General features: G+C 58.8%; 80 protein-coding genes and 1 pseudogene (1 of these 81 cut by a window edge). 58 read left to right on the top strand and 23 right to left on the bottom strand.

Features of this window, described 5'->3' with window-relative positions; translation table 11 throughout:
• The coding region (locus AC1DXO_RS22765) for a hypothetical protein (protein WP_476980491.1) at positions 1 to 243 on the bottom strand (243 nt) is incomplete at its 3' end.
• Between the two features lie 310 nt (positions 244 to 553).
• Here AC1DXO_RS22765 and AC1DXO_RS22760 point away from each other — a divergent pair.
• The 10 genes from AC1DXO_RS22760 to AC1DXO_RS22715 all read left to right on the top strand — a co-directional run bounded on the left by AC1DXO_RS22760 (position 554) and on the right by AC1DXO_RS22715 (position 14,326).
• A complete protein-coding gene (locus AC1DXO_RS22760; RefSeq protein ID WP_476980490.1) occupies positions 554 to 1,036 on the top strand; it encodes a hypothetical protein in 483 nt (160 codons plus the stop codon).
• 107 nt (positions 1,037 to 1,143) lie between these two features.
• Positions 1,144 to 1,575 carry a hypothetical protein gene (locus tag AC1DXO_RS22755; RefSeq protein ID WP_476980489.1) on the top strand — a complete coding sequence of 144 codons (432 nt, stop codon included), beginning with the start codon at positions 1,144 to 1,146 and terminating at the stop codon, positions 1,573 to 1,575.
• Positions 1,572 to 2,411, top strand: a complete 840-nt coding sequence (locus tag AC1DXO_RS22750) for a hypothetical protein (protein WP_476980488.1) — start codon at positions 1,572 to 1,574, stop codon at positions 2,409 to 2,411. The genes AC1DXO_RS22755 and AC1DXO_RS22750 overlap by 4 nt, the downstream gene beginning before the upstream one ends.
• Positions 2,412 to 2,644: 233 nt before the next feature.
• Positions 2,645 to 3,055 (top strand): hypothetical protein, encoded by a 411-nt coding sequence (locus AC1DXO_RS22745; protein WP_476980487.1) that lies wholly within the window; start codon positions 2,645 to 2,647, stop codon positions 3,053 to 3,055.
• A gap of 727 nt (positions 3,056 to 3,782) precedes the next feature.
• The gene (locus tag AC1DXO_RS22740; protein ID WP_476980486.1) at positions 3,783 to 4,472 is read left to right on the top strand and encodes an AAA family ATPase; all 690 of its coding nucleotides are present in this window, start codon (positions 3,783 to 3,785) and stop codon (positions 4,470 to 4,472) included.
• A 20-nt stretch (positions 4,473 to 4,492) separates the two neighbouring features.
• A complete protein-coding gene (locus AC1DXO_RS22735) occupies positions 4,493 to 4,753 on the top strand; it encodes a hypothetical protein (protein WP_476980485.1) in 261 nt (86 codons plus the stop codon).
• Between the two features lie 165 nt (positions 4,754 to 4,918).
• Positions 4,919 to 5,896, top strand: coding sequence for a replication initiator protein A (locus AC1DXO_RS22730; protein WP_476980484.1), 978 nt, complete (start codon positions 4,919 to 4,921; stop codon positions 5,894 to 5,896).
• Between the two features lie 1,057 nt (positions 5,897 to 6,953).
• A complete protein-coding gene (locus tag AC1DXO_RS22725) occupies positions 6,954 to 7,874 on the top strand; it encodes a DUF7146 domain-containing protein (RefSeq protein WP_476980483.1) in 921 nt (306 codons plus the stop codon).
• A gap of 44 nt (positions 7,875 to 7,918) precedes the next feature.
• The gene (locus tag AC1DXO_RS22720; protein WP_476980482.1) at positions 7,919 to 9,958 is read left to right on the top strand and encodes a ParB/RepB/Spo0J family partition protein; all 2,040 of its coding nucleotides are present in this window, start codon (positions 7,919 to 7,921) and stop codon (positions 9,956 to 9,958) included.
• 126 nt (positions 9,959 to 10,084) lie between these two features.
• Positions 10,085 to 14,326 carry a strawberry notch-like NTP hydrolase domain-containing protein gene (locus AC1DXO_RS22715; RefSeq protein WP_476980481.1) on the top strand — a complete coding sequence of 1,414 codons (4,242 nt, stop codon included), beginning with the start codon at positions 10,085 to 10,087 and terminating at the stop codon, positions 14,324 to 14,326.
• A 4-nt stretch (positions 14,327 to 14,330) separates the two neighbouring features.
• On the opposite strand, the gene AC1DXO_RS22710 is transcribed toward AC1DXO_RS22715, so the two are convergent.
• Together AC1DXO_RS22710 and AC1DXO_RS22705 are read right to left on the bottom strand one after the other, a co-directional pair.
• Positions 14,331 to 15,710, bottom strand: coding sequence for a HipA domain-containing protein (locus AC1DXO_RS22710; RefSeq protein ID WP_476980480.1), 1,380 nt, complete (start codon positions 15,708 to 15,710; stop codon positions 14,331 to 14,333).
• A 2-nt stretch (positions 15,711 to 15,712) separates the two neighbouring features.
• Complete coding sequence (locus tag AC1DXO_RS22705) at positions 15,713 to 16,000, bottom strand: helix-turn-helix domain-containing protein (RefSeq protein ID WP_476980479.1); 288 nt, start codon at positions 15,998 to 16,000, stop codon at positions 15,713 to 15,715.
• A 271-nt stretch (positions 16,001 to 16,271) separates the two neighbouring features.
• On the opposite strand from AC1DXO_RS22705, the gene AC1DXO_RS22700 reads away from it, so the two are divergent.
• Positions 16,272 to 17,165: an ArdC family protein gene (locus AC1DXO_RS22700; RefSeq protein ID WP_476980478.1), complete on the top strand. Its 894-nt coding sequence runs from the start codon at positions 16,272 to 16,274 to the stop codon at positions 17,163 to 17,165.
• Positions 17,166 to 17,337: 172 nt separating this feature from the next.
• A complete protein-coding gene (locus tag AC1DXO_RS22695) occupies positions 17,338 to 17,532 on the top strand; it encodes a hypothetical protein (protein WP_476980477.1) in 195 nt (64 codons plus the stop codon).
• 57 nt (positions 17,533 to 17,589) lie between these two features.
• On the opposite strand, the gene AC1DXO_RS22690 is transcribed toward AC1DXO_RS22695, so the two are convergent.
• A complete protein-coding gene (locus AC1DXO_RS22690) occupies positions 17,590 to 18,330 on the bottom strand; it encodes a GNAT family N-acetyltransferase (protein ID WP_476980476.1) in 741 nt (246 codons plus the stop codon).
• Positions 18,331 to 18,616: 286 nt separating this feature from the next.
• Between AC1DXO_RS22690 and AC1DXO_RS22685 the strand changes: the two genes are divergently transcribed.
• Positions 18,617 to 18,742 carry a hypothetical protein gene (locus AC1DXO_RS22685; protein ID WP_476980475.1) on the top strand — a complete coding sequence of 42 codons (126 nt, stop codon included), beginning with the start codon at positions 18,617 to 18,619 and terminating at the stop codon, positions 18,740 to 18,742.
• 171 nt (positions 18,743 to 18,913) lie between these two features.
• Here AC1DXO_RS22685 and AC1DXO_RS22680 read toward each other — a convergent pair whose 3' ends face one another.
• Positions 18,914 to 20,068, bottom strand: a complete 1,155-nt coding sequence (locus AC1DXO_RS22680; RefSeq protein WP_476980474.1) for a serine hydrolase domain-containing protein — start codon at positions 20,066 to 20,068, stop codon at positions 18,914 to 18,916.
• Between the two features lie 162 nt (positions 20,069 to 20,230).
• Here AC1DXO_RS22680 and AC1DXO_RS22675 point away from each other — a divergent pair, with 162 nt between their 5' ends.
• Entirely contained in the window at positions 20,231 to 20,614 is a 384-nt protein-coding gene (locus AC1DXO_RS22675) for an ATP-binding protein (RefSeq protein ID WP_476980473.1), read from the top strand.
• Between the two features lie 19 nt (positions 20,615 to 20,633).
• Here AC1DXO_RS22675 and AC1DXO_RS22670 read toward each other — a convergent pair whose 3' ends face one another.
• The 4 genes from AC1DXO_RS22670 to AC1DXO_RS22655 form a co-directional block, all read right to left on the bottom strand.
• On the bottom strand, positions 20,634 to 22,337 hold the full coding sequence (locus AC1DXO_RS22670; protein WP_476980472.1) for a serine hydrolase: 1,704 nt from the start codon (positions 22,335 to 22,337) through the stop codon (positions 20,634 to 20,636).
• Positions 22,338 to 22,362: 25 nt separating this feature from the next.
• The gene (locus tag AC1DXO_RS22665) at positions 22,363 to 22,767 is read right to left on the bottom strand and encodes a hypothetical protein (RefSeq protein WP_476980471.1); all 405 of its coding nucleotides are present in this window, start codon (positions 22,765 to 22,767) and stop codon (positions 22,363 to 22,365) included.
• 323 nt (positions 22,768 to 23,090) lie between these two features.
• Complete coding sequence (locus tag AC1DXO_RS22660) at positions 23,091 to 23,693, bottom strand: hypothetical protein (protein ID WP_476980470.1); 603 nt, start codon at positions 23,691 to 23,693, stop codon at positions 23,091 to 23,093.
• 42 nt (positions 23,694 to 23,735) lie between these two features.
• The gene (locus AC1DXO_RS22655; RefSeq protein ID WP_476980469.1) at positions 23,736 to 24,743 is read right to left on the bottom strand and encodes a helix-turn-helix domain-containing protein; all 1,008 of its coding nucleotides are present in this window, start codon (positions 24,741 to 24,743) and stop codon (positions 23,736 to 23,738) included.
• Between the two features lie 335 nt (positions 24,744 to 25,078).
• Here AC1DXO_RS22655 and AC1DXO_RS22650 point away from each other — a divergent pair, with 335 nt between their 5' ends.
• The 3 genes from AC1DXO_RS22650 (at position 25,079) to AC1DXO_RS22640 (ending at position 26,625) form a co-directional block, all read left to right on the top strand.
• Positions 25,079 to 25,531: a zincin-like metallopeptidase domain-containing protein gene (locus tag AC1DXO_RS22650; protein WP_476980468.1), complete on the top strand. Its 453-nt coding sequence runs from the start codon at positions 25,079 to 25,081 to the stop codon at positions 25,529 to 25,531.
• Positions 25,532 to 25,664: 133 nt separating this feature from the next.
• Entirely contained in the window at positions 25,665 to 26,027 is a 363-nt protein-coding gene (locus AC1DXO_RS22645) for a hypothetical protein (RefSeq protein WP_476980467.1), read from the top strand.
• 277 nt (positions 26,028 to 26,304) lie between these two features.
• Positions 26,305 to 26,625 carry a hypothetical protein gene (locus AC1DXO_RS22640; protein WP_476980466.1) on the top strand — a complete coding sequence of 107 codons (321 nt, stop codon included), beginning with the start codon at positions 26,305 to 26,307 and terminating at the stop codon, positions 26,623 to 26,625.
• Here the strand turns inward: AC1DXO_RS22640 and AC1DXO_RS22635 are convergent.
• Positions 26,622 to 27,575: a TolB family protein gene (locus AC1DXO_RS22635; RefSeq protein WP_476980465.1), complete on the bottom strand. Its 954-nt coding sequence runs from the start codon at positions 27,573 to 27,575 to the stop codon at positions 26,622 to 26,624. The genes AC1DXO_RS22640 and AC1DXO_RS22635 overlap by 4 nt on opposite strands.
• A complete protein-coding gene (locus AC1DXO_RS22630) occupies positions 27,568 to 28,002 on the bottom strand; it encodes a hypothetical protein (RefSeq protein WP_476980464.1) in 435 nt (144 codons plus the stop codon). The genes AC1DXO_RS22635 and AC1DXO_RS22630 overlap by 8 nt, the downstream gene beginning before the upstream one ends.
• Positions 28,003 to 28,173: 171 nt before the next feature.
• Here AC1DXO_RS22630 and AC1DXO_RS22625 point away from each other — a divergent pair, with 171 nt between their 5' ends.
• The 3 genes from AC1DXO_RS22625 (at position 28,174) to AC1DXO_RS22615 (ending at position 30,572) form a co-directional block, all read left to right on the top strand.
• Entirely contained in the window at positions 28,174 to 29,094 is a 921-nt protein-coding gene (locus tag AC1DXO_RS22625; RefSeq protein WP_476980463.1) for an SLOG family protein, read from the top strand.
• Positions 29,095 to 29,188: 94 nt separating this feature from the next.
• The gene (locus tag AC1DXO_RS22620) at positions 29,189 to 29,563 is read left to right on the top strand and encodes an acyl-CoA thioesterase (RefSeq protein WP_476980462.1); all 375 of its coding nucleotides are present in this window, start codon (positions 29,189 to 29,191) and stop codon (positions 29,561 to 29,563) included.
• 163 nt (positions 29,564 to 29,726) lie between these two features.
• Positions 29,727 to 30,572: a restriction endonuclease gene (locus tag AC1DXO_RS22615; protein ID WP_476980461.1), complete on the top strand. Its 846-nt coding sequence runs from the start codon at positions 29,727 to 29,729 to the stop codon at positions 30,570 to 30,572.
• Between the two features lie 222 nt (positions 30,573 to 30,794).
• On the opposite strand, the gene AC1DXO_RS22610 is transcribed toward AC1DXO_RS22615, so the two are convergent.
• Positions 30,795 to 31,388 (bottom strand): hypothetical protein, encoded by a 594-nt coding sequence (locus tag AC1DXO_RS22610; RefSeq protein ID WP_476980460.1) that lies wholly within the window; start codon positions 31,386 to 31,388, stop codon positions 30,795 to 30,797.
• 568 nt (positions 31,389 to 31,956) lie between these two features.
• On the opposite strand from AC1DXO_RS22610, the gene AC1DXO_RS22605 reads away from it, so the two are divergent.
• From AC1DXO_RS22605 to AC1DXO_RS22545, 13 genes and pseudogenes are all read left to right on the top strand, one after another.
• Positions 31,957 to 32,454, top strand: coding sequence for a hypothetical protein (locus tag AC1DXO_RS22605; RefSeq protein WP_476980459.1), 498 nt, complete (start codon positions 31,957 to 31,959; stop codon positions 32,452 to 32,454).
• Positions 32,455 to 33,261: 807 nt separating this feature from the next.
• Entirely contained in the window at positions 33,262 to 33,774 is a 513-nt protein-coding gene (locus tag AC1DXO_RS22600; RefSeq protein ID WP_476980458.1) for a hypothetical protein, read from the top strand.
• A gap of 53 nt (positions 33,775 to 33,827) precedes the next feature.
• Positions 33,828 to 34,409, top strand: coding sequence for a DUF6927 domain-containing protein (locus AC1DXO_RS22595; RefSeq protein WP_476980457.1), 582 nt, complete (start codon positions 33,828 to 33,830; stop codon positions 34,407 to 34,409).
• A 1-nt stretch (position 34,410) separates the two neighbouring features.
• On the top strand, positions 34,411 to 34,638 hold the full coding sequence (locus AC1DXO_RS22590) for a hypothetical protein (protein WP_476980456.1): 228 nt from the start codon (positions 34,411 to 34,413) through the stop codon (positions 34,636 to 34,638).
• A gap of 63 nt (positions 34,639 to 34,701) precedes the next feature.
• Positions 34,702 to 35,127, top strand: a complete 426-nt coding sequence (locus AC1DXO_RS22585) for an antirestriction protein (RefSeq protein ID WP_476980455.1) — start codon at positions 34,702 to 34,704, stop codon at positions 35,125 to 35,127.
• A 210-nt stretch (positions 35,128 to 35,337) separates the two neighbouring features.
• Complete coding sequence (locus AC1DXO_RS22580) at positions 35,338 to 36,246, top strand: DUF4238 domain-containing protein (protein WP_476980454.1); 909 nt, start codon at positions 35,338 to 35,340, stop codon at positions 36,244 to 36,246.
• A 350-nt stretch (positions 36,247 to 36,596) separates the two neighbouring features.
• Positions 36,597 to 36,977, top strand: a complete 381-nt coding sequence (locus AC1DXO_RS22575; protein ID WP_476980453.1) for a single-stranded DNA-binding protein — start codon at positions 36,597 to 36,599, stop codon at positions 36,975 to 36,977.
• A gap of 160 nt (positions 36,978 to 37,137) precedes the next feature.
• Positions 37,138 to 37,374 (top strand): annotated as a pseudogene (locus AC1DXO_RS22570) (DUF4326 domain-containing protein); the annotation flags it as partial.
• Positions 37,375 to 37,608: 234 nt separating this feature from the next.
• On the top strand, positions 37,609 to 38,253 hold the full coding sequence (locus AC1DXO_RS22565) for a hypothetical protein (RefSeq protein ID WP_476980452.1): 645 nt from the start codon (positions 37,609 to 37,611) through the stop codon (positions 38,251 to 38,253).
• A gap of 816 nt (positions 38,254 to 39,069) precedes the next feature.
• The gene (locus tag AC1DXO_RS22560; protein ID WP_476980451.1) at positions 39,070 to 39,489 is read left to right on the top strand and encodes a hypothetical protein; all 420 of its coding nucleotides are present in this window, start codon (positions 39,070 to 39,072) and stop codon (positions 39,487 to 39,489) included.
• A gap of 71 nt (positions 39,490 to 39,560) precedes the next feature.
• Positions 39,561 to 42,065 (top strand): type IV secretion system DNA-binding domain-containing protein, encoded by a 2,505-nt coding sequence (locus AC1DXO_RS22555; RefSeq protein ID WP_476980450.1) that lies wholly within the window; start codon positions 39,561 to 39,563, stop codon positions 42,063 to 42,065.
• Positions 42,066 to 42,067: 2 nt separating this feature from the next.
• Positions 42,068 to 45,331, top strand: coding sequence for a MobF family relaxase (gene mobF / locus AC1DXO_RS22550; RefSeq protein ID WP_476980449.1), 3,264 nt, complete (start codon positions 42,068 to 42,070; stop codon positions 45,329 to 45,331).
• A 12-nt stretch (positions 45,332 to 45,343) separates the two neighbouring features.
• A complete protein-coding gene (locus tag AC1DXO_RS22545) occupies positions 45,344 to 46,594 on the top strand; it encodes a DUF1173 family protein (protein ID WP_476980448.1) in 1,251 nt (416 codons plus the stop codon).
• Positions 46,595 to 46,617: 23 nt separating this feature from the next.
• Here AC1DXO_RS22545 and AC1DXO_RS22540 read toward each other — a convergent pair whose 3' ends face one another.
• From AC1DXO_RS22540 to AC1DXO_RS22530, 3 genes are all read right to left on the bottom strand, one after another.
• The gene (locus AC1DXO_RS22540) at positions 46,618 to 47,721 is read right to left on the bottom strand and encodes a nucleotidyl transferase AbiEii/AbiGii toxin family protein (protein WP_476980447.1); all 1,104 of its coding nucleotides are present in this window, start codon (positions 47,719 to 47,721) and stop codon (positions 46,618 to 46,620) included.
• A complete protein-coding gene (locus tag AC1DXO_RS22535) occupies positions 47,711 to 48,406 on the bottom strand; it encodes a DUF6088 family protein (RefSeq protein WP_476980446.1) in 696 nt (231 codons plus the stop codon). The genes AC1DXO_RS22540 and AC1DXO_RS22535 overlap by 11 nt, the downstream gene beginning before the upstream one ends.
• A gap of 160 nt (positions 48,407 to 48,566) precedes the next feature.
• Entirely contained in the window at positions 48,567 to 49,160 is a 594-nt protein-coding gene (locus AC1DXO_RS22530) for an SOS response-associated peptidase family protein (RefSeq protein WP_476980445.1), read from the bottom strand.
• A gap of 165 nt (positions 49,161 to 49,325) precedes the next feature.
• Between AC1DXO_RS22530 and AC1DXO_RS22525 the strand changes: the two genes are divergently transcribed.
• A complete protein-coding gene (locus tag AC1DXO_RS22525; protein ID WP_476980444.1) occupies positions 49,326 to 49,637 on the top strand; it encodes a hypothetical protein in 312 nt (103 codons plus the stop codon).
• A 2-nt stretch (positions 49,638 to 49,639) separates the two neighbouring features.
• Here the strand turns inward: AC1DXO_RS22525 and AC1DXO_RS22520 are convergent, their stop codons facing one another.
• The gene (locus tag AC1DXO_RS22520) at positions 49,640 to 50,359 is read right to left on the bottom strand and encodes an SOS response-associated peptidase (RefSeq protein WP_476980443.1); all 720 of its coding nucleotides are present in this window, start codon (positions 50,357 to 50,359) and stop codon (positions 49,640 to 49,642) included.
• A 152-nt stretch (positions 50,360 to 50,511) separates the two neighbouring features.
• On the opposite strand from AC1DXO_RS22520, the gene AC1DXO_RS22515 reads away from it, so the two are divergent.
• The 4 genes from AC1DXO_RS22515 (at position 50,512) to AC1DXO_RS22500 (ending at position 52,340) form a co-directional block, all read left to right on the top strand.
• Positions 50,512 to 51,069: an SOS response-associated peptidase gene (locus AC1DXO_RS22515; RefSeq protein WP_476980442.1), complete on the top strand. Its 558-nt coding sequence runs from the start codon at positions 50,512 to 50,514 to the stop codon at positions 51,067 to 51,069.
• Positions 51,070 to 51,146: 77 nt separating this feature from the next.
• Positions 51,147 to 51,452: a hypothetical protein gene (locus AC1DXO_RS22510; protein WP_476980441.1), complete on the top strand. Its 306-nt coding sequence runs from the start codon at positions 51,147 to 51,149 to the stop codon at positions 51,450 to 51,452.
• 109 nt (positions 51,453 to 51,561) lie between these two features.
• A complete protein-coding gene (locus AC1DXO_RS22505; protein WP_476980440.1) occupies positions 51,562 to 51,903 on the top strand; it encodes a hypothetical protein in 342 nt (113 codons plus the stop codon).
• Positions 51,903 to 52,340: a DUF1810 domain-containing protein gene (locus tag AC1DXO_RS22500; protein WP_476980439.1), complete on the top strand. Its 438-nt coding sequence runs from the start codon at positions 51,903 to 51,905 to the stop codon at positions 52,338 to 52,340. Before AC1DXO_RS22505 ends, AC1DXO_RS22500 begins: the two co-directional genes overlap by 1 nt.
• Positions 52,341 to 52,564: 224 nt before the next feature.
• Here the strand turns inward: AC1DXO_RS22500 and AC1DXO_RS22495 are convergent, their stop codons facing one another.
• On the bottom strand, positions 52,565 to 52,771 hold the full coding sequence (locus AC1DXO_RS22495; protein WP_476980438.1) for an RHS repeat domain-containing protein: 207 nt from the start codon (positions 52,769 to 52,771) through the stop codon (positions 52,565 to 52,567).
• Positions 52,772 to 52,991: 220 nt separating this feature from the next.
• Between AC1DXO_RS22495 and AC1DXO_RS22490 the strand changes: the two genes are divergently transcribed.
• The 3 genes from AC1DXO_RS22490 (at position 52,992) to AC1DXO_RS22480 (ending at position 58,521) form a co-directional block, all read left to right on the top strand.
• Positions 52,992 to 57,254 (top strand): RHS repeat domain-containing protein, encoded by a 4,263-nt coding sequence (locus AC1DXO_RS22490; protein WP_476980437.1) that lies wholly within the window; start codon positions 52,992 to 52,994, stop codon positions 57,252 to 57,254.
• Positions 57,255 to 57,306: 52 nt separating this feature from the next.
• Positions 57,307 to 57,666, top strand: coding sequence for a hypothetical protein (locus AC1DXO_RS22485; protein ID WP_476980436.1), 360 nt, complete (start codon positions 57,307 to 57,309; stop codon positions 57,664 to 57,666).
• A gap of 111 nt (positions 57,667 to 57,777) precedes the next feature.
• Positions 57,778 to 58,521: a hypothetical protein gene (locus AC1DXO_RS22480; RefSeq protein WP_476980435.1), complete on the top strand. Its 744-nt coding sequence runs from the start codon at positions 57,778 to 57,780 to the stop codon at positions 58,519 to 58,521.
• Between the two features lie 130 nt (positions 58,522 to 58,651).
• Here AC1DXO_RS22480 and ligD read toward each other — a convergent pair whose 3' ends face one another.
• Together ligD and ku are read right to left on the bottom strand one after the other, a co-directional pair.
• Positions 58,652 to 60,628 carry a DNA ligase D gene (gene ligD / locus AC1DXO_RS22475; RefSeq protein ID WP_476980434.1) on the bottom strand — a complete coding sequence of 659 codons (1,977 nt, stop codon included), beginning with the start codon at positions 60,626 to 60,628 and terminating at the stop codon, positions 58,652 to 58,654.
• Entirely contained in the window at positions 60,625 to 61,497 is an 873-nt protein-coding gene (gene ku / locus AC1DXO_RS22470; protein WP_476980433.1) for a non-homologous end joining protein Ku, read from the bottom strand. Before ku ends, ligD begins: the two co-directional genes overlap by 4 nt.
• A gap of 139 nt (positions 61,498 to 61,636) precedes the next feature.
• Here ku and AC1DXO_RS22465 point away from each other — a divergent pair, with 139 nt between their 5' ends.
• The 5 genes from AC1DXO_RS22465 to AC1DXO_RS22445 all read left to right on the top strand — a co-directional run bounded on the left by AC1DXO_RS22465 (position 61,637) and on the right by AC1DXO_RS22445 (position 68,334).
• A complete protein-coding gene (locus tag AC1DXO_RS22465; RefSeq protein ID WP_476980432.1) occupies positions 61,637 to 61,882 on the top strand; it encodes a hypothetical protein in 246 nt (81 codons plus the stop codon).
• On the top strand, positions 61,882 to 62,652 hold the full coding sequence (gene xth / locus AC1DXO_RS22460; RefSeq protein WP_476980431.1) for an exodeoxyribonuclease III: 771 nt from the start codon (positions 61,882 to 61,884) through the stop codon (positions 62,650 to 62,652). The genes AC1DXO_RS22465 and xth overlap by 1 nt, the downstream gene beginning before the upstream one ends.
• A 255-nt stretch (positions 62,653 to 62,907) precedes the next feature.
• Positions 62,908 to 63,666 carry an ImuA family protein gene (locus tag AC1DXO_RS22455; RefSeq protein ID WP_476980430.1) on the top strand — a complete coding sequence of 253 codons (759 nt, stop codon included), beginning with the start codon at positions 62,908 to 62,910 and terminating at the stop codon, positions 63,664 to 63,666.
• A complete protein-coding gene (locus tag AC1DXO_RS22450) occupies positions 63,581 to 65,104 on the top strand; it encodes a DUF6504 family protein (RefSeq protein ID WP_476980429.1) in 1,524 nt (507 codons plus the stop codon). The genes AC1DXO_RS22455 and AC1DXO_RS22450 overlap by 86 nt, the downstream gene beginning before the upstream one ends.
• A gap of 2 nt (positions 65,105 to 65,106) precedes the next feature.
• The gene (locus AC1DXO_RS22445; protein WP_476980428.1) at positions 65,107 to 68,334 is read left to right on the top strand and encodes an error-prone DNA polymerase; all 3,228 of its coding nucleotides are present in this window, start codon (positions 65,107 to 65,109) and stop codon (positions 68,332 to 68,334) included.
• Positions 68,335 to 68,368: 34 nt separating this feature from the next.
• Here the strand turns inward: AC1DXO_RS22445 and AC1DXO_RS22440 are convergent, their stop codons facing one another.
• The 4 genes from AC1DXO_RS22440 to AC1DXO_RS22425 all read right to left on the bottom strand — a co-directional run bounded on the left by AC1DXO_RS22440 (position 68,369) and on the right by AC1DXO_RS22425 (position 75,009).
• Positions 68,369 to 69,130, bottom strand: a complete 762-nt coding sequence (locus tag AC1DXO_RS22440) for a hypothetical protein (protein ID WP_476980427.1) — start codon at positions 69,128 to 69,130, stop codon at positions 68,369 to 68,371.
• Positions 69,131 to 69,195: 65 nt separating this feature from the next.
• A complete protein-coding gene (locus tag AC1DXO_RS22435; RefSeq protein ID WP_476980426.1) occupies positions 69,196 to 70,881 on the bottom strand; it encodes a hypothetical protein in 1,686 nt (561 codons plus the stop codon).
• Positions 70,882 to 71,227: 346 nt separating this feature from the next.
• Positions 71,228 to 72,961 carry a UvrD-helicase domain-containing protein gene (locus tag AC1DXO_RS22430; RefSeq protein WP_476980493.1) on the bottom strand — a complete coding sequence of 578 codons (1,734 nt, stop codon included), beginning with the start codon at positions 72,959 to 72,961 and terminating at the stop codon, positions 71,228 to 71,230.
• The gene (locus AC1DXO_RS22425) at positions 72,961 to 75,009 is read right to left on the bottom strand and encodes an ATP-dependent nuclease (RefSeq protein ID WP_476980425.1); all 2,049 of its coding nucleotides are present in this window, start codon (positions 75,007 to 75,009) and stop codon (positions 72,961 to 72,963) included. Before AC1DXO_RS22425 ends, AC1DXO_RS22430 begins: the two co-directional genes overlap by 1 nt.
• A gap of 456 nt (positions 75,010 to 75,465) precedes the next feature.
• On the opposite strand from AC1DXO_RS22425, the gene AC1DXO_RS22420 reads away from it, so the two are divergent.
• The 12 genes from AC1DXO_RS22420 to AC1DXO_RS22365 form a co-directional block, all read left to right on the top strand.
• The gene (locus tag AC1DXO_RS22420) at positions 75,466 to 78,399 is read left to right on the top strand and encodes a hypothetical protein (protein ID WP_476980424.1); all 2,934 of its coding nucleotides are present in this window, start codon (positions 75,466 to 75,468) and stop codon (positions 78,397 to 78,399) included.
• Between the two features lie 49 nt (positions 78,400 to 78,448).
• Positions 78,449 to 79,069, top strand: coding sequence for an SEC-C domain-containing protein (locus AC1DXO_RS22415; RefSeq protein ID WP_476980423.1), 621 nt, complete (start codon positions 78,449 to 78,451; stop codon positions 79,067 to 79,069).
• Between the two features lie 320 nt (positions 79,070 to 79,389).
• Complete coding sequence (locus tag AC1DXO_RS22410; RefSeq protein ID WP_476980422.1) at positions 79,390 to 79,632, top strand: WGR domain-containing protein; 243 nt, start codon at positions 79,390 to 79,392, stop codon at positions 79,630 to 79,632.
• A 366-nt stretch (positions 79,633 to 79,998) separates the two neighbouring features.
• The gene (locus tag AC1DXO_RS22405) at positions 79,999 to 80,307 is read left to right on the top strand and encodes a PadR family transcriptional regulator (RefSeq protein WP_476980421.1); all 309 of its coding nucleotides are present in this window, start codon (positions 79,999 to 80,001) and stop codon (positions 80,305 to 80,307) included.
• Positions 80,307 to 80,933 (top strand): hypothetical protein, encoded by a 627-nt coding sequence (locus AC1DXO_RS22400; RefSeq protein WP_476980420.1) that lies wholly within the window; start codon positions 80,307 to 80,309, stop codon positions 80,931 to 80,933. The genes AC1DXO_RS22405 and AC1DXO_RS22400 overlap by 1 nt, the downstream gene beginning before the upstream one ends.
• A gap of 19 nt (positions 80,934 to 80,952) precedes the next feature.
• Positions 80,953 to 81,285, top strand: a complete 333-nt coding sequence (locus tag AC1DXO_RS22395) for a DUF6624 domain-containing protein (protein ID WP_476980419.1) — start codon at positions 80,953 to 80,955, stop codon at positions 81,283 to 81,285.
• Positions 81,286 to 81,537: 252 nt separating this feature from the next.
• Positions 81,538 to 81,903 carry a BlaI/MecI/CopY family transcriptional regulator gene (locus AC1DXO_RS22390; RefSeq protein WP_476980418.1) on the top strand — a complete coding sequence of 122 codons (366 nt, stop codon included), beginning with the start codon at positions 81,538 to 81,540 and terminating at the stop codon, positions 81,901 to 81,903.
• Entirely contained in the window at positions 81,900 to 83,096 is a 1,197-nt protein-coding gene (locus tag AC1DXO_RS22385) for a M56 family metallopeptidase (RefSeq protein ID WP_476980417.1), read from the top strand. The genes AC1DXO_RS22390 and AC1DXO_RS22385 overlap by 4 nt, the downstream gene beginning before the upstream one ends.
• A gap of 60 nt (positions 83,097 to 83,156) precedes the next feature.
• Positions 83,157 to 84,635 (top strand): serine hydrolase, encoded by a 1,479-nt coding sequence (locus tag AC1DXO_RS22380; RefSeq protein ID WP_476980416.1) that lies wholly within the window; start codon positions 83,157 to 83,159, stop codon positions 84,633 to 84,635.
• A 319-nt stretch (positions 84,636 to 84,954) separates the two neighbouring features.
• Entirely contained in the window at positions 84,955 to 85,335 is a 381-nt protein-coding gene (locus tag AC1DXO_RS22375) for a hypothetical protein (protein WP_476980415.1), read from the top strand.
• Positions 85,336 to 85,481: 146 nt separating this feature from the next.
• Complete coding sequence (locus tag AC1DXO_RS22370; protein WP_476980414.1) at positions 85,482 to 85,703, top strand: hypothetical protein; 222 nt, start codon at positions 85,482 to 85,484, stop codon at positions 85,701 to 85,703.
• 147 nt (positions 85,704 to 85,850) lie between these two features.
• Positions 85,851 to 86,548: the 5' portion of a TolC family protein gene (locus tag AC1DXO_RS22365; protein WP_476980413.1), read on the top strand. Its footprint extends 469 nt past the window's final position; only the first 698 of its 1,167 coding nucleotides appear in the window; it begins with the start codon at positions 85,851 to 85,853; its stop codon lies beyond the right edge, outside the window.

Below are 86,548 nucleotides of genomic sequence, written 5' to 3'. Positions count from 1 at the left end.
GACCATGCCGACCAGGGCGGAGCCGATGCCGGCGACAGCAGCGAGTTTGCCGAGCGACCCAGTCGACCAATTGGTCAGCGTCGTGGTGGCCGCATTGAACGTCGTGTCCGTACCGGCCATTGCGCCGGTGACGAATGCGATGAGCAGCAGAACCGCAGCCGCAATCATCAGGATTTCGAGCAACACGGTATCCTTGAGCAGACGATGCCGCGCATCGTCCACCCTATACATGAGGGAATTCATGTCTTTTAGCCTTTCATTGAGAGTGTTTGGCGTAGCCGTTGGCCACGTCCAAGCATTCACATTTCGCTAACCTGTATTCAAGCCGGGCCGTTGAAGGCAATTTGCAGCATCTGCGGTAAAACAACGGCACGTGAGGCGGAATCACGTCACTTGCTGCGAAATTTGGGCCTGCTGCGGTGGATTTGCTTCATTTGCGGCAAAACGTCGCCAAAAAAGACGGGTGCCGGGGCGGTGTGACGCCGCTTTGACTCTTTTCTTGAACGGCAGACGCGCGTATTCGTGGTGGCATCCCTTGCATATAGAAGGTCCCATGCCTCCCCTCGCCGCGCGGCCCCTCAAATCGTCACGACGCGCCGCTCCACGCAGACCGGCGTCGAGCAATGTGGTGATTGATCTGACAAACGATCCGAACTGGTGCCACACAGTCGAGTCAGGCGTGATCGAGCACGCGAACCGCTTCATGGCTCTTGAGCGGTCGGCCATGGGCATGAAGGTGACAACCAAGCTGCTCGTCGAGCCGGCTATGGAGTTCTGTTCCCGGTTTACCGGCGACGAAATTGTCCTGGCGACGGATGGCGCCTTCGATATCGACCAATATAAGGAAGGGTCCGTCACCGTTTCCAGGGACTTCCTGAATCAGAAGATCCTGCCCCTGTCCCGACATTTTCAAGAGACCTGTTCAACGGGAGAAAAGCAGCGCTGGGGGATACGCCAGGTAGTGCTGGCATGCCTTTTCCTTTATGCCAACCACCTGGTCAAGAACCAACAAAGGGCAGATCGTTTCATAAAATAGGTATTTTAAAGCAAGGCTTTACATTTGTTTTCATAAAACCTCAAGTATGGCTTGAGGTATTCAAAAACTGTTGATAAGTTTTGACAACTGCAACCGGGGGGAACCTAATGACCGACCTTTGGAATGTCCCAAAAAACGCGCATTTGCCCGACGTCCTGACCGCGAGGGTCTCCGAAGGCATGCGCTACGGATTCACGATCCGCTACCGCATAAGCAGCCAGCGCGAACTAGCCCGCAAGCAATTGGCCCACGCACTCGGTATCGACCGCGGGACCTTGCGGCGATATCTCGAGCCCGTGCTCGACGAACGATGCCGCATACTGAGCGGTCCCACCAAGGTCAGCCTGCTGCATGACATGATCCTCAAGATGGGTGTTTGGCCGTCGCAGCTCTATAGCGCCGCGGAATCGAGCGGCAGCTTGAATGAGTACCTTGGCGAGGTCACCCGTATCTTTTTGGCGCCGCCGGCGGATTCGTTGTCGATAGCCTTTCTTCCCGTCGCCCAGGCGGTCGCCCAGACCCTGGGCCAGCTGTCGTGATCAGGCTTGGACATGCCGCCGCTCTGACGGCCTGTCTATGTACGGTCTCTGCCGCCGAGGTGCCGCCACATGGTGAAGAGATCGCCAGATTTCGCCTTCGTGACGAGCAGGTTTTGCAACCAGGCTTCTTTGCGGCCTGGCTGGAGGAGCGGTCATTCGATCCTGAAAGCCGGCGCATGGTTGCCGAAGCCCAGTTGGCCGCGCTGGCCGCCGAGCGTCGTGTCACCCTCGCCGCTCCGGCGCCCGTTCGCAGATTGTCGATTTCCAATCAGGCCATTCGAGACTTAGTGACGCGGATCGGCGCAGACACGGGCATGGACCCATCCTATCTGGTCAGGCTGGCGATCCGTGAAAGCGCGCTTGATCCCCTCGCCCGGTCGAACAGTTCATCCGCCGGGGGCCTTTTCCAGTTCACCGAAGGCACGTGGCTATGTGCCATGAGGGATTTCGGCGGCATAGCAGGCGTGCCCGCAATCCGAATTCGGACGGACGCATCGGGTCGTTGCCTCATTGATAATGCCGTTGAAAAGAACCTGATTCTCGACCTTCGCTTCGATCCTGTCGTGAGTACGCGGATTTCCGCCGCTGTGTCGCTGAGGAATTATCGGCAATTTTCATCGGTTTTCGGGCAGACCCCGACCTGGGTAGACCTTTATGCCCTGCATTTTTTTGGTGTCGATACCGGGTTGGCATTCTTGAGGCTGAACCAGACGACGCCATACGTTGCTGCAAGCGCCATTTCGCCGGCGGCCGCCCGGGCGAATCCATCGATCTTCTATGACAGTCGCAATCGCCCGCGTACGGTCGCCGAACTGTATCGAAACTTTGCGTCGTAACCTTCCCGTGTGATGCATCGCCGCTTGATACGTTGGTGCCAGTCATGATGTCGTTAGTAATCAAATTCGCTATGAAACTATTCCATGGGCCAGATTTCTCCATATGGACGAACGACTGTGCGGCATATTAGGCTGACGGTTGTTTCTTCTCTGCGTTGCAACAAATCGGATTGACGAACGGTGTTTTTGTTCGTAGCAAACATTCGAACGAACACCAATTGTTGGATAATCGAATGTATCGGTCACAACCTGTTGTGGCTCCTGAGGACGTGCGCCTGGAGTTTCTTATCGAGCCGGGACACCTGATCCGGATCAACTATCCGGCGATCAATTTTGGCTTCAAGTTTTTCGAACATATCCGTCTTGAGTTCGCCAAGGTCCATGAGCCGTGGAAGTACGACTGCATGTTCAACATGCTGCCGTTCCAAGGCCATATTCTCTTTGATGAGCTCGATGAGTTTCGGGCAAGCTGGTACGAGATGGTCGGGGACAAGGACCTGGGGCGGAAGGTAGCCTCCGTCAGCATCGATCCGCTTACCGCCGAGCGCTTTGATACCTACAAGGTGCTGTTTCCGACCAGGACCTTCCAACTCTTCGACACGGTCGACTCCGCCTATGCCTGGTTGCGGCAACCGCGAACATAGGACGCTTGAGAGCCATGTTTACCGCGCCGGCTTCTGGCGTGGATGCAGGTCCGGCCTGCCGTTTCATTAACCATTCGAACGCCAATCGTTGAGATCGCAATCCGGCGTGCCTTGTTTGCGGGCATCGTTTGACCGCCGCGATGGCGATGGTCCGCTCAGATAAGCGAGCGGCGCGGCAGGTCCGCGAACTCGCCCTACTCCCCTCCCCTTCTCCGTTGTGAATGGACAGTGAGAGGTTTGGAAATAGCGCGACGAGCACTTCCCCCGGCAACTTGTTTGGCGTTTCCCGCCCTTGGCGCATGGTCACAGGCCGAGAATCATGCATTGTTGCTGTGTGGCTATTATTGGAATCGCTGGTCGACTGCGTTTGCCGCTGCTCGCTGCAACGCCTGATCCTATAAGGGCGTTTTATTTTCGCCCTCCTAACGGAAGTACCTCAGGGTACCAGAAGGTACCAAACGCGTACCGGGCACCAGTACCTTAAGGTACTTTAGAGTACCAAAGGGTAGGGTAGATGAAGTTACCCCAAAGTACCAACAGGTACGGTACCCTAACGTACCTTCAGGTATCCTGGTATAGCAGGCCAGGTCCGGCAAAAAAGTATCTACAGGTACCACGGGCTACCCCAGGGTAAGTTACCCTACGTTACTCTAAGGTATAATACTCTACGGTATAGTAAGTTTCCGTTAACCAAATCGCTTTATGAATGACGTCCAGGAGGACCGCTATGCCCGTCATTTCTTTCGCCAATTCCAAAGGCGGGTCTGGAAAGACCACCAGCGCCTTGCTGCTCGCCTGCGAGCTTGCCAACTCAAAGCCCGTAACCCTGATCGACGCGGACCCACGCCAGCCGATTTCCCGATGGGCAACCATGGGCAATGTCCCAGCGGAACTTACGGTCGTCTCGAACGTCACCGAAAAGAACATACTCGAGGAGATAGAGCAGGCCAGCGCCAGGACGCCCTTTGTCATCATCGATCTCGAAGGAACCGCTTCGCGCCTGATGAGTTATGCCACGTCCTGGTCCGATCTCGTCATTATCCCAACCAAGGAGCAGCAGCAGGACGCAATAGCGGCCATCGATGTGATCAAGGAAGTCCATCGTGACATGAAGGCGGCCCGTCGCACGATCCCTTATGCCGTCCTGTTTACCCAGTCCCGGGTCATCGCCAAGTCCAGGACCGCCCGCCTTATCGGCGAGCAATTTCGCAAGAACCCCCAAATCGACACGTTCCAGACCGAAATCTACGAGCGCGACGCTTTTTCCGCACTTTTTGCCATCGGCGGGACCATTCGATCGATGACGGCGAAAGACGTGAACAACCTGGATGCGGCCATTCAGAACGTTGAAGGCTTCACGGCCGAGGTCGTTGCCAAACTCCGTGCAAATCGTGAAAAGGTTAAGGAGGTCGCCTGATGGAAAGTTCCCGACAACCCTTGGATTTCGGCGACCTCAACGACTTCGACGTTTCGCCGGCTGTGCCGAGGGCGCCGACCACATCCGCTCCAAAACCTGTCAAAAAAGCCATCGACAAGGTCGCCACGTTTCCCAGCCGCGAAGCGTCCGATGACAGCCAGATGAATATCAAGGCCCCAGCCGATATACTTGAGCGCTTCCGCGCAATGGCAAAAAAGGAACGCTATAAACACGGTGAGTTCCTGCAGGTCTTGATGGACGCGTACGGCAAGCGCAGGTGAGGGGACCACGGCAAATGGCTTATATTTCCTGGCCTTCCTGTCGTTAGCCCTTCTCCGCACAAGACTTCTAGCGGACCCGATGCGAATCGAGTCAACATCAATACTGCGCCGTCGAGCAGGGTAGACTTACCGAAGACTGGCGCTTCAACCTAGGTTCCGGCGTTCATGAACAAGAGGATCGACCCACATCCCAATCAGGACCTCTTCATTCGGGACCTGATCGATTATAGTCCCAAGGACGAGCGGTCCTTGATGGAGCGCCCATTCTTTTCCTTGTCCAAGCGTAAGCGCAACAAACCCATTGAATACCAAAGTGAAGATGGCTCGGTCTGGGTGAAGGTCTTGCCACACCCCGAATTTGGCATGGCGACCATTTGGGACGCGGATATCATGATCTGGTGTATCTCCAAGATCGTCGCCGAAAAGGAGCGTGGTCGGAACCTCGAGTCTCCGAAAATCCATACCACACCTTACGAAATGCTTCGCGGAATCGCGCGCAAGACAGGCGGAACGGACTATCGGCTCCTTCTCGAGGCAATGAACCGGCTGAAACACACATCGATTACGACGAACCTGCGCGCGGGCAAGAGCAAATTCGCCACCTTCAGCTGGCTGGCCGAATTTGAAGGGGAGGGGACTATCGAGACACCGGAACAGATGGAAAAGGTGCGCTCCATCTCCCTGACCCTTCCCAGCTGGATCTACAGCGCCATCACGACTTCCAGCAATGTCCTGACCCTCGACAGAGAGTACTTTCTTCTGTCGGGCGGCCTCGACCGCGCACTTTACCGCATCGCCCGCAAGCATGCCGGAAACCAGACCCAAGGCTGGCTATGCACCTTCAGAACGCTTCGCGCCAAGACAGGCAGCGACAGCAGCGAGAAGAAGTTTGCAGAGATGCTCAAGCGATCCGTCAGGGAGAACAAGCTCCCGCGCTATGAAATGACCCTTGTAAAAGCTGCGGACGGGCAGCCGGCTGTGCACTTCGTCGATCGCCATCTTGCCGGCAAGATCAAGGAAGAGGAGGCCATTCGTGAGGAATTACAGCGTCTTAGCCGCATGGGGGAAGAAGACGCTCGTGCAAGTTTGATCGACAGCGGAGCCAACCCACGCACGGTGGCCAAGAGAACGCGCGCGGCATAACGATCGCAAGAACAAGGGCTGATTCGACTATCGGGATATCAGGGGCCAAGCCCAACAAAACCTCCTCGCGATAAGCCCGCCCTTGTCGGGATATCAGGGGCTGAATCCGCCCGACCCTATCGGGATATCAAGGGCCAAGGTCCACAAGTACGGCCCCAAGGCAGCCCGCACGCGCGCCCAACGTCATGATTGTTCGCGTCCTACCTCAGGATAGGGGCGTTTTCTCGGCCTTTTCGCAGACTTAGAGTAGTATCTTGACACGCCAGCGACTCGTGGAGCCATCGGGATATTAGGGGCCACTGACATGCCGGTATTATCGGGATATCAGGGACCAAGCCGCATTTAGGCGGCCTTCTGTCGCCCAACTCGCCGTAACTTGTAGTTAACGATTTTCAAATGGCCGGTTGAAGCGCAAAAAAAGGTAGCAATAATTACATTTCAGCGGACCTGCAGCTATTGGCGAGGACGGTGCCAGTGTCGGGATATTAGGGGCCGATATCATTGGCTCCCGAGGTAAGAGACGGAATTAACACAACATTCCCGAAAAACTCAGTTGACTCTTTTGCGACTCGCCTCGGGCACAGCTTCCATTCTGAGCAGGAAAGTTTCCACGCCTGTGGACAACCCACCATAACTATCGGGATTTCAAGGACTTTTTGAATCGGTATAACAGGGACCGAGGAATCGGTAGAACAGGGGCCAGTTCATCGGGATATCAGGGGCGGGGCGCCCCATCAACTCGTTGAGATATATGGACAAAAAGCCCTTTTTTCCACCTTTAACCCTATAACTTTCCTTATTTAACAAGACTCTTTTTAACGATCTCAGCGGATGAGGAAATATCGACGCTCACTCAAAAGCTTGGGCGACTCATAGAGGGTCGCCCGCTTTTGAGCCCCCTGAGGGTGAAAAAGGGAACCGACCGGCTCAAATCCTTAACGGTCAAGCGTTCGCGACGATGACTATCGGGAGAATAGGGGCCGATCGTGTCCAGGCCCCGGAGTGGACCAGTGAAAAGGGAAGGGACTTTCGGGCTGCATCCTCAAGGGAGAAGCCCATGTCACTGCACCAAATCGTCCGCGCCCGAGGCGGAGACCTGTATGCCGGAGGGCGGAGAGCCTCCATCCCGGCGCCTGGCCACAGCCGGATAGACCGATCGGCATCCTTGCTGATCGGGAGAACCGGACGGGTCGTCGTTCACAGCTTCGGTTCCTCAACCGCTGCGGAAATCCTGGCAGACCTCCGTGATTGCGGCCTCATCGACCAGGCCGGATTTCCGTCAGGCCAGGCGAGTCCCGCACCGCCGGCCCCTCTAGTTTCAGATACGGCAAAGGTGCGGCGCGCGATCGACCTGTGGGGCGAAGGCGTTCCCATTGGGGGTACGCTCAGCGAGCGCCATCTCTGCCACTGGCGGGGGATCGGCCGATCCCTTCGAGAGATTACCGCTCTACGCCACCATCCTCATTGTCCCGTGGCGGTCTACGCCGATCACAACCGCCTTCACTGCCCGGCACTGATGGCAATGATCGAAACAGCGTCCGGGCGGCTCTCGGCGATCGAAGTCACCTATCTCGACAGCCAGGGCCGCCGCAACGCTGCACTTCGGCTTTCGCGCAAGACCGTCGGCCGTGTCCCTGAGGGTGCCGCGGTCAAGCTCGATCCATGGTCCAGCCACGTCGTCGTCGGTGAAGGGGTGATCACCACCCTGTCTGCAACCGAAATCCTCGACCTTCCGGGTGCCGCCCTTCTGGGCGCCAGCAACCTGCGCCGCTGGCGTCCACCCCCTGATGTCTCGCGTGTCACGATCGCAGCAGACCGGGGGCGGCCCGGCGAAGAGGCTGCAAGCGTCCTGGCCGAAGTGCTGATCGGTGCCGGGCTTGAGGCGAAGGTCGTCCTGCCCGATTGGCCCTGGGAGGACTTCAACAGGATGGCGCTGGGCCGCGGCGCCCAAGGAAGAGGGGAGGGCAGGGAGGGGTGACTGGTAATCGAGGATGGGCCTCGGCCAGTCGGGAAAATCCTACCATGACCACGTCTTCGATCGTAGCCGCCTCGGCTGTCGTCCCGGCACACTCGGCAACCGCCCTGAAGTCCATCAGTGTGCGCCTGAAGGACCTCGACATCGCTCCTGAGAACCCGCGCTTCCTTGACGGGCCTGACGATCTGATCCCTGACCTCGCAACGAGCCTTGCGCCTGACGCGGCCGGCCTCCTGGTTCCGCTCCTCGTCCGCGCCGGGGGCAAGACGGAAAAACCGTTCATGGCGCTCGACGGGCGCCGACGCATCTTCGGCTTCCGCCATTTACTGGCGGCGGGCCTGGTCACCGAAGACCTCGAAATCCCGGCCTATCTCTGCGAAACGAAGGAAGCGATCGCCGCCGCAGCGATCACAGCCAACCAGGCCCGCCTGCCGCTGAAGCCGGCGGAGATCATTTTGGCCATCCGCGCACTCTCCGCCAAGAAGATTACGGTCGAAGCTATGGCCCGGGCGCTCTGCGTCGATCTCGCCGAGGCGCGCAAGTATCACGCCGTATCCCAGGTCCACATGGACGTCCTCCTGGCCTTCAAGGACAAGCTGTTCGAGTTCTCCGTCCTCAAGCTGATCGCGCGCGTGCCGTCGCAGGCGGAGCAGAAGAAGCTGGCAACGGCGGCGCGGGCCAATGGCCGGCTATGGCCTGGGCATGTCGAACACTATCTTGAGCAGGGTGTCCTGTCGGCCGACTCTCCCGTAATGACCTTCGTGGGTATGGACGCCTATCGCGCCGCGGGCGGCAAACTGTCCGCCGATTTGCTGGGGGAGTTGCCCGACTCCTGTACGGATACTGTTCTCGCCTACCGTTTGTGGTCCGAAAAGGTCGAGCCGTTGAAGGCGATCGGTGAGGCGGCCGAGGTCACCATGTTCGTTTCGGCAGATGCCGAGGCGGAGCTGCCCGATGGGTTCTGCGCCCTGCCTTACCGCTACAATCGGGCCAAGGATGAGCAGGCGCGGATCAATGCCGCGAAGGAAGCCTGCGAGGCGCTCGAAACCGAACAGGAAGAAGCGCTGGCAGTCGGCGACGTCCAGGCCTGGGAAGCCCTGTTCGCCGCCAGGCTGGCGCTCGCCAAGGCAACGGCGGCGCCCATGCCTGTCAGAGCCGTATTACTGCGCCCCGGCGATCGCGAGCCCTTGCGAATCAGCGTCTACACGACGGATGCGGACGTCGCGGCCTGGCGGGCCGAAACCGCGCCCGAGCCGTCGGCCTACACACCGGAGCCATCGCGCAATCCCGACCCGATGCCCGAGCGCAAGGTGGTGGTCGATACATCCGACCGTGGCCACGCCTTCCACAGATCGGCGACAGAAGTCCTCGTCCGGGGCTTCCGCCGGGCGCTCTCCGACAGTTTCGTCGCGGCGCTGAAGCTCCAGGTGGCCTCGCAGTTCCAGCAGATCGTGTTGGTCCAGCCCTTCGGTATCGGCGATGACAAGGCCCTTCAGATTTCGTGCGTCAAAAACGTCCAGTCGCGTGGCTACGCCCCAATGGACAGCCTCGACAAGGAACTGGTCGACCGCCTCGTCGCCTATCGCGACCAATATGTGGCCTCCGGCCTGCGCCCCTATGCCTGGGTCACCTCGCTTGGTTTCCCCCAGATCCAGGATTTGCTGGCGCTGATGACCGCGGCCAATGTGTGGATCGACGAGGAGAGGACGGACCGGATCAAGGGCCGCGCCCGGGCACAGATCCAGGAGGTCGCCGACGAACTCGATTTCGACCTGCGCGCCTACTGGTATCCCGACGGCACTTTCTATGCCCGCGGCTCCAAGAAGCAGCTGCTGCGCTACGCCTCCCAGATGGGCTGCGACCTGGAGGAACTCGTCAACCTGAAGAAAGGCGCGTTGGCCGATTTCGTTGCGGAACAGGGCGTCCTTCGGCAGTGGCAGCCGCCAGCCCTCAGCTTTGCCAATGATATCGCGGAGGCCGAACTCACCGACGAGGACGACGATGCCGAGGCTGAAATCACGGCATCGGACGAAGGCGCGGCCGATCCCGATTGCGACGCCCAGCCGGAACCGATCGCTGCGGAATAGGTACGATGGCCTCTGTCCGACCGGCAGGGGCCATCTCCTTGCTGCTGACCGGGCAGGAAGAGGGGAGGGCAGGGGAGGGCGACTGGACGATGGGGATGGGCCTCACGCCAGATCGGGAGCCCGGACATGTCCGCCAATCTATCACTCTTCGCTGCGTCCTCCATCAGCCGGTCAGCCGGTATCCTCGGCGCCGCGCGCGCACTTCTGCCCCTGCTTGCCAAGGGGCGGTGCCTCGACCGCTCAAATGTCCGCGAAGCCATGAGCTTCGCCTTCATGGGCAGCGATACCGAGGGCCTTTGGACCTGGAAGGACGCCTACGATGCCCAGGAGGCCGCGCAGGTCCTGCAGCTTCGCAAGATGGCCTACCAGGTCGTGCGGCTCGAGGATGCGCCGCGGGAAACCATCGCTGCGCTCGCCGCACTAAGCCGCCTCGGCATGACCCACACCCGGCGCAGTGAAGAGCAGATCGCGTTCGACCAGTTCTCCACGCCGCCGGAACTGGCAGCGCTGGCAGTCCTCGCGGCCCAGGTGCGCAATGGCGACACCGTGCTGGAGCCTTCGGCCGGTACGGGCATGCTGGCGGTCCTCACCGAACTTACGGGCGCGAAACTGCATCTCAACGAACTGGCGCCGACACGCGCCGACCTTCTCGACGGGCTTTTTCCGCAGAGCGCACGCTCACGCTTCGATGCTGCTACCCTGCACGACCGGGTGACGACGGCGGGAAGTTTCGACGCCGTCGTATTGAATCCGCCCTTCCAGCAGCTGGAGGCGCATCTCCTGAGTGCCGGCAAATGCCTCGCCGACGGCGGGCGCGTCAGCGCCATCGTACCCGCCTCCTTCTTCGAGGGTTCCGAAGCGCAGCGACTGGCGCGGCTGTTCGCCGTGCGGGCAGCTATCCTCCTACCTGATGACAGCTTTGGCAAACACGGGACCTCGGTCGAGTGCGGCCTGTTGATCTTCGACCGCGTCCCGCCGAGCTCAGGGTTCCCGTCGATCACGCCCGTCGAGACGCTGGAACAGGTCCTGGAGGCCGTCCTGGCCATTTCGCCGAGGACGACGGCTAGGGCGCGTGTTTTTCGCTCAGCGGGGCTTAATTCGGCATTTCCTGCGGCAAATGCGCCCCGACCGGCCGCCTCGACCCGTCTTGCCTTCCTCAAGACGACGGCCCTCGTTCGATTTTCGCCGAAGGATTGGGCGGGCGCAGGCACCGATATAGGTCTCTACAGCGCCTACCGCGTCTCGCGGATGGACATTCAGCCCAGCCATGCGCACCCGTCTTGCCTCGTCGAATCCACGGCCATGGGAACCGTCGCGCCGCCACTCCCGACCTACCAGCCGCTTCTACCCGCAGCCATCGTCGACGGCGGGTTGTCGGACGCGCAGCTTGAAACCGTCATCTATGCCGGCCAGGCCCATGCAGACATACTGCCCGGCTGGTGGGCCCTCGGCGAGGGCCAGACAACCTATGGCGCCGTCAAGGAAGGGAATCCTGGCGCCTTCCAGGTCCGCAAGGGGTTCTTCCTGGGCGATGGGACAGGCGTGGGCAAGGGTCGGCAGATCTCGGCCATCATTGCCGATAACATCGCAAATGGCCGTACGCGCGCGCTCTGGATATCCAAGAACGACGAGTTGCTCGAGGATGCGCGGCGCGACTGGACGGCGATCGGCGGCAGCGCGTCCGACCTCATCAGCCAGAATACCTACAAGCTGGGGCAGTCGATCCGGGCCGACAAGGGTATTCTCTTCACGACCTACGCCACCCTGCGCGTTGCCGGGCGCCAGGACAAGAAGTCGCGTCTCGACCAGCTCGTCGACTGGCTGGGCCAGGACTTCGACGGCGCGTTGATCTTCGACGAAGCCCATGAAATGGCCAATGCCGCCGGCGGCAAATCAAATCGCGGCGCCAGGAAGCCATCGCAGCAGGGCCTCGCGGGTCTCATGCTGCAATACCGCCTGCCCAAGGCCCGGGTCGTCTATGTGTCGGCGACCGGCGCCACGACGCCTGAGAACCTGGGCTACGCTTGCCGCCTGGGCCTTTGGGGTTCGGCCGAGGCGCCGTTCATGACCCGGGAGGAGTTCCTGAAGGCGGCCGACGACGGCGGCGTTGCGGTGATGGAACTGATCGCGCGGGAGCTCAAGGCCCAGGGTCTTTACACGGCGCGCATGCTGTCGTTCGACGGCCTGACGATCGATCCGCTCATGCACGAATTGACGCCCGCCAATGTCGAGATCTGGGACACGTGGGCGGACGCCTTCGAAATTATCCACCGCAATCTCGACAAGGCCCTTGAGGCAATCGGCGTGGTCACCGACGGCAAGTGCAATTCCGGCCAGGCCAAGTCGGCGGCGAAATCGGCCTTTGCCTCGACCGCGCAAAGGTTTTTCAATGCGCTGCTGTGCGGATTCAAGGCGCCGACGCTGATCCGGGCCATCGAAGACGACGTGGCGGCGGGCCATGCCTGCGTTGTCCAGCTGGTCAGCACCAACCAGGCGGTGATGGACAGGCGGTTAGACGCGGTGTCGCCGGCCGAGTGGAACGACCTGCACATCGACCTGACGCCCCGCGATACCGTGACCGAGTACCTGGAGCACTCGTTCCCGACGACCTGCATGGTCATGGAGACTGACGACAATGGCAACGAGATCGCCGTTCCCTTGAAGGACAAGGACGGCAATGCCGTACACAGCCAGGAAGCCCTGGCCCTGCGGGACGAACTGATCCTCACCCTGGCCACCTTGCCGGGCGTTCCCGGTGTTCTCGACAGCCTCGTCCACCACTTCGGCGCGGACCGGATATCCGAAATCACGGGCCGCAATCGCCGCGTCGTACTCAAGGAAGGCCGGATGGTCCTCGAGCGCCGGTCGTCATCGGCGGCACGCACCGAGACCGACGACTTCATGGGCGGGCGCAAGGACATCCTGGTGTTTAGCCAGGCCGGTGGCACGGGCCGGAGCTATCACGCCGACCGGGCCTGCGGGAACCACAAGCCGCGGCGCCATTACCTCGTGGAGGCCGGCTGGAGGGCAGACAACGCCATCCAAGGCATTGGTCGAACCCATCGCTCGAACCAGGTGTCGGCGCCGTGCTTCCGACCGGTGACCACCAATATCAAGGGTGAGAAGCGTTTCCTGTCGACCATCGCCCGCCGCCTCGACAGCCTGGGAGCCCTGACCAAGGGAGAGCGGCGCAGCGCCGGCAATGGACTGTTCAAGGCCGAGGACAATCTGGAGAACGAGTTCGCGCGCCGCGCCCTGCAGGCCTTCTACGGCGCGATGTACCAGGGCAAGATCGAGTGCATGGGCCTCGAGGAATTCGAGCGCAAGACAGCGTTGAAGCTGCGCGATGGGGAAGGCGGGCTGGCCTCGGCGGAGATGTTGCCACCGCTGCATACCTTCCTGAACCGGATGCTGGCACTGCGCATCGCCGACCAGAATGCCCTGTTCGACGCGTTCGAGACCCGGCTGAAGGCGATCCTGGAGCGGGCGGAAGCCTCTGGCCTGCTCGACAAGGGCGTCGAGGATGTGGTGCCGGATGAGGTCGAGCTTGTCAGTGACGCGGTCATCCGCGTGGACAAGACCGGGGCAGAGACGCGGCTTTTCAAGTTTTCGGTGCGCCAGCGTCGCGAGATCAAGCAGCTGGAGGACTTCCAGCACATTTTCGACAATTGGCCGAATACGGCCTACGCCTTCATCTACAATGCCAAATCGCAGCGCACGGCCCTTCTGGAACGCGGCGTGACGACGACGGGCGACGACGACGGCCTGGTCAAGGCCGTGCGGTTGCACCGACCGACCAAGACCGAGGTCGTTTTTGAGACCCAGTACGAGGAGAGCAATTGGCATGAGGTTCCAGAGGCGGATTGGCGCCGCCTCTGGCAGGCCGAGATCGAGCGGCTGGATCCGTTCGTGCACTCGGAACTCAACCTGGTGTCAGGCCTGTTGCTGCCGATCTGGAAAAGCCTGCCGTCCCAGCAATGCCGCGTGAAGCGCCTGCGCGCGCCGGACGGACGGACCTGGCTCGGAAGGGTGTTGTCGGAGGCCGAAGCCCTGCGTCTCCTCCAGCAGCTCGGCGTGGCCGACGTTCAGCGCGACATCGCCAACCCCGTCAGCGCCCAGGACCTGGTCATGAAAAACGTGGGCACCCTGCGTCTGGCACAAGGCTTGCGCATGACGCGATCGAAAGTCATGGACCGGTATCGGCTGGAGATTGCCGGCGCGAGCGCCGAGGCGCGGCGTTTGCGTGACCTCGGTTGCTTCGTCGAGATCATCAATCACGCAGCCCGGGTATTCCTGCCGGTCGGCGACGTCACGGTGATGGGCGCTGTCCTGAAGGCTTATCCGGCCCAGGAACTGGTCTTGCATTGACCAGTTATCTGATTATTTCCCGAAAGGCGGCTTTACCCGGCGTCGCGCGATGCGCGGCGCCGGGTTTGTCCTTGAGTTGCCGCACGATTCTCAAGGCGTTTTCCTCAACGCAGTCGCGTGCCTGGATGACCAGTTCGGGCACGGCGCCATCCTGGTCGGCTATCCGGGCTGCCACGTTGTGGCCTCCGGCGACGATGCTATCGACGATTTCCTCGACGCGTTTGCGGGTCTCGCGCGGATTATAGCTCGCGGATTCGGCGATTAAGTCCCAATGCCGTCCCTCGACGTCGCCAGGGCGACGTTTCTTCCCGGCAAGTTTCTGTGCGAAGTTCTGGTTGATCTTCGCGTCCCGCCACGGGAGCACCGATGAAACGTCGTAAAGGGGCGCGAGCGACTTTGGTTCGTTCAGCAGCAGCGAGTAGTTCTTGGCGTGCGCGTCGGTATTGGCGACGACGATATTGAAAATCACTTGGTCGAGCAGGTGAAGGGCATCCCGTGGGGGAAGGTGGACGCCGGTGGCCAGCAGCGTCTGCAGGCTCGGCCCTGGAAACGTCCCCATCTCGTATTTGTAGGTGGGGAAGACGCGGTTCGCTTGGGCGAAGTCTTCCTGGTGCAGCCGTCGGATGCCGCCGTGGTCGCGTACATTGCGATCATAGCGGGCGACGGCCAGAGCGTTGCGCGTGCCGGCCTTCACAATGGTCACTTCAGCTGCCCGGATACCGATAGCGGCGGCGAGGCTCAGGCAATAGGCTTCGTTCTCCACAATTCCGGGCAATCTCGGATTGTCCGGTTTGATGATAAGGGTCGATGGCGCACCGTTTCGCGGAATGGCGAGCTTGTCTTCCTTTTGTGGCAGGCCGAGGCGTGGCCGGCCATGGGGATCGAGGACGGTCAGCGCCGTCTTCTCCTGGCCACCGGCCAGCGACAGGCGGATACCGTCTTCACCGACGAGAAAGGGGCGTTCCTTCAGGTCCTCGAAGTGACGAAGAAGCGCGGCGTCGGGTGTGTCGATCTTGTAGAAGTCCTGAAGTGGCGTGTAGGTCCATTTTTCACGCAGTGAAGGTTCGCCGAAAGACAGGGCACCGGCCGTGTCGCCACCGATTTCCCGCAGGATCGCGATGGTATCATTGCGATCGACACCCATGATTTTGGCGAGCGTCACCAGCTGCCGCTCTTCTGGCAGGAGGTTCGCCACCCATGGATGGACGGTTTCCGGTGCGTAGAGCGCGTCTGTCAGCGGCATGGTAACGGAGACCGGGAACACGCCCGGTGTGGCCAGCCAGCGCGGATCATAGGCGAAGGCGATTGTGCCATCGGCGCCCAGGTGGAGGCGGCCAATCTCGTAGGCTTCGTAATAGACCGCGAGGGTGTCGATTTCGGCCATGCTCAGATGTCCAGGTCGTGATAGCCGGTGCCCGTCCGAGGCGCGGTGGCAGTATCGATGGGCGCCGGGAACAGCAGATCACGCAGGTCGCTGCGAAGGGCCTTCAGAATGCGGGTGATCGTTGACAGCTTGGGATCGCGATTGCCGTTCTCGAGGTGGGACAAGGTAGAGATGCCGACACCGGACAGTCGCGACAGGTCTTCCAGGTTCAGTCCTTTGGATTGGCGTAATTGACGCAGGGCCTGTCCCAGCTGAAGGGTCAGCGGATCGGTCATTGCTGGGGCAGTCATGCGCGGCTCCTTTTATCGTTGGCGATAAATACATCCACTTTTACGTCAAAACAAGGCCGTTTTATCGTTCGCGATAAAGGAGACGAGTTTGTGGTCAAATCAGCAAAATTTATCGTGAATGATAAAAATGAAGAATTTAGCCATCAAAGGCCCGTGATTTATCGTCGGCGATAAGTCCCGCAGTCTAGGCCGGTTGATGCGTCGGCCCGAGGAAAAGGGAAGGGCGGAGCAGGGGAGCCTCGAATGGTCGAGGTGAATTCTGGAGATTTCCATGCCCCCTCTGCTCGAAAATACCTTATCCGCCCTCATTGCCCAGCTCGAAACCGGGGTCGCACCCTGGCGGAGGCCGTGGGCCCTGTCGCGTTCGCCCTCGCTGCCCTTGCGGTCGACCGGGGAGCCCTATTCCGGAATGAACGCGGTCCTGCTTTCCACGCTCGGCGCCATCCATGGCTATGACAGTCCCTACTGGCTGACCTTCAACCAGGCCGTCGAACTGGGCGGCCACGTTCGCAAGGGTGAGAAGGCGTCGCCGGCGATATTGTACAAGACACGCATCGTCGACGGTACCGAGGACGAGGGCGGCGAGGACAAGGTCCTGCGTTTCCTCAAATCCTACAACGTGTTCAATGCCGCGCAGGTCGAAGGTTTGCCCGAGCGTTTCCTGCCGGCACCGTGCGACGCTCGGGAGCCCCTGCATGACGACATTGCCAGCATCATCGCGACCTTCCCGGTCCCAGTGTCCCATGGCGGCAATGTGGCGTGTTACCATGTGCTGTCCGATCGCATCAGCATGCCGCCCCGGGCCGCCTTTGAAACCGACGAGGATTACATCGCGACCCTGCTTCATGAATTCGGGCATGCCACGGGAGCGAAGCACCGTCTGGACAGGTTCGTCCCCAATGAGACGCGCGAAGACTATGGGCGCGAGGAACTGGTGGCCGAATTGACATCGCACCTGACCTCCCTGCACCTCAGCGTCAATCCCAGCCACAGCGTCTTTGCCAACCATGTCGCCTATCTTGGCTCCTGGGCGAAGATACTGAAGGACCGGCCGGCGGAACTCCTTAAGGCGGCGGGCAAGGCCCAGGCGGCTGCGGACTTCATCCTGAAGTATCGGGCTGCCGCGGCCGCGCGCATCGCCGAATCTCGGGCGATCGCTGCCTGAGCCAGATTGTACGGCGACGGGTCTTTACTTGTCTCTCCCTGCTATACTTGACCCCCGCTTATTAGAAAGCTGGCCGTTTTTCTGATGACGCCCTCCAAGTTCGAGCGCTTCGGACGTTTCTTTACATCCCCAATTCATATGAGATAGTGCCCACTGTTTGGGAGGGAAATTTATGAAACTAACAGCCGGACTGGCTATCCTTGCGGCATTTTTGGTTGCTGAGCCCACATTTGCAGAACCGGCCGCAGGCAATTGGACGGGTGCGATTGACGGCCATCTGGCAAGTCTTCTTCATTTGGAACAGCCCGCCGATGGTACGTTTACGCCACAGGGGCCAGAGCATCTCCAAATGCGCAGAAAATCGTAGCGACGGCGCTGGTTATTGCCTTTCCATTCAGGTCGTAGCCGAAGCGTAAGCGTCCGGTCATGCGGGTTGTTCCGGACGGGAGAAATATTCATAGCTGTAGGCGTCTGAAAACCGCAAGCTCTTGTACAGTGCCCTTGCTGGCGCGTTTTCTGCTTGAACCTGGAGATAGACTACTTTTGAACGTGCCTGCGATGCCCATGAACAGAGCGCTTTAGTGACAGCTCTTCCGTGTCCACGACATCGATGCGCTGAAGACACCACAACGTCGAATATTCCTGTCAATTCGCCGTCCAGGACAGCCATACCGAACCCGACTGCAGCCTCTTCATCATAGATCGTCGCGCTGGCTATTCGGCCGCGAATGTTCGAAACTATTTTCTTATGAGCCTCGGATCGTTTCAGGGACATCTGGCTGGCCGCAGCGAAACCGACTAGCCAACCATCATCCAAGCCCTCCGATATCACGATACTGGAGACGTTATCGCCTTGGGTTGGCACAGTAGTCATCACATTACACGGATCAACACTCGAATAACCGTTGGCCATAAGGATGCGACGCGACTCGTAACCGGCGAGCGGAGATAATCTAAAGAGGACTTCCTGTCCTATTTGGCCGTAATAGCGTTCGGCTGCTGCGAGAACTTGCTGAAAGGGCCTTATCGGAGCTACCGCGTACGCGGAGTTTGCACGTTTGGTATAGCCGTTTGCGCTTCGAAATTGCCATCCTCCATAATTTTCCACACTGAGAGCTGGCCACGCCTTGCAGCTAGCAATCTCCACCGCGCCAATCAAATCCATGGCTCTTTCCGACAAGTTTTCGTCCCTTTATTCTCGATACAACAGTGGGCCTCGAATGACGGTCCAAGGCAGTAGACTGGCCAGCTGCGATACCATTGTTGCTAATACAAAGGATAACATGAGCCAAATACCGTTCCGGCTCCAGGCCGTTGAGTTTGGCCGTTTATGCCGAACGGCGAACTATGCCGAATGGTCGTGTTTTTCCCGGTGTTTTTCATGACCAAGCGTCGATTTGCTCGGCATAGATATGGTCTTTCCGTCGCAGTTGGTGCGAAGGAGAGATGTTATGAAGACGATCGATTATCTGCAGCGCAGTACGCTTTACCGTAAACTGCTCTACGGTCCCTATGGCGATTTCGCACGTGTTTACGCTCCCCGTTTATCCGACAACGATTTGGCCCACCAGTGTTGATTTTCGCCTGAACTTGACCCTGCATGTTTGCCGCGGGTTGACCCAAGACTCCCTGGATCCCGTCAGGGGCTGATCGCCAAAACGAGTGTCAAAACGAAACGGAAATTCCGACCTTCACAGGGTCATTTTCTGAGGAAACTCAACACTCCGGTCTATGTACGGAGTTAGCCCTCAATGATGTTCTAGGGGCTCGAGTCCGGTGCCGCCGTGACTGTTTGGATGCATACGTTTCAATGAATGCCGAACAACCGGCTTGAATTCGTCAGTCTCGTGCGTCGTGAGCACGAGGATTCCTGCTTTTGATGGACGGTCGAACTGATATGAGCCACTGAAATGCCAAGTATGTCCACCGTGACCTATCGAAACGAGGTCGCTATCGCGGTTTCTCACAACGGCAAAGCCGATTGCGTCTCCGTATGCAAAATCTCCATCGGACGGCACTACAAGCCTGAATGAATCTTCAAGGGCGTTGTCAGATAGAACCGTTTCGGGCCCATATCCCATTTGGAAGCGCATCAGCTTTACCAGGTCTTCCAGGGTCGAGAAGGCTCCGCCCGCCGGTAGCCAAGGTGGCCGATGTGCCAATGGTTCATTCCCAAAGCCAAATTGCTTAGCGATCTGCTCGCTAACGGTGAAAGTCGTGTCGTTCATGCCTAGCGGTCTGAGGATTTTGGACTCTACGTACTCGACGTAAGGCCGTCCTGCCGCCCTGCTGAGCGCAAGCCCAAGGATCGAGTAGCCGCAATTTGAGTAAGAGCGGCGCGTCCCGGGTTCGAACTTGAACCTGTAGTGTTTAATATTGGCCGCCGCGCCGTCCTCCCACGTTGCGGGCAAGTCGTCATCCGGACTCGTGTTCCCCGTTGAAGCGGGCGGATTTATATCCTCGACATCTATACCGGATGTCATGGTCGCAAGCTGCATCAGGCTAACGGGAGGCGCCCAAGGGTACGGGTTCGGAATCTGCGAAAATTCCGGCACATACTTATCGACCCTGTCGGTCAGGTGAACTACGCCCCGGTCGACCAATTGCAGGAACATGATTCCCGTCAGGACCTTTGTGATCGACGCGATCGGATAAATCGTCTTCGAATTCGGCAATACGGCCTGCCGGTCGATAGTCGAGCCATAGTGCTTCTGGGCAACCAGTTGACCATTTTCGACGATACCAATGGACAAGGCATGGCCAGGCGCCTTTTCAGCGGCGGCCTTTATGGCGTCCTCGATTTTCGCGTAAAGCCCGGCATGTTGGGCCGGCTTGGCGCGCGCTGCCGTCGCGACGCTGGAGGAGGCCAGAGCCGCCGCAAGCCATTCCCGCCTTGTATGCATATTGCCTCGCAGATCGGTCTCTTTTGCTGAATCGCTTCTCTCACGGTATCATGTTTCCGTTATTGGCGCTGCCGTACGCGTCACATCGGACGCTTACAATGAGCGCGGCCTGTCACGCAGTGCCAGGGACCATGACCAGTTGTTCCCGACCCGGTTCCTCAAATGGACAGGGACGCACGTACGCTCGTCCTAGCTATCGAGGATGACGGCCCGGGGCTTTCGGAGGGAAGGTTCGACGAAGTTCTGAGGCGCGGCACTAGGCTAGACGAAAGAGATCCTGGCGGCGGGCTTGGTTTAAGCCTTGTAGATGAGCTCGTGAGGGCCTACGGCGGCACCCTCACGTCGGTACGAGGCGAATGGGACGGGGTACGCGTACAGGTGCGCTTGCCGGGGACCTTCGCGAGCAACCTGACGTCAGCAATGCATAACGACCAACAAGTGCTGTCTCTTCTCCTTGGAGCGTCCCCCCGTTATCGGCCGTTAAGCGCCCATTGCGGACACCAACAGCAATCACAGATTCGCCTTGGTCTGCTTAGACGCCAATAGTGTCTTGATTGTGAGAAGCCTACTTGCGGACGCCCTTGATGTCGCTGCCGCCCTGGTGCAGTACCATGTAGGCAACATTGCCTTTTTCGTCCTTGAAGAATTCGACCTGGGCATCGACGGCTTTAGCGAAAAACAGCGTATCGGATTGCGGAAAGACCGGGAGCTTACCCTGGCCTGTAGCCTGCGAAATCAGTTGGTCGCCTTCCAGGGTGAAAACGATGCTGAAAGTGGGCGTAAGCTCGTAGTTTCCGACATAGTTTTGCAGAATGCTTCTCTCGACATGGACTTCCTTGCGCACCGCGGGCATCGTCACGGTTTCGCCGTGCACCAGACGCAGAAGCGCGTTGTGAATAGCCGAAGCCGTCCCACCTTCGATGTTGTCAAGTACGATAATGTTTACATCGTCGTCCGGATAATGCGCCATTTCCGAATTGAAGCCGTTGATGGCGCCACCGTGCTCGATTGTGCTCCGTCCATCCTCGGAATGGATAGATAGGCCGTAGCCGTAGTCCGTCTTATATGGCGTGGTCATTTTCTTCAGCGAGGCGGCGGACAAGACCATTCCACCGAATAAGGCGTTCTCCCAGATTAGGAGGTCATGCGTGGTTGAATACATGGCGCCTGCAGAATAAGGCGTACCCATGTCGACATAGGCGGCGTTCTCCAAGCCATGCGCCCCAGGCGCGTATCCGAGCGCGCGATGCGGAAGCACCTCCGCATTGATGTCGTAGCCGGTCGAGTCCATGTGCAGCGGCGTCAGAAGGTTGGCTCTTAGAAAATCGGCATAGGTCTGTCCGCTGACCTTTTCGATGATTAGGCCCAGCAGGAAGTAATTTGAGTTGCTATAAGCCCAGCTACTGTCCGGTGCGAATTCAAGCGGCTTGTCGCGAAATAGTGCGAGAACATCTTTCGGCGTGGCTGCCTGCCTCGACAAGACCTGAAAACCGGGTTGGGCGGTGTAGTTGGGCAGGCCTGACGTATGGGTAAGGAGATTATGGATGGTGATCTTTTCCCAGCTGACCGGTGCGTCCGGCAGATAGGTCTTGATGAGGTCTTCCGTCTTCAACTTGCCGCGTTCCTCGAGGAGCAGAATTGCGGCGGCGGTGAACTGTTTGGTCATGGAGCCGATGCGCAGCTCGGCATCTGTCGTCATCGGCGTTCGCCATTCGAGGTCGGCATAGCCGTAAGCCTTATCGAACACGACCTTGCCGTGCTTGGTGACCAGAACGGTGCCCATGAACTGGTCGTTGGCCACATAGGTCCGGATGATTTCGTCCATCTTGGCAGTGTCCGCCGGACCGTCGGGCCGGGGTGGTGGTGGTGGCAGGTCCGCGAAAGTCGCGGCCGTGCTTCGCTTCATCGTTATCTGCGAGACATAGCCGCCCGGTCCCCACTGGAATTTGCCCGCCCATACCTCTTTCGCCGGGTCCCAATGCGCGTCAAATTGACCGCCGACGACCGGAACGGAGAAAACAAGATGATCGGGCGTGGCGGAAACGGCTTCGACCACACCGCTGAACGCCTTAGGATCCGGCTTGGACACCGGCTCCTCATGCGCCTCGAACAGCCCCGAATAGCCGCTGGCTGTTTTCTGGATATGAACAAGGACCGCCAAATGATCATCGATCACGCCTGCCCAACCGCCAGCGGCGTCTTCAGCATGCGCTCCGCTCGCGCCCAAGACGGCGGTCATTGTTGATAGCGCAAAGATCGAAGCCTTCATTTTTTCCCCTCCCAGTCGGACCGTTTCAATTGTCCTGGGTTCCCATGCCTTCGACCTTGCCGCCTGGTCCGACAAAGATGCCCCAAACCTGGGTGCCGTGCTCAAAGGTAACGCGCCACATTTCCCCTTGGCCTTGCACACCCAGAAATTCGAGCTTGGTGATCTTGCCCTTGGCGGTCAGCATCGGCTGAATCGCCGTGATTTGCTGGTGGCAAGCATCGAGCAGGCCTTGCCCCATAAGGTCAGCAGGACATTCACCTTTGGCGCTCGCCTCAAGCACCTTCTGCAAGATGGGACCGTTCGCGCCGGCAGGAGCTGATGAGGATGCCGACGCACTTGTCGAACTCGACACGGTCTGGGCCATCACGCCGGCCGGACAGAACGCAACGACGCAGAAGCTCATTTTCAGAATGGTATAAATGTTTTTCATTGCGAACCCCTCGGTTTTGCAAGTCGCAGTGCGCGATACATCGGCCGGAATAGCTCCCCGTCCAACTTGAACGCCGACCTAATTCAACTAAGGTTTAGGTAGGAAAGGCCGTGCCGCCATCTGCATTATTGCGAGCGATTGCTATAACTATCATCAGCACCGCTACTCAGCAACTGACGAAAAATTGGGACGGATATAAATTAAATTTGTGGCTAAAGATCGGAAGTACTACTTTGTCAGCAGATAGACGGCAGGACCGTCTTCGGCCGCGTAGCGCCCGTTCCGGACTATCTCGCCCCGCTTCATACCCAGGCGACTCCTGACTATCTTGAGTGACTTGTTCTCAAGCTAAGACGGCAACATGCTTCAATCGCCGCCGCAACATCTCGCTCATGCCGCCGCAAGGCCATGACCTCTTCCGCATCTGCAAGATCCAATAGTGGTCGCCGGGCTTCGATGCCGGCTCGCTCCCTCGTCCTAATGGCGTCTTCAATCAGCCGCCGCGTGCGTGCCTGCTCAAGGCCCGCCTTGATGAGTGCCATCACCTCCGGAGCATGTCGCAGAAGGAAGTATTGACCGGGACCAAGGGACCCGCTGTGACCTTCAGGGTAGGGTGAAAACACGGAATGCCGCGCGACATCGGTGGGATATTTTTCTGTCAGGTCGACTAGCACACCATCGGGACGCTTCCAGACGTAGTGAGGCAGAGCCTCGATAAACATGTTCGGCCAGTGGTGGATGTGAAATCCGAGAATCGGTTCGCCGCCAAGTTCAGCGATCGCCCGCGCGACGGTCGCGGCGCAGGCGCCGATCTCACCTGCCGGCTGCCAGGAAATCTTTCTGAATGGGCCAGAACCGAACGCGCGCTCGGCAGCGCGGCGACGGGAATGAGCGAGGGGAAGGGTCTGTAGTGGCGGAAACAACATGGACCCGACCAAGGACGAGACAATGTCCGCCGTCGCGGCGATTTATCGAAAGCTGGTCATTTTTGACGAATTGCCCAGCATTCTATCCGGCACGCCGGCTTGCTTTGAGCGCCACTGCGTCGGGGTGTCACCAATTACCTCACGGAATGCCCGATTGAACGCGCTCAATGAACTGAAACCGACATCAAAGGCGACAGCCGCTACAGTCGCTTTTCGGTCCAGATCGCCAAGTGCGCGGCAGGCGGCCTCGATACGGTAAGCATTGACGAATGCCGGAAAGTTGCGATGTCCCAGCCGATGGAGGATTAGCCGACGAACCGCATGTTCCGGGACCTTGCTTTCTTGTGATAACGTTCCGAGCGTAAGGCCTTCGCGTCGCCAGAGGCACCCTTCCGACATGGCGCTGACGATCGCCTGCAAGCGGGCATCCTCAAGGCCGGTATGTTCGCGATCTCGCGGGCGCGTTGGATTACGGCCATCGAACACCAGAACGGCGACCAGTATTGTCAGCGCCGCCAGGATAACCTGACGCTCCGGGTTGTGCCAGCCCTGGATAAGGCCGATGCGGCTCGCCGTGGCGGCGATGAGGTCGAGCACAATGGCGACGGCAACGATCAGGGTGGCCAGCACGATCGGGTAGCGTAACCGACGACGCCTCTCATCGAGATCGCCAGATCTCCCGGCGAAAAGCACAAAGCCGGCGTGGACGGGAACGCCGATCGCCAGGCCAAGATATCCTGCCAGGGCCACGCCGCGCACCGGGCCGACCCCATGCAGCGCAAGGACACCCAAGCCGATCATCGAGAGGGTTGGCAGCCAGATGCGCCAAGTCGGTTTCCGGTCCCGGAAGACGGTGTCAATTAGCACGCCGTAATAGCCCACGCTGCCGCAGACAAACGTGCCGAGCGAGACGCGCAGCCAACCAATGCTGCCAATGAACCGTCCGGCCGGACCTATCGCCAGGGCATAGGTCACCACGCTCATGCCGAAGAGAACGGCAGCGCCGCGAAACGTTCTGGTGCTCTTGCCGCGCAAAGCCCCAATCAGCATGGCAAAAACGATCCCAACAGTCAGCCCGCTCAGGAGTGATGCTGTAATGTCCGATGTGAAAATACTGAAGCCCCCGCGATTGTTCCGATGGATTGATACTATGAAACGCAAACGGAGGCTAATTTTGGTCGGTTGGTCGCGTTGGCATCCGAACTTCGCCGGTTTAAGTACCTACTGCGAGCTATCGAACGTCTCGTCGAAAGTCCCCTTGTGGGCGATAACGGCCAAACCCGAGGCGTCCGCCGGTCGAGTATGGGCGCCGGGCGCGTTCAGTTGCGGCGCTGGGTCCGTCCATTTTTGATGCTACCGTTAAAAGACCCTTAACCTCAGCAACAATGATTGCTGAAATTGCTCCTAATTATGCCGCCAAATCGATCCAAGAACCGTTGACCCATAATGGCCGACCCTCACCACTAGGCATAATCCGGCATTCGGCATTATGGGCATTATGGGCATTATGCCGATATCGGCATAACGGGCATGCCACAGGCGCGAAGCACCGTTTGGACCGTTTCGTCCCCAACGAGACCCGAGAAGACTATGCGCGCGAGGAACTGGTTGCCGAATTGACGTCGCACCTGACATCCCTGCACCTCGGCATCAATCCCAGCCACAGCGTCTTTGCCAACCACGTCGCCTATCTCGGGTTCTGGGCGAAGATCCTGAAGGACCGGCCGACCGAACTCCTGAAGGCGGCGGGCAAGGCCCAGGCGGCTGCGGATTTCATCCTGAAGTTTCGGGATGCCGCGTCTGCGGGCATCGGGGAATCTTCCCCGATCGCTGCCTGAGCCAGTTTGTATGGCGGCGGGCTTTACTTGTATGGGTCCGCCGTGCCTCTTTCCATCAGTTGATTCTGCATCGACACTGTGAAATCAATCCTTTTGACCAAAGAAAGCGTTTGCGGCCCGCGCAAATATTGCCATGACCCTCGATGAGCTCCGAAAATTCATTTCAGATACGAGGCGCCATGAAGGCGTCAGCTGGTATCTGCGCGATGACTCACCGCTCAACCAGCTGGGCCTAATGTATACGCTTACCGTATTCGATGATGCTGGCCAACTCCTGGAGCAGATACCCTTTATCGAAGAGCGTCTCGGCCACCAGGTTCCCGAGGAACAGATCGCGCGTATCTGGTCGGCGCGCGAAAAGGCCGGCATCAATCCCGGCTTCGTGCGGAACTTCCGGCCTGCGGCCGGTGAGACCCCGAAATCGCATTTCGAGGCCTGCCGGCGGCGCTGGCTGGCGACCGGACCGCAACGGACTTTGCGCCGTCTCATAAGTTGAAGGTCAAAGGTTCAGGTCGGCCCCGCGACCAGAAATTTCAACAACACAAGGGCTTAAGACAGAATATTCACTAAGGAGCGGATGATTTGTTCTTTAGCCCAGTTAGACACGCTGTAAAAAAATGCGGATTTCCCTGCGAAAGTCGTCCAGGCCGTCAAATTCTATTGGTAGAGTGCATCGAATTTTGATGTGAACGCGCCGCTGGCATATTTCGCTCGACGTTCAATCGGCGTATCTCGGAGTGAGGGAAGATGGAGGCGGACCTTGGAGACATGTCATGGTCATGAGCCAAGCGCTCGATTACTTCTCCCGCGTGGAACAGGGGCGAAGCACCGCCGCCGATGCGAAAAAAGCGGTCATGGATTTAATGCCGGCCCTTTGTGAAGAGTTTGTCCCTTCCGATCTTCGGCAAAAATTTTCGGACTGCGTCGTGAATGTTTTGGACCACCTTGTAGCGTTCAACATCACGGCCGACGTTGCCAAGATTGAGCTGTCCGCTCTCGTTGGTGCCGCCATGAGGGGCGACGGGGCGATGTTGAAATCGATCTGTCCGCCTACACCCTGGCGCGTCGACCGACGCCAAGGCCTACCGAATTAGCACGACGGAAGTTTCGCTGTATGCTTCGTGGAGGCGACCGGTAAGATGGCGCGCGTAGCGATCCAATACATATCCCACATTTGGGTCCCGAGCTTGCTTCGCGCAAATGTCAGATAATGCCCATCCGGGGTGACTTCTGCGGCATCTTCATCGTCGGCCGTGTTGATGGCTGGTCCGAGATTCCGAGGCGCCGACCAGGAATTGGCGGCGCGTAAACTGATATATAGATCCAGGCCGCCATACCCGCCGGGGCGATTGGATTTAAATATCAGATAATCGCCAGACGGCCCCACATAGCCGTCCCATTCGTTGGCCGCTGTATTGATGTCTGGACCGAGGTTTTTCGCGGGCAAATACCCGCCGGCATCAAATCTCGCCATGTACAGGTCTGCGCCTCCCAGGCTGTCAGGACGGTCTTCGGCAGCGAAATACAGGTCTCCGTTTGAGATAACCTGCGGATGCCATTCGTAGCCGTCGCCGTTCACGGCATTGCTCAGGCGGACGGGTTCAGACCATCCACCATCTGTCCGTTCCACCTTCCAAATGTCGGTACCCTTGCTTGGTGGCCTCGTCGAAACGAAATACAGCGTACGGCCATCCGGGGAAAACGACGGTTCGGTGTTAACGCCGATGTTTGAAAAGCCGGCCAGAGTAGGCGATTGCCATCTGCCGTCCTTGTAGACGGATCGCATGATCTGCGGGCCGGAGGCACCCAATAGCGTGAAAAACAGTTCCCCTCCCTTTGGATCAATCGCGGCAACGCGCTCGTTAGTCTCCGGAAACGAAATCAGACCCGCACCGAAGGGCAACGCCTGATCAACACCGGGTGGCGTACCAAGACCTTCATATGAGGCGGTGCTCTCGCAGACAGGATCTTTAACGTCCGTCGCGGCATGAGTTGTCGATGCTACGCTCACTGCCAACAGCGTGACTACAATGGTTTTAATCATAGCTGAGCCCGGACAATAAAGATGAGCCACTAAAAAGCGCCAACTTCATCCAATGTGCAAATTGCAAATTGTTAACCAAGGGCTGCCCTTCCTTCGCATTCGCTCTATGCGAGTCCAGATTTCGGACCAAGCCCAGGAAAAAGCCGACGACTGACCTATTATTTACGACGGACACGGCCGGGCTTTGGTTTGGCGACACGCGGAACACTACGCTGGAACCGAGCCGTTTCTTTTCCATGGTGATCCGGTAATCGGGGGATGGATGGCCACATGCAGCGTCGTTGAACGTCGGATTTCCCGGCGTTTCGATAGACGGCAGGCGAACTCCTGTACGGCTCAGGGCCTGGTGGGCAGCGACGGACGGGCGTCGCGTCACGTTTTCATCCTTGCAAGTAGAACCGGTGGCCTCGCCGCCGACGATCGCCATGCCTCCTTGACCGCATCCCCTGCCATGGTCGGATTGCCTTTGGGCAAGGGTCGGGACGAGCGCGCAAGCGCGCCCTTGCCCTGTCAATCCGCCGTGGCGGACGGGGTGCGGAGGCAAGGCGAACCGCAGCCTCCCCGGGATGCCGGTTCTCTTCTTTGCAAGGTCCTCACCATGAACGCTCTTCTTTCCACTCTCGATCTCAGCGCCTACGACACAGCCTGCGCCCACGCCCAGCACGAACTCCCCCATCCGGTCCAGGCGGAGGTCGAAAGCCTGGGTCACAACATCGCCAACGAAGTGCTCGATGCCTTCCTCAACACCGCGCTCGAGGAGCAGGTCCCTGCCCTGATGGAGGGCCTGATCGGCGGGCTGCATAGCGCCATCCTGCGGCTGCAGCGGGAGGCCGACCGGTCCGGTGACGACGTGCGACGCCTCAACCGCGACTTCGACGGTTCGGAGATCAAGGATGTCGAGCTGCAGGAGGCGCACCTCAAGTTCAACCGCGCCGAGGCCGTGGTCATGATCGGTGAGGTTCTGCGCGACGCGATGGCCGACACCTATACCCAGCAGACCGGCGAAGTCTGGACGCCCTGGCGGGGCTCGGCACGCAACCATGCCACCAGCCAGGCGCAGATCGAGGTTCGCGAGGCTTTGCGGGCTCGCCAGCGTCGTGAACAGGCCCTGGCCGATCCCGGCGCGCACGTGGTCGTCTTCCGCGGTGCCCGCAATGCCAAGTCGCAGGTCGACGCCATGCGCATATACGATGCGCTCAACTGGGCCCTGGCGCAGTATCCGGACATGCGGCTGGCCACGACCGGCAACTACGGGGCCGAGCAGATCGCCTTGAAGTGGGCGCGGGACAAGCGCATCAATCCGATCATCGCCAAGGCCAATTTCGACCGGTTCAAGTCGGCCGCCCCGTTCCGGGCCAATGACGAACTGATAACCATGGACCCAGTCCTGGTGCTCACTCTGGAAGCCACGCTCGATCCGACGGTCGCTGCCGAAGGCGCCTTTGGTCCTGCGGTTCGTATCGCTGAAGCTGCGCGAGGCCGGGGCATTCGCGTGGTGGCGGTTACGGCCAGGAAGTAGGCGTCCGGGTCCCGGGCTCCGCCTCGGGACCATTTCCCCGTCTGGACGTTTGCCGCCGGCGCGGTTATAGCGGCGGCATTCAGGGGAGGTGCCGGTGAGCGAGGTTCTGTATTCACGCGAGGACAAGGTGCGCGACAGCGAGGTCGACATGCACCAGGGCGTCAACAACTCGATCTATTTGCAGTACCTTCAGCATGCCAGGCACGAGTTTCTGCGCGCGCGCGGCGTCGATATCGACGTCCATGTGCCGGTCGTTATGGAGGCGCACGTCAAATACCTGGCGTTTCTTACGGCAAACGACCGCTACCGCGTCGACATCCGGGTCACCCGCGACAAGCTGACCTGGCATTTCCTGTCCGACATCATCAATCTCGGAACCGGCAAGACCGCCGTCAGTTCCGACCTGCACGTCGTCTTCTTCAAGGACCGCCGCCCGTCGCGCGACAGTGTCCTCGACCTGCCGGTATAGATCGCCGCTGGTGGTTCGTGGTCGTGCGGCCGTTTCGCATCCGTTGGGGTCGGTCTGCCGCACGTGATGCCGTCTTGCACCGCTTGCGTTGAATTGGCCCCATTTTACCCCCTGTAATGCACCCTAGGCCTTTGACACACTCCGGCTTCTCTGGAGGTGTTGCATGGTCCGCTCCCGTAAGCCCGACCTGGTCGATTGGATCAGGATTTTCAGTCGCATTCCGCCCGTAGTCACCCTGCCGTTGGCTATTGGCAGCTTTCTGGTATGCCACCATTTTGCGGCTGTGGCCGTGGTGCCGGCTAGCGGGCCAGCAGCGGCAGCGGACGCTGCGGCATTGAGCATCGTGAGGGTTGCCGCCCTGGTCTTCCAGTACCTGGTGCCATTCTGTCTCGTCATGTCGGCCGTCCTTTGGGGCGTGGGGTATGTCGAGCGGCAGCGTCATCGCAGGCTCGCGCAGGCGTCATCGTCTCCGGAGGTCCTGGCGGGCCTGTCCTGGTCCGATTTCGAAAAGGTGGTCGCCCAAGGCTTCTCGACACACGGCTTTTCCGCGCAGCTTACCGCCGAAGGTGGCGATGGCGGGATCGACATCGTTCTTGAGCGGCAGGGGCAGCGGTATCTCGTCCAGGCCAAGCATTGGCGCGCGCGGTCGGTCGGCGTCGAAGTCGTCCGGGCGCTCTATGGCGTCGTCTGCGCGGACGGTGCTTCCGGCGGCTATGTCGTGACCTCCGGGGTGTTCACCAAGGCGGCCAGTGATTTCGCCGCAGGCAAACCGATCTGGCTGGTGAGCGGGCAGAGGCTGAGGAATTTGCTGGCAGCCGGGCGCGCTTCTGTTCCGGGCCGTCTGGTATTGGATCGGTTGCCCAATCCTATGTCGGACTCGGATATTCCTTGCCCACTCTGCGAGCGTCCCATGGTGCTGCGCGAGGCCCAACAGGGTGTGCATCAAGGCAAGCGGTTTTTCGGGTGTTCGGGATTTCCAGGCTGTTCGGGCGTTCGCGCCGTCGATTGAGGGACGACAGGTCGAATGGTTTTGACGGGCGCGGGCCAGTGGAGCTTTCGAAGACGGCACGTGTTCACATGCTTGCAAGATGATTGCTGTGAATCCGCTTGGGGCCGGCGTATCTCTCGACCGAATTTGCGACGACCTGGCGTCTGCGGCGTAGTGGCAAGAATAGGCTCAGCCAGCTAGCGCCAGAAAAACCAGCCGTTTTCCTTACGGCTTCAAATCGTTTTAGCGAAGCATCAGCAGGAAAACACAGCCGTCAATATGGGACTTCATCTCATTTAGAGCGCGCATCTTGTTTTGGTCGGATGCGAGCTGTGGATCAGCGGACAGCTGAGCGAACGCTTCCGGGTCTTCCATTTTCATAGTGTCGGGCTCCACAAAAGCGAATAGTTGCGCGCCGTGACGTGATCCAACAACCCCTGGATAAAACATGCTCGATTGCGCGTAATGCCAACCATCCTCAGAGAAGAAGCTGGCTTTGAGCGCGGTGAGGCTCAGACATCCATCCAAATCTGTTTTGAAAGGTATCTTTTGACCAGCGTAAATAATCTCAGTCGACTCTGCAGAATAACAGAGGCTTTTTTCTGAAGTGTCCTTTTTCAAATGGCACTGTTCAATCAACTGGACAACATTCAAGCTTTTGTACGTTTTTGCTGCCTTAGCATCTTCGGATGATTTCATGACGAAGGTTTCGGCGCCAGCGTCTGGTTCGAACTTCGTATCCATGATGCTTTCGATGTCTGCCTGCGTTGTCTTGTCACGATCGAAGCTCGAAACCAATGACAGCATTGCCCGTTTGAAATCCGGAAAGTCACTCATCTTGGACCTCCAAGCCTGCACCTCAGCAGGATCAGGCTTCGAGGGGCCGGCTTGCGTTTGAGCGTGCACGTTTCCCGCCGCAGCGAAAGCAGCGAGACACGTCACGATTACGCTCATCTTCCAAAAGGTCATCTCGCCCCGCAATCCAATTCACTATGAGCATATCACAGACCGTCAGACTCAGCCACGAGGCCTAGGCCCCAGAGAGATTCCGTCCAGTCGCGGATCAGCTTGCGGTCCGCGCCGCGAATGAAGGGCTTCGCGGGCCTTCGTTCTCGCGCGGGTGGGCATCGACAGCCATATTGAGGAGTTATGCAGCCTCGGAGGCTTCGCGAGGTGGCGGCAACAGACTGGGGTGTAGCGGCATTAGTTACCATCCTGCCTGGAAAATTTCAGACACTTGGGCCCGTCGTCAGTGGTCAAGGCGGGCGTTGCGTCAGGCTGCGCCTGCCGCCGGGCTCGTCGTCTGCGATGGAGCCCCGTTCCGGGTCTCCACCCTGCGGGCTCGATCCCTAACGCGGAGACGTGGCGAGCGGCCGCGAAACTTGACAGTTGCGCAGGGCGGGACATGATCTCTATCATGAAGCACCCCCACGACAGGTTTGGACTGGAGATACTCGTCGAATTGATCTCGACCGAGCAGAGCCAGTCACCTGACGGATACCCAACCGATCGCATCGAAGTTCGGCTTTGCCTGTCCCTATCCCTGGCGCGAATGGCTGGGCTGGAAGGGCTCACGCTTCACCTGGACCGCAGGGACTTTGGCTGGCTCTGCAACGCAAGAGGGATCGACCGGCTGAGCAATGCGGCCTCGGTCATGACGGTAGAGGGGATCGCGGTTCGGCGCGCCAAGCCCGGTCTGGAGACCCACATCACGGGTATGTTTGCCGACGGCCGCGAGGAAGGGATGCATCCCTTCCCGGTTGTCGGCGATCCGTCGCTGATCCCTGGCTTTGTCCACCATGTTCCGACCGATGCGGAGAAGGTAGCGATGCTTGAACGGTTTAGGTCGGCGGGGCTAAAGACCGCACTGCATGTGATACCGGAAAGCGGTACGGTGCATTGAGCTCGACGCGGCGGTTCCGGGCCGCGGCGTTGGGTGCGGGGAGGGCACGAGAGGGTGGTCTCCCCTAGATCCCATCGATGGCATGTTCGTCGCGGCGGCGGACGGGTGTCAGGTTGACCGTGCGATCAGCTTACTTTGCACTTTTGCCGACATCTGAGCGAAGATCGCCGTTGTAGTTCAATGAGTAGCCGGCCTGCCTTAAATCCTGCAAGCTCAAGAGGGCTATGACTGGCGGAGCGTCGGGGTTGCTCGGTAGAGGGCGGCCGTCAATGTCATAACGAAAGCTCGCAGCTTCGAACACGCCAGGATTACGTGGATCCTTGGTCACGCGAAAGGGTGCGTCGCTGTCAGCAACTCGTACCCACGCGCTATCATAGAGGCGAACAGTCATAACAGAATCTCGAAACCTGGCACATTTGGCTATCTGATTGCGGCAGAGGTGGCAATTAAATTGCAACGGGAGGACAGGGCTCCGATCGGCGGCATGACGACAAGCCGGAAGGCGGCGTCCACGAAGGCGTTGAAGCGAAATCGTGGTGTCACAGGGAGTGAATCTCGCATCGGCCCCGTTTAGAAATCGTTTGGGCGCAAGAGACTGTCCAAACGGGATATCATGCGGGCGAGCCGGCAATCCTGACACTGCGATAGTCTCAAGATTGTTTCTCCTTCGGCACTTCCGCCCGGCGAATGCATTTTCCTAAATCGGTGAGGTCGCCGCAGTCACCCCCCCTCGAATGCGGCGCGTTCCCCTGCAATAGGGAAGAGGCGAGGGCCGGGCCCTGTGCACTTACGCACAGGAGACACCCGATGACCGACTATCATTCCCCGACTGTCGTCCAGCCCGATCTTGCGGTGACGGACATGACGCCGCTTGAGTATCTCGTCCTCCGCCACATGTTCGAGCATGAGGAAACGAACGGCGAAGCCTATTTCTTTTCCACCTTCGGGATCGACGAGACGCCGGCGATCGACGTCGTCGAACTGCAATCGGCCCTGGCGAAGAGCTGGGATCGCGATAGCCTTCTCAACGCCGTGACCAAGGACCTTCTCAATGTGGTCGCGGTGGAGCCCGGCGCTATGACCGTCGATCTGACGGCCAGCCACTACGGCTCGTTTCCCGAGACCATCTTCCAGGACGTGGTCCGCCGCTCCGCACGGCTCGACTACGTGACCCTGACTACGTCCTATACCTGCACGAAGATGCGGCCCGATGGTTTCGGCGGCTGCGCCACCCTGATCAGTGCGCACAGTGTGATGTCACGCACGACGGAAGAGATCCTGGCCGAATTCGTCGATCTTGTCAGCCGGGCCGAAGGCTGAAAGGAAGAGGGGAGGGCCGGTCGGATGCTCCCTCTCGCTGAAAGGAATATCCGATGGGCTGGCTCTATCTTTCCTCAATGGGCAGTCACACGACTCCCAAAACCTATCTCGACTCCGTCTACACCTGGTCGAACGACGAGGCGGACGTTCGGGTTCTCAAATCCTCGGTCCGCGGCCGGGTCTATTATGCCGCTGTCGAACGCGTCCGTAGGGCCGATGGTGTGCGGATCGTCTTCGCGGGCGTCTGCCTGTTCCGGCATAATCCGAAGTCACGTGATGGCCATGTCTTCGGCTACAAGGACATGGACGAGACCGTTGGGCCCCATGGGCGCAACTGTCCGGCGGGCATTCTCGACCTGCTCACCGAGACGGAATATCCCTATGCGCTCAAATGGCGGGAAGACTGCCGGGCCAATGCGGCGAAAGCGAGCGTGCTGCGCGCCAAGGCGAAGCCGGTTGAGGGACAGGTCGTCGTGCTGGAGGAGCCTATGCTGTTCTCGGACGGCAAGCGTCTCGATCGCTTTCGCGCGGTGCGCCGGCCATACAAGCGCGGCCTCGTCTACCGGTCGCTGGCCAATGGCGGACTTTACCGGATCACCAATCTCGCATCGCGCGCCTACCGGATCGAGGCCTGACATGGGCTACGTCAATCCGTTGCGCACCTTGCCGGCGGCCCAGGCACTGCTCGCCTTGCCGCGAAAAGACCGCCTCGTGCTTGCTGACCTTTTACGCAACCTGAGACAGCAGGCGGACGCGGAGGCGGAACGTTCCTGGAAGCGGCGAAAGGGACCCATGGCGGCCTACTGGCGTGCCGTGGCCACCTATTCGCGTCATTGCGCGCATCTTCTCCGCGAAGGGGTCTGAGGCCGGTCGCGGGCAAGGAAAAGGGGAGGGCAGGCCGGATGCACTGATCCAGAGGAGGTTTTCATGCACTCGCTATCCGGTTCCGAACCCCAGCCCACGACCCGCATTGTCCCTGAAATCGAACGGATGGGCTTTCTGCCACGGCTGTTCGGACCGTCGCTGATGATCGTCGGCGAGAACGCCGTCTATACCTTCATGTCCAGGATGTGCGCTGAGTATCGCGGCGGCTTCTGGGATTTCCTTGAGGCGGGGGACGCCCTGTATCTGGCGCCGCGATCGCCTGAGCGCTTCGCGCTCCAATGGGACGGCAACGGCTACCAGGGTGTGGTCTCGAAGGACGCGGCCGGCATCATCGTCACCCTGTTCACACTGTCGCACATGAGCATGATCTATCGCAACCGGGATGCCCTGGCCGAGGCTTACGACCGCCTTCTGGAGAATGCCTCGCGCCACCCGGAAGCCTCCGACATCTCTCGCGCCATAGATTGAAAGCCGGGTGGGTGTGCGATACCCCGTTAACCTTTCGTTAACCTTTTAGCGGGCACCCACTCGCCAACCGACTGACTCCTTACGGATTCATTTCTGGGGATGCTTTCGCATCCCCTATTGTCTTGTTTCGACTCACGATTTTCGTCAGACATCGGGTGTGTGAAACCCCGACGCGGGTTTTCCGGTAAGTGACCCAGCGGAGGCAGACCCATGACGGACAATCCGCCGCGGAGGCATCATTACGTTCCGGAAGGCTATATCAAGGCGTGGTCCGGCCCGGATCGCAAGGTGACCATCCTAGCTAGGACACCAGTCGGAAATGTCGTCAGCCGCAGGGACCCTCCGTCGACGGTCATGTTCGACTTAGATGTCTATGCCGACAAAAGCTACGAGGTGACGGATTTCAAGGCGCATTGGCTCGAACTCGACTACCTCCAGACCCTCGACCACACTGGCGCGAGACTTCAGCGCGACATGCTGGCGGGACATATGCCCTTGATCGGGTCCGGGCGCCGCGAGTGGATCCGGTTTCTCCTGTCGTTGCTCAACCGCCATCCTGACGACGTCGAGACTTTCCGGCGCCTGCACGCGGTGATGTGGAAGCAGCACGAGGATGAGGGCGTCAGGAACATGCGAGCGTCGGTTCCGGACATGGATCCGATCCTGGTTGCGACGAAATACATCGCGGCGTGGCGCGCCCGGGCCGAGGCGGAGCGAGTGGCCGGCCTCAAGCGCATGATGAATTACGGCCTGTCGGGCGAGATCATCGAGCGGTCGCATTGGGAGGTCCTCGACCTGTCTGCGTCCTCGGCCAGTCTGATACTCTCCGACAAGCCCGTCTATCGCTCGACTACATTCCGCGAGCGGGGCGATTACATCGCCGTTCCGCTCGGACCGAAGCATCTTTTCCGGGCAAGCCTGGGCTGGCGGCGAGGTCGTCCGTTCAGCGCTCGCGAGGCGGAAATGTTCGTGGCGAAGGTCAATATCGCCCTTCTCAAATCCGCGCGGTCTCATGTCGTGGCCGTGAATGCCGACCTGCGCGAGACCGCCGAACTACTCATGGGAACGGAGCCCGCCCGGTCGATCGCCGAGATCATGGCCGAGCCGTTCGACCTGTAGATCCCACGGCCATTTCCGATCTGGGCGGCGGTTCCGAGGCCGAGGGGGGTATCGATGGATCGAGAACGCGTCTTGTCCAACATCCAACTGCGATGGAAGGCTGAGGGCGGCCGTGCAGGGTCTCAGTCTGGACTTTGGGCAGTCCCTTGGGCGAGCGGTTCGATGAACACAATCACATGCGAAATCTCGCCCCGCCGGTCCGCCATGCAAGGGCAAGCCTCCTCCACTGCGTTTCGGCCGCTTCGCGGTGCATGCCGGCCCCTGAGGCGGGGACAGGGATACGCATGATTGCGGTCGAGACCGCAGGCCCAAGGGGATAGGCCCCGAGGGATCATCCAGGAGACCACGCCATGTCCACCGCAGCCTACACCACTCTCGTCGCCAATGTCGGCCGGATCAACACCACCCGCACCTTCAATGATGACCGCAAGCTCGCTTCGTTTTCGGTCGCCGTCAGCCGCCGGTTCAAGTCCAAGGGCGAACAGGTCGAGGAAACCGACTGGTACGAGATCAAGGCGAACGCCCCGCACCTGATCACGCTCATCGAGCAGCACATCAAGAAGGGCGACCAACTGATCATCATCGGATCGCAATCACATCGCACCTATGACCGCCAGGATGGACAGAACGGGTTCGCGGTAGAAATCTACGCTCATGACATCCGCTTTAACATCTCGAAGAAGTCTGAGGGAGCACCGGCCGGCGCCGAGGAAGAAGAGCCGGCGTTTTGACGGCGATGCGCGCCGGTTCTGTCTGAGCCGGCGCGCAAGTCCTTAACGCGTATTCTGGTGCGAGGAGGCCGGTATGCCAGTGGTGTTGAACAAGAAAACGATGGGCCCAGACCAAAAGGGCCATTACTGCGGCCGTGGCTCGAAATAGGGAAACCGCAACCGGATGGTAACGGAGTCGGATCGAGACGCGGTTTGCGATCAGCACGAGATCGATCTTTTTCACGACCACGCGCTCCTGCGAGCCTTGGACGAACTGCGCGGCGAGGATCTGATCTGCTTTTGCTCGCCGAAACGCTGTCATTGTGACCTGCTGCTCCGGCTGGCGAACGCGACTCGGCAGGAGCGGGTAGATTGGTTCGTGGGCGTGCGGGCGAAGCTGGCAGGCCGGTCCAGCTGAAATTGCAATCAAACCTGGCCGTCTCCATCTAGGGGCCTTCGATTCGATTCCAGTCGAGAGGACGCCGGCGACATGGCCGAGACAAAGTCACCAATGGCGCGGGCTTTCAGTTGCGTCCGCCCCGCTATTTTCCAGACAAGGGTCGATGACCAGGACTATTGGGGTACGCATGCTGGATGCTTGGTTGTCACCCGCCTGAATGGTCGCATCTATTGTGTGATACCAAGGCACTGCATGAAAGGGTTTTCCCCTTACGACCTCGTTGTGACCGACGACCAGATGCATTCGACCGTAGGTGTGAAAGCCTTTTTTGTCCTCAACTGGGCCGGCATGTCCGACGCGGCGGCGGGAATGGACGTAGAGGATTTGGCGGTCATCTGCTGGCCCGAGGCTGTCCCTCTGGAATTCGAGCACGTTATCGACCTCGATGCTCGGCAAGATAGAGCCATCGCAATTGGGGATGACCTGGCGATATTCGGGCTCATGAAGAGCCTCTTGCGCCTGGAGGGCAACACCGGGAGCATACCCTACAATTTCTACGACCTCGTCGATGTCGGGCCGTCCATCCAACCGCTACGTCAGGCGAGGGGACCGGTGCCGGATGGGCCCGCCGAGACGACCGGATGTAGCGGGGGTGTCGTCTGGAATCGTTCGCGCAACGGCATGGCCGGCATCACCCTGCGCGGCGGAATGCAAGACGGCATCCTGACCTTCCACTACATGCCGTTCGACATTGTCCGGGGCCTTGTGATCAACGCGGAAGCCAACCTCCGCGCCAAAGGTCTTATCGATCGTCCCGCTTGGCCCGCACGCGTCGACTACAACATGGTCCTGTCGTCAGGTGAGGTTTTGAATGGCGACGTGATCCATAAGGAGTGACGGGCTGGTCGCCCGTCACGCTCTTCGAAGCCTCATTGTCGGCCGATCGTACCAGATCACCCTGCCGGTCAACGGGCAAGCCGTTTCCCTCGCCTCCGGCCTTTGGCCTGCGCCTCGGTGACCGACCGGGGCCCGATCCGGTCCGACGACGCGTCAATGACGCTCACGAGGAGATCCACATCATGTTCACTGAACCATCCGCCCTTACGCTACCTTATGACCAAGACCCGCGCTTTGCTGAACTCGAGGACTTGGTTGCCGCCTTGGAAGCGAAGTGGGCACAGGAAGCGAAAGACCACAGGAATTGACCAACGCGGGCGCCGGCGGAAGCTGGCGCCCATTTTCTTTTGCTTCTCGACCGGCTTTTTCGAGGGCGAGCTTTTCCACTTGGCCTAAGGGCGTGGTCGTCAGGGCGACAATGGTCTTGTCCCGATGGCCGGGTGTTCTCCGCGAAGGATGGAGACGGCCCACCAGCGGAGCCCTTTCTGAGAGGAAAGGGCGCGAGGACAGGTGCGGCGCCGAGGTCGATATGACGGCGAGGCATTTCGTCTGAACGGCGCACCAAAGGTCATCCCAGGGCAACATGGAACAACAGGCAATGAACGCGAGTTAAGCGTATTTTTTAGCACACCTGACGCCCACGCGGCGGTTTTGCTAGTACATTGATATTGCTTACGAAAACATTGTTAAAATATAGGCGTCGAAATTGACGCCTAGTAATTTCGTTTAACCGACGATTTTAGCTTTCCTTCATAGAATCAATGCGCTATTCCGTTTAACTAGGCGTCATATTTGACGCCTAGAAAGGATAGTCTCTTGGTAGCCAAGAACTACAATCGAAACGCCCGGTTTCAGCTTCGTCTCGACCCGCGCACCCTGGAAGACCTGAAGCGGAAGGCGGAGCGACTCGACATGCCGCTTAACCAGTACATTGCCACGGTGCTCGAACGCGAAGCGGACGATACGACGGCGTATCACCTGCAGATGGCGTCGAAGCACAGCTTTATGACCTACGCGATGATAAACGTGTTGGCATCAAGGCTTGTGCCGGATGACATCCGCACGGACGTGATCCCAACCATCGGCAAACTAGCAACGCGACTCTTTGGTGCCAATCCCGAGATCCCCGAGGCGATCACTGCGCGTCGCGGGCCAGATGATGACGCGTTCGTTTCGGAACTGTTTTCGCTGTTCGAGCGACACGCGCAGACACGCTGGAATTTGCATCCCGAATAGGTGCTAAGTGCTTGATTTTATGCTATAGTTTTGACCTCACAAGAGGTTGAAATCAAAGGCGAAATCAAGACATGAACAGCATCGTGACGGGACAGAAGAAGCGCCCGGAGAACAGCACGGGCAGCGCGTGGCTACGCGGCGGTCAGACGATCGCACACACCTACGACATGATCGTGGAGCTGTGGCGGAAGCTCAGGTGGGTTCTTCTGTTGTGGGCCGCGTTATGCTGGGCGATCGCGGATGGTGCAGCGCCTGACAAGGACCAGGTGTATGCCGGCCTGCACCTCGTCGCGTGGTGCTATCGGACAATGGGCACGCCCCTGCCGCAGACACTGAGCGTCACGGACCCAAGTGGCGCAACGCACGCGGTGTCGGCCGCCGCCTATGACAGCCTGCCCTACGTCAGGACCGCCATCGATACCTACTTCGGATATATGTGGCGCGGCGTCTGGCTATGGGTGCTCGGCACGCTCGCCATGCTGTCCTTGATGTCCTACGCGTTCATCCGCTCGGGTGACGAGAAGCTGGAGAGCCACGACATCCGCGGACAGCAGATCGTACCGTTGCGCATCCTGTTCGGCCTGATCGCCAAGTATAACCTCGAAAAAGCCCGCGATATCAACCACGAGACACTGCGGGCGCTTGGCCTGCCGAGCGCGGTGGGCTCAGGCGACTGGCTCCATCGTCATTACCTTGCCATCCGGGAGACGTGGACTCGCGCCACGGCCATCGTCCGCATGGTCCGCCGGCGTGACGACGTCCGGCCGCGGGCCAATGCCGGACCCGCGCCAGATCCGGCGAACCTGTTGCAGGACGGCGAGCGCTTCGACCGGCTTCTCACTCAACTCAAGTCCGACACCGACCTGGCCCACGCCATTGTCAGTGAAGCGCGCTGGGCCGAGGGCGGACTCGATCACCACAAGTTGGAGCTTCTGACCTGCGCGAAGATCGAGGCGAACAAGGCGGGTCTGCCCTTTCACGTCCTGCCGTCGGACTTTCGGCGGCCGTCGATCGGGTGCGTGCCTTATCCCTACAAGGCCGAGTACGAGCACACCCTCGTGGTAGGCGGCACGGGTTCGGGCAAGTCGGTCGCGATCCACAGCCTGATCGATACGATCAGGCAACTGGGCGATGGCGGCATCATCTACGATCCGGAAGGGGAGTTCATCCGGGCGCACTATCGCGAGGGTATCGATCTGATCTTCAATCCGTTCGATGCCCGCAGTGTCGACTGGTCGCCCTATATGGACCTCACCGACCTCACGCACTGGCAATCGAGCGCGGCCGACCTGTTCGCCGACCCGAAGACAGGTGATCCCTATTGGACGCTCGCCACGCGCACCATCTATGCCTACGCGGGCTGGCTGCTCGGCACGACCATGCGCGCCAGGGAGAACCGCAATCCGACCATCGCGGAACTGCTTGAACTACTGGTCGGACCACACGACAAGCTCTACGCGCACCTGAAGAACACGCCGGCAGCCAACACCCTCGGCGAAAAGGCGGGTCCGCGCTCGGACAGCCTGCGATCGGTGCTGATCACCGGCGCTGAGCGCCTGAGCCACCTGCTCGGCACAGCAGAGAACTTTTCCATTCGCGACTGGATCAACAATCCCGCCCAGCGTGGCTTTCTGTTCCTGAGCGCCCCCGAAGACTTGGCCGCGACCATCAAGCCTATCCTGGCGCACCTGTCGTCCTTGACCATCACAGCCCTGTTGTCGCGCACGCCGGAACAATCGAAGAAGACGACCTGGATCATCCTCGACGAGTTCACCTCGCTTGGGAAGATGGACAGTCTCGCGGACTCTCCGGCGCGTCTGCGCAAGTTCGGCGGATGCATGGTGGTCGGCATGCAGCAGGTCAGCCAGATCGAGGAGATCTACGGTGAGCCGAAGGCGCGCTCCATCGTCGGCCAGCTGCGCAACAAGCTCATCCTGGCGTGCAACGACCCGCGCACCGGCGAATTCATGTCGGACCTGATCGGCAAACGCGAGGTTCGTCGCATCGAGGAGACGACGTCTTATGGCGCGAACAATATCCGCGACGGCGTGGGCCTGGCTCCAAAGGACACGGTGGAACCCATCGCCATGCCGGAACAGATCCAGCGGCTGGCGACCCGGACGGGGTATATCATGTTTTCCCCTGGACAGCAGGGCACGTCCTTTCCGGTGTCTCTCGTCACCTATCCCTATGTTATCCGGCCGCAGCGCGTGCCGTCCTTCGTCGCGCACAACCGCAAAAACCCGATCGAGATCCATTATCTGAAAGCGCTCGCACAGAAGGACGACAGCCTCGGCGGCCTGATGTCGCCCGAAGCCATGGTGGTCGCCGGCGGCGAGCACGATCTCGACAAGGAACCGACGCGCGGCGAGTTGCCTGACCTGGCGCCAGCCGAGACCGAGGCGGTCCGGTCTGCTCCACACCAGGCTCTGGTCGAGGAAGGCAGCGTAACCTCGCTTGGTCCTGACGACGCCGCGAAAGCCGCCCTCTCACCAGTCCTCCAGCCGGCCAGGCAAGGGGACATCCTCGACTGGCTGAATGACGCCATCAACGCACCGGGCCTGGGCGACATCTGACCATGCTCAGCATCTCCCGTATAGGTTCGGCCGGTGCGGCCGCCGGTTATTACACGCGCGAAGACCACGCTGGCGGCGCCCCCGACATGGCCTCCGATCAGAACGCGGTCGAGGTAGACCCAACGGACGCAACTGTCGCCTACTACACCCTGGAAGACGAGGCCGCCGGCAGCGCGCTGGAGTGGAAAGGCGATGGCGCGGCATTGCTCGGACTGGAAGGCGCCGTCGATGAAAACGAGTTCAAGGCCGTGCTCCTGGGTATCAATCCGGATGCCGAGGGCGAGGAGATCAGCAAGCGCGAAGTCGTGCTGCGTCGGGACGCCTCGGAGAAAAGCTCCGGCGAAGCGGATCTTGAACCGAAAGACGACGCTGATCAGGCGAACGAAAAGGAAGAGGGCGAAAAAAAGGCCTGGTCCGAACTCTCCCTCGATGAGCGCGTCGACCTGGCCGAAGCCAGTGGCGAGCGACACGCCGCAGGGTGGGACCTGACCTTCAGCGCACCCAAATCCGCATCCATCGTGGCCCTGGACGCCGACGGTGACGTGCGCCTCGTCGAGGCGCACCGCCAAGCGATCGACGTCGCCATGGCTTATGCCGAAAAGCATTTTTCCGTCTTCCGCATCCGGGACGGTGACGGCACACGCCGCGAGGAAATCTCTGGCAACCTCCTGATGGCCCGGACGACGCACACGACCTCCCGGGCCGAAGACCCGAACCTGCACGACCACGTCATCGTCCTCAACGCGACCCGCGATGAAAACGGCACATGGCGCGCGCTCGAAAGCGAGCATGTGTTCAGGAACATGAAGCTGGTCGGCGCCATCTATCAGGCGGAGTTCCGCAATCTCGCCCTGGAATTGGGTCATGACATCAGGGACGGCGACACGCTCAATACGTTCGAGCTGGCCGAAGTCCCGGCAGAAACGATCCTCGCGCACTCCAGGCGTGCCGCCCAGATCGATGCGAACCGGACGGACATGCAAAAGGCCAAGGGACGGCCGCTCAATGAAGCCGAACAGGAGGCCGCGGTCCTGAAGGACCGACCGGCAAAATCGGACAAGACGACGGCCGAACTTCGCGCCGAATGGGCCGCGACCAGCGCGGAAAGCGGTTTCGATGTCGCGGCGACCAGTGATGCAGCCAAGGCGAGGGTCGAGGGCACCGACCGCTCGTTTCACAAAGGCTCGACCTTTGGCGAGATTATCGAACGCGTGCGCGAGGTGCTTGGTGGCAAGGCTCGCTTCGATACCGCGCAGGGCGCACTCGACTATGGCAAGGAGGCAGCCTTCTACACCACGACAGTCGCGACGCGTCACGACATGCTGTTCCGCGCGATGGTCGCCAACGGAAACCGGCTGCGCCTCGCCGACTACGAAGACACTGGCTTTTTCGAGCGGAATGACTTTGTTCGCGCCGATCGCTCCGTTCTGAAAGGGGTGACGACGGATGAGATTGTCGACCGCGAGCGCGCGATCAATCGCCATATCGAAGGCCGCCAGGGCCGTGGCCGGGGCTATGATGCGTCTGCAGTCACCGACGCCCTGCGACCGGAGCGCCTGGCAGAGGCTGGCGTACAGGTCGCACTCACGCCCGATCAGTACAAGGCCGTCCATCTGACTCTGACCTCGCGCGACGGTGTCGTCGCGGTTCAGGGTTTCGCCGGCACCGGCAAGACCACGGCCTACGAGACGCTCGAAGCCACCTATCGTTCGATGGAAGCCATTGCCGCAGGACAGGAGCGTTTCGCCGGCAAGACGCCATCAATCGTCATGGCGCTTGGCAGTGAAAAGGATGTCGAGTCGGTCCGCTCAATCAAGGGTGCGGCGCCGACGCACTCGGCCGTCAAGGAACTGACGGAAAAGCGCATCGAGGCCAAGACCCTGTCGGCGATCCTGTCGCGCTACGCCTACGCGCGCGATGAACGACCCGCCATGATGCCCGACCTGCGCAAGGAATATGCCGGCGCGTGGCTTCTCGTCGATGAAGCCTCGATGCTCGGCAACCGCCAGCTGGAGGCCGTGTTCCGCATGCAGAAGGACCTGAAGATCGACAAGGTCATCCTGTCAGGCGACATCCGCCAGATCGCGGCCCTGCAGGCCGGCGCGCCCTTCAAGATGGGTATCGAGCACAATGCCGGCATGGCCCGGGCGGACTTGACCACGATCATGCGCCAGGAAGGCAATCCGACCCTGAAGGAGGCGGTGAGGGCGTTTGCCGAGGGCAAGTCGGCCGAAGGCCTGCGCCAGTTACAGCCCTTCATCCATGAAGCCGGCAAGGGCGCGACTGACGAAGCCCTTGCCGACCGCGCCTTCGCGCTATGGCAGAAGAACCGCGGCGAGGCCAAGGTCGTTGTAGATACGAACGGGATGCGCGGGCTGATGAACGACCGCATCCGAGCGAGCCTCCAGGCGGAAGGTGTGGTTTCCCGTGATGATTACGACCAGGCGACTTACAAGGATGCTGGCCTTTCCGCGCATGACAAGATGGCCAGCCGCTTCTACCAGAAGGGTCAGGTCGTACATTTCTTCGCCGACGTTGGCCGTTTCAAGGCCGGCGACACGCTTAGCGTGGAAAGCTTCCGCCATCGGCGGAATTCGCTCGTCGGCACTGATGAGGCCGGCAAGGCCCAAATCCTCGACCTCGCGAAGCACCTGCAGCCAGGCAAGGAACTGCCGGTCGGCGTCTATTGGCCCACTGAAACGGCGTTCGCGTCGGGTGATCGTGTGCTGTTCAACAAGACGGACAAGGCGCGAGGCATTCGCACCAATGATGAATTCGCCATTTTCGGTACCGATTCTGAAACCGTGACCTTGAAGGCAGCGGAAGATGGCCGCCTGCTCAAGGTGTCGAAGGACGACGGCCAGCTCAGGTTCATGACCCATGCCTACGCCATCACCGCGGACAAGGCCCAGGGCAAATCCTATTCGTCGGTTGTCGCCGTCCTGAAATCTACCGGCATGGGCGACTTCGTCAACCACGCCCGCGCCTACATCATGGCGTCGCGCGCTCGGGCGGATTTCAACCTCGTCACCGACAGCTTCTCCGGCTTGATGCGCAAGGTGACTGAGCACGACGGCATCAATCTCATTGCGCTCGACAATCTGTTCACGCCGACCCCGCCGGCCGGACGAGGCCTCGACCATGGCGCTCCGGGCGGGCCGGCAGGGCGCGAGGATCCGTCGAAACGGTACGTCGGCGATGGCGGTATGGATATGGGTGACAAGGTCAAGTCGATGGACAGGCCGCAGCCTGAACGCAGCATGTAAGGGGAGGACTGAATGTCTCGATTTTGGTTGAACGGGGTCCTGGTCACAGGCGAGATCGGCGAGGCGGCAATACAGTCCGCCTTGCGCGAACACTACGAGCATCACAAGGGAAACCCACCTCTGTGTGACTGCAGCGATGTCCGGCCGCGCATGTACATAGCCAGGCTCGGCGAGCAGTTCATCCTGAAGCGCTGGCCGGCGAGCGGGCACGAACATGCCGTCGATTGCGACCGGTATGAACCCCCTCTCGAAGCGTCCGGCCTCGGCCGCCTTCTGGGTTTGGCGATTCGCGAGGATCCATTGACGGGCGATGTCGACCTTCGCCTGGGTTTCCCGTTGAAGCGCCAGCCGCGTGAGAGCGCGGCGCCGACCGAAGCGCACCCGGAAGATACGGCTGACGATGAGGGCGGCAAGCCATCCACCTCGCGCGCTGGATTGCGCGCGATCTTGCATTACCTCTGGGACCAGGCCGAACTTACGCACTGGAAGCCGGGCATGAAGGGTAAGCGTAACTGGTGGATCGTGCGCAGCCGGCTGCTCGACGCCGCCAAACGCATGACGGCAAAAAGCGTGCGGCTCCATCGTCGTCTTTTCATCCCGGAACCCTTTCGTCTCGACGCCAAGGATGAAATCCGCCTTCGCCGTCGCGCACTTTTGCAGACCGTCGCCAGCGCCAAGCAGGCGCGCGACCTGATGATGTTCCTGGTCGAGGTCAAGGACATCGGTGCGTCGACCTACGGCTACAAGCTTATGGCCCGGAACGTTCCGGACGATCCGCTATATCTAAATGAGGAGCTGTATCGCCTGCTTCGCCGCCGCTTTGAAACCGAACTCGAGATGCTGGCCCGGACCGAGGGCAAAGGCCATCTGGTGGCCTTCGGGACCTTGTCGGTGAAGCCGAGCGGCATCGCGACCATCGAGGACGTAACGCTCATGGCAACGACCTCGGAATGGATTCCGGTTTGCGATGAGACCGAGGCAATCGTCGTCGACTACGCCGTGGCTACGGGCAGGGCGTTCGTCAAACCGCTGAAATATAATATGAGCGCTGGCCGGCCGCTGGCGGCTCTGCTCCTCACGGACAGCCCTGAAAAGCCGACGGCCTTCTATGTCGTGCGTCCTGACGAGACGGACATCCTTGTCCAGGCACGCGAGGAGCTTCTAAAGAGCGCGGCGACGGTTCCGGTGCTCTGGCATGTGGCGGACGATCCTATTCCGACGGACGCCATCGACGCGATCCCCTCGAAATACCGAACACATTGAGCGCCAGCCGATGGTTCGTCCGGCTATCCTTGCTTGGCCGCGCGGTTTACGAAGGCATGGAGCCGCGTGATGCTGTCCATGACGGTCTCGAAGTCCGGTGCCTCGCCGAAGATCATGGCGGCCATCCGGCGGTAATCCGCGCGAAGTCGGTCGCGCATCTGGTCGGTCGGCAATAACCGGTAGCTTCCTGGCAAGGCGCGTTCGTAGCCGTGGTCGGGGGCGCGGAACATGAGCATCTTGTGCTGGCGGGCGGCTTCCGCCAGCTCGGTCATGGACGCTGTGGCTTCGCCATAATCCTGGGCAGTCCAGATTTGGTGGACGTCATAATAATGGCGGGAATATCGATTGAGATCGGGGACGCGACGGCCGTCATCGCCGGCCGCCCCTCGTGTCTCCGTCATTTCCGTCATGGCGTGGAGGATCAGGACCTTTTCCCAGAACGTGCGCTCCGGGCGGACCGTATTGACGTTGGGTACTGCCAAGCCGTCCGGGTCGCGCAGCTCGGCCGCGATGTAGGGCACTATGGTGCGAAGTTCGGCGGGCACGGGATCCGGGCGTGCGCCACCTTCGATCCGGACCGCCGGTTCGACGTAGCCGTCGCCTGAGTCGAAGACACTTTTGTAGGTGACGATCAGGATATCGAGCGCATCGGTCCGACGGTAGTCGTCGTAGCCGAAGCGCATCGAGAAATGGCCAGGGTCACCGATGTCGGCGGCGGTCTGTGCCAGGTCGGCCTCCAAGGCTGCTTTCAGCGGTCCAGAAATATAGCTGCGCGCGGCTTCGTCGACCCGGTTGGTGAGCGCCTTTTCTCGCTGGCTGTTCGAGGCCAGGGCCTCGATATCGGCTTCCAGCGGGGCGCCGATATCGGCCTTGTAGATGCCGATATCGATGTCTTCGGAAAAGCGTTGGATCAGGCCGAAGGCCTTGCTGAGGCTCGTGCCGCCCTTGAAGTACAGCCGCACGCCGTCGTCCGGCCTGCGATTGAACAGGAAATCGAGGATCCAGCAAACATAGAGGTCCTTCTCGACGTTTTCCGCTCGCGTATTTAGGCGAGCGGCCGCCGACGCGTAAAGCGCCCGGCGCTCGTCGGGGCTCGCGCGGAGAATTTCAAGGAACCTACGCTGCATTGTTGTGCTTCTGCTCGGCCTTGCGGATGATCATGTCGATGACCGTATACATCCAGGAGGGCACGCTTGTCCTGTTGTCCCGCAGATCGGCCAGAATGTCGGCGCGGCGCGCAGAGCGGTCGATAAAGCGCACGATGCCGTCGATCAACGAGGGCTCGGTTGCGCGGTCGTCCTTGAACCAGTCCAGGGCCTGGATGATCCGCATGGCAGGATGGCCGGCCCAGAACGCCGTCTTTGCCGAAATGCGCTTGAAGTCGAGACGGTAGGTGACGGGCGCCGTTGCCTGCGGGTCGCCAAGATTGGCCTCGATCTCGATCGTGCGGGGATGGGTGTCGGCGTGTACGGTCGACCGTGCCGGAACGGCGGTTGTCAGGCCGAGGTCGTTCGCCGCCGTCATGCCATCAACGATGACCCGCAGCTTGTCGCGTCGCGCGATGGCGTCGATGAAAGCTGAGCGCGGCGGAAAGACCATGGCGCCGGTCAATGTACTGATGCCGGGTTGGTCGTAAAGACCGCGATGGACGCGGCGGATTACCCCTTGGGTGGTGAGGCGTTGCAGCGCCTTTTCGATTCCATGGGGTGATGCGATGTCGAGGAAATCGGCTTTCGACCACACGCCTGCCGGCGCCGCTTCTGCGATGCGGCTAGCTACCTTGTTCAGCGTGTCTGAAGTGGGGTCGGGCATAGGCTGGGTCCTCAATGACCAAAGAATATATACATATTCTGGTCACTGACAAGTTACTGACCAGAAATTATATATAAAATTTGGTCAGAAGGACGCCTTCATGAGTGCCTGCGGGTGGAGGTTGACGCGTTCGATGGCCCGGTGCGCCCCAGCTATAAACTCAGTCACTGCCGGCAAAGACGGTTTCGACCGAAAGTGAACCTGCGGGAAGCGGTCGCAACAATTCGGACCGGGGCTTCGTCAGATAGAGCCAGTGTTCGAGATCCCGCGGTGCCAGCACGACGATCTGACGATCATGGTAAGGCTCGATGTCAGGACCAGGTGAGGTGGTCAGCATCGTAAAGCTGTCGCTTTCCTCTCCATTTCCTTCTCTCCAAAGTCCTGCGACAAAAAGGAAGGGTTGGTCATTCAACGTGAAGCGATGCTTGGCCTTGGGGTACTTCTTGCCGGTGAATTCAAAAAAAGCTGAGGCCAGGACGCCACAGCGCTTGCTGCCGCTGAAGTCGCGCTTTTCCGAAATGAAATTGAAGGTGCGCGGCCGCTTCGGTTTTGGCGGCGGGAAACCGAAAACCATGTTGGACACCTCAACGCCATTGCCGGCAGCGCGCACGACGGGTCCGAGTTCGCCCACCCGGATATCGTCCGCAAGGATCAGCTTATCTTCATCGCCTTTAATAGCCGCAGCAGTGTTCAATTTCTCGATGGCGTCCTTATAAAGGCTCCAGCGAATATGTTGCTCGTAGTCATTGCACATGATCGAACCTTCCTCCTGGAACTATTCATCCGCCGCATTGGATAAGGTCGCTATACGAGGCATGAAGGCCGAATCGAAAATTTATGTCCTTTAATACAGGATGTTGATCTCTGACCGCGAAGAAGCGCGGGCATCTTCGGCAGTAGGCCTTACCAGGACGAACCGATGACCATGATGCCCGCACAATTGATCGCGACCGACGAAACAGAAGCCATTCGTTTGACACTCGATGGTTTCAGGCAACACCGCATGACCGCGCCGGAAACGCGTTCGACTTTGGCCCTCCTGTTCGAGCGCGATATAGACCCCGACCTGGCGCCGAAACTGATCGGTTATCTCGACGAAATGCTAAAACGGGTCGCCCGGGACGATATCAGCAGCGAGGACGCGGCTTCAGATATCAACGAAATGGCCCATGCCCTGAATGCCGCAGACCAGGACTTCGAAACCTTCCTCGAGCTTGCGCCGGCGGAATAGGATCAGAAAAGGCTTGCCTGCGCGGGGGGAGCGGAGTGCACCTTTTTCTTGGGCTCAATCTCCGTGCCCGGTGGGCCGTCGCCTTTTGGACCGCGCGAGACGATTTTTAAAAGACCATTCGGTAGCGGCCTTTGCAGTTCAAGCGCGGACGCGCGCGGCTCGGTGAGCCACCAATCCACCGCCTGTTGCGAGCGCAGAATAACAGGCATCGCATTGGGATGGATCGGCCTGACGTCGTCATTAGCCGCTGTCGTGAGGAATGCGTACAGGTCCTCGGTCGTCGAGCCCTCGCTGACCATGCGAACCGACGTCCATTGCGGCGTCCATACGCCGGCGAAAAAGAATAGCGGGCGTTCGTCATCGAAGGCGAACCAGACATTCTCTTTCGACCCGCCCCCTTGGTCGGGTTCACAGAACGACGTCGCGGGCACCACGCAACGGTTCGCCACATCCATAAATTGGTCCCAGTGGTCCTTTTCGGGCTCGCGGCAATTGGTGACGCCGCGGTCGTAGTTTTTCCCGCGCAGATTATAGGGGTGCGACGGCATGCCCCACCGCGCCATCGCAAGTTCGCGGCCTTCAGCCGTATTGCGAACGATCGGACCATAGCCATTGGCGTAGATCGCCGGTTTTTTCTCTAGGTTGCCTATGCTGTCTTTCAGGTACCGGCTAATCGCCCGGATGGCGTCCTGATTACTGGTCATCGAATAAAGGTTGCACATAATCGGGTCCGTTGGCTGTCTGGGCAGGAGAAAGCCAAATGCCCGAATTGGCAAGCCCGGATGTGCTGGCGTGGATGAGAACGCCGGCCGGGTTGAACCAAGGCCGAAAATGTTCTATATTTGTTCCGAAGAACATCACTGCGAGCAAGGACATGCGTACCGCCAAAATGGTGGATGTGATTGCCAAGGACAAGCACGGCAAGATCATCCTGAAGCCCATGCGATGGGGCCTGATCCCCGCCAGTTTCATGGGAAGCGCCGGCGACTGGGGAGCGAGCACGACCCACGCACGTCTTGAGACCGTGGCAACGACGCCGGCGTTTCAAAACGCCTGGGCGCGCAAACGACGCGTCATCTTTCCGCTGGAGCATTATTACGAGAAGGCGCGGCTCAACCAGGACCTGCTAGGCAAAAAGGCCAAGGCCGAGCGGGTTGCCATCAGGCGGGTAGACGACAAGCCGATGGCGGTCGCCGGCATCTACGATTTTGCGCATTTGTTCGACGGTCCCACGCTGTCGGCGGCAATGCTGACGCGCGAACCTGGGCGCCGCATGTCGAACATACACGATCGAGAGCCGGTAATCCTCGAGCCGGAAGACTGGCAGGCCTGGCTTGACGGTTCGGATGCCTTGAATCTCAACGCGCCATGGCCTGACGATGCGTTCGAGGTCGTTCCCGCGGCCATGGCGAAGCGCCGGGTTTCCAACTAGAGTACTGAGAACTTGCACAAAATCAGGCAGGCACCGACGACGGTCTGGTTTAATGGCGTGACGCCCTGAGGTTCGGCATGTTTGTCATCGAAGTCTTCCTACCGCTATCCGACAACGACGGGCACCGATTTCCCGAGAGTTATTTCGACATGGAACGGTCTCGCCTGGCAGATCGCTTCGGCGGTTTGACGGTGTATTCCCGGGCGCCAGCCACGGGACTTTGGGCCGAGGGCGGTAGCAAGAGGGCCGATGACATTGTCGTCTTCGAGGTCATGGCCGACGAGATCCCCAACGTCTGGTTGGCTGCCTACCGACGGGACTTGCAACTGAAGTTTCGCCAGGACGTGGTGCTGATACGAGCGACAGAAGCGACGATCATTTGACCAAAGGGCAAGTCCTCATATCGTGTCCTTATAGCTGTTCAGACATGGACAAGGTGAGCTTTTATGGCCGCGATTGTATTCTGGTTCGTTTCACAAAAGGAGACGAGCCATGCCCGCCGAAGACCAAAAACCTGACCAATTTCACCAACAAACGCAGGGCCAAGGTCAAGCCCAGACCCAGGAAACTGGCCTGAAGCCGTTAGCCGAAGACACGGGGACGGCCGCCATTACTGGGCTTGATCCAAGCGACAAGGACGACGGCGCCGGAGGGATGACGGGCGAAGAGGACAATTTTGCGCCTGAAGGTACTGATAACGACGTCGAGGTCATCGAGTCAGATCCATCGATCGAAGCCATTGTGCCCAAGCCTTCCGAACGCGATCAACAAGCCGACGGTGACGGCGAATTTGATGGGCAAGTGCCGACCGACCCGGGTGGCGATAGCCTGTGATGGGCGACATATTCGATCTCGACAGGTTCGTCTCTGCCCAGGAGCCGGTTTATGAATCGGCGTTGGGCGAACTGCAGCATGGTCGGAAATATGGCCATTGGATGTGGTTCGTCTTCCCGCAAATTCGGGGTCTGGGCCGGTCTTCGATGGCCCAGCACTATGGCATCGCGTCCCTTGACGAAGCCCGACAATATTTAGCCCATCCGCTGCTGGGGCCGCGATTGGGCGAATGTACGCGTGCGGTACTCGCGGCCAGTGCGCCATCATTGACCGCCATCTTCGGAACACCCGACGATATGAAATTCCGCTCTTCCATGACGTTATTCGCCCTGGCGTCCAGACCCAGAGAGCAGACCGATTTTGACACGGCGATCGATGATTGGTGTGGTGGCCAGATGGATCCCCTCACTTTGGAAGTTTTAGCGTCGCCCGTTTAGCCTTGCCGCACGTCACTTGGTCTCGGCGGAGACAAGGCTGATCTTGGACTGCCTAATGTCAATGCGAGGCGGGGTGAGGGTGCGCGGGGGCGGGAGTATCCGGTGATTTATCATCAATAAATCGGGCTGACGGCAGATATCGCCGCGACTGAGCGGTCGGATACGGACCGATGCTCGCTAAGGTGGAGATGTCGGCGTCAATGACCCCGCGGTTTCGACTACGATTACGGTGTCTTGACCATTTGGGTACGGTTGCCGGCGTTGTCATAAGAGTATTTGACCACGGCTCCGTTTGGGTAGTCAATTTCGATAACCCTGCCTTTTGCGTCATACTTGTAGGTGGTCGTGCCTGCGTCCGCCGGCAGAAATGAGAGCGGCAGTCCAATGAATGCTAACGCAGCGACAGCAATTAATTTGCGAAATTTGGCCATGGCCGTCTCCAATATTGGTCGTACCGCTAGACCATGCTGCAACTTCCAGTTTCTGACAAGATAGCATTTGATCTGATGGACGTGTGAAATAACCATCGCTTGTAAATACCAAAGCAAAACAAGGGATTGAAAAAATCGCCTTCAGGCGGCAAAAAATACCTTGCGAGTTGCGGTTGAATGTGGTCGCCTCCTACCGCACAGCGCTATTAGGGGTCAAATCATGAAATTAGTCCGCCGTTCTATGAAGTCGTGGCTAATTTCTACGACAATGATTTCCAGTGCCGCCGTCGTTTTAGGACTTTCGGCAGCGCCGGCCCAAGCATTGCAACCCTCGGCAGCTATACCCCCCACGATGGAAATGACCGATGCGAACGGCGTCGAGTTCTTTACAGGCAAACTCAGTATTTCGGTCCCACGAGTTAAAATAGGTAACACCGTCAGCGGCCTTGATCCAAGTGGCACGTCGCTGTCTTTTGCGTATTCGGATGCGTTCTTTGGTGTTTTGAACACGGCGACTACGGGTTCTGTGATCACCAAAACCGTATCTCTTGCGAACTCATCCCAAAAATTTCAATTGGTCAGTGGGTCGTATGTACCCATTTCGGGGAGCACTGGTACTCTCACCTCGTCTGGCACTTTATGGACCTATACGGGGCCCGACGGCACAAAGGCTGTTTTTGACAGTTCTCTTCCATCGGACGTCAATATGGTCGCAAATGTTGGTGTCATGACGAGCATTACCACGCCTGACGGCGAAATAATCTCCATGACTTACTCGCGTACGTTCGATGATTTTGGTTGGAGAACGGTTCCAATTACCGCTTCCAGTTCGCTCGGTTGGATGGTTAAGTACGACGGTACCGCTGCTTCCCTGGCGTTGAATAGTTCCGTCGACTATTGCGACCCAAATGCGACCACCTGTTCCGGGCTCACCCAGACGTGGCCATCTTCTACGTCCACCTACGTTGCGAGCGGCGCCGTCGGCACTTACACGATCACCGACGGTCTCAGTCATTCGACTGTGTTTTCAAACTTTAACCGACTCGCCAACAAGATTGGATCAATTACGTTGCCTACGGGCGCCAATGAGACAATTGCTTACGGGACCACGGGCTCCGGCTTGAATATGGTAAGTTCGATCACTCGAGGTACCTCGGTATGGACCTACAGCTATTCGGTAAGCGGTAATTTGAAGACTGTAACAGTAACGTCGCCTAATACCGGCGTACGGACGGTTGTCGTCGATACCAGTCTTACCCAGGTGGTCTCTGACACCGACGAGTTAGGTCGAAAAACGAGCTACTCTTATGACGGCAACGGGCGGATATTTCGGGTTGTCAACCCGGATGCCACATATAGTGGCGCGACCCTGACGGGGGGATACACGGAATACGCCTATGACGGCCGTGGCAATGTTGTGACGACAACCGTCGTACCAAGAGCGGGTTCAGGCCTATCCAACCTCGTTACCACAGCAGGTTATCCGGCCACATGCTCCAATGTAAATACCTGCAATAAGCCAGACTATGTAATCGACGATGCAGGTATCCGGACTGACTATACCTATGATTCCAGCAGCGGCGGAGTTGCAACGGTCACTAAGCAGGCGGTAGGTGGTGTGGCACCTCAAACGCGATATGCCTACAGCCAGTTTACGCCCTACGTGAAAAACAGCGCGGGCACTCTTGTGCCGTCGTCGCAGGTATGGCGCCTGACACAGGTCAAAAGTTGCATGAGCCTTTCTGCCGCTACCTGCCAAGGCACAGCGGATGAACTAAAAACGGTGATAAGCTACGGTACCAACAATATCCAGCCGGTTTCAGTCACTACAGAGCTGGGTAACAATACGTTAGCGTCGACCGTAAACTACGCCTACGACGTCTTCGGAAATGTGGTTTCGGCGGACGGCCCTCTGCCAGGCGCAAATGACACAATTTACTACTTTTATGACGCCCTCAATCGCAAGGTCGGTGAAATTTATGCCGACCCGGACGGCGTCGGTGGGACAGGTGGCCCCGGAAATACGGACCTGCTCCGGCAGGCTGCGCGTGTCACCTATAATGCTGACGGCAAAGTGTCGATGGTGGAACGAGGCACCGTTACGGACACCACTTTATCAGCCCTAAATGCAATGACTGTCCTGGATAAATCGACTGCTGATTACGATGCCGCAACCGGGCTGCAGATTTTTGACAAGTATTACGCCAATGCCAGTGGCACGCCCCAGACCGTTACTCAAACGACATATGACAGTTCACTGCGCGTGTCTTGCGTGGCGCAACGCCTTAATCCGTCCATATTCACCTCGCTCCCGGCCTCGGCATGTACGCTCGGGGCCCAGGGCAGCGATGGCGCCGATAAGATCACCCAATATGGCTACGATCTCGCGAGCGCAAAGGTCAAGGTAACCAATGCACTTGGGACGGCGCAGCAGGCGGATGACGTCATCAACACTTACAACGCAAGCGATGGCTCGCTCGCCACACAGGCAGACGGGAAAGGCAATCTTACCTCGTATTTTTATGATGGTCTGGGGCGCCTACAAAAAACCTGTTACCCCATGCCGACTAGTGGAACTGTGAGCTCGACGACGGACTGCCGACAAACAACTTTCAGCGGTGCCGTGCCGACGGCTGACACGCTGCGCGATGGTTCGATCATTTCCCTTTCGTATGATGCCAACGGCCGTGTTTCGAGCCGCACCGGCGCCGGCATTAGCGAGACAATCAGCTATAACAATTTCGATAGTATGACGTCGCATAGTAAAAACGGGCAGACTGAAACCTACACGTACAATGCGCTTGGTCAATTGCTTAGCGACGCACAGCCGATGGGCACCATTACTTACGACTACGATATTTACGGTCGCCGCACCGCAATCCACTACCCGGCTTACGCTGGCGCGAGTTTTGTCGCGTCCTATAATTATCGAGATGACGGAGGGCTTTCGACCCAGCAGGTGGCCTATAATGGCGGCGGCGCCGTAACTCAGGCCCGATATGTCTCCGACAGCTATGGGCGCATCAATGCGATCGCTCGTGGACCCTCGTCTCAGGCTGCGACGTCCGTCGGATACGATTCTTGGTCGCGGCTCCTCAATTTGACTAATGACATAGCTGGTGTATCAAATGACAACACGTTCAGTATGGTATACGCGGTTGACAGCAAGATTAAGTCGCGCACCAACAGCAATAGCGCCTTCGATTATCCGTATCCAGGCTCTGCTCAGACCATTAATTACGGCCTTAACGGCTTAAACCAAGTGAGCGGCGTCAATTCGACGACTTTCGGTTATGATAGCCGCGGCAATCTGACCAGCGACGGTGCGGTGACATATGGTTACAACGCCGAGAACTTATTAATTAGCACATCCGCCGGGGCGACGCTGACATACGACGCCGAAGACCGCCTTCTGAGCGTTACCAAGGCAAGCGTCACTACCAAATTTCTCTATGATGGTTCAGATCTGATAGCGGAATACGACGGTTCCGGTGCGCTTCTGCGGCGCTACGTGGACGGCCCTGGCACCGACCAACCAATCGTCTGGTACGAGGGCACGGCAGTGGCCGCGCCCCGTTATTTTACAGCCGACCCACAGGGTTCGATTGTTGGTGTCGCTGACGGCTCGGGGAACAGCCTTGCTGTCAATACCTACGATGGATACGGCATCCCGGCATCCACCAATATTGGGCGGTTCCAGTATACGGGCCAGACTTATCTGGCGGAAATTGGCCTTTATTACTACAAGGCCAGAATGTACTCGCCGACGCTCGGCCGTTTCATGCAGGCCGATCCCATCGGCTATGGCGATGGGATGAACTGGTATATTTATGGTTACGCCGATCCGATCGACAACACGGATCCGTACGGTCTAGATGTTGTCGTGCATGGACAGAAGAAGTGCCCGACGGGCTGGACCTGTGTTAGCCCAGAAGGCCGCGCTCTTGACGGTCAAGTTGGTGGGCCGGCAAATATAGTTGGCCCCCAAACCAAGCCGGGGGAGGTTGTCGTTCATGGCAAACGTCCGAAGTTGACTCTGAAAGTCAGATTGGGAAAGACTCTATATATCATCGATTATGTGGACGATGGGAAATGTTCGTTTGCCAGGACAATGGCAGACTCGGTTGGTGGGATGACAGACCTTTTGGCTACGTCCGCGACGAGTTCGGCTATAGCAGGGAAGAAAATGCCGAACTCGCGTGTAGGCAAAGTTGGTAAATTGGCGTCAGCGCCTCTTGCTATCGCTACTGTCATCAACGATGCTATGTCCGGTTTTTGGTCCTATGTTGACGACGGTGACCTCAAAGAAGCGGCAGGCGTGGCTGCCGCGAACTTCAGTGACACTATTCTTGACGGGGTCGCCCCGGAAGAAAGTCTTGGCGCCAGACAGTTGGTCGCAAAGCAGGCCGGCTCAAAAGCTTCTGGCGATATTGTTAGAAAAGCGCTGGGCGTAAAAGAGCCAGAGTGCAAAGTTTATAAATAGGAGTTTTCTTAGTTTGAGGTACTTTTCAGCAAAACTCTTTGGCGCATTTGGCATGTTGCTGGTTTGGTATGGCTGCATGGTAAAGGCAGGCTATACATTAACCTGGCTGCCAGTGTGGCCTTTTTTTGGAATAGCTTGCTGGATTGCAGGCTTCGCACTCTTGGGTATAGAAAGCTCGCTGAGCAAGAAACTCCCAGGGTTCAACAATATTAAAAATGTGGCCGTTTCGTTTTTGTATAATATAGGTATGGCAATTTACGTTCTAAACAATATAGCCGTCATTGCAACCGCGACATTCAAGGCTTTAGCAACTCCCAATGTGCCGATTATAAGCACCGCGCTGACGGGACTATCCATAAGCATGATTATAATTGGTGACATGCTCAATCGCGGTGGCGAGAGCAAGGCATAGAGTTAAGCCGAAACCATTTGTGTCAGCGTGGCGTGGGTCATTTTATGAAAGCCGCGCCGGTCCGCCCCAGGGAATCTCGTCTGATTATGGATTACCGATAGGAGGATGTACTTGCGACTCAACCTACTTGCCCGGAATGCGGTCGCTATTTGTAGCACGGCAGTTGGCCGCGTAGAAGAGGCGAGCGCGGGTGCAAAAAAAAAGCGAATTATAGTAGCGGCTGCCTTTTCCCTTGGGATTCACGGACTTTTGGTCGCATTTCTCCTGATAGGAATTGCTCCGAATATTTCTGGCGGAGGGTCTGGCGGTACCAGTTTCGCCTCGGGATCTGGAACGGGGTTTAGTGTAGAACTCGTATCATCGGCTGTCCGAGATGCCCTTAAGATCAAGAAGCCCGATCCTGAAAACTCAGAAGATGGCACGGACTTTATCGCTATCCAAGTGACGCCAGCCACTACTGCGACGACTTCGTTTAAAGTCCCGGATATCCAGGCGACCGTTGAAACAAGCGATGCGTCAAACGCGGTTGACGGCGCGAAAATGGCGACGGCTGAGCCGGACGCAAGTACAGGCGGTGTAAGGCAGGGTGGTCAGTCATCCGGCGTCAACGACGCGCTGTGGAAACAGATTGAGCCATGCTGGCGCCGTTTGGCCATTCATGACACACACGGCGCCAGTCTACGGGTTACTTTCTCGGCGCTTGGCAATGTTGCCCAGACGGCGATTGCGCCGGATACAGCTATAGGGTCGGACGCGGTATCGCAGGCCGCGGCCGTAGAGGCCATCTCCGAGTGCGGCCCGTATGTCAGCGCCGGCAGCCGCGAGAACGTAGTCATTGCCTTTCCGGCACCTTAGTCATCAGTGACCGGGTTGCCCCCATCGAGCCATTGTACGTTCAGGTGGGCCATGTTGGCGGAGAACTTTAAGCCGGGCCCACCGAACGCAGTTCTGCCTCAAGGGTTCATTGAGGGACGCTTAATGTCGATCAGCGCGCGTCGATCCTCAGCGCCTTGAGGATGTCAGCACGCAACGACTGCTTGATGGTGAAAAAATCAGCCCATGGATCGATCGTCTCGGTCTGGAAGCGCTTTGGTGCTGTACGGATATTATAGTCGCCGGGCACGAGTTTCGGGGTCAGCTCCCTCCAGAACAGGGGCGTCGACACGCCGGCATTAGCTCTCGCCCTGACTGAGAAAGCAGCCGCTGCCGTCGATGTGAGGTCGTTGCGCAGGTAGTCTATGAAAATCCGGCCCTTGCGTTTGGCCTTGCTCATGTTGGCAATGAACCGCGTCGGGCTGTCCTGGGCCATGGATTCCGCGATCGCACGGGTAAAGCCTTTTATCGCCGGCCATTCGAATTTTCGCTCGATAGGCACGACGACATGGAGTCCCTTACCGCCGGTCGTCTTGAGGAAGCTTTCCAATCCCAGCTCCCGCATACGTTCACGGATTTCGGCCGCGCCATCGATGACGTTTTCCCAGGGCGCTTCCGGGTCGGGGTCGAGGTCGAAGATCATCCGGTCGGGGAGAGCCGGTTTATCCGAACGGCTGCCCCAGGGGTGGAATTCAATGCCGCCCCATTGAACCAGCGAAAGCAAACCGAGCTTGTCCTCGATCTGCATATAATCTTCGGTGCGATCCTTTACGGGGACCTCGACCGCCTGGACGTTGTGAAGGCCGCCGCGGTCCGGCAGATGACGTTGGAAGAATTGCTGGCCGTTGACGTTGTCGGGCACGCGAACCAGGGACAGCGGACGATTGATGATGTGCGGCAGCATGCGGTCGGCGACGCTCTCATAAAACTGCGCCAGCTGAAGTTTGGTGACGCCGAGGTCCGGAAAGACGACCCGGTCGGGATGGGAAACACCTATGCCCCCGATGTCGACGCGGTCGGGCGACTTTAATGGCGCCGATGGATGACGGACGCGCTTCGGCGGGGCTTCCGCCTTGATCTCGACCTCTGCGCCTTTGACGGCAACGGCGACAGGCGTCGCCCTATCGCGACCAATACCGCTCGCCGGCTTGTCCTCGCGCAGGCCCTGGAATGACGGATGACGCAGTCGCCCCTCCGGCGTCCACTCCGTGAACTCGACCTCGCAGACGAGTTTAGGCTCTACCCAGGTGCCGCGCCCGACATCCGGTGGAAGTTTGCTGAATGGCTTCGGGATGATTTTGAGCTTGTCGAGCTTCTTGCGGATATCAAGCAGGCTATCGCCGTTGAATCCCGTGCCGACCTTGCCGGCGAATTTAAGTGTCGAGCCATCATAATAGCCCAGCAGAAGAGACCGGAAACCGCGGCCGGCGTGCGAGGATTCGGTGAAGCCGACGATGACGAATTCCTGGCGCTTGTGGCACTTGACCTTCAGCCACGCTTTCCCGCGTCCGCCGTGATAGGTCGAGTCGACGCGCTTCGAGATAATCCCTTCCATATCGAGGCTGCACAGATGCGGAAGGAAATTGGCGTTCTCAGCGAAATGCTCGCTGTAAATGATGTGGTTCTCGAAATCATGGCAATCGAGGAGGGCCTGCAGCCGGGCCTTGCGTTCGATCAGCGTTTTTCCGGTGACGTCTTCCCCATCGATCACCAGCAGATCGAAGACGTAATATTGAAGTTCGTCGCTCCGCCCGGCGCCCAGTTCCTCCTTCAGCCGCGAAAAGCTGGAGGCACCATGTTCGTTGAGCGCAACGATCTCACCGTCAAGAATGGCATTGTCGGCTTTCAAGGATTTCAGTCGCCTGGCGATGTCCTGATACTTCGCTGTCCAGTCAAGGCCCGAGCGCGAGTACAGGGTGACCTTGCCTCCGTCGATAACCGTCAGGGTCCGGTAGCCGTCGAACTTGACCTCATGTACCCATTCTGGTCCTGGGGGCACGGCGTCGGCCAGGGTCGCCAATTCGGGTTCCCGAAACCCGAGCCCCGCAGCAACCTTTCCCCGGCGATAGCCTTGATCGTCCATGCTCATCCCGCTTTTCTCCGGGCCGGCGCTTTGGCTTTGTCGGGCCTGGTCTTGTCGACCTTAGGCTTGGCGACGGCGCCCGCATCATTGGCTGCGGCGGAACTTGTCGGCTCTTTCAGGCTTGCCCTGAGCGCGTCCATGAGATTGACGATTTTTGCGGTCGGCCGCTCTTCAGGAACGACAGGTGCGCGATTTTCTATGCGCGCTTCGACAAGTTCCTTCAAAGCGTCGGTATAGCGGTCATGGAATTCCTCGGGTTCGAAGTCACCGACCTTGCGCTTGATCAACTGCTTGGCTAGGTCCTTCTCGTCGGCATCGAGCGATACCTCCTTGATGTCGCCAAAGACATAGCCGCTCTTCTTGATCTCATCCGCGTAGTGCAGGGTCTCCAGCAGAAGGCCAGGGCCGCAGGGCTTGACGGCGCACAGCCGCTCGCTACCGGAGATAACGATCTGGCCCAGGCCCATCACCTTCATCTCGCGCATTGAGTCGCGGATGACGCTGAAGGTCGCGAGGTCGCCCTTGCCAGACGGCGCCAGATAATAGGGCGTGTCGAAATAGACGGCATCGACAGCGTCGTAGGGTACGAAGCGGACCAGTTCCATGGCCTTGCTGGACGGGATTTTCAGGTCCTTGATCTCGTCCGGTTCGAATAGGACATATTCGCCCTTATCGACCTCATAGCCTTTGACGATGTCGGCGCGGTCGACCTCGACGTCGCCGGCGACCAGCTTTTGCCGGACACGCTCGCCGGTCGGCTTGTAGATCTGGTGAAAGGCGATCTTGCCCTTCGCGTCGATGGCCGTGAACATATCCACGGACAGGGAAACTAGCGACACGCGAATGGTGCCGCTCCAATAAGGCCGTACTGCCATTTTTAGCCCTCGAATTTTTGCGAGGTGAATACAGACCCAACGGCTATCAAATGGCAGGTAAGTTTTCAGTTCGATTCCATTTTATCATTGAGTCTTTATCGCTGGCTGGGAATGATTTGCAGAGTGTAGGAGCTGACGGATGTCCCGGATTACTGAAGAGTTCAAGGATGGTGCCCGGGTAAGTCATTCGACCAAAGGTCTTGGTTCGGTCGCAAAGGAACCCGCCCAAGATGGTCTTGTCGTTTCTGCCAAGGAAGAAACGAAAACGGGACCGGACATGGTCTATGTCGTCTGGGACGATGATCGTTTTCCGGTCGGCAAGGTATCGGTGGACGAACTGGAACTCCTGCCGCCGGCGGCCGCGGCGATGTCTTCAGGCGTTTGATGAAAGTCGCCACTTACAACATCAACGGCGTCAATGGCCATCTGCCGGTTCTCCTGAGGTGGCTCGAAGAAGAGCAGCCCGACATCGCCTGCCTTCAGGAAACCCGGTCGCCCGATGAAAAGTTTCCCCACGCGGCGATCAAGACCGCCGGCTACGAGGTGATCTGGCATGGCCAGCCCCGCTGGAATGGCGTGGCCATCCTGAGCCGTACGGGCGAAATCCATGAGACGCGGCGAGGCCTGCCCGGTGATCCAGATGACACCCACAGCCGTTATATCGAGGCGCGTGTTGGAGACGTCCGGGTTGGATGCCTCTATCTGCCCAATGGCAACGGCGCGCCTGAGAAATTTGATTACAAGCTCCGCTGGTTCAAGCGGTTGCAGGACCATGCGGCCGAACTGCTGGAAAGCGGGCAATCGGTTGTTCTGGCGGGTGACTACAATGTCGTGCCGACGGACCTCGACGCCTTCGAACCTGAGCGCTGGGTCTATGACGCGGTCTTCCAGCCGCAGTCGAAAAAGGCGTACGCCGCCTTGCTCAAGCAAGGCTGGACGGATGCCATCCGGCACCTGCACCCGACGGAGCAGATCTTTACCTACTGGGATTTCTTCTACAATCGTCCGGATTGGAAATCAGGTCTGCGCATGGATCATCTGCTGATTAGCCCTGCATTGAAGCCGAAATTGCGTGCGGCGGGCGTGAACCGGGATGTGCGCACCTGGGAAAAGACATCAGATCACGCCCCGGCCTGGATCGAACTTGGCGACTGACCCTGTCGTTGTCCCCAGGAAATGAGCCTGGCACGGAAATTTTTTTCGACGCGTCTCGAGCGACCATAAATCCTTACCCGGATTATGGATTCTCGCCTTTTCGCTCGCCGCCGGCCATCGCTTCTGAGGCAACGGACTGCCGGGCGTCGTTTGAGACCAGTTGACGATCGGCGATTTTAGGAACAAAAAGAGAACATTATTTTCAATCGAGGTCAAACTCCGTCAGCAATCGCTCCAGAAAGGATCGTTCATGTCATGCCCCCCGCCGATGCCGCCGTCATTTCCGACCTCAGGCAACGTATCGAAGGGATTGGTGGAATTGCAGCCAGGGCCAAGGTTGTCCTCCCGTTCGGCGTTCCTGAAATCGATCGTCGTCTTCCCAAGGGCGGGCTTGCGCTTGGCGCTCTTCATGAGATCGCCGGCGGCGCCAATGGAGCGGTAGATGGAGCGGCGGCCGCGTCATTCGCCGCCGGAATAGCGGCGCGCACCGGCGGCAAGGTTTTGTGGTGCTACACGCAGGCCGACCTGTTTGCGCCGGCCCTGGCGCAATCCGGGCTGGCCGAAGAGCAGGTCGTCTTTTTTGAAGCCAAGAATGAAGCCGCCATTCTTGGATGTTTTGAAGAGGCGTTGCGTCACGGTGGACTGAGCGCCGTTGTCGGCGAGCTTGCCGGATTGTCGCGTGTGGCTTCGCAACGTCTCCAGATGGCTGCCGAGACCTCGGGCACGATGGGCCTGGCCGTGCGGCGATGGCGTCGGCACGTCGATGCCCGCGACTTCGGCAATCCGACCGCTGCGTTTACGCGCTGGCGGGTGACAGAATTGAATTCAGCACCCTTGCCGGTCCGGGGCGTAGGGCGCGCCCGGTGGCAGCTCGAATTGATGCGCTGCCGGGGTGGTGAGAGTGCGGATTTTGAAGTGGAAGCGTGCGATGCCCAGGGTCTTATCGCTTTATCTTCCGACCTGGCCGACGGATCGGCTGCGGCGGAAGCTTGGCGACAGCGCGCCGCCAGCTGATATCCCGTTCGCCCTCAAGGGTTCGGACGGCCGGCGCCGCGTCATAACGGCTGTTGATGAATTCGCCCGGACGAACGGCATCTATATCGGCATGCCGGTCGCCAAGGCGGAATCCCTGTTCGCTGACCTGGTCATCATGGACGCCGACCCTCATGGCGGCGCGGTCGCGCTGGAGAAGCTCGCAATCTGGGCTTTGCGGCTTTATTCGCCGATCGTCGCGACCGATCCGCCCGACGGGCTGGTCCTCGATATCCAAGGCGCGGCTCATCTGTATGGTGGCGAGGCCGGTTTGGTTTCCGACGTGGTCGGCCGGTTGGCCGACCTCGGCATCACGGCCTACGCGGCCCTTGCCGACACCTGGGGTGCGGCCCACGCCCTGGCGCGTTTCGGCCGGCAGACGATGCGGATCGTCGAGCCGGGTGGGCAAGCCGACGCGCTTCTGAAACTGCCGATCGCGGCCCTGAGGTTGCCGGCAGAGATGATGCCGGATCTGCTGCTCCTGGGCCTGGACACCATCGGCGAATTGGCGGCCAAGCCACGCGCACCGCTCACCCAGAGTTTCGGGCCAAAGCTCTTCCGTCGTGTCGACCAGGCGTTTGGCCGCCTCGCTGAACCCATCGAGCCGGTGGAGTCGCCGGAACTGATTTCGGTGCAGCGCATTTTTGCCGAGCCGATCGGGGCGCCCGAGACGCTTGAGAAATATACCCAGCGCCTGACCGACATGATCTGCGACCGGATGGAGGAGGGCGGTCTCGGCAGCCGGCGTCTGGACCTGCATTTCACGCGCGTTGACAATCGCATCGAGACGATCTTCGTGGCGACGGCCAAACCGGTCCGGGATCCCAAACGGCTGGGGCGCCTGTTGTGTGACAAGATCGAGACCGTCGATCCCGGCTGGGGTGTCGACAAGATGACCCTGACGGCCGCTTTCGTCGAGCCACTGGTCCCAAAGCAGGTCGTCGCTCAATATTCGGCGCAGCCGCGACCGGACGTCGAAGAGCTATGGGATACGATCACCAACCGTTATGGGCGGGAAAGCCTGTACCGGGCCGTGTCGGTGGCGACCGATATCCCGGAGCGCGCCGTGAAACGCGCATCCCCGACCTCGACCGAGGTTGGATCAAGACGCAATGCCGGCTATCGCCGGCCGCAACGGATCTATCGCAGGCCCGAACCGATCATGGCCCTGGCGGTGTTGCCGGATCATCCGCCGCGCGCCTTCACCTGGCGCGGCCAACGCTACAGCGTCCTCTATGCCGACGGGCCGGAGCGGGTGCGCGGGGAATGGTGGCGCAATGACAATGAGAAGGGCAAGGTTCGGGATTACTTCATTCTGGAGGTCGACAACGGCGAGCGCTTCTGGGCATTCCGGGCGGGCGATGGTCAGCATGAGGGCACCGGCTCCCTGAACTGGTATCTGCATGGGAAATTCGACTGACCATGCCGGATTACGTCGAGCTACAATGCGCCTCCTATTTTTCGTTTCTACGCGGCTGCAGCGCGCCGGACGATCTGTTTGCGCAAGCCAAGGCGCTGGGTATGGATGCCCTGGCCATCGCCGACCGCAACACCCTGGCCGGCATCGTTCGGGCGCACGTCGCCGCCAAGGAAACGGGCGTCCGCTTGATCATCGGCTGTCGGCTCGATCTTGCCGACGGCATGTCAATCCTGGTCTATCCGGTTGATCGGGCCGGCTATGGCCGTCTTTGCCGCTTGCTTTCCCTGGGCAAGAGCCGGGCAGGGAAGGGCGCCTGTGACCTGGAATGGTCTGATGTCGAAGATTTCTGTGATGGGCTGATCGCGATCTTCATTCCAGACGAAGCGGACGAACTGTGCGCCGTCCGCCTGCGCAAGTTCAAGCAGGTGTTCGCCGACCGGGCCTATATGGCCCTGACCCTGCGTCACCGGCAGAATGACCATATGCGCCTGCATGAATTGTCGAACCTGGCCTTCAAGCACCGGGTTCCGACTGTCGTCACCAATGACGTGCTCTACCATATCCATGAGCGCGCCATGCTGCATGACGTCGTGACCTGTATCCGCAACCGCTGCACCATCGACACCATGGGCGATCTTCGCCACCGCTATGCCGACCGCTTCCTGAAATCGCCGGAAGAAATGGGGCGGCTGTTTTCCGACTACCGCCAGGCCATGGCCAGGACCATCGAGATCGCCGACCGCTGCCGGTTCAGTCTGACCGAACTGGAATACCAATACCCGGAAGAAAAGCTGATGCCCGGCATGTCGGCCATCGAGGCGCTCAAGCGCTTATCCTGGGCTGGCGCCAAGTGGCGCTACCCGGAGGGCGTGCCTGACAAAGTCATCAAGCTGCTGAAGCACGAGCTGGATCTGATCGACCGGCTCGACTACGCGCCTTACTTTTTGACCGTCAACGCCATCGTCCAGTTTGCCCGCTCAAAAGACATCCTTTGCCAAGGGCGCGGTTCGGCCGCCAATTCCTGCGTCTGTTATGTGCTGGGAATTACCTCCGTCGATCCGGACCGAAATGACCTGCTCTTCGAGCGCTTTATCTCGGAAGAGCGCAAGGAGCCGCCCGATATCGATGTCGATTTCGAGCACCAGCGGCGCGAAGAGGTCATGCAGTGGGTTTTCAACACCTACGGCCGCAACCATGCCGCCTTGACGGCCGTCGTCACCCGCTTCCGCACGCGCGGCGCCTTGCGCGACAGTTTGAAGGTGCTGGGCTTTCCGGAAGACACGATCAAGACCCTGGCCTCGTCGATCCGGCATTGGCACTCAACCGGCTTCAGCGAAGAGGATGCGGCCGAGCTGAACCTCAATACCAAGGACCGGCGCTTGAAGCTCGCCTTCGAGATTCACCTGCTTCTGCTCGACGTCCCGCGCCAGCTTTCCCAGCACCCTGGCGGGTTTGTCCTGACCCATGATCGTTTGGACGAATTGGTGCCGATCGAGCCGGCGCGCATGAAGGACCGCCAGGTCATCGAATGGGACAAGGACGATATCGATGCGGTCAAGTTCATGAAGGTCGACTGCCTGGCGCTGGGCATGATGTCCTGCATGAAGCGGGCATTCGATCTGCTGGGCGAACACAAGGGCATCCATATCGATATGTCCTGCATCCCGCCGGAAGACCCGAAGACCTACGCGATGATCCGTAAGGCCGATACCATCGGCACCTTCCAGATCGAATCCCGGGCCCAGATGTCGATGCTGCCGCGCACCAAGCCGCGCACTTTCTACGACCTGGTCATCCAGGTAGCGATTGTCAGGCCGGGCCCGATCCAGGGCGACATGGTCCATCCTTACCTCCGCCGGCTCGAAGGTTTGGAAGAGGTAACGTTTCCCACGCCGGAATTGGCCGCCATTCTGGGCAAGACGTTGGGCGTGCCTCTCTTCCAGGAACAAGCCATGAAGGTCGTTATCGTCTGTGCAGGCTTCACGGCCGGCCAGGCCGATCTTGTCCGCCGAGCGCAGGCCACGTTCAAGAAGACCGGCGGCATAGGTCCGCTGGCGCAGGACATAATCAACGGCATGAAGGGCAATGGCTATACCGAGGAATTCGCTTTGACCCTCGTGAAACAGTTGGAAGGCTTCGGCAGCTACGGCTTCCCCGAAAGTCACGCCTTCAGCTTCGCCATTATCTCTGAAGCCAGCGCCTGGATGAAATGTCATCATCCGGACGTCTTCCTGGCTGCGATCCTCAATAGCCAGCCCATGGGTTTCTATGCGCCGGCGCAGCTCATTCGCGATGCGAAGCTGCACGGCGTCGAGGTCAGATGGTTCTGCGTCAATAATTCCCGCTGGGACTGCACCTTGGAGCCAACCGGGCGGCCGGGTCGGTTCGCTGTTCGTCTCGGATATCGCCTTGTCAAAGGCATACGCAGCCAGGAGATTGCCGAGATGATCCTGCGCCGCGGTGACCTGCCGTATAAGTCGGTCCCCGATCTGTGGCGCCGGGCCAAGACCCCGGTGGCGACGTTGCGAAAGCTGGCCAGGGCCGACGTGTTTGAGCAAGCTTTCAAGGTGTCGAGGCGCGAAGCCTTGTTTTCAATCCGGGCGCTGCGAGACGACGCCCTGCCGCTGTTCGACAGCCTGCTCGACGAGGCCGGCCGGAGCCTGTCAGAGATCGATCAGCCGGACATGAACTTCAAGCGGATGACCGATGGCGCCGAGGTTGTCGAGGACTACAACCAGGTTGGTTTCACCAATGGCGCACATCCGGTCGCCTTCCTTCGGGCAGATCTGAATGAGCGTAGCATCATCACCTGCAGGGAGGCGATGACCTCGAAAGATAAACGCTACGTCCAGGTCGCCGGCATGGTCAATGTCAGGCAGCGGCCGGGATCGGCCAATGGCGTTATCTTCATGACCATCGAAGATGAGACCGGCGACGCCAATATCGTGGTCTGGGAAAAGGTCGGGCTGGAATACAAGCGCGCCGTCTATGGCTCAAGCCTGGTCCTGATCACTGGCTTCATCCAGAAGGAAGGCGACGTCGTTCATCTCATTGCACGCACGCTTGTCGACCTGTCGCATATGCTGGCCAGCGTCGGCGAGCGTGACACGCCGCTTCAGGTGCCGCACCAGCCAGGGGATGAATTTAGGAATGGCGGCCCGGGCGTCGATCCGCGGGTAGCGCGCCAGGGGAGGGTGCAAATTCAGCACCGAAGTCGGGATTTCAGGTGAAGCGCTCTCAGCCACAATTCGCAATCCGTCATCACTACCCTCCGCTATCCCTCTTAAGCGCCTTTTCGAACCAAGGCGGCACTTCTCCGGTCTGCGAACTAAAAGTGTTTTCCGGGATTGCGTTCCAAAATGCGATGATTGCGTCCGAAAATTTGGCGATCTGAATTTCGTCAACCTTCAGGTGGGTGTGGTCCCTATGCGCGGCATCCGAAAACCCACCTCCCGCACCCAAAAAAGGATCTTCGAGAAATTCCGGAAATCGCTGCTTGAGGTCTTCCAGGGATTTGCCTTCGCCATGTTTGTAGACGTTGACTACTAGCCGGCAGGCATCAAGGGTCTGGTAGAACGCTTGGCTCTCAAAATGCCAATTGAGACATACGAAAAGTTCAGTCAATGCAAGGAAGTCTACTGACCAAATTTTTTGAGACGCGTTTCGCCCGCGATGCCAATGGTTCATCTCCTGGACCAACCAATCGCGCAGCCGCTTGTCCCATTCATGGAACATGCCCGCGACCACGCTAAGCCGTGTCTGGTCACGCATTTCACTCAAAAGCATGTAGAAGTTCACGCTTTCATCGTGTGCCCGCTCGTAGTAGCTGGCGGGATCGTCGCGATCTGGATCGAACCGGCTGCTATTTTTTTCGAGCCAATGCTCTGCGGCTTTTTCCGCCTCCGCTTCCATGTCGTCGAACTGAAGGAGCAGCCTTTTGCGGGCCTGTTCGATATAGAAGGTATGCTGAGCGATCAGCATTTGCCGAAACGGCTCCCACATTTGAAAAATTACTAAGTCCGCCATTGCTTTACCTTTTTAGTCCGTGGAGATTTGTCAATCTGCGTCGGATCACTGGTCCCAACCGTTCATCACTCTGCAGCAGAAGCGTTTTTTGGATTCCGGTCGTAAGCCAAAAGACCCTGCATGACGTCACGCCATTCCTGTTGATCCGGCGGCTTTGCGGGTCCGGGCACAGTTGGTAGAGACGGATCGGTCGGGACCGAAATTGAGAGGTCGAGGCCAGCAAGATTGCCTGCGCCGTCATGCCGGCGATCGAATGCGGCGATCGGATGCTTGAGGAAATGCTGATCGAACATCGCTGCCATCCCAGATGATGATAGCCGTGACAGTTCGTCCCTGACCTCTCGGCCACTCTTCCACCCGATTACGTAGCGTTTGGTTTTTTCGCTTGCGGCTTCAAGTGCAGTGATTGCCGCTGGAGTAAAGCCACCGCTCGTCCAGAACTCAAAGTGCACCGTAGAGGAGTTGAAGCGTTCTTCGCTCTTGGTGGCTCGATAAAGGCCGGGCACCTTGTCCGACAGCCAGGCTTCGACCTCCGGGGCATCGATCAGGTGGTCGGGCTGATAGCCCTTGCATTCGTAGATCCAGACCTCGCCGGCGACTACTCGTCGAACATCGATTTCGCCTCTGAAAGTGTCGTAACGGACGAGATGGTTGATATCGATCGATCCACCGTATCGAGCCTGGACCACGTGGCCGACAACGAGTTCGAAGAGCGAGCCGCGCAAATTTCGATCGGCGCCATCGATGTTGCTTAGCTTGTCGAACAGCTCGTTGATAACTTCGGGCTTTGCGACGGCAATGGCTGCGGCCTTGCTGAGCGTTTCGAGTAGGGTCGCTAAACCGATTGCGACATCGCGCCCGAAAAGGTTTTTTGGAGTCGCCAGCATGATGCCGTTAGCCCGCCCAAGGTTGAAAGCTTCCTGGGTATAACCGTCCGCCATAAGGACCGGCATGAAGGGGGGAAGGTTCTTCAGATACGACGACAGGGTGAATTTGCGAATGAAAGCAGCGACAGCCTGTTCAGTGACAGCCACCCCCACCAAAACGTCAGCTACGAGGAAGCCAGGTTTCGGCGGGCCGGATTTCTGGCGCCGGACGATTGGAACCATGTAAGACGGTCCACACAAGTCCCAATTGAAGGTTCCGAACGTAGGCAAGCGCTCAGTTTCCCCTCTAACTTCGATCTTGTCGTAGCTCGCGACACCCAGGCGCCGAGCCCAGTCACGTAACGCCAGCAGCAGCATCTTTTCGACCAGTAGGCGCGCTCGTACACGTTGAAAGTTGGGATGGCCGAGATGTCCGTCGGCGCGCAGAGTGACCACTGCGCCCAGGCCCTGTAGCTCGCCACGCTCAATCAGATGAACGGCTTCAAGTCGTTGCAATACCGTATCGCTTGAAACCTGGCCCTGTTGACGAATGGGCGAGCCGCTTACGATGGAGAATTGCTCCAAGGGCACGACACCGTCGCGAGCCTGCAATGCCGCTAGCGCAGGTCCGTATGCCGGGCTTGCCTCGCGAATGTCGCGCGCCAGCGCTGTCCAATATTGCTCGGTACCTTCGTGTTTGACGTGGTACAGGAAGCGGGCATTACGTGGGAAAACAAGACCTTTGAGGCGGCGGACATTGGCGCCGGCCCGGCTGATGCGTTGCCGCGCAACGTCGGCGGAGACACCCTGGGCGACAAGCTTTCGCGCGATTTCCGACGATAATGCCGGGCCATCCGTCAACAACATCGATTCGACCAAAGTCATCCCTTTGTCCTCTGTCACACTGCGCTATTTATAATTATACTACAGGATGCGGCCTTCTTTTTCGAGTCCGCCGACAGCGTAATTTTTATTGTTTAAAATCAGATTGTTATTGATGTGTTGGCGACGGCCAAGAGCGCCTCTTGTCACGGTCGTCTTGTCACACGAACTATTTGTAGGTCTAAGTTGCTCTTGCAGGGACGGGGGCCGCTCATCAAGGACGGCTTCAAATCGTCGACATTTCACGCTGCGGTGAGCCTTGGCAGAAGCAAAGCTTTCCGATGCGAGTGTGCACACGCCGTGACGCATTGATCAAGTGGAGCTCCACTGTAACTTCGGCGCTCCGAACCTACGTGATTTTATGTAAGACTATAGATGTGCCTGCCTTAGCCAAATGCGCCTGTAAGCGCGCTGCCTGGCTTGCGGGCACTGCTATGGCAAGTAGCCGTTGGGCGCGAGATGCGGCAACGTAGATTTTGCGGGCATCCTCCTCCACGTCTGGCATCCTCGTTCCTTCCAGATGATCGAGGATTTTGCCTGAAGATTTGGTCATCACGACACACACCGCTGGAAATTCGAGCCCTTTCGCTGAATGGATCGTCCGGGCGGAGGCGGATGTGGTGGGAGGTGTCGACAAGGCTTTCGGCAAGTCCGGCGAGGTTTTGAGCCGATTGCCAAGCGGGGTTGTCCCAACATCGCCGGGGGTTAGGGCGGTGCGCGCCTTCTGCAACCAGGCATCGGCGGTGTCGCCGTTGTTAAATCGTAGTGCTTTGGCCAGCGTAATAAAGGCCGGGCGCCATCGTCCGTCATCGAGTCCGGCGTCCTGGATGTAGCGGTGATAGTCGCCGCGCCCCGCGATATGACCCTGAACCCAAAGGACGGTTTTGTGCAGTTCGACGAGGGCATCACGAACACCGCCCACGGCGAAAGCAAAGTGGTAGTCCATCACGGCCATAGCCAGATTGACCGTTTTATTGTCCTTGGCGTCGACGTAGGCCTGCCCGATCGCCTTGGCGCCGCTGCTCCAGGTCGAGGCCAGAACGATCGCGTCAGACAAAGGGATGGCAAGCTCGTTGACCAGGTCTCCGAAAATGCTGCCGATGGTGGCATGCACTGCAGTACCTGGATAGGCGATGATGTGAACCGGTGTAGGATCGGCTTTCAACGGCCCCAGTGGAACGTCCGGTGTGGCGAGCGGAGAGGATGGCCGCAAAGCCGAAATGGCCTTACAAATCGCGGGTGTCGATCGGAAGTTACCGGTCATGGGCAAGTGTTGGTCCGCATTAAAGCTGGACGCAAAGGCCTGAAACTCGTTCGTGACACCGCCGCGAAAGGCATAAATGGCCTGGTCCGGATCGCAGATGACTTTTACGGGTATGCCTGCATTACGGAACCGATCGATGATGGCCAAGTCAGCCGGATTGCAGTCTTGGGCTTCGTCGATGATGACTTCCCGGAAACGCGCGCCGAGGGCGATGCCGATGCGTTTTTCAAGCGCCGAATCTGACAGGTGGGTCTCGACACAGACCCTGACATCATCAAAGTCGAGAAAGCCATTTGACCGAGACTGTTGGATCGTCGCGCGCGCGACGCCTTCGTGGCTGGCGATACTCCTCTCGGAGATGTCAAAGCCTTTCTTGGAACATAGGGCGGCGATCGCAGTCCCAGTCTTACGGTCGAAGCATTTCAGCGGCAGGGCCTGTGCGCCATGGTAATTCGGCTTGATCTCCCATTCGTTTTTGTCTGGCACAAGGCGTGGCGGCGCGGCCGATCCCGGAATGCCGAGCGGTGTCATAATGAATTGCCAGAGGAAACTGTCAAACGTGCCGAGGTAGCTCGGGAAAATGGGGTTGGGTAGTACTCCGAAACTCGCGAGGCGCGTCTGGAGTTCGTCAATGGCGGCGTTGGTGAAGGATAGAAACGCGACCCCGCGCCTGTCGGCTTTATCGGACAAGACGCGTTGGGCGCGCGAAACCATCGTGCGGGTTTTACCCGCGCCCGGACAGGCCTTCACGAATGCCGGGCCGTCGCGCTCGACGATGGTCGTTTGCTGGGGTGTAGGTTCGAACGCCTTCGAGTCCATCACGACACCACGTGTCCAATCGCAGCAGCGATATAGTCTGGTACTGTGAAACCTTCGCCATCTTCGATCAGCCGGGCCAGGACCTGGGCAAAATCCCCCTTACGCGTACTGTCGAAGATTTTGGCGATTGCCCTCGCCCGTTCGTCGCCGGTCAGTGCTACCGCCTTATCCCACTTCTTCTTGGATCTGGGGTGCAGTTTCAGAAAGGCCTTTCGCAGGATCGGGCCGTTACCGGCTTCGATCAGCTCGCCCTCTAGAGAATAGACGCTGTGAATTGCATGTAGGTGCTCCGTAGCGCCCAAGTCTGTGGCCAATTTATCCAGCGAGAGTTTGCGGCGTTCTCCTGGCAACATGGCCGGGGTGGCCGCCACCAGGTCCGCCTCCGCGCTTTCGGGATCGTCGCCGGTCGCGGCATCTTGATCGTCCGAAGAGGTCTCGCCGGCGCCATCACTGAACGCGTCGTCGGCTTCGAGCTCGTCCTCGTCCTCGTCTTCGCCGGCGTCGTCGCCTTCGGCCTTCGCCTTCTTGGTTGTCTTGGTCTCTTTGTCGCCATCGGTCATCACGACCACCCGGTCGGCAATACGGGCCCCGTTCTGCTCGGTCAGAAGGAGCCGCGCATAGGGCAGGAAATCGACACCGTCGATGGGCAGAAAGACGGCGGATCGAAACAGTCTGAGTTTGTCGAGCTGGCCCTTCAGGGTGTGGTGCTGCGCCATCGCCGGCAAGAGCAGGGCTTCGGCGATCCCTTCCACCAGGAAGACGCGTCCACCGAAGAGCATGGCGGCTTTGGTTACGTCGAGGTAGCGGTCGATCTTCCGCCTCGCAATGTCCGTCAGCGCGATTTGAGACAGTGCGATGCAGCGGGTCGAGCGGCGTAATACGGCGGCGGTCAGGGCCACTTCGAGCGTGGCTGCGGCACTGTCATCATCTCCAACGGGCTCGTCGGTAAGGGCGACCTCTATTACCGCCTGATCGGCCGCCGCAGGTTCGGGGGCGGCGGTGTCGTCCGTCGGGTCGGGTGTAGAGACAACGGACTTGAACACCACCAATTTGTCATTCGTTACCCATGCCGACAAGTTAGGCGAATGGGTGGCCACAATGACTTGAAGTTCGCCGGCCTGCGCATGGTCCGCGGGTGGAGTGTCTCGTGACTGGGCGGCCTGATCCGTGAGAAAACCTAGGACGGCGGCTTGCAATTGCGGATGGAGGTGGGCTTCTGGTTCCTCGACAAGGAAGAGGGTGAGGTCGGAGGTTCGTACCTTCTCCAGTTCGACCGCGATCGTCGCCATGAACAAGAGGTTGGCGTAACCATGTCCCGAATATCGCAGGTCCTCGGGGACGACCCCGTGATCGGCCAGACGGAAACGCAGATCGCGTGCGATATCGACCAGGGCTTCGTCGGTGGAAAAACCGAGAGAGGCGCCTTGTTTGCGAACGCCCGCAGTAAGGGCGGACAGGCTACGCTCAACAGCCTGGTCGACGCGGCTGATGACGTCATGTTGCCGCGTCCGCGCCAGGGTCTCTGCCAGTTGTTTTGGGGTGGTGCCTTCCAGGAAGTGATTGAGGAGAACCATGATGCGGGTCGGATTGCCGGAGGCGAGGGCGCGTTTGGCGTCACGAAGCGGCGGAAGATAGACATGACGCACCATCTCGTGGCTGCCGGTTTCAGGAGTGTGGCCGAAGCGGCCGGCCCAAAGCTGTGGTTTGGCGCCCTGACGGCTACCGTCATAGCGCAGGCCGAAGGTGGCTCGCTCTAGTGAGGGATCGGTGGCGGCGGAGATCAAACGGCCCTGCTGGCCAGGTGAGAGTTCGGCGAAGCGGGCTTCGAGTTCGAAGATCTTTGAAGGGCTCTGGAAGCGCGCGTCGGTGGGTTCGCAAGAGATTTCACGACGGCCCGTCAGCGGCGCTGTCAGGAGACGGATGGCATCGATCGCATTGCTCTTGCCGCCATTGTTTTCGCCGACAAAGACAGTCAGGTCTTTTTGCAGCCGGATTTCGCTATCCTCGAAGGAGCGGAAATTCCTTAGCTTCAATGTTTCCAGATACATAGTGCCCCCATGCTGCGAAATATGGGTATGCACTGATTCTGCAAGATCGGGTTGTGGAACGCCGAACTATTGCAGGTCTTTTGCCAGTGACTTCCGGTGGGTTGATCGAAGAAGCGATGAAGTCGAGCAGGACGAGCCCGAACGCGACAACGAATACTGTTTCACTCGGCCGGACGTCAGACGAGAGCACGTGTTTGGACAAATGACCAAATACGTTCGGCGGTGTGCCTACTATGTCGGTATGTATAGAGTGTCCTTATGGTGGTCGTGTCGGCTTTTCAGTACATACTGATGTCGGGACGTCACTGCAGAACTGGGGGGGCGGCTCACTTCTTGGCAGTCGGGAGCGTGAGTTCCATCAAAGATTTCGCCTTCAAACTCTGTGGAATCGCAGGCGTCGTCCTATATGCAAGGGAATGTCGCCGGTCCATGGCGAGGCTTTGGGGGGTAATCGAGTTGAAGAACCGTGTTGAGCTGCGAAATTTTATTCGATACCAGTTGGCGCAACTGGGTGAACGCAACGGCGAGCATGAATTTGAACTGCTTTCCTTTGAGCTGGCGCGGGCCCGACACGTCTCGAATCTTCAACCCGCCACCGGACCAGTGAAGGCGGGTGGGGACCAGGGGCGTGATTTCGAAAGCTACCACACCTACCTCAAGGACTCGCCGATAGGGCGCACTACCTTCAGTGTCTTGCTGTCACATGACATTGTTGTAGGTGCGTGCACGCTCAACAAGAAGATCGCGCCGAAGATCAAAGCCGATCTCCAGACCATTTTTGGTGCGGGCGACAAGCCTGACCGGGTTATCTACTACTGCGAGCCTAGCGTACCTGTGGCCAAGCGACATGGGCTTCAAGCTTACTGCCAGGACACCTATAATTCTCGGCTCGATATTTTCGATGGCTTGGCTATCGCTGACATGTTGTCAGACGCGGATACCTTTTGGATCGCGGAACAGTATCTCCAAGTTCCAGCCAACTTTTTCCCGGAAGGTGAAGTTGACGAAGAATACGATCGGTTGCGAGAGCGCTGGCTGACCACGCCGAGGGAGCCCACCAACTACGCAGATTTCCTGTCGATAAAATCTGGGTTGAGGACTGCTACGACCGAAGATGCGGCAAAGCCGGACTTTTCGGCCTGGTTGGCCAAGATCGGGCAGTTCCTCGGTGAGGCCTACTCGCCGCTCATACGACATCGCGCACGATACGAAATTGTGGCCGCCGAATCCAAGAGGGGAACCATCGAGCAAGCCGGCGAGCACCTTTCAACCTACTTTGATGAGGTGGCGGACTTCACCAATCACGCCAGCGACCTGCAGGACGCATCGGTCCTGGTCAGCTTTTCATTTTACGCCCTGCGGGAAAAGCAAACCACAACGCCTTTTGAGCAGATTGCCTCGTGGCGTGACAAAGTAGCTGGGCTGCTAGAAGTGGGTTTGAGTGCGTCCACAAAAAAGGTGGAGCAACTTACGCTTATGGAAGCGCAGGCAACGATCAAGTCTTTTGATTTTGAGAAGCCCCTGTCCGAAAAGCAGGACGCGCTTGTCAAAGCCTGGCTTGCGATTGCAAAATTGGCACGAACCGTTCCCTATTACCCGCTGCCGCACTTAGATAAGGTCGTCAAACTGCTTTCGGATTTTGCTGGGAGTGTGCCGGACTTCGCCGCTCTTCGGGATGAATGCGACGAGATCGCGCGCGAGCGAGCCGGCGCGCGAACGGTTTCGGAAAAAGCATTCGCGCGCGCTGGCGATCATTACAAAGCCGGCAGAATCCTTGCTGCAGTCGATGAGCTTCATAGGGCAAAGGTTGGGGCCTTTACCGGCGAGGAAATTCCACAAGCCGTCCTGCTGATGCTCATGCTGAGTGAGTGTTACACGGAACTCAAATTGCATTTTGCTGCACGCTATTATGCCGCTGGTGCCGTTTATATGACCTACAATGCCTGCGAAGAAGCGGTCTATTCCATGCTGCCCCAAGCCACCTTTGCCTTGGCAAGAGCGCACTATCTGGCTGGCGAGGGGGCTTCGGCACTGCTACTGTCGAAGACGGCCATGTTCGCCCAAGCCCACATGGCCGATAATCCGGGTGATACTGCGCAGCACGAGGATATGCAGAGTACGCTGGCAGACATCGCCGCAACATATACGCTTTGCCGACGCTTTGTACCTGGGCTCATCCCGGCTCTTGATGACTCGCTGAACAAATGGCCATTCGAGAGGTCGGTTCTCGATCAATATTTGGAGGTCGCGAGCAAGTCAGAGTCCCCATGGGCGTCGATGCCGCTGAGCGAGGTAGTGGACCGCAGCGAAAGTGAACTTGGCGTCTTGCCATTCCGGGATTTAGGACCAAGGCGAACGGTTTGCTGGATGGCGCTTGGCATCGAATGGACCGTCGAATTCGACAGTCAGCGTAAGCTGCTCCCTGCTATTCACGGCCTTCTTGCTGCCCTTCAGGTGGTCCAGGGCGAATTCGCTTCGGTTGACCTGAATATCATTCCCACGAAGGTGCTAATCAAAGTCGATACCGCCCCGGTCCCGTTAATGAATGTCCAAACCGAACCTGACAACGAAATTTTAAAGTGGCACGTCACTGTGCCAACCGATCGGCCAGACCATGCCAGTTTAGATGACGCCATTCTTGACGGTCTTTCGGTCGCGGTTACCATCATAGGCCAGGCGACGGCCCTGGATATTGATGCCTTTGCTGCTCGGATAGATGAGCTGTTTAAACGCGGTCTAAAAGCTCGGGTCTTCTCGGTTCGTCCGACGGAGGAGCTTATGGATTTCGTTCTGGCGCAAATGGACGGCGAGGAGGCATTGACGTCAATTGCATGTCCGGTAAAGAACCGCGTCGTGACGCCAATGGAATCGAAGGAACTCGCCTGGAGGTCTGGCCCTGGCCCCGGCTATACGAAAGAGAAGGCGAATCAAATACTCGTGAATCGGTATCGGGTCGGCGCCGATGCAATCCGGCTGTCATTGCCCAAAATAATTGGCGATCCTCGTGGTCAGGCATGGATCGCAAAGAGTCGTGAGGCTGGGCATCTGGACTGGTGTACGCTTGGCCTGTTGGCAAATCTGGTATGCAGAAATCAGACTGAAAGGCGTTTGGGGCGTCCGTTGAGACCAGAGGACGTTGCCTTATATACTGCGCGCATGCTTCGTTCCGAGGAAGAAGCCGACGGTGAGTTTGATCTTGGCGAGCTGACTGACGAGAATTTCGAAGCCCAATCTCGGGCGAGCTTGATGGCTGTTGCGAACACCTGGAAACTGATGTCGCATTTGGGTACCCCGGTTTTTGACGGTTTCAGGCGCCTACTCGACGAGCGGTATGGTTTTTCGTCCGATGATATCCCTCACGAAGATCCGTTTGCTGGAGCGACGGTCTAGGTCAACGCCCCATCGTACCGCAAATCCTCAGCAAACGCCAAAGACGATAATGACAACACAGCGAACGCCACCCGCTATTACCCCCTTTATTCGACAATTCGCGACCGAGGTTCGGAGCCGCGCGGAGCCGATTTATTTGCGCGTTCGCCCCGGGGCGGACGCGCAGCCGTTGGATTGCTTCTATAATGTCAAGCGAGAGGTGGATCGATCGGGTGGTCGCATGCAGTTCGGATGGGCGGTTTGGGAATGGCCAAAGGTTTTCGTCGAGGCAGAGCTTCACGCCGTCTATCAACCCTTCGACGGCGCAGCGTTCGAAGATATCACGCCTACAGATGATCCCGAGATCAAGCGCCGCCTTTTCATTCCCGATGATTCCGTGAGCTATGACTTTGAAAACGAAGGCGTCACGTTAGACAACATTCGCAAGGCGTATGTAAGAGACCCTTTAATTGAGGCTTTCTTGAACGCAGCGAGTGAGCGCTCTGCATTCAGAAATTCCATCCCGGGCATCGGTGAAATCCAGCTACAAGGCGAGATGGCGAGACAATGGACTGCGATCGAAAGCCGTAGCGCGGACTTGTGCATTCAACTGGCCAACAAGTATCTTGATCCGAATGCAAGGTGCATTTGCGGTAGCGGTCGGAAATTCCGCAAATGCCACGCCGCGTAATGTAGCGCTCGTTCAGCCCGCTAGGGATTGGCGGAAGTTTTACACGCTCGGGGACCAGTCGTTCTTGTCGCAGGCAAGGGCTACGCGATAAATTGAAACCGGGCGTCGCTTTGACGATTGCCGCCGTTCGGCCGCAAGCGTTGTAAGTCGCAGCCTTGGCCGCGCGGACATGACGAACCGCTAGTATCGCCAATCTCACTGAATCACTCGATTTTCGGGATGCTCGCCAAGTATTTCCCATAATTACTATTATACGCATTTTGACAAGCCTCTGACTCTACTATATAATCTGACAAGAAAAATGATCCAGGAGTTGGATAATGACAGTCAGATTATTGCGTGTTGATCCGACACGGAACATGGCGCGCTTTTATGAACTCGATATTCAGATAGGCCTCTTCGGTGATGCCTGCGTCATGCGTTATTGGGGTCGGATCGGGACGAACGGCCAAGGCAAAGAAAACTGGTTAGAGAGCGAAACCGAAGCCCTTGAACTGGCGCGCAAACTGGAGCGCCAAAAGCGAGGGCGCCGGTACACCAGTTCTATCCCCTCCCACGGTTAGCTTAATTTGTTATCGACAAAATGGCCTACCATCACGCGGATTGGCGGAGTGGCCTTGCTTAGCCTCACTTGTGTGGTCTTCTAACAAATGGCGCGGATCGACGCCGGCAGACACAAGGGCATCGCGTTGCAAGTCGACCACTTGACGCGCCCCTTCCGAAGAAACGAGCACATATCCAATCAGAATGTGCGGAAATCTCCTAAAGTGGAGTTTCCGTATAGTTGTCCATTCCGACAGGGTTTACCGTTCAAAATCAAGCTATATGCAGCCCGATTTTCGCCGCGGCAGGCGAGCTGGCGGAAAGCATGTGTTTTCCGACATGCGTCGAAGCTTGACATTTTGAATCTATATATGTAGAGTTATGAAATGACCCGCACCCAGAATGCTTCTCGACAAACACGCACTGTTCTCGCAGCCCTGCTGGAACGGCCTCATGCCTGGCGGTATGGATATGACCTTTCCAAAGAGACGGGCATAAAGTCGGGCACGTTGTATCCGCTATTAATCCGATTGAACGACCAGGGGTTACTGCAAGCGGAATGGCGAGAGGCCGCCAAGCCGGGGCGACCCGCGAGGCATGCCTATCGGCTGACAAACGCAGGTCGCGAACTGGCGGCAGCGCACCAGCCGGAAGGTGATCATCCGGCGAAGTTCATCGGGCCGAAGTTAGCGTAATGTTGCCAAAAATAATCATCGATTATGCGCTGCGCACTCTGCCTACCCATCGAGCGGATTGGGGGAACGCGATGAAGTGCGAGTTCGAACAAATTGAGTCTTCCTCGGAGGCATTCGATTTCGCCATTGGCTGTGCTTGGGCCGCCATTCAGGAAAGGACAACTGTTATGAATGCAATCACATCTGTCGGTCGCTGGGGAGTGGGTGCGGCGACTGTCCTGTACGGGGCATTCTTTCTCTGGGCCGCGGCGAATTGCGTCGGCGTACTATTCGGCCAGCAAGATCCATTCTACCAAATGCTAATTCGCCACCACCATTTCGACGCCGCTGCCGACCATGTTAAGGCATTACCTTATATTCTGCTGTTCAACCTCGTTATGGGCGTGTCCAATGTTGCGGCCGCTCTCTTCCTTGTAAGGCGAAACACCAAACCGTTTGTCATTGCATGTGCGGGCGTCGGCATGGCCGGGGTTACGCTCACAGCGATTGGCTTGGCGAATGGGGCGAAACTTGGGACAATTCTGACCTGGGCATGGCCATTGGTGCCACTAAGCATGTTAGTTTGTGCCTTTTGCGCGCTGGCGTGGATCACTAACCGGTATGCTCCCACTCAGTCGGCGGCGTAAGTAGCGTAACATTCACGGTTTGTCTGCTTATGCTACAAATCTGCGCGTTTCGTTAGTTCTGGCCTTCCAGAAGTCCGCGCTGGTGTTGCTTGAGGGCCTTCTGCCAGCCATGGATACCCAGCCGCAGAGTTACGCGTATCTCTACGATCGTGTCGCCATCGCCGAGAAGCGGCCACAGCGTTATGGCACACAGGGGCGGTGCACCGGACCGGCTAAATGGGAGCCTTATCCAAGCGAAAACCCGGATGGTCTCGATAAACGGCGTGCCGAGGTAGGGTTGAACAGCGAAGCTGAGTATATAAAGGTGTTCACTTTCTGCACAGCTGAACTGGCGGCGATGTCCGGGGGGTAAAGTCCGACAATCGTAAGGCCCCGGGGACCTGGGAATCGCGGAAGTTCTCCTTTTGTCCGCCTATGCTACAAAAATGCGCGTTTGGTTGTCGCTGGCCTACACGTTCAATCTGTTGCTTAAACTTCTTCGGCCCCTTTACATTGCCGCCCTGCCCCGAGCCTTTCCGGAAGGTCGCTCTCCAGGCCCTACGTCTGCGGTTGACAACTACACATGTAGACGATATGGCTACATGTGTAGACGTGGAGATGCCTGGTGGAACGGATTAGCGAGGGTGAACAGCGGATCATGGAGGTGTTGTGGCGAGAGTCGCCGCTGTCCGCCTCTGGCGTATCTGAGCGTGTGGGACCCGGTCAGGACTGGAGTATCAGCACCGTTAAAACCTTGTTGGCTCGACTGGTTACCAAAGCCGCCATTACGCATGAAGAAGACGGCAACCGATTTCTCTATCGTCCCCTCGTAACGCGCGAGCAGTTCCTGCGGGCAGAGTCTGGTCGGCTGGTCGATCGGCTGTGCGACGGACGTGCGGCGCCGCTTGTCGCGCAGCTGGCGGAATCAGGACGAATGTCGGAGCAGGACATTCTGGAAATCGAAGCCTTGCTGAAGGCGCTGCGCGCATGATCGACTGGCTGAAAGAAATCCTGCTGGCGTCCGCTCTTCTCATGGGCTTCGTGCTTGTGGCGCGCCGCCCGGTTGCGCTGTGGGCGGGCCCGAAGCTTTCATACGCGCTGTGGCTGTTGCCTCTGGTTCGTATCCTTATGCCGCCGCTGCCGGTTGGCGGAATGACCTTCCTGGACTTGTTTGCAGCAATCACTCCGCAGGCTTCACATATGGATTCGCCACAGCCACGCTTAAGCGATGTGCAGCTTTCTATGGGCAGCCAACATTGGGAAGGGCTGCTCGTGCTCGCGTGGCTGGGAGGCGCAGTAATCTATCTGCTATTTCAGCTTCTCCGCTACCGCAGCTTCCTGCAGGTGCTTGTAGCAGCCAAAACCGGCGCGGACTTTGAGATCGAGACAGTGCGGGTGTGGACGAGCGCTGCTGCCCAGGGGCCGCTCGCGGTCGGAGTATTGCGCCCCCAGGTGGTGCTGCCAGCGGATTTTCATAACCGCTTTGGCGAGGCAGAGCGCGAGTTGGTGCTGGCGCATGAGCTGATGCATCACCGTCGCGGCGACCTGGTTTCGAACATGGCGGCGCTGGTGCTGTTGTCATTGCAATGGTTCAACCCGATTGCGCATATCGCCTTTCGCCGCTTTCGCGACGATCAGGAATTGGCGTGCGACGCCGACGTCATTGCCGCTAAGGGCGTCGCCAGCCGGTATGACTATGGCCGGGTTCTGGCCAAGGCGGCGTGCCAGCGCAATAGCTGGCCGCTCTGCACCCTGAAACCGGCTGAGGTGCTCAAAGTCCGCCTGAAAAGCCTCGCCCAGGGGTACGAAGGGGGGCAGCGCCGCTTGGCCGGCGTGGCCATCTTTACGGTGTTCGCCGCCGTCCTGCTCCTTGTCTCGCCGCGCATGCCATCTGCGCCCAATGTCGACCTGACCCCCGGCGTGGAAAGGGTCTCTGTTATCACACCGGGCAGCCAGACCGTCAGCACCCCTGCCGCGTCTGACAGGTTAACGCCGCAGCGCTCGCCGGTCGCGCCCCGCATGACCGGAGCGCCCGATGAAGACAGTTCCTCAGCGGGAATGGATCCCGTGCAACGCACGGCGTTCGAGCGGTCGGTCGAGGCCACGACGATGCAGGGCGCGCCCGCGCTGGAGGCGGCCGTGGAAGCCCGTCACGGGCAAGCGAGACCTCACCTGCCAGCCTAGGCTCGCGCTCCGCTTACTCTCTAACCTTATTCTCACTCCACTCGACTGGAAGGATTTCCCATGCGTTTGTCCGTAGCTTTTCTCGCGACCGCCTGCTTTCTGGCTGGACCGAATGCCGTCCACGCTCACGCAAACGCTTCGCCCGCTCAAATCCATCCGGCGAAGGCGAGTGCGCAGTCACAACGTATCGACGCGCTGTTGGCACAGGAAATGAAGGAGCGCCGGATTCCGGGCGCGCAGGTCGCAGTCGTTCAAAATGGCCGTATAGTCTTTGCCAAATCGTACGGATTGGCGAACTTGCAGACACCGGTCCCGGTCAGTAACGCCACCTTGTTCTCGATCAATTCCGCGACAAAGTCTTTCACCGGCGTTGCAGCCATGCAGTTGGTCGAGCGCGGTCAACTCGATCTCGACACGTCAATTTCAGTCTACCTCGGCGATCTTCCCCCAAGCTGGCGCCCGGTGACTGTGCGGGATCTTCTCGCCCACATATCGGGCCTCCCCAACATTGTTGATCCACAAACCGGAGAGATGCTTGGAAGGAGTGAGGCCGAAGCCTGGACGATCGTTCGGCAAAAGGAACTGGAGTTCACGCCCCGGACACGCTCGAGCTACAACCAGACGAACTACCTGCTGCTCGGCAAGATCATCGAGAAGCTGAGCGGCGAGACGTTTCCGGCCTTTATCGCAAACCATCAGTTCGCGGTGGTGCCCATGCCAGGCGCGGGGTTTGGTGACTCTCGGGATGTCGTACCAGGCAAGTCTCAGTCTTACCGGTTTGATTATAGCGCTTCGCCCCAGGGGACATTGCGGCCGGTCTACGAGGAATTCCCCTCCGGTTTGCGTCCTGGCGCGGGGATAAACACGACGGCTAAGGATCTTGCCGCCTGGTTAGTGGCGCTGACGGAAGGCAAGTTGATCGGGCCAGATACGCGCTTAAAAGACCTCTGGTCGCCACCCAGGCTCGTGGACGGCACCTCGGCGTCGTGGGCCCTTGGGTGGCCCATCAGGACTCGGAAGCATCTTGTCATTCCAGGCGGCCAGGGTGGGGGGCGTTCTGCGTTCAGCGTCTACCCTGATCAGAAGATCGCCGTCGTGGTCCTGACCAACCTTTCGGGTGCCAACCCCGAGGATTTCCTGGACAATATCGCCCACCTTTATGCGCCGGGCATCCAGACGTCGGACGTGGCAAACCTACGCGACCAACTCAACAGTCATGGGTTTTCAGCGGCGACGCGATTGGTGGATGCTGCAATCCAGTCCGGAACGCCGCTCGATCTTCCGGAGGGTGAACTGAACAGCTGGGCTTATCGGCTCCTTCGCGCCGGCAATCATGCCGAGTCGCTGGAGATATTCAAACTCATCGTGCACCTCAATCCAGAGAGTGCCAACGCCCATGACAGTCTCGGAGAAGCGTATCTCGCTGCAGGCTATGTGGAACGCGCGATAGCGAGCTACGAAGAGTCGCTCAGACTGGATCCCGCGAATGCCAACGCAGCCGAGCAACTTCGAATTCTGCGCATGAGCCCCCAACGATGATGAGCGAATATTCGTTGAGGGCCACTCTCCGCCTCCGGCCACGCCGCGCCAGGAGCGGCAGCTGACCACCAGCAACTTCCGCTGACGGCGGCCATGTTGACCTGTATCCATGTCCGCAAAGGACCAAAAGCCGAAGACCATGTTCGGTTGGAAAGAAGTTGCGCATCGCTCGGCTATTAACGCGGATATTTTGTATTATGGGAAATAGCACAATAATTTCAATGAGTTAAGTGCGTTGACGGTCAATTTTTCACGGGAAATCTCTGGCGCAATCGCCGTTCATTGACAAGTAGCATTTAGATCCTATGCTAAAAGAGTAATGGTCAAAGCCCTGCTTTACATCTTCGCCGTCGTCGGCCTTCTGATCTCGCCCGTGTATGCACAGGCGGCCCAAAAGGATTGCGCCAGCATGTCCGGGTCGATGATGGTCGGCAAGTCGTCGAACTCAATTGCCTCCAATATGAAGACCTCCGACGACATGGCATGCTGTGACCACGGCAAGTCGGATACCTCGTCCAAAGACGCGGCCTGCTTCAATAATTGCATCGCCATGTGCGGTGTCAGTGTTTCTTCAGCTACAGACGTTTCTATCCTCCTGCCGGTGCTTGCCATCGAGCAGGTCTCCTTCAACGATAAGGCAGCACCCCTCTTTACCCAAGAGCCGAGCCTGGTCGTTCCTCCTCCCAGGTCTAACGCGTAACAGGCGGATTCCGCCATTGTTTACGCCCTTCAAGGTCCGACTGATCCATGCCTTCGTGCATCCAGCCCGATCTTGAATGTTTTTGCTTGACCGTGATGCCAAGTGCCGCGGGCAAGCCTCAGATTTGATTTGAGGAGATTTCTCCAATGACTATGCGTCAAACCCTTGCCACCACTGTGTGCGCAATTACCTTCGGCCTGCTGGCCGCCTCCGCAGCTTCGGCCCAGGACGCACCCGCTGTCCCTTGCCACAAGTGTGACTACCACACGGCGCCGCCTTCACCGAACCCGCACGACGTCATGCCCAGGATCGTCAAGGTTCCGTGTGCCCCGGCACTGATGGGCGATTGCCTGAAAACCGGAAAGTAATGCGTCGCCCCCTGCCGCCAAAAGCGGCAGGGGGCTTTCGACTTCCCTCTTCCCTTTCAGGATTACCTCATGCAATTTGTTTCCCCTGCGGTTCTCGCAGCCTTGCTGACGCCACTTGTGTGCGCGTCTGGGGCCTTGGCCGGGCCCATGACCTTCGATGCCGCGCTCAAGCTGGCTGAGCAATCGGCTCCCAGCCTAGCAGCGAAGAACGCTGATGTCGGCGCCGCCCGCGCGTCGGCCATTGCGGCCGGGCGCCTACCTGATCCCAAAATCCGTGCAGGGGTCGAGAACTTCCCGATTTCTGGTCCGCCGGCCGGCTCCTTTGTTAAGGACAGCATGACCATGACGACGCTCGGTGTTATGCAGGACATGCCCAGTGCTGCCAAACGCAAAGCCGCCCGTGGCCGCGCCGACGCCGATATCGGGTTGGCGCAAGCGGGCCAGGCGCTCGAAGCGCGCGATGTCCGGCTAAACACCGCCCTGGCTTGGGTCAATCTCTATTATGCCGAAAGAAAACTCTCCGCGCTCGACGAGGTCACCAAAGCGATTTTGCCCATCCGGACAAGTGCAGCGTCGCAACTGACGACCGGCGCGATCCGGCCTGGACAATCGCTTGATGCAGACCAGTTGTCGGCATCACTTGAGGATCGTCGTGCCGATCTCATCGCGGAGGTCGCCAAGGCGCGCGCCGAACTGGTGCGCTGGACGGGAGACGACACAGCCGACGTCGCTGGCGACCCGCCAGAGTATGCCGTTGACCCAACTGTCCTCCGCGCAAACCTCGACAACAACCCCACCTTGAGAACCTTTGGCGCCATGAGCCGCCAGGCGGACGCGGATGTCGC

Source organism: Asticcacaulis sp. P2_C5, from assembly GCF_056404555.1.
The sequence above is the reverse complement of the archived record's forward strand: the minus strand, read 5'-3'. Positions and strand labels throughout refer to the sequence as shown.

What these genes read in the sequence shown, in the direction of transcription:
- AC1DXO_RS22760 (WP_476980490.1), top strand. Translation starts at nt 554, where the DNA reads ATGCCTCCCCTCGCCGCGCGGCCCCTCAAATCGTCACGACGCGCCGCT.
- AC1DXO_RS22755 (WP_476980489.1), top strand. Translation starts at nt 1,144, where the DNA reads ATGACCGACCTTTGGAATGTCCCAAAAAACGCGCATTTGCCCGACGTC.
- AC1DXO_RS22745 (WP_476980487.1), top strand. Translation starts at nt 2,645, where the DNA reads ATGTATCGGTCACAACCTGTTGTGGCTCCTGAGGACGTGCGCCTGGAG.
- AC1DXO_RS22740 (WP_476980486.1), top strand. Translation starts at nt 3,783, where the DNA reads ATGCCCGTCATTTCTTTCGCCAATTCCAAAGGCGGGTCTGGAAAGACC.
- AC1DXO_RS22730 (WP_476980484.1), top strand. Translation starts at nt 4,919, where the DNA reads ATGAACAAGAGGATCGACCCACATCCCAATCAGGACCTCTTCATTCGG.
- AC1DXO_RS22725 (WP_476980483.1), top strand. Translation starts at nt 6,954, where the DNA reads ATGTCACTGCACCAAATCGTCCGCGCCCGAGGCGGAGACCTGTATGCC.
- AC1DXO_RS22720 (WP_476980482.1), top strand. Translation starts at nt 7,919, where the DNA reads ATGACCACGTCTTCGATCGTAGCCGCCTCGGCTGTCGTCCCGGCACAC.
- AC1DXO_RS22715 (WP_476980481.1), top strand. Translation starts at nt 10,085, where the DNA reads ATGTCCGCCAATCTATCACTCTTCGCTGCGTCCTCCATCAGCCGGTCA.
- AC1DXO_RS22710 (WP_476980480.1), bottom strand. Translation starts at nt 15,710, where the DNA reads ATGGCCGAAATCGACACCCTCGCGGTCTATTACGAAGCCTACGAGATT.
- AC1DXO_RS22705 (WP_476980479.1), bottom strand. Translation starts at nt 16,000, where the DNA reads ATGACTGCCCCAGCAATGACCGATCCGCTGACCCTTCAGCTGGGACAG.
- AC1DXO_RS22700 (WP_476980478.1), top strand. Translation starts at nt 16,272, where the DNA reads ATGCCCCCTCTGCTCGAAAATACCTTATCCGCCCTCATTGCCCAGCTC.
- AC1DXO_RS22695 (WP_476980477.1), top strand. Translation starts at nt 17,338, where the DNA reads ATGAAACTAACAGCCGGACTGGCTATCCTTGCGGCATTTTTGGTTGCT.
- AC1DXO_RS22690 (WP_476980476.1), bottom strand. Translation starts at nt 18,330, where the DNA reads ATGGATTTGATTGGCGCGGTGGAGATTGCTAGCTGCAAGGCGTGGCCA.
- AC1DXO_RS22685 (WP_476980475.1), top strand. Translation starts at nt 18,617, where the DNA reads ATGAAGACGATCGATTATCTGCAGCGCAGTACGCTTTACCGTAAACTG.
- AC1DXO_RS22680 (WP_476980474.1), bottom strand. Translation starts at nt 20,068, where the DNA reads ATGCATACAAGGCGGGAATGGCTTGCGGCGGCTCTGGCCTCCTCCAGC.
- AC1DXO_RS22675 (WP_476980473.1), top strand. Translation starts at nt 20,231, where the DNA reads ATGGACAGGGACGCACGTACGCTCGTCCTAGCTATCGAGGATGACGGC.
- AC1DXO_RS22670 (WP_476980472.1), bottom strand. Translation starts at nt 22,337, where the DNA reads ATGAAGGCTTCGATCTTTGCGCTATCAACAATGACCGCCGTCTTGGGC.
- AC1DXO_RS22665 (WP_476980471.1), bottom strand. Translation starts at nt 22,767, where the DNA reads ATGAAAAACATTTATACCATTCTGAAAATGAGCTTCTGCGTCGTTGCG.
- AC1DXO_RS22660 (WP_476980470.1), bottom strand. Translation starts at nt 23,693, where the DNA reads ATGTTGTTTCCGCCACTACAGACCCTTCCCCTCGCTCATTCCCGTCGC.
- AC1DXO_RS22655 (WP_476980469.1), bottom strand. Translation starts at nt 24,743, where the DNA reads ATGCTGATTGGGGCTTTGCGCGGCAAGAGCACCAGAACGTTTCGCGGC.
- AC1DXO_RS22650 (WP_476980468.1), top strand. Translation starts at nt 25,079, where the DNA reads ATGATTGCTGAAATTGCTCCTAATTATGCCGCCAAATCGATCCAAGAA.
- AC1DXO_RS22645 (WP_476980467.1), top strand. Translation starts at nt 25,665, where the DNA reads ATGACCCTCGATGAGCTCCGAAAATTCATTTCAGATACGAGGCGCCAT.
- AC1DXO_RS22640 (WP_476980466.1), top strand. Translation starts at nt 26,305, where the DNA reads ATGGTCATGAGCCAAGCGCTCGATTACTTCTCCCGCGTGGAACAGGGG.
- AC1DXO_RS22635 (WP_476980465.1), bottom strand. Translation starts at nt 27,575, where the DNA reads ATGATTAAAACCATTGTAGTCACGCTGTTGGCAGTGAGCGTAGCATCG.
- AC1DXO_RS22630 (WP_476980464.1), bottom strand. Translation starts at nt 28,002, where the DNA reads ATGGCGATCGTCGGCGGCGAGGCCACCGGTTCTACTTGCAAGGATGAA.
- AC1DXO_RS22625 (WP_476980463.1), top strand. Translation starts at nt 28,174, where the DNA reads ATGAACGCTCTTCTTTCCACTCTCGATCTCAGCGCCTACGACACAGCC.
- AC1DXO_RS22615 (WP_476980461.1), top strand. Translation starts at nt 29,727, where the DNA reads ATGGTCCGCTCCCGTAAGCCCGACCTGGTCGATTGGATCAGGATTTTC.
- AC1DXO_RS22610 (WP_476980460.1), bottom strand. Translation starts at nt 31,388, where the DNA reads ATGAGTGACTTTCCGGATTTCAAACGGGCAATGCTGTCATTGGTTTCG.
- AC1DXO_RS22605 (WP_476980459.1), top strand. Translation starts at nt 31,957, where the DNA reads ATGATCTCTATCATGAAGCACCCCCACGACAGGTTTGGACTGGAGATA.
- AC1DXO_RS22600 (WP_476980458.1), top strand. Translation starts at nt 33,262, where the DNA reads ATGACCGACTATCATTCCCCGACTGTCGTCCAGCCCGATCTTGCGGTG.
- AC1DXO_RS22595 (WP_476980457.1), top strand. Translation starts at nt 33,828, where the DNA reads ATGGGCTGGCTCTATCTTTCCTCAATGGGCAGTCACACGACTCCCAAA.
- AC1DXO_RS22590 (WP_476980456.1), top strand. Translation starts at nt 34,411, where the DNA reads ATGGGCTACGTCAATCCGTTGCGCACCTTGCCGGCGGCCCAGGCACTG.
- AC1DXO_RS22585 (WP_476980455.1), top strand. Translation starts at nt 34,702, where the DNA reads ATGCACTCGCTATCCGGTTCCGAACCCCAGCCCACGACCCGCATTGTC.
- AC1DXO_RS22580 (WP_476980454.1), top strand. Translation starts at nt 35,338, where the DNA reads ATGACGGACAATCCGCCGCGGAGGCATCATTACGTTCCGGAAGGCTAT.
- AC1DXO_RS22575 (WP_476980453.1), top strand. Translation starts at nt 36,597, where the DNA reads ATGTCCACCGCAGCCTACACCACTCTCGTCGCCAATGTCGGCCGGATC.
- AC1DXO_RS22565 (WP_476980452.1), top strand. Translation starts at nt 37,609, where the DNA reads ATGAAAGGGTTTTCCCCTTACGACCTCGTTGTGACCGACGACCAGATG.
- AC1DXO_RS22555 (WP_476980450.1), top strand. Translation starts at nt 39,561, where the DNA reads ATGAACAGCATCGTGACGGGACAGAAGAAGCGCCCGGAGAACAGCACG.
- mobF (WP_476980449.1), top strand. Translation starts at nt 42,068, where the DNA reads ATGCTCAGCATCTCCCGTATAGGTTCGGCCGGTGCGGCCGCCGGTTAT.
- AC1DXO_RS22545 (WP_476980448.1), top strand. Translation starts at nt 45,344, where the DNA reads ATGTCTCGATTTTGGTTGAACGGGGTCCTGGTCACAGGCGAGATCGGC.
- AC1DXO_RS22540 (WP_476980447.1), bottom strand. Translation starts at nt 47,721, where the DNA reads ATGCAGCGTAGGTTCCTTGAAATTCTCCGCGCGAGCCCCGACGAGCGC.
- AC1DXO_RS22535 (WP_476980446.1), bottom strand. Translation starts at nt 48,406, where the DNA reads ATGCCCGACCCCACTTCAGACACGCTGAACAAGGTAGCTAGCCGCATC.
- AC1DXO_RS22530 (WP_476980445.1), bottom strand. Translation starts at nt 49,160, where the DNA reads ATGTGCAATGACTACGAGCAACATATTCGCTGGAGCCTTTATAAGGAC.
- AC1DXO_RS22525 (WP_476980444.1), top strand. Translation starts at nt 49,326, where the DNA reads ATGACCATGATGCCCGCACAATTGATCGCGACCGACGAAACAGAAGCC.
- AC1DXO_RS22520 (WP_476980443.1), bottom strand. Translation starts at nt 50,359, where the DNA reads ATGTGCAACCTTTATTCGATGACCAGTAATCAGGACGCCATCCGGGCG.
- AC1DXO_RS22515 (WP_476980442.1), top strand. Translation starts at nt 50,512, where the DNA reads ATGCGTACCGCCAAAATGGTGGATGTGATTGCCAAGGACAAGCACGGC.
- AC1DXO_RS22510 (WP_476980441.1), top strand. Translation starts at nt 51,147, where the DNA reads ATGTTTGTCATCGAAGTCTTCCTACCGCTATCCGACAACGACGGGCAC.
- AC1DXO_RS22505 (WP_476980440.1), top strand. Translation starts at nt 51,562, where the DNA reads ATGCCCGCCGAAGACCAAAAACCTGACCAATTTCACCAACAAACGCAG.
- AC1DXO_RS22500 (WP_476980439.1), top strand. Translation starts at nt 51,903, where the DNA reads ATGGGCGACATATTCGATCTCGACAGGTTCGTCTCTGCCCAGGAGCCG.
- AC1DXO_RS22495 (WP_476980438.1), bottom strand. Translation starts at nt 52,771, where the DNA reads ATGGCCAAATTTCGCAAATTAATTGCTGTCGCTGCGTTAGCATTCATT.
- AC1DXO_RS22490 (WP_476980437.1), top strand. Translation starts at nt 52,992, where the DNA reads ATGAAATTAGTCCGCCGTTCTATGAAGTCGTGGCTAATTTCTACGACA.
- AC1DXO_RS22485 (WP_476980436.1), top strand. Translation starts at nt 57,307, where the DNA reads ATGTTGCTGGTTTGGTATGGCTGCATGGTAAAGGCAGGCTATACATTA.
- ligD (WP_476980434.1), bottom strand. Translation starts at nt 60,628, where the DNA reads ATGAGCATGGACGATCAAGGCTATCGCCGGGGAAAGGTTGCTGCGGGG.
- ku (WP_476980433.1), bottom strand. Translation starts at nt 61,497, where the DNA reads ATGGCAGTACGGCCTTATTGGAGCGGCACCATTCGCGTGTCGCTAGTT.
- AC1DXO_RS22465 (WP_476980432.1), top strand. Translation starts at nt 61,637, where the DNA reads ATGTCCCGGATTACTGAAGAGTTCAAGGATGGTGCCCGGGTAAGTCAT.
- xth (WP_476980431.1), top strand. Translation starts at nt 61,882, where the DNA reads ATGAAAGTCGCCACTTACAACATCAACGGCGTCAATGGCCATCTGCCG.
- AC1DXO_RS22455 (WP_476980430.1), top strand. Translation starts at nt 62,908, where the DNA reads ATGCCCCCCGCCGATGCCGCCGTCATTTCCGACCTCAGGCAACGTATC.
- AC1DXO_RS22450 (WP_476980429.1), top strand. Translation starts at nt 63,581, where the DNA reads ATGCCCAGGGTCTTATCGCTTTATCTTCCGACCTGGCCGACGGATCGG.
- AC1DXO_RS22445 (WP_476980428.1), top strand. Translation starts at nt 65,107, where the DNA reads ATGCCGGATTACGTCGAGCTACAATGCGCCTCCTATTTTTCGTTTCTA.
- AC1DXO_RS22440 (WP_476980427.1), bottom strand. Translation starts at nt 69,130, where the DNA reads ATGGCGGACTTAGTAATTTTTCAAATGTGGGAGCCGTTTCGGCAAATG.
- AC1DXO_RS22435 (WP_476980426.1), bottom strand. Translation starts at nt 70,881, where the DNA reads ATGACTTTGGTCGAATCGATGTTGTTGACGGATGGCCCGGCATTATCG.
- AC1DXO_RS22430 (WP_476980493.1), bottom strand. Translation starts at nt 72,961, where the DNA reads ATGGACTCGAAGGCGTTCGAACCTACACCCCAGCAAACGACCATCGTC.
- AC1DXO_RS22425 (WP_476980425.1), bottom strand. Translation starts at nt 75,009, where the DNA reads ATGTATCTGGAAACATTGAAGCTAAGGAATTTCCGCTCCTTCGAGGAT.
- AC1DXO_RS22415 (WP_476980423.1), top strand. Translation starts at nt 78,449, where the DNA reads ATGACAACACAGCGAACGCCACCCGCTATTACCCCCTTTATTCGACAA.
- AC1DXO_RS22410 (WP_476980422.1), top strand. Translation starts at nt 79,390, where the DNA reads ATGACAGTCAGATTATTGCGTGTTGATCCGACACGGAACATGGCGCGC.
- AC1DXO_RS22405 (WP_476980421.1), top strand. Translation starts at nt 79,999, where the DNA reads ATGACCCGCACCCAGAATGCTTCTCGACAAACACGCACTGTTCTCGCA.
- AC1DXO_RS22400 (WP_476980420.1), top strand. Translation starts at nt 80,307, where the DNA reads ATGTTGCCAAAAATAATCATCGATTATGCGCTGCGCACTCTGCCTACC.
- AC1DXO_RS22385 (WP_476980417.1), top strand. Translation starts at nt 81,900, where the DNA reads ATGATCGACTGGCTGAAAGAAATCCTGCTGGCGTCCGCTCTTCTCATG.
- AC1DXO_RS22380 (WP_476980416.1), top strand. Translation starts at nt 83,157, where the DNA reads ATGCGTTTGTCCGTAGCTTTTCTCGCGACCGCCTGCTTTCTGGCTGGA.
- AC1DXO_RS22375 (WP_476980415.1), top strand. Translation starts at nt 84,955, where the DNA reads ATGGTCAAAGCCCTGCTTTACATCTTCGCCGTCGTCGGCCTTCTGATC.
- AC1DXO_RS22370 (WP_476980414.1), top strand. Translation starts at nt 85,482, where the DNA reads ATGACTATGCGTCAAACCCTTGCCACCACTGTGTGCGCAATTACCTTC.